Genomic DNA, 81,452 nt, shown 5'->3' on the forward strand with positions numbered 1-81,452 from the left:
GCCTGCCGACCTTTGGCGTCGGCAAGGAGTTCAAGCCAGGCGAATGGCGCAGCATTTTCCATCAGCTGCACGCGGCCGATCTGATCGCGCAGGATTCTTGCGATCGCGACCGCTGGATCGTCACGCCGGCCGGGCGCGAGGTTCTGATCGGCGAAGCGCCGCTTAATCTGCGCGCCGGGACGAATTTGCCGGACGCGGTCGCAGTCCGGCGGGCGTTGCGGCAGATCGAGAGCGCGGCTGACGCGGATGCGACGCTCGAGCGGAGCGCGTTTTCTGCGCGGGCGCGCGACGCCGGTCTGACGGCGACGCAGAATCATCTCTTGGCGGCGCTGAAAGCAAAACGCCTCGAAATCGCCAGGAGGCAGAAGCAGGCGCCTTTCGTCATCTTTCATGACAGCGTTCTGATCGGCATCGCCAGGGCGCGCCCGCGCACGAAAGACGAATTGAAGCTCGTTCACGGCGTCGGCCCAGCCAAACTCGAACGCTATGGCTCGATCTTTTTGGCCATTGTCGCAGACCATGGTGACGCACTGTGACAATGGTTTTTTGTCCTGGCGGCAGCGTCTTCGAACGCAAACGCCAGGTTCGTATCTGGCGCGCAAATAGAGATTTCCTGATTTGATGGAAACGAAAAGCTCTCTCAAGCGAACTTCAGGCTGCGCCGCGTGGCTTTCTCCAGGCCAGCGCCGCTTCATCGCGACCACATTTGCGGCGCTCGCCCTTATCGCCGCATCACCGACGCTCGCGGATTCGACCTCGCCGGCCTCAACGTCTCCGATCGTTTCGCAAGGCGCGCGATTTCTCCCCGTTCTGGCCGAGCATGGGATGGTGGCCGCGCAGGAAGGAAAGGCGGCGCGGATCGGCGTCGACATTCTCCGCCGTGGCGGCAATGCGGTCGACGCCGCGGTCGCGGTCGGATTCGCGCTCGCCGTCACTTTGCCGCGCGCCGGAAATCTCGGCGGCGGCGGCTTCATGCTGGTGCATCTGGCCGAATCGAAGAAGGATATCGCCATCGACTATCGCGAAGCAGCGCCCGAGGCCACGACGCGCGACGTCTTTCTTGACGCGACTGGCGCTGCGAGCCCGACCAAATCCCGCGATACGGGGCTCGCCGTCGGCGTGCCGGGAACGGTCGCAGGGCTGACGCTCGCTTTCCATCGCTATGGCTCCGGCAAATTGTCGCTTGCCGATATTGTCGCGCCGGCGGTTCGCCTCGCGCGCGAAGGAATCGTGGTGGAAGATGATCTTGCCGACTCGCTGCAGCAAACGCGCCGGCTCGCGCGCTGGCCGTCAAGCGCAAAGATCTTCCTGCATCCCGATGGATTGCCGCTGAGGCGCGGCGAGACCCTGGCCCAGCCCGATCTCGCCAATGTCATCGAGGCGATCGGCGCCGATGGCGAGAGCGCCTTTTACACAGGCGAAGTCGCCGCCAAAATCATCGCCAGCGTTCGGGCTGCAGGCGGCCGCATGACGCTCGACGACCTGAAATCCTATCGCGCCATCGAGCGCGAGCCGGTCCGTGGCCTCTACCGTGGCCATGAAATCATCTCCATGCCGCCGCCTTCGTCCGGCGGCGTCCACGTCATCGAACTTCTTAATATTCTTGAAGGCTTTCCCCTGGCTGACTTCGGCGAGGGATCCGCCGCGACCATCCATGTCCTCGCCGAGGCGATGAAGCTTGCCTACGCCGACCGCGCGAAATACCTCGGCGATCCCGACCAGATCGCCATTCCGGTTCGCGGGCTCATCTCAAAAGCCTATGCGGCTCGGCTGCGCGCCGAGATCTCTCTGGCCCGGGCGCGGCCAGAGAGCGAGATTACGCCGCTTGATCCCGCGCCTTATGAGAGCGATCAGACGACGCATTTTTCGGTCGTTGACGCCGAGGGCAACGCGGTGGCGAATACTTACACGTTGAATTTTTCTTACGGCCTCGGTCTCGTCGCGGAGGGGGCCGGCGTGCTCCTCAATAATGAACTCGACGATTTCGCAGCCAAACCCGGCGCGCCGAACGCTTTTGGCTTGCTCGGCGGCGAAGCGAATGCGCCGGCGCCGCGCAGACGGCCATTGTCTTCCATGGCTCCGACGATGCTCTTTCGCGACGGCGAACTCGAACTCGTCACCGGTTCGCCGGGCGGCTCTCGCATCATCACCATCGTTACGGAAATCATCAGCGACGTCGTTGATTTCAAAATGAACATTGCCGAAGCGACGGCCGCGCCCCGTATTCATCATCAGGGCGTTCCGGACGAACTCGAGGTCGAGCGCGGCGTTTCCATCGACACGATCCGGCTGCTTGAGGCGTTGGGCCAGAACGTCGCGACGCGCGGCGCCTGGGGGTCGGCGGAGAGCATCTTGCGCGCGAAGGGCCTTCTGATGGGAGCAGCAGACCCGCGTCAGCGCGGAACGCTGGCGGTCGGATATTGAAAATTCCGTGAGGAGCGTGAACGAAGGCGTTTTGGCGCGATCTCGACGCCGCTTCTCCGCCAGGGAGGAGAGCAACCTCTCCGATTCATCGAAGATCGTAAAATACTCAACCGCCGTCGCACATGCGGCCATAGGTCAGGCCGAGACTTTTCGCGATTGTCGACGTCAATTCGGCAATGCGCCTGTCATAGGCCAGCTCCAGACAGGCGACGTCGCCCTCGCACGCGTTGCGCGCCTGCGTCACCCAATTGGCCTGCAGATCGCGCTGATTGTCGCGAAACTCGCGATAGGCCATGCCGCTCGAGGCTGGCTCGACGCTAACCAGGATCTGATAATAGGCCGCCATTTTGATATCCTTCGCGCCAAGCGAGGGCTCGCGGCAAATAGCGACCTCCGTCGAGGTCGCCGCTTTCGCACAATCGAAACTCGCGACCTGAGCCGAAGCCGTCAGCGAACCGCCGATCAGCCAGGCCGAAACGAAGACTAACCTGACCGCCGGCATCAGCGCCTCCAGAAGCAAAAGGAATTCAAGCATCGCCGCGTTTTTTGTCTTTTTCTTGCCCCGGCGTTGAAGCGCGCATTTCGATCGAATTGGAGTTGCTGAATTCAGCCTGAAGCAAGGCCGGCCGTTTAATCATTTCCGTAAGGTTGTCGACGGCATGAGGTGGGCCTTGGCGTTTCTAATCGGCATGATTGTCGCACTCGGCTGCATGCTCGGCGGCTTCGCAGGCATGGGCGGCCATCTCGAGGTTATTTTCCAGCCGTGGGAATTCTGCATCATCCTCGGCATTTCCCTCGGCACATTCATCATCGCTAATTCCCTGGCCACGATCAAGGACACTGCGGGCGCGATCGTCGAGGCGATTCTCAATCGGGGTCCGACCCAGCGCGACTATCTCGACGTTCTCGGCGTTCTCTACACGCTTATGCGGGAACTGCGCGGCAAGGCGCGGAGCGAGGTCGAGCAGCATGTCGACAATCCGAACGAATCCGCGATCTTCAAGAATTTCCCGAAGGTCCTCGCCGATGCGAATCTGACGAGCTTCATCTGCGATTATTGCCGCCTGATCATCATCGGCAATGCCCGCACGCATGAAATCGAGGCGCTGATGGATGAGGAGATTCAGACGGTCACGCACGACAAGCTAAAGCCGTACCACGCCCTGACGGCTATCGCCGAAGGCCTGCCGGCGCTAGGCATTGTCGCCGCGGTCCTTGGCGTCGTTCACGCGATGGGCGCGCTGGATCAATCGCCTGAAATTCTCGGCGGCCTCATCGGCGCGTCGCTGGTCGGAACATTCACGGGCATTTTCGTTTCCTATGGGGTTGTCTCTCCCCTTGCGCACAAGGTCAAGGCGACGCGCTCGGTGCGCTGCCGTCTCTACATCATCGTCAAGCAGACTCTCCTCGCTTTCATGAATGGCGCCATGCCGCAGATCGCTCTGGAGCATGGGCGCAAGACGATCGCATCGCATGATCGGCCCTCCATCGACATGGTTGAGAATGAGACCGTTTCCGGCGGACCGAAACCCGTTCAGCAACAGGCGGCCTGATCAACCATGTCGGATATTCACTCCAATAATTCTGTGCTGAACGGGTCGGAGCGGCTGCTTGACGCTCCGGGCATATCGATTGACCGCATGCCCATGCTGCATGTGATCCTCGATCGAATGGCGGCGCAAAGTTCCGAAAATTTGCGTCAGCTTTCCCCGGCTCCGGCCTTCTTTTCGGTCGACGCCATCGCCGCCAAGCGCATGGGAGACGTGCTCGACACTTTCGAAAACAACGTCGTCATAGGCATCTTCCATGTGCAGGCTTGGGATTCGCGCATCCTGATGGGGCTCGATCACAATTTCATCTTCACGTTGGCCGAGGCCCTTTTCGGCGGCGATGGAGGCGAGGCGCCCTTTGGGGAAAGGCGCAAATTGTCAAGCCTTGAACTACGTCTTGCGCAAAAGACTTTCGAACTCCTGGGGCGCGCCCTGCAAAGCTCATTTGCGACGGTGAGCGACACGGTCTTCAAGCTGGAGCGAGTGGAGACGCGGCTGGATTTCGCCGTCATTGCGCCAAGGAACTCGTTCGGCGTCAACGCAAAAGTCAAGCTTCGCATTCTTGGGCGCCATGGCGAGATGTTCATTTTGATCCCGCAAGCGGCGCTGAACTCCGTTCGTCAGCAATTGGGGCGCGATCTCTCAAATGACGCCGCGGTGCGCGACCCGGCATGGACCAGGCAGATTGAGAGCGAAATCGGACGCACGGAGGTCGCCGTCAAGGGCGTGATCGAAGAGCGTCACTTTGTCCTCGCGGATATCGCCGACTTGAAAGTTGGAGGCATTCTCCAGCTTCAGGCGACTACCAGGACGCGCATCAGGCTGGAGTGCAATGCCGAGCCTCTTTTCTGGTGCAATCTCGGGCAGGGCGAAGGCTTCTACACGCTACGCATTGATGAATCCGTGAGCCAGGAGCAGGAATTCATCGATGACGTTCTATCGCGATAGATCGTGCGGAGCGGCTTCAAAATTGGGCGCGCCGTCTTTCCTGCGTCAACGCAAATAGCTGGTTCGCAGCATGAATACAGATGACAAAACTCTATCCGGTCATTGAAAGGGAAACTCGGAATCATGTCAGACGTTGATGTTAGAGCGACAAATTTGGGCGAGCGCCTCGACGCGGACTCGCTGACGCAATCAAATGGAGGACGTAATCTCGACACGATCCTTCGTATTCCGGTTGTGGTTCAGGTGGTGTTGGGCTCAGCCGTGATGCCGGTTTCAAATCTGCTCAAACTCGGACGTGGAGCTGTCATACCGCTTGATCATCGGGTTGGAGAGCCGGTTGATGTCGTCGTGAACGGCCGCATCATCGCGCGAGGGGAAATCGTGGTGGTGGAAGACGACAATTCGCGCTTTGGCGTATCGCTGACTGAGATCGTCGGCCCCGCTGGAGCTGTCGACTAGAGATGGCGGCCTCTATCGCCCAGGCGAGTGGCGTGAGCCAGAGGTTTCTGCGTGGGCCCGAAAGGGTCGCCGCCCTGCTGCTGGCTATGGGAAAGCCGCTTGCAAGCCGTCTCTTGAAACATTTCGACGTCGACGAATTGAAGCAGATCACGCGTTCAGTTGCCGAGCTTGGCGTCGTTCCCGCGCCGACGCTGGAATTGCTTGTCGAAGATTTCGCAAGTCAGTTCGCCAATGGAGTGGATCTTCTCGGTTCGCCAAACGAGGTTGAACAAATGCTCGACGGCGTCCTGTCGCCGGAGCAAATTGCCGATGTGATGTCGGATGTCACCGGCAATTCGAATGAAGCGATGTGGGAGCGGCTCTCAAACGTCCCCGAGGGAACCCTGGGCGCTTATCTCGCCAAGGAACATCCGCAGGCCGCGGCGCTCATTTTGTCGAAGGTGACTCCGGTCTGTGCAGCCAAGGTGATGGGCCAGTTCCCGCGCGATCTACGCAATGAGATGATGCGTCGAATGCTGAGCATAGGGCAGGTTACGGAAGCCGCGGTCCGCATCATTCAGGGCCAGTTGCAAGAAGACCTTCTCTCCAACCTGTCCCGTCAGAACGGCAGTGAGCAGAATGTCAGAATAGCGAATATTATCAATAAGATGGAACGTGACCAAATGGAAGACGTGATGCAGAGCCTCGCGGCGGCGCGGCCGAAGGCGGCGGAGGTCCTGCGCGGCCTTATGTTCACCTTCGACGACATCATCAAGCTGCAGCCAAAGGCGCGCAGCGTCCTCTTCGACAAAATTCCGACAGAGTTGGTGGTCCTTGCCCTGAAGGGCACAGACGCCGGCTTTCGCGATTCGATCCTGTCTTCGCTCGCTGCGCGCGCGCGCCGGATCGTCGATAGCGAATTGGCCAATGGCGGTCCCGCCCTTCAGCGCGACGTTCTCAAGGCGCGCCGCATGATCGCCGACACCGCCCTCGAATTATCGAGCAATGGTGAGATCGAGTTGAATTCGTCCGAGGATGAAGATGAACTCTATGAGTAGCCGGGAATAGGCATTTATGGCGGAGGAGAAGGAAAGCCGCACAGAAGAGCCGACGGAAAAGAAGCTCGCGGACGAGATGGAGCGCGGCAATGTTCCGTTCTCCAAAGAAGCCTCGATCTTCGCCTCGATCTCGTCCATGCTGATTATTGGCGCGTTCTTCGCGAAGGAATTCGTCGCTTCGATGACGGAATTGCTGCAGCGGTTGCTGGACGACGCGGGCGCGGTGTCGCTCCGCAATGGCTTCGACGCTGTCGCCCTGCTTGAAGTGGTCGGGTGGAGCGCTTGCAAGCTTATGATCACGCCTTTGGTTATATTCTGTGCGGCGGGCGTCTTAGCCTCACTGATTCAGAATGCGCCGCGCTTCGCCTTCGATCGGATACAACCCAATTTCCAACGCATCTCCTTAGGCGCCGGATGGCAGCGATTATGCAGCGCCCGTGGGCAAGTGGAATTTCTCAAGGGCGTCTTCAAATTGAGCTCCATCTCTGTTGTCGCGTTCACCGTTTTGCATTGGCAGGAGAATCATTTGGTCGATGCGATGGCGGTCGAGCCGGAAGCAATTCCGGAATTGATTCTTTCGATTGCGATGCGGCTTTTGTCCGTCGTGTGCGTCGTGACGGTTGTTCTACTTGCCGCAGATCTTGTCTGGGCGCGCACGCACTGGCGACGCGAACTGCGCATGAGCAAGCAGGAGATCAAGGATGAGATGAAGCAAAACGAGGGCGACCCCTTGAAGAAGGCGCGATTGCGCTCGCTGGCGCAGGATCGTTTGCGCAAGAGCATGATCGCGGCTGTGCCAAGGGCCACTCTCGTCATCGCAAATCCAACGCATTACGCGATCGCGCTTCGCTACGTTAAGGAAGAGGGCGGCGCGCCTATGGTGCTATCGAAAGGGCAGGATCTCATCGCCCTCAAGATTCGCGAGATTGCGGAACAGCACTCGATTCCGGTCATCGAAGATAAGCTGCTTGCGAGATCCATGTATGATAGCGTCGAGGTCGATCGGGCGATCCCGCCGGAGTTCTATAAGGCCGTGGCGGAGCTCATTCATTTTCTGTATTCTAAGAGCGCGAACACGGCCGCCATAAAGTGAAGGTCGCTCCCATGTTATCTCGGCGCCGCGATGAGGCTGACTTGAGGGCGAGGATTCTCCGCGACGCCATTGAACCGGTCGCCGAGGAGCTGCAGCTTATAGACGTCGCTGACTACATTGCCTGCATCCGCTTTGAGCAATTCGCAAATATCCAGGACATCGTGAATTCTTCGATTGAGCTCTTCTTCCGCGCGGAGACCCTCCACTATGCGTGGGCGGCGGAGTATGAACTGGATTGGGGCGGCGCTCCGGAGATCACCATCGCCATGGAATTTCGACATCGCGACGTATGGATCGTGTTCAGGCTCGTTCTCGCCGGCGATAAGACCCGAGTCTCGATTGAACATTTTGAAGCGACCCAGTCCTCAGGCGATCTGATGCAGGACACGTCCCAAATGATCGAGGCGCTGACCGACGCGCGTGTTCTCTCAGGCGCCGGATAGATAATCACGGCCGACGCGCGCCGCCGATTCTTCCATTTTGAAGACAGGCATTTGATCGTTGGCTTTCGGTGATGCTTTAGCGTCCGAAAAGCGGCGAGTCCCGGTTAGATGATGCGTGAGATCCAACGATTGGCTGTGCCCATGCTCTTTGTATGGCGCCAACCGTGTTGGCGGCATCTGGGTCAGCCTGGTGCAAGGCGTTTCCTCTAAAACCAGTGTTTGAGCGAACGCTTTATTAGGAGGCCGTCGTGGGTCAGATCCACCTTCTCGATCTCGCTTCGCAGCAGGCGCGCTGGTTAACTGTGCGTCAAGCCGCGGTTGCAACCAACGTCGCGAATGCGAATACGCCGGGCTTTACGGCTGGAGATGTTGTTCCCTTCGAAGACGTTTTCAACGACTCTTCGATCCGCATGGTGGCGACGAACCCGGGTCATATTGGCGTGGATCCCTTGGGGCCCGATCAGATCGCAACCAAGGACGCCGCGGCATGGGAGACCACGCATTCTGGAAATTCAGTCAGCGTTGAGAACGAGATGATGAAGGCGGGCGAGGTCAATCGTTCGTTCTCGCTCAACACGAGCATCGTCAAAGCTTTCAACCAAATGCTTATGGCGAGCGTCAAAGGATAGGAAATGATCGATCCACTTGATGCATCTCTCAGAATTGCCGGTTCCGGCCTTGAAGCGCAATCCGCGCGATTGCGGGTTGTCGCCGAAAATCTTGCCAATGCGCAATCGACGGGATCGACGCCTGGGGCTGATCCTTATGCGCGCAAGACCATTACATTTGCCAGCGAGATGGATCGCGTGTCTGGCGTAGAGCTGGTGCACGTCAGCGCCATCGGCGTCGACAAGGCGCCTTTCCGGGTCGAGCAGGATCCCGGAAACCCCGCCGCGGATTCAAAGGGGTTTGTCAAACTTCCGAATGTCAACATGGTCATGGAAATGGCCGACATGCGCGAAGCAAATCGCTCTTACGAAGCCAATTTGCAAATCGTCAAACAGACAAGGGATCTTTCTTCAATGTCCATCGATCTTTTGAGGAATTCATCATGATTGCCGCTCTTTCGCTTCTTGGCTCTGTTCTTGGCTCCAGTGCTACGACCGCATCGCCTTCTATCTCCGCAACGCTCACCCCGGCAGGGGGCAGCGCGGATTTCGGCCAGGTCATGGCGGACGTGTCCGCCCGGGCCGTCAATGATCTGAAGAGCGGCGAAGCGACTGCGATCTCCGCGCTTCAGGGCAAGGCATCGGTTCAGCAAGTTGTGGAGTCGGTGATGGGCGCAGAACAATCGCTCAACACGGCAATCGCAATTCGGGACAAAGTCGTCTCGGCCTATCAGTCACTGTCTCAAATGGCGATCTAAGGAGAGGAAATGAAAGCGCTTTCCATTGCCGCCACGGGCATGGCCGCCCAAGATCTCAATGTTGCGGTCATAGCCAACAATATAGCGAACATCAACACCACGGGATTCAAACGCGCGCGCGCCGAATTTACGGATCTGCTTTACCAGGCCGAGCGTCTGCAGGGCGTATCAAGCCGCGGCCAGAGCAGCACAATTCCAGAAGGCGCACAACTCGGTCTCGGAGTGCGCACAGCATCGATCCGCAATCTTCATATCCAAGGCGCATTAACCAATACCGGAAACCAGTTCGACATGGCGCTCAACGGGCGCGGCTGGTTTCAAGTGACTGACGCGAATGGCGGCATCGTTTACACTAGGGATGGCGCTTTCAATACAAACGGCACAGGGCAGATCGTCACGGCGGATGGATATGTCGTCAGTCCTGCGATGACAGTTCCGACCAATGCTCTCAGCGTGACCGTAAGCCAGTCTGGAATTGTTTCGGCGACAGTTGCGGGGCAGACTGCTCCGCAGCAACTCGGTCAGATTACCATCGCGAATTTTGCGAATGACGCCGGGCTGACGCCTCTTGGGAACAATCTGTATCTCCAAACGGAGGCGTCGGGCCCGCCGGTGGTTGGCATTCCCGGCGATCCGGGCTTTGCGACGGTGAGCCAAGGATATCTTGAGAGCTCGAACGTCGATCCCGTCAAGGAGATCACGGATCTGATCTCTGCGCAGCGCGCCTATGAAATGAATTCGAAGGTGATCCAGGCCGCCTCCGACATGGAGAGCACGGTTTCAAAGAACATGGGGTAAGGACATGATCGGGATGCTCAGGGGCACTCTCGGGGGCGCAACGGCATACGCCACCTGCCTCATCGTAATTCTCGGATCTTGCGCGCTGCCGCCGGCGTTCGCATCCGAGTCGAATGTGTTGCCTGTCCCCGCCATTACGATCTATCCGGGCGATGCGATCAAAGACAATTGGCTGGTTGATCGCGACTTTGGCCTGACCTCTGCGGTGAGAGCCAATGTGATAGTCAGCCGTGACTTGCTCGTTGGGAAAATTGCGCGAAGAACCTTGCTGCCCGGTGCGCCGGTGCCTTCGAATGCGGTGTCGGCGCCGAAGATTGTAGCGAACGGCGCGAAAGTCAGGATTGTGTTCGCAGAGGGCGGCCTGACAATTGCGACCTATGGCGCGGCGCTTCAGGACGGCAGCGTTGGCGACATCATATCCTTGCGCAATCTCGAGACGGGGTTGACGGTCTCGGGAATTGTACAGGCCGATGGCACTATTCTTTTGAGCGGCGGCTGATGCTTCGCACATTTCTGATTCTTCTTTTCAGCGCAATCGTGGCTGTCTCTGCCGAGGCGTCGGTACGCATCAAGGACATCGTCACCTTGCAAGGCGTCCGCGACAATCAGCTTGTCGGCTACGGGCTCGTTGTCGGGCTTCAGGGCAGCGGCGACACGCTAACGAATTCGACCTTCACGCAACAGGCGCTGCAGTCGATGCTTGACCGCATGGGAATCAATGTTCGCGCCCTTGCGTTGCGCACGCGGAACGTCGCAGCAGTCCTTGTGACGGCCGATCTGCCCCCCTTCATCCAGCCCGGATCGCGCATGGACGTCACGGTGTCTTCTCTCGGTGACGCGACGTCCCTTTACGGCGGAACTTTGATCCTGACGTCGCTATTGGGCGTCGACGGCCAAACATACGCGATTGCGCAGGGACAAGTCGCTGTCGCTGGTTTCGTCGTCCAAGGGCAGGCCGAGACGATCACTCAAAATGTCGCGACGGCTGGGCATATCCCCAATGGCGCTTTGGTTGAGCGAGAAGTGCCAGGCGGGCTGAGGGATGTCGGACCGCTCGCCCTCGTCTTGAAGAATCCAGATTTCAATACGTCGACATTGATAGCTGATGCGATCAACCGATTTGGAGTTCGTCGATATGGCGTCCGTCTTGCGCGCGAAAGCGATCTGAATTCTGTCGCCCTGATGAAGCCCGCGAATGTGGGGACGACCCGCTTCATGGCTGAAATTGGCGATCTTCTGGTGCAGCCCGACGCGCCTGCCCGCGTCGTCATCGACTCGCGCAGCGGCACGATCGTCATCGGGCAGGATGTCCAGGTCTCGACCGTCGCGGTGACGCATGGCAATCTCAACGTCCGCGTCGTCGAGACGCCTGAAGTCTCACAGCCCGCCCCGTTCTCGAACGGTCGGACGGTGGTCGTTCCACGCACCGACATCGACACAAATCAGCGGGGTGGACATATCGGCATAGTGCGAGGCGCAAGCTTGCGAGAGCTTGTATCCGGACTCAATCGCATTGGCCTGAAGCCAATGGGCATCATTGCCATTCTTCAGGCGATCAAGGCCGCGGGGGCTCTGCACGCCGATCTCGTCGTTCAATGATCGGAGGAGGCCGTCGTGGCCAGCCCTGCGCAAGTCAATTCAAAGATGATTAGGCAGCGCGCTGGAGACGACGCAGATGATATGTAGAGTTTCGCGTTCCGTGATCGGCTTGATAATTTACACGGCGATCGCTGTCGCCATGCCGGATCCTGGCCGCAGCCTTGAGCAGAAGAAATCTGATCCGGCGAGAGGCGCGGAAGCGAAGCCGCCACAATCCGACGTTCAGCAATTCTGTTTCAATAACGCTGGCGTCATTGGCGATGCGCGAATCGCCTGGCAGACCGCCAGGCTTTCTGAACTTGCGGCACAGATAGGTGCGCGTCTGGCTGAGCTGGAGGCTAAGAGGGCCGAATATGAAGCATGGCTTCATAAGCGGGACGACATGCTGAAACAGGCGACGGAAGGCGTCGTGATGATTTACGCAAGGATGCAGCCCGACGCGGCGGCTCTTCAACTTGCGGCTATGGACGATTCAATCGCCGCGGCGATCCTGGCGAAGCTTCCGGCGCGAGCCGCGAGCGCTATCCTCGATGAAATGGAGGCGGGCCGCGCCGCGCGGCTCACACGTTCGATGGCGGGTTCCGACTCCGCGCTGGATGGAAAAAAGTCCTAGATGAGATACGTGGCTCTTGTCCTTTTCGTACTATCGCTTTGCGGCTGCGCCGGCGATGTCAGGGAGATTGGAAGGGAGCCTTCCATGAGCCCCGTCGGCACAGGCCTCATCGCCGATGTTCAGCCGACCGCGAGCGCGCTTTTCTTGCCGGCGGGCAAGAGCAATTCGCAATCAATCTGGAGCGGGGGGCGCGCCGATATTTTCAGCGATCCAAGAGCAGCCAAGATAGGCGATGTAGTGACCGTCAATATCGCGATCAACGACCGCGCGACATTCGGCAACGCGACGGACCGTTCGCTTGATTCGAAAGTCAACGCAAATTTCGATTGGAAGCTCGGCGTCAACAGTAAAATAAGTGAATTCAACCCGCAACTGACATCCGAGTCCATGTCGTCGACACAAGGGCAGGGAACCACTGACCGCTCGGAGAAGATTCAACTGTCGGTCGCCGCCGTCGTCACGGACGTCTTGCCGAATGGCAATCTGATTGTCAGCGGTTCGCAAGAGGTGCGCGTCAACTTCGAGCTGCGTTTGTTGAACGTCGCAGGAATCGTACGGCCGCGCGACATATCGAGAGATAATACGATTTCCTACGACAAGGTCGCTGAGGCGAGAATTTCCTACGGCGGCAGGGGCCGGATCATGGAGGTGCAGCAGCCGGCCTGGGGTCAGCAGCTTTATGATTGGTTCAAGCCATTTTGAGGTCGCCAAACTGGAGAGGCCGCAGGCGAATGAGGCAATATCACACGCGAAGAGTCCATGAGCTCGCCGGCCAATTGTCCGCGGGGCCGAAGGCCGCGGTGTGGACGGTGGGATCGGCTCTGCGATGACGATGGGCGACGATTTTGAACAATTACCGGGTCCGCCAGCCCCGGCCGGCCCATCGATCGCGGTTTTCGCCGGCGCAATGGTGGGGCTTACGCTCATCGCTGTTGCGTCGGGCGGCGTGCTTGGGCTGCGCATCGCGGCAGTCAAAAGGGCTGAGATTCAGGCCAGCACTGATGCGTCGCCGCCGCCGAAGGTCATCGCTCCCTACGCGGCTGATACGAATTTGCGCGACCTGCCCCCTATCATCGCAAATCTCGCGGATCCGCCCGACGCCTGGGTCCGCCTCCAGGCGACGCTCGTCCTTGATGGCGCGTCAACGCCGAAGCCGGAAATCGTCGCGGCTGAGATCGCCGAGGACATTCTGGGCTTTATGCGCACCGTTACTCTGGCGCAGATCGCGGGCGCGAGTGGTCTGCAGCATTTGCGCGAAGACCTAAACGAGCGCGCCGCCATTCGTTCGAATGGCCGAGTGCGCGAACTCATCCTCCAAACCTTGGTGGTGCAGTGAAAAGATCCTCCACCGGCATTCTGATGCTCGCGTCGGCCGCGGCGCTTTGGGCCAGCTCCGCGTCGGCGCAGACGCCGGACCTCAATGCGCTGATCCCGCCGGGCGGAGGCTCTGCCGCCGGCCGCATCATTCAGATCGTCGCTCTATTGACAGTTCTTTCTGTCGCGCCTGGTCTGCTCATCATGACCACAAGCTTCACGCGCTTCGTCGTAGCTCTGTCGTTTCTCCGTTCCGGCATTGGCCTGCAAAGTACGCCCGCCAATCTCATTCTCATCAGCCTTTCTCTCTTCATGACCTTTTACGTTATGGCGCCGACGTTTGAACGCGCCTGGGACGGGGGCGTAAAGCCTCTCATGGATAACAGCATCACGGAGCAGGAGGCTTTCGGCAAAATTGTCGAGCCGTTTCGCGACTTCATGATGTCGCAGGTCCGCGACAAGGATCTGAAGCTTTTCGAAGATCTCGCCAGGGAAAATTTCAAGACCAAGGACGAATCGCCGGGCGAAATCCGCACCCTGATCCCGGCCTTTATGATTTCGGAGCTACGCCGCGGATTCGAGATCGGATTTCTGATTGCCTTGCCGTTTCTTGTCATCGATATGATTGTATCGACTTTGACGATGTCGATGGGCATGATGATGCTGCCGCCCTCCGTCATTGCCCTTCCTATCAAGATTTTGTTTTTCATCCTTATCGACGGCTGGAATCTTCTGATCGGAAGCCTCGTCCGATCCTATATGTGAGCGCCGGAGTCGAAAGCGCCAGATATCGACGATAGAATTAAGCTTTGCGCAAGTTTGATGCGCTAACACAAAAAGACGACAGGTTGGATCCTCGAAATATCTAAAGGCATCATGCCGCCCTGTCGTACCGGCGCAAATCCGGTATGTCCCCAGCTGAAACGAACTCAAGGGACATTCCATGTCGAGCCTTTTGACCAATACCTCCGCCATGACTGCGCTTGCCTCACTGACGCAGACGCAGAACAACCTTAGCAAGACTGAGAGCCAGATCTCGACAGGTCTTCGCATTTCGAGCGCGTCCGACAACCCCGCCTATTGGTCGATCGCGACCAAAATGAGCTCCAACGTCGGCGCCCTCGGCGCCGTCAACGACGCGCTGAGCGAGAGCTCCGCATTGGTGTCCACCATGAGTTCGGCGCTGAACAGCACGATCTCGGTGGTCACCGCGATCAAGAACGACCTCACGACCGCATCGAACGCCGGCGCTGATCTGAGCAAGATCCAAACAGACATCGCGGCGCAGCAGGCGTCTTTGCTGAGCATTGGAAGTTCGGCCAATTTCAACGGCTTGAACTTCCTCGAAACGACGGGCGGCACAGTCAATCTGGTCGCATCCTATGATTCGACCAACGGCGTCAGTTTCCTCAGCGTGGATACGAGCCAGACAGCCCTGTTCAACGCGACGACGGGGGCGACGACCGGAATACTTGGAGCGAGCGGCGCGAACTACACCACAGCGTCGATCTTGTCCTTGAACATTACCACGGCGACCGCCGGCGATCTCTCCAACATGCTGAAGGATGTGGAGAAGGCGATCAGCTCGATCACGACCGCGGCGAGCACGCTTGGCGCGACGACTACCAACCTCTCGACACAGCAGACCTACATCTCGAACCTGAGCGACTCTCTCACCACCGGCGTCGGCTCTCTTGTCGACGCCAATATGAACGAGGCGGCGACGAAATTGGCCGCTCTCCAGGTGCAGCAGCAACTCGGCATTCAGGCGCTCAGCATCTCGAATTCCAATTCGCAGCTGATCCTGAAACTCTTCCAGTAAAACCGGCCGGTTGATAACTTCGGCCTCGATTAAGCAGGGCCGCGCTCGCGGGGGCGCGGCCCTTTGTGTGCAACCTCCGGGCAAGCTTGCCCGCCTAGATTTGGTCTGTCGATAGAGCAGCTGATCGAGGCGGGGATGGTCGGACAGAAACAAATCGAACGCATCTGGGCCAATTTGCTCAAGCTTGGTTCACGCCGGCTCATTGCGTTGGCCATGATCGGCGTTTCGGTTTTTGCGATGACAGGGCTCGCAGGCTATTTTCTAAGCCGTCCCGCGCTCGAGGTCCTCTATGCCGGACTCGACAGGCAGGATGTGAGCCGGATTGGCGCGGCCCTTAAGGAGGCCGACATCGCCTTCGACGTCAATTCGGATGGAAACACGGTCCTCGTCCGTTATGGCGAGACCGCGCGCGCGCGAATGTTGCTCGCCGAGAAGGGTCTGCCGAACAGCCCCAACGCCGGCAATGAATTGTTTGATAAGCTTGGTTCGCTCGGCCTCACCTCCTTCATGCAGGAGGTGACGCGGGTTAGAGCGCTTGAGGGCGAGCTGGCGCGGACGATCCAGTTGATGCGTGGCGTGAAGGCGGCTCGCGTTCATGTCGTCATGCCGGATCAAGGTTCTTTCAGACGCACGCGCGAGCCGCCGTCAGCGTCGGTCGTGATCCGGACGGAAATGGCGGACGACGTCTCCGCCGCCAAATCCATCCGCCATCTCGTGGCCTCGGCGGTGCCCGGAATGACCATGGAGGAGGTCACGGTTCTGAATACAGAAGGCGTGCTTCTGGCGTCTGGTAATGATCTCGCAGATTCCGCGCCAGGCGGCATGCTGACGCTGGAGCGGACGGTGTCGCAGGAAATCCTCGACAATATCCGCAAGACGCTGACGCCCTACCTTGGCCTGCGGAATTTTCAGATCAGCGTTGCGGCGCGGCTGAACACGGATAAGAGGCAGACCAGCGAGACGATCTTCAATCCAGACTCGCGAGTGGAGCGATCGGTGAAGATTACCAAGCAAAATCAGACGTCGCAAAACAGCGTCAGTCAATCGCCGGCGACGGTTGAGCGCAATCTGCCGCAGGAGACGGTGAAGCCTGATGACGGCAAACAGTCGAGTGAAGAAAGCAAGAAAAGCGAAGAGCTGACCAACTACGAAGTCTCGTCTAAGACGATCAGCACGACGAGCGGGGGCTATGGCGTCGACAATATATCCGTGGCCGTCCTTATCAATCGGGCGAGCCTTCTGGCGTCTCTCGGCGGCAAGGCGACGCCTGAGGCGATCCAAAAGCAACTGAACGACCTTGAGCAATTGGTCGCCTCGGCGGCCGGCGCGCACAAGGAGCGAGGCGACAATATCAAGATCTCGGCGGTCGATTTCATCGACGCCGATCGCGACCTTGCACCGCAGCCGCCGCCGGCGGTCGCTGAAATGTTGCTTCGGCAATCGGGGAACGTCTTGAACGCGGTGACGATTCTCGTCGTCACTCTCCTTCTCATCTGGTTCGGGCTGCGGCCCGCGGCGCGGGCGATACTTGCCGCGCCGGCCGTTGTCGCGGGATCGGCCGAGACGGTCGCGCTGGAGAATTTCTCCGCTTTGGATGGTCACGATGAGACCGGCCTGCAACTTGGAGGGTGGGGGCCTCCAGGGGAGGTCAATCTGATCGAGGACCTTACCAACAATCCGCGCCGTTCGCCGCAAAAGCGTCTTGAGCAAATAGTCGAGTTCGATGAGGAGCAGGCGGCGGCCATTCTGAAGCAGTGGATGCATCAGGGAGACTACGCATGACGCCGCGACCGGTCGCGCTTTACCTTGGGCGTTTTGGCGACCATGAGCGCCCGGATTCAGCGCGGGAGAAGCTGTTCGAATTGGACGATGTCGAGGAGCCTGTCGAGGAGCCGGCCGCTGCCTCGCGCGATGATGAGCAGCGCGCTCGTGAAAAGGCTCGTGATGAAGGCTACGCTGAGGGATTTGCCGCGGCTAGCCATGAGCAGGAAGAGATGCGTCGCGCCGAACATCTCGCCTTCGAGCAGCGGATTGTCAAGGAACGCGACAGATGGACCAAAGATGAAGGCGCCAGACTTGGCGCCAAGATGGAGGCGGCTCTTGCGGAAATCGAGACGAGAATAGGTGCGAGCGCAGCGCGGATCCTGCGTCCATTTCTCGTAAGGCAAGCCGGTCGGAAAGCAATTGATGAATTGGCTGAAAGCCTCATGCAAATGCTCAGTGGAAGCCGGAACCCGCTTGTCGAGATCAATGGTCCGGAGGATCTCCTCGCCGCGCTTCAGACCAAATTGGCGGGATCGGCGGCGTGCGCCGTCTGGACGCCCGGTCCAACGATGGACGTTCGAATCATCGCGGATCAAACCCTGATCGAATCGCGGATCCAGGCTTGGATCCAGCGAATTGAGGCATCGCCAGAGTGAGCTAACCCGTGGCCAGTAAAGAAGACCAGGAAATCGTCATTATAAAAAGGCATGCCGCTCAAGAAGACGGTCATCACGGCGGCGCCTGGAAAATCGCCTTCGCGGATTTTATGACCGCGATGATGGCCTTGTTCCTCGTCCTGTGGCTGATCAGCTCGACCAGCGACAAGACGAAGCACGCGGTCGCGCAATATTTCAATCCGGTCAAGCTCGTTGACGTCACGACTCTCAAGAAGGGATTTCGTGATCCAAAGAACACCGAGATGGGCGCGGGACCAAAGAGCAGCGAATCGAAGATTGAAGCTGACACGGACCAGAACCTCGCTGAGACCAAGGAAGTCGCTGTTCAACCCGGAGCCAAATTGCCGACGCATTCTGAGTCGGCGCTGTTTCGCGATCCTTATGCCGTCCTTGCCGAGATCGCCGGGCAAGCCCGCGTCGACGAGACGCCGAAGCCGACGTCCGGGCCCGCGCCGACCGCCGCGGCTGAGTCGGCCCCAGACACGCTCGATAGCTTCAGTGACCCCTTCACCACCATTCCGCATGTTGCCGAGCCTGCCGCGCTATCACAGGCCGCGGTGGCGCCGATTGCAGCGCAAGCCGCCACAGCCGGTCAAGGCGAACATAGCCATCCCCCCGCGCATGATGCGACTGCGGCGCGGCCAAATGCGGAGGTCAGGACGCATGGTTCCGGGCCGGCCGCGGGCCCGGACAGCGTCGCGGAAACGCCCCAGCTCAATGATGCGGACGCGGCAAAACTGAAAGCCGACGTTATGGCGCTGGCAAAGCAGGAGGGTCGATCACCGGCCGGCCCGCATATCGAAGTCCAGAGCACAGGCGAAGGGCTTCTCATCAGTCTCACAGACGACAGAAATTTCGCGATGTTCGCCATCGGTTCAGCTGAGCCGCAATCGAAAACCATCGAAGTCATGGCGAAGATCGCCGAACTGTTGAAGACGCGCGCCGGAGCCATCGTGGTTCGCGGACATACTGACGCCCGCCCATTCAAATCGGCGACTTATGACAATTGGCGGCTCTCCACCGCGCGCGCGCACATGGCTCATTACATGCTGGTTCGCGGCGGTCTCGACGACAAGCGCATCGAGAAGATCGAAGGCTACGCGGACCGTCGATTGAAGATCGCCGCCGATCCGATGGCCGCCGCCAATCGACGCATCGAAATTCTGCTGCGAAAGGACAAACCGTGATGGAAGCGCCGAGATTGTTGCTTGGTCTCGCGTTGACGTGCATCTTTAACGCCACGGCCTTCGCGCAGCGGGCGGAAGATCCGCAGACTGATCAGCGCAAAGGGCAGCCGTTTGAGATCGCGCGATCAATGGAGGCGACGCAAGACGAGATCGTTTTGGGAAGCGTCGACGCGCGGAGCAGGCTGCCGAAATTGATTGGGCAGATCGCCGAGCGCCTTCTCGCAGCGGAGCCTTCCCTCTGGCGGGATGCGCGCAACGACCACGCAGCGGTGATCTACACGCTCAGCGGGGGGCAGCCCCGCGTGATCAGAAAAGTCCTTCAGCTCGGCAACGCCTCCGAGACGGAGAGGAATCTGATGACAGGAGCCCTGGCTTATGTCGAAGGACAGCAGGCCAAGGCAAAGCAGATCCTCATGGCCATCGATGCGATGGCGTTGGCGCCTTCTGTCGGCGGATATGTCGCGCTCGCCCAATCGGCGCTGATCGCCAAGGAGAATCCGGCTCGCGCCATGAGCTTGCTCGACCAGGCGCGCGTTCTTGCCCCCGGCACGCTGGTCGAAGAGGCGGCTCTGCGTCGCTCGGCGTTTCTTGCTGACGAGATGACCGACCTTGGCCGATTTGTGACATCGTCGAGCCAATATTTTCGCCGATATGCGAGATCTGTCTACGCCGATAATTTCCGTCGTCGTTTCGCGGAGTCGGTGGCGCATTTCGGCTTGACCAGCGACGCGGCTCAGCGCGCGAAACTGACTAATCTGCTGCGCGAACTCGATAGCGAGGAACAGCTTAAACTCTATCTGCTTACGGCCCAATCCGGCATATTGAAGGGCAAGATAGAGCCTGCTCGCTACGCCGCGGAACAAGCCATGCGTTTATCCGAGGAAACCGGTCTCGAGAAGGACCGCGCGAAACTTTACGAAGCGGCGACGAAGATATTGCTGAGGTCTCCCGAAGCGGGGCTTCGCGAGGTCGCAGAAATCGATGAAAGGCATTTGCAACAGCGCGATGTGGAGCTCAAGGAAGTTGTCACAAAAACGGGCGCGGAAATTCAAAAGACGGCGGACGATGCGCAACGCCCGAGTGATGCAGGATCTGCAGAACCACAATCGTCCTCAAATGGCAATGACGGCCCGTCGCCGTCCGCGCTCATCGAGTCCGCGCAAATGGCGCTTAGCCAGACTGACGCTCTTTTGACAAGGGCTGGACCATGAACCTCATCGATGGATTGATACGAGGCCGAACCGTCATTCCGGATTCGTCGAGCACGGCGAAATCAGGGGGCGGCGGCGACGCAGTTTCAAATGCGGCGCCGGGCGCGGTTTTCGGCGATGTATTGTCCGAGATGTCGAAACGCGATGGCGGCCTCGGTGGGTCTTCGGCGTCTTCGACAAGTCAAGCGATCGCGACATCAACATCGACTCGTCAATCGGCCAGCGCAAAGATCGGCGTCGTCACGGTCAGCGAAAGCAGGCTGCGCCCATCGGATGGAAACGGAACTAATGGCGCCGTCGCAGACGCGGCGGCGCTTAACGCTCAGGCTGCCGATTCGGGATCGCCATATGCCGCGCCCGGCATCGCGCCGACTGCCGGCGGACAGCCCGTCCCTCACGCCGACGACAGCGGTGATCAGGCGCCACGGCGACCGCCTTACATCCCTCAGACTGACGTTGCCGCAAGCTCAGGCTCCCTCAATCGCCACGCGGCCAGCGGGGTTGACGATAAGGCGGCTGTTGAAGCCGTCAAGTCAACAGAAGCGGTCGCGATAACGGACGGCCGCCCGGCCGCGCTGGACACGCGGCTAGAGCCGCGCTCCAGAACGTCTGAAGGGGCTACGAAACACGCTGGCGCGCCATTAAGGAAGCGGGATGGCGACGGGACGAGCTTGGTCTCTTCGAGCCTTGCGGGCGCCAGCAGCGATGTTTGGAGCGGTCAGATCGCGAACATTCCCATCAACAACGGGGCGTCGGCCGCCGCGCCATGGTCCGGGATCGCGCCCTATCAGCGGTCTATCGACGCGATGCCGGTCGCTCCTTCGATTCAACCATCGCTGGGCCGCGGTGACGCCGACGTACCCCGTGTTCCGAAGCCGGCGGCCGCGGGCGCCATTACCCTCAGATCGAGCATGGATCTGGCCGCGGCGCAGCGATCTGCGGCGGCTGTGGCGATGAAATCACCTTCGAGCCCTTTGCGCGCCCCGGCGTCATCGGGACGCGCTGTGGCGACGTTCGAAGAAACCGAGGCGGCGCCTTTCCAGGCCACTGCGCTTGGCGAGAGGGCGGCAGCGATGCCGACGTCAAATCTTCCGAGCGCGCCGCAGCCGCAGGGCCGTCAGGCGACGCCCGGGCTTAGCGCGCCGCCGGGCAACGCTCCCTCCGGTATGCCTGCGACTGACTTGACGCCAACTCCTGAGGAATCATCCGCGTCATTTTCTAAAATCGCAGCGGCGTCGCCCCGCGCCGGTCAATCCACGGGGTTTCCAGAGCGTGGCCAGATCAAGGTTGCGGTTCTTGATAGGCAATCGCACTTTCCGCCTACCGCCGGGTTCTCGCCGATCCATCAAATCGCCGATCGAATCGCGCCGGAGGCCGCCTCGCTTGTTTCGTCTCTCGGAGAAGCAGCCGAGCCCGGCGCCTCGTCGGGCGCTTCACCGGCGGCCGGCGTATCGGACGCCACGCAGTCAAAGGTTTTGCCTACTGTGATGAAGAGTTTGAATCTGCAACTCGAACCAGAAACCCTGGGCGCCGTCACGATCAGGATGCGGCTTTCGGGCTCTCGTCTTGAGGTGCAGGTTGAGCCGGCTCGCGCTGACACTATGCGTCTCATCAGTGATGACAAGGATCGTCTCGCCGAGAAACTGCGCTCGTCCGCTTATACATTGGATGGCGTCGTCGTGAAGCTCGCCGGACAGCAGAGCCCGCACTTGCAGCAAGGGGCCGACCCGACCACCTCGTCGGACACCCAACGCAATGTCCCCACATCATGGAGGCCATCGCAACAAGGAGGTTGGAGCGCCGATGATCAATCGGGAGCGCAAAGAGAGAGCGCATCGTCTCAACAGCGCGCGAGAGACGAGTCTGAGGATAGGTCTTCCGGCGTTAATAGCGGTGGCGCTGTCTATCTTTGAGGGCCTCAGCTTTGGCGCGAAACACGCTTGGGCGCACCCGGATTCAATCAATCTGTGTGAACGCGAAATGACGCGCGCAGCCACAGAATATGATGTTCCGCTCGGCGTTCTCTATGCCGTCGGGCTGACCGAAACCGGCCGGCGTGGCGCACTCAGCCCCTATGCGCTCAACATCAAAGGGCAATCGCTTTTTCCGGCCAATCTCGATGAATCGATTCGACGCTTTGAATCAGCGCGTAAAGATGGCGCGCGCCTTATTGATGTCGGGTGCATGCAGATCAACTACTATTTTCACGGCCAACGGTTTCGATCCCTCGAAGCGATGTTCGACCCGCGCGAAAATGTCGAATATGCCGCGCAATATTTGAAAGCGTTGCGCGCGAGAGAAGGCAATTGGACTCTCGCGGCGGCGCGCTATCACGCCGGACCAGGTAACAATCCCGCCCAGAAAAAATATGTTTGTCAGGTGATCTCCAATATGGTCGCCAGCGGCTTCGGCGCTTGGACAATGAATGCCCGCAAATTTTGTCAGTGAGAGAACGTTCTCCGCGTCTCCGTCGACACAATGTGCTCGATACGAGAAAAATACAACCTAAACACGAATTAATGTTTGACGCATTGGCGATAGTCGTTAATAATCAGTTAATGAGGAGATTTGATTCAGGGGAAGTCCAAATGCTTGTAATTATTGATGATCGGGAAATTGTAACATCAGGCTACACCTCTCGTTTCGACAGCGAAGGGGTTTCTTCCGCTGGCTTTTGTCCAGAAGACTTTCGCGAATGGGTTGCAACGGTTGCGGAGACGGATCTCGGAGCTGTCGAGGCGTTTCTGCTTGGGGATTGCAAGGATCGGCAGACCTATCCAAGAATGATCCGGGAGCGATCCCGCGCGCCGGTTATCGCAATGAATGAAACGCCGTCTCTCGAGCAAACTCTCGATCTTTTTGCAGCCGGCGTCGACGACGTCGTTCGTAAGCCAATCCACGTGCGCGAAATCTTAGCGCGCGTAAGCGCTATCAGGCGGCGACACGAGGATGAGGCTCAGTCGATCGAACTCGGCGAACTTCGCGTCTTTTTCGATGGACGCGATCCCGAACTCAAGGGAAATGTTCTCGTCCTGCCGCGGCGCGAGCGCCGGATTCTGGAATATCTCGTCAACAATCGCGGCAGGCGCGTCAGCAAGGCTCAGATCTTCAATGCGATATACGGAATTTTCGATGAAAACGTCGAAGAGAACGTCGTCGAAAGCCATATCAGCAAGTTACGCAAGAAATTGCGGAGGCAGCTCGGATATGATCCGATCAACTCTGTCCGTTATCTTGGCTATCGCCTGGATGGCACAATTTAAAGAGGTTACAGCCGCGGAGCGCTAAGTATAGCTCCCTCACAATTCCATTTTCCTTCTATCCATACGTCTAGAAGCATGGCAGAGACCAACAGCCTCGCCGCGATCCCGGATCAAGGCGCTGCAATGCAGCTGGCCGGAGCACAGTCAACTCGGCGCAGCATAACCTTTGTCGCAAGTCACGGGGCTCCAAGAGGAGCGCGGCTCCATGCTTGCTGATCTTGCCCCACTAAAGATATTCTGTCGGCGCATCTCGTCAGCCAAATGGCCGCGGCAATTCTTGGCGTTCTAACGAGGTTCGTCCCCAAGCGCGCCGGCGGGACCGCTCGAAAGCCGTCAACGCGCGGTAAGCAACATCCTTGACGCCGGAAAAGCCGTCTCACGTGCGTGGAGCCAGCGATCACGGGCGACGCCCGCCACGCGCGTCGCAGGACGATAGCAAATGCATGCATTGAGCCAGACAGAACCAACGCTCGGTCAGTTTTGCGCAAGCTCGATCCGATTAGACTGGCTCACCCAACGCGGAGATTCTTCGATGAGCCTTTTTAGCGCTTTGACTGCGAGCGTGTCCGGAATGACGGCGCAGGCAAACAAGCTTTCCACAGTATCCGATAACATCTCAAACTCAGACACCACTGGCTACAAGCAAGCCTCGACCGAATTCTCAGATTTGCTGAACGAGACCAGCACAACCAGCTATAATGCCGCTGGCGTAGGAACATTTGTACGCTATGACATTTCCTCGCAAGGCAGCCTCACGAGCGCATCATCGACAACCGATCTCGGCATCCAAGGCAACGGGTTTTTTCTCGTCACGGACTCCAGCGGGGCGACCTACCTCACGCGAGCGGGCAACTTCACACCGAGCGCATCCGGAGATCTTGTCAACGCCGCCGGGTTCACGCTGCTTGGCTACAGCGTCGCCTCGGGCAGCACGTCCGCTGACGGAATCAGCGCGCTTCAGCCTGTCAACGTCACCGGCGATGGCTTGAAGGCCGTCGCATCAACCACAGGAACCTATACGGCAAACCTCAACTCCGACGCAACCGCCGTCACAGGCGCTCTTCCCAGCGCGAACCTTGCCGCATCGACCTACACCTCAAAGTCAACGCTCGTCACCTACGATAATTTGGGCAATGCCGTAACGCTCGACATATATTCTACGAAGACGGGGGCGAACACATGGGAGCAGTCGATCTATAATGGTGCTGATGCTGCGCCAGGAGGCGGCTTTCCTTATTCCACTGCGGCTCTAAGCACGCAAACGTTGAATTTCAGCGCCGCTGACGGCAGTCTGACCACTCCGACTAGTGTTTCAGTCGCTATTCCAAATGGGCAGACCCTGAACCTCAGTCTTGCCGGTACGACGCAATTGGCGTCGTCTTTCGCTGTCACTGCCGCGACGACGAATGGAAGCGCGCCGAGCGCTGTTAAAAGCGTCAGCATCGACACGGATGGCGTCGTGTCCGAGGTGTTCGCCAACGGAACTACGAAAGCGATCTCGAAGATCCCGCTTGCGAGCGTCGCTAGCGTCAACAATCTGACCTCCTTGGCGGGCGATGTTTATCAGGCAAACACCCAATCGGGATCTATTCTCGTCGGTGATGCGGGGCTGGGTGGTCTCGGGTCGATCCAGTCGTCACAGCTTGAGTCCTCCACAGTCGATCTCGCAACGCAGTTGACGGATATGATCGTCGCGCAGCGCAGCTATGAAGCGAACTCCAAAGTGTTTCAAGCGGGGTCCGATCTGCTATCTCAGCTGAACAATATGTTGAAATAGCGGTCAGCCTTCGTGATCAAAGGGTGTGTATGTCATGAGTCTTTCCAGCGCCGCGAGCACAACGCAGTCTGGGCTTTCGACGATAACCGCGGAAATCGCGGCGCTCACCCGGAATATCTCCGGAGCGACCGACACGACTGTCTATTCGCGCAAGATCGCAAATGTTGCAACGACGTCATCGGGCGCGCAGGTCGTCTCTCTGACGCGCGCCTCCAACCAGGCCGTGTTCGATAACGTGCTGTCAGCGACCGCGGCGACTGCGGCCCAGCAAGCGATTTCGGCTGGTCTCGATGCGCTCAATCAGACGATCGGAGATGTCTCGGGCTCGACATCGGGTTCGGCCTCGACGGCGACTTCGCCGGCGGCGCTAATCAGCTCTTTCGACAACGCGCTTCAAACTTACTCAGCCTCACCGAGTGATTCCACAGCGGCGGCGGCGGCTGTAGCCGCGGCCAAAAGTCTGGTCAGCGGCATGAACAGCGCATCGGTGACGGTGCAGCAAGCGCGTGAAACGGCTGATTCAGGCATGGCGAGTTCGGTTGCGGCGATCAATTCTCTGCTCACCCAGTTTCAAACGGCAAATCAACAAGTTGTCTCAGGTCTGGCTAGCGGGGCCGATGTAACCGATGCGCAGGACCAGCGCGATACGATCCTGCAGCAGCTCTCCCAGCAAATCGGCATCTCGACGACCGCCGGGTCGAACGGAGAAATGTCCATCTATGGTGATAGCGGGGTCACTTTGTTCCAGGGCGGCGTGGCAAGGACGCTAACGTTTGAGGCGACACACACCTATACCGCATCGACCGCGGGCAACGCTGTTTACGTCGACGGAGCGGCGATCACGGGAGGGTCAGCGACGATGCCGATCGCCTCCGGCAATCTCGCGGGCCTGGCCACGCTGCGCGACACGATAGCTCCCACATATCAGACGCAACTGGACAATATGGCTGGGGCGCTCATCAATTCCTTCGCCGAAAGCGATCAAGCCGGCGCGGGTCCGAGCCTGCCGGGTCTTTTTACGACGCTCGGCGCGACCGCTCTTCCCGGCGCGAACGGAGGGTTAGCCAGTCAAATCAGTGTCAACGCTAGCGTCGATCCCAGCCAGGGCGGAAACGCAAATCTTTTGCGCGACGGCGGCATATCCGACACAGCGAATACAAACTATACGTATAATACGAGTGGCGCGTCTAGCTTCACGGGCCGCCTATCGCAACTGACCAGCAATTTGTCTGCGACGCAGACGTTCTCATCCGCTGGAGGCATCGCCACAAGCGCAAGCCTGAGCAATTACGCGGCAGCGTCGGTGAGTTGGCTCGAGGCTGAGCGTTCGAGCGTTTCATCCAGCAGTAGCTATCAAAGCACGCTGTTGAGCACCGCGTCGACAGCTCTCTCGAATGCGACCGGGGTCAACATAAATGATGAAATGTCCAAGATGCTGGATCTTGAGCAATCGTTTTCCGCGTCTGCGAAATTACTAACCTCGATCAACGACATGTTCAATGCCCTCGCAGCGGCAATAATTGGATAGGACATTCGGCCATGAGCGCTTTCATCTCGACGCAATCGATCTCATCTTCGCTGCGCCAATCCGTCTTAAAGATGCAGACCGAGCTCGCGGCCAGCGAGACCGAGATGTCGACCGGCAATTACGCGGACATTGGCCTAAGCCTTGGGAGCGAGACGGGTCAAAGCGTTTCACTTCAGGCCGAGACCTCTTTCTTGCAGACGATATCACACACGAATTCCTCGGTTTCAACGCGGCTCAGCACAATTCAGAATAATCTAAGCGAGATGCAGACTTCGGCACAGACACTCCTTAATTCGCTGCTCGCCACGAATGGCGCCACGACGAGCGCGGCGACGGCTCAGTCGACGGGAAGTAACAATCTAAAATCCCTAATTGCTACGCTCAATTCTACGCTCAATGGCGACTACATGTTTTCCGGGATAAATACCGGCAACGCGCCGATTACTGACTACAGCGCCGCAAATGCGCCAAACAAGCAGGCGGTCGATGCTGCCTTCGCGGCGGCGTTTGGCATGTCGCAGACCAGCGCTGGTGTGTCGGGGATTAGCGGAAGCGCTATGCAGAGTTTCCTGAATACACAATTTTCTTCGCTGTTCCAGGGAACGAACTGGACCACCAATTGGTCATCGGCATCGGACCAGACGCTCACAAACACTATTGCGCCAAATCAAACCGAAAATACCTCGGTTAGCGCCAATCAGGCGGCTTTTCAGGAACTGACGCAAGCCTATGTAATGGTTTCAGATCTGGGCGGCCAAAATCTCAGCCAAAGCGCATACCAGGCGGTGACTAATACGGCAAGCAAGCTTCTCACCTCCGCGATTAATGGCTTGACCAACATCCAGGCCGGGGTCGGCGTCGTTCAGTCGAGCGTTGTGAGCGCTAACAGCCAAATGTCATTACAAATGGATATTTTGTCTACGCAAGTCAGCAATCTCGAAAGCGTAAATACGTATGAAGCGTCAACACGCGTGAGTGAATTACAGACCCAAATTGAGACCTCCTATTCGCTTACGTCGCAGCTGAAACAGCTCAGCCTCGTGCAATTTCTGTAAGATATCCCGTCGTGCGTGGCTGTCACAGGATGGGCATGAAAACGTTGAAGCTCAAATGCGTCATTGCCTCAGGTTGTAGCTGTCCGGCTGTTGGACGCAAGTAACTGCACCATGCAACGCGATGGGTCATCATGTATCAATTGAGTTATGCTGAAAGCATCGAAGAATCGGCAAAAGAATGTCGCGACCGCGAGCGCAGGGCGCTCGACCATGCCATCGCGCTTTTGGAGAAAGCAGAAACAACGGGTGCCGGCACGGCGGTCACCGGGGAGGCTTTGCAATTCCTTTGCAAATTGTGGAAGGCGCTGATCGAAGATCTGATCAACCCCGAAAATGATCTACCCGATGTGCTAAGGGGCGATCTCGTTTCGGTCGGAATTTGGGTTCTGCGCGAGGCGGATGCGATCCAGGCCGGGCGAGCAGAGGGGCTCCGCAGCCTGATTGAGGTCTGCGCCATGATCCGGGACGGTTTGAGGTAAGGCATGGCCATGCATATTTCCCTTCGCGCTGGTGAGAAGATCTACATTAACGGGGCTGTTCTATGTGCAGATCGGAAGGTCTCCTTGGAGCTCCTTAATGATGCGACGTTTCTTCTTGAAGCGCATGTGATGAAGGTTGAAAGCGCAACGACGCCGCTGCGTCAGCTCTACTTTATTGTCCAAATCATGCTTATGAATCCGAGCGATACGGTGGCGGCGCGCGATATGTTTGAGGGGTCTATTCGTATGATCATGGACATTTCCGGAGATGCATCGTTGCTGGCAGGATTAAGTGGCGTCAAGACGCTGGTCAGCAATGGACGGGCATTTGAAGCGCTCAAGGCGATCCGGATGCTATTTGGAATTGAGGCGGAGATTCTGGCCGGGCGCCGGCATGTTTCGCCAACGCAGGCGGCTTAGATCTCTCTTTGAAAGGGCAATCATGTCATTGAAAGGGCAATCATGTCAGTCAATAGCATAAACACTGCGACTTCGACGACGGGAGGCGCTTCGACGGCGGGGTCGGGCTCCACATCAAGCTCGGCGACAGTTGACTACAATCAGTTCCTGCAGCTGCTAGTCGCTGAACTGAAGAACCAGGACCCGACGAGTCCAACGGATCCAACGCAATACATGAGCCAGCTTGCCTCATTTTCCTCCGTCGAGCAACAGGTGCAGACCAATTCAACCCTCGACGCACTGTTAGTTACTCAATCGGGTGGCCTCGTCGGCCAGACTGTGACCTCTGCCGACGGGACGACAAGCGGAGTTGTGGCCTCGGTACAAACAAGCTCGGGCGGCGGCGCCACCGCGACATTGCAGAACGGCGGGACGGTGGCTCTCGGGTTTGGCGTGAAGATCGGTTCGTCATGAATGAGGCCGACGCGCTCGAACTGATACGCTCGGCGATTTGGACCATAATCGTTGGATCTGGCCCTGCCGTCGGCGCGGCGATGGTCGTCGGCCTCGTCATCGCTCTTTTTCAAGCGCTAACTCAAATTCAGGAGACTACGCTAACGTTCGTGCCGAAGATTGTCGTGATTTTCCTCGTGCTGACGGTAGGGGCGCCTTTTATAGGGGGCCAGATTTATGCTTTCACCGAACGCGTCTATGCTCGGATCGAGAAAGGCTTCTGATGTCTTTGATTTCAGGCGGTAGGGTCAGCCCAGTATTATTGCTGGTCATGTCGGCTAGGGGCGCTTCGTAGGAAATGGGCCCAGGATCGGGCCGGCATGATATTGACCGAGTCGCGCTGCAATCATGGTGTCTGCGGCGCCTGTATCTACAGTGATGTCGGGTGCGCGCAGTTGGGCGTGCCCAGCGGACAAAGCGGGCTAAGATGCGCGAGCGCTGCGCGCTTGTCTGAGGCGTTAGTTGCGCCTGTGGTAATAATTGAATGCTGTAGGGCGTGCCTGTAAATCGATCGATTGGGTCGATAAAACGAGTGGACGCCGCGTCTGAGGGGTCATTCGCAATGTGAAAATTAGGCGCTTCACGTAATCTGCGGCTGAGGGGCGAGCGCTGTGTTCGGTTGCGCTCCGCACGGACAATGACGCTCAGTGGAAGCAGGTGGGGACCGAAGCTCACCTCCGGCGTATTCCGTCTCGATCAGTAAGACGTGAGCGGCGCGAAGCGCGTCTGCCTCAAAGCCGGCGGCCGCCGCGGGCGCGGACGAGACGGGCAATGCATCCCGATAATCATGCAGCGTCGGCGATCTAGAGTCACTCCGGCGTAAGCTTCCTCCGCGAGACTGAACAAAGTAATAGCAGGCGAGAGGCGTCGATGGTTGATATTGCATTGAGGACTTCGGTTGGCCCGAAGCGCCAGAGCGCGCGAGACGTCGGCTTCGCCGCAGGCATCATCGCCATTCTATCGATCTTTTTCCTTCCTATTCCGGCCTTCATGATCGATATCGGATTGGCCTTCTCGATCGCCTTATCGGTTCTCATACTGATGGTCGCCCTTTGGATTGAGCGGCCACTCGATTTCTCCGCCTTTCCGACCGTACTGCTGGTCGCAACCCTCCTGCGCCTTGCCCTCAACATAGCGACGACGCGTTCCATTTTGTCGAATGGCTCTGAGGGAGTTACGGCTGCGGGCTATATCATCGGCGGGTTCTCCAAACTTGTCATGAGCGGCGACTTCGTCATTGGACTGATTGTGTTCGCGATTCTGATGACAGTGAATTTTGTGGTGATCACAAAGGGCGCAACGCGCATCGCGGAGGTTGGGGCGAGATTTACGCTCGACGCAATCCCGGGCAAGCAAATGGCAATCGATGCCGATCTGTCGGCGGGATTGATCGATGACAAAGAGGCGCAGCGCCGGCGCCGTGAACTAGAGGAGGAGAGCTCATTCTTCGGTTCAATGGACGGCGCTTCGAAATTTGTGCGCGGCGACGCAATTGCCGGATTGATCATTCTGGCGGTCAATATCTTTGGCGGCATCGTGATTGGCGCGACACGGCATAACATGCCCCTGCAGCAAGCGGCCGACGTCTACGTCAAGCTGTCGGTTGGCGACGGGTTGGTGTCGCAGATCCCAGCGCTGATTATTTCGCTTTCGGCGGCGCTACTTGTCTCAAAGGGCGGCACAAGGGGCGCGACCGAGGCGGCGGTGCTTAACCAGCTTGTGAAATATCCTCGCGCGCTCTCGGTGGCTGCGCTGTTGATGTTTGGCATGGCGGTTGCGCCGGGGTTGCCCTTCTTTCCATTCGCCGTTTTGGGGAGTGTTCTTGGCTTCATCGCCTACGAGGCGCCAAAGCGCATAGCCAGGGAGCGTCAGGCGGAGGAGGCGCGACACGCGGCCGCCGAGCAGGCCGCGCAGCAGGAGGTCAGTGAATCTGTCAAGGAGTCGATGCGTTCGGCGGAAATCGAGCTCTGTCTTGGCAAACAATTGGCGACGCGCCTCCTCGTGTCCCACAATGAACTTGCCGCGCGCGTGGCGAAGATGCGACGCAAGTTTGCCAAGCAATATGGTTTCGTGGTCCCCGAAATCAAATTGTCGGATAGTCTGTCTGTTCCGACGAAAGGCTATCAGATCAAGATTCACGGCACTGTTGTAGCCGCGCATGAATTGCGGATCGGGGACCTCCTTGTCATCGTCGGCGATGGACGCCGGCCGGATCTGCCTGGCGACGACGTGCGCGAGCCGGCGTTTGGTATGAAGGCGGTGTGGATTTCGCAAACCTTCGCCAATGAGCTCAAACGGGAAGGATTCAACCCGGTCGACAATATTTCGGTTCTGTTGACGCACCTTAGCGAAGTCATCCGCAACAATCTGTCGCAGCTCTTATCATACAAGGATATGCGGAGCCTTCTCGAACGGCTTGGGCCGGAATATAAGCGTCTAATCGATGATATCTGTCCCTCGCAGATTTCATACTCGGGGTTGCAGGCGGTGCTGAAACTTCTGCTTGCGGAGCGAGTATCGATCCGCAATCTGCATCTCATTCTGGAGGCGATCGCCGAGATCGCGCCGCATGCTCGTCGCGCGGAACAGGTCGTGGAGCATGTTCGCATGAGGATCGCGCAGCAGATCTGTGGCGATTTGATGGATGGGGGGAGTTTGAAGGTCCTTCGCCTTGGCAATCGCTGGGACCTTGCTTTCCATCAGAGCCTCAAGCGCGATTCCAAAGGCGAGGTAATCGAATTCGATCTCGATCCGGCAATGGTCGAAGATTTTGGCAGGAACGCGTCGGCGGTTATTCGGGAGCGTATGGACCAGGGGCATCAATTCGTCCTCGTCGCGACGCCTGAGGCGCGCCCCTATGTGCGCATGGTCGTAGAGCGCCTCTTCGCCACATTGCCTGTGCTTTCACATCTCGAGATAGCGCGCGGCGTTGAAATCAAATCGCTCGGCTCGATATCGTGATCGCGATAGGATCAGAGGCCGTTCTGTCCGTCTTTGTTTTGTTTTGCCGGATCGGCGCCTGTTTGATGCTCATGCCCGGCATTTCGGGCCCGCGCATTCCGGTCAAGGTCCGATTATTCCTTAGCTTCGGGATAACGCTCGGGTTGGCGCCGCTCTTGTCGACGGAGATTGAACCAAAGTTGTCCGAGGCGCGACCGTTCGCGCTGTTGCAGATCATCCTCAGCGAAAGTCTGGTCGGTGCGTTGATAGGCTTCCTCGGCCGTATCTTCTTTGGCGCGCTGGAAACGCTGGCGAGCGCGATCGCCATGGCGATTGGCCTGTCGAGCCCGCTGACGCCCCCGCCAGATGACAGCGAGCCGCTGCCGGCGATCGTATCACTGATCTCGCTCGGCGCGACAGTCCTGTTGTTCCTGACGAATCTACACTGGGAGGTCCTGCGTGGCTTGATAGCCTCGTATGATGCATTACCCGTGTCGGGGCTTTTCAACACACAGTTCGGATTGATTCAAATAGGAGATCGTCTCGCGCGATCCTTTTTGCTTACCCTTCGCATCAGCAGCCCTTTCATCCTCTATTCGCTGATCATTAATCTGGCGGTTGGCCTTGCTGGCAAGTTCGCGCCTCAGATTCCTATTTACTTCGTCACCGTTCCAGCCGTAGCGATGGGTGGACTGTTCTTGCTTTACCTTACCTGTAGTCATCTTCTGGAGCTTTTTACAACCGGATTTGCGACATGGCTGATTTCGGGTTAGAGGCGCCTGTGCACTTTCAACCTCCCGTTCCGCAAGCTCCCGTCGGAGACACTACCGGCTGTCGGCCGGCCGATGACGGCGCCACGGATAGAAGATCAGTCCGATGAACAAAAGGCTCGTGAAGGCGCGGCGCATTCTCGAGGCGCAGACCGAAATCGATCGTCTCGCGGGCTGGACGCTGATTGAGCTTCAACGTCAGCTGGAAACGATCGAAGAGCACCGTCATCGGCTGATTGCCTTCAGCGAAACGGAGCCTGCGTTCTACGGTCTTTCCGCTGACGCTGTGATGCGGCGTCTCGAGGCGTTGCAAAAGTCCGACGCGGCGCTGCGAGCTGAGATACGCGCGCAAACTGAGAAGCGCTTGGCCGAGCGCGCGCGGATGCGGGGCGCAGAGGCCATTGCCGCTGCGCTCGAGGCCGATCAGCGCCGGCAAGAGGAACAGCTCCGGCTGATGGAGGTGATCGAGGCTTCGGTCAGCGAAGTGGCGTCAGCCTCAAGCAAGCCTATCGGCTCATCGTGAGGTGAAATCCCTCGAATGGAGAGGCGCATGTCGATCAATCCGGTATCGGATATCGTGCTTGACGTCGCGAGAGCCGCGGACCCGAGCAAGTCTCTGGCCGCTGCGGAAAGATTATTTCGCCTCGGCGCCGGGGAACCGGCCGGTGCGGATTTTTCGAGCGTCATGAGAACAAGCAATTCGAGCGATGCGGAATTGCGGAGCATAGTGGCCAAGATGAGCGCAAGCCCATCCCCCGCGGCTACGTCTCCAATGGACGCGCGGACGAAGGCATACAAGGGCGTTGAGGAACTCGTTCTGCAGAACCTTGTCGAAAACATGTTGCCGAAGGAAGGCAGCGGCGTCTTTGGAAGCGGAACCGCCGGTGATGTGTGGAGGTCTATGCTGGCCGAACAATTGGCCAAGCAAATTGGCAAGACGGTAGACCTCGGCCTAGATAAAAAAGCTGGCGCTACGCATGGCGCGGTTCACGCATGGCTACCGGATCCGCACGTGACCGGGAGGCAATCGTGAGCTTGACCGATGGCAGGCTTGCGACAGAGCTTATGCATGAGCCCGGCGCTGTCGGGCGCCTCTCGCCGCCAACGAGTCCTGGCGGCCCGGCGACGCAGCGAGAAGACCCTGATGCTGCGGAGAGAAGCACGCTCCCTGAAGGTGAAAAGTCGAGGCCGATGCTGGAGACCTTCTTCAACGCGGTCGAAAAGCTCGAATCTCTGCTTGATCTCGAGACACAGCTACTCAGGCAGAACAAGCCGGTGGCGTTGCATGATTTTAATCATAAGAAGAGCTATGGACTGCTCGAACTCAGCCGGGCGATGAGCGCGTGCCGGGCGCATGATCGTTCGGCGTTCGACTTTGAGGCCAGGGCGCCGTTGGGGCGATTGCGGACGAAGCTGGAGAGCAACCTCGCCAGCCTACAGACACATCTGACAGCGGTTGGAGAGATCGCGGCGATCATTGCGCGCGCCATCCAGGATCATGAGTCGGACGGGACCTATTCTATAAGGCGTTATACGCGGAGCGACAGAGAATGATCCGGCTTGTCGCTAGCTGTCTATGGATTTGCGTAGCGACGCTGATGTCGGCCTATATTGGCGCAACCTGGAAGGCCGGCGCCGGGCAGGTGAAGTCGGCGCCGCGACAATTCGAGCATTTGGAGCATAAAAGGACTGAAGCCATAAGCGTTCCGATGATTGCCGACGGTGACATCACAGGCTACGTCGTCGCGCAGTTCATCTATCTCATTGATCCGGAAGCTCTGAAGCAGATGTCGGTGCCGCCAGATGTGTTCATCACGGATGAGGCTTTCCGGAAGCTCTATGTGGATAAGGTTGATTTCAATCATCTGGAAAAATACGACGTCGCGGCTCTGACGAAGGATCTTGTGAAGAGAGTCAATCAACGGCTCGGCGGCGACATCATCAAAGACGTGCTGGTCGAACAATTTAATTATGTCCCGAAGCAAGACATCTCCAAATGATGGCCGCCTCTCCTGGCGCTCCTTAGCGAGCCCGGGAGCGTGCGTCGCAACGCGCGGAATCGGTGGGCGATCGCTTATGAGCAGGAAAGGGTGAAACGATGATCTTCGAAAGACTGACATGGGTTGGGTTCATGATCGTAGCTGCGGGATGGGCGCTGTTGTTTTCTGCGCCCCAGTTGACCAACTTCATGGCGCAGGCGTCAGGACGCTCCCTCGGGGCGGCGACAATCGATATACAAACGATTGCGCAAGGCGCAATTGTGACCGGGCTCGGTATTGGAGTTCTCGGGGCCCTGCAGACCGGTTTCGGAGCGTTGAACAGGTTTTTCGAAGCTGTGCTTGAACGGTCTCAACACGCCAGGCCGCAGTCAGGAGCGCCAACTCCCGCCAATCCCATGGTTCAAGCTGCGACGCCCGCTCCCGCTCAAGCTGTGACCAAGGCTATCGTTAAACCACAACCCTCCCACCCAAGGAAGATTCTGGAGCGCGGGTGGGTCAAAGATCGAGCCTATGTGCTGTTTACCGACGGCAGCGTCGAGGTTGAGACGATGCTGGGGCGGCGCATGTTCCCTTCGCTTCAGGATGCGCAGGAATTTATTGCGTGATGTGCGGGCCACAGGCGGTAGGCCGAGGGGCGGTCGCAATGCGTGAGCGGGCATGGACTTCTGGAATGGGCGGCTTTCAAAGGGGCGGCGGATGCACGGTTTGCGTAGGGAAAAGGGTAGGTCAAAGCAGAGCGAGATGGAACAGCCGGATTCGACCTTCCGGCAAACGCATGTGCGAGGGCGCGTTCTTTTCGGCATCGGGTTGATGCAAGGCGCGCCGAAGGCTGGGGCGCCGTCTCACGCGCAGATGTCGGCGCTGCACGGCTTTGCTTTGACGCTCGATCATGGGCTTGTCGCGGCAGGGGTCGCCGCTGCGATAGGTTCGGCAGGTTTTGCCGGCTTCATGATCGCGCGGGACAACAGTCACCCAATGTTTGGCGGCATTGAGCATCTGATGATTTTCGCGCAGCCGATCGGTGGTCAGGCGAGCCATCGATCGCCGCAGATGGATCAATCAGAGAGCCATAAGGTCGATTTTAACGTGACGGGTTCGATCGATCAGGCTGCGTTGAACGCGAGCGCCGAACGACCGCATCCGGACAAAGAGCCCGACGTGAAGCATGGCGCTGTCAAAGGCTATGTTCTCCGCTTTGCGCCGAAAGGCGGCTTGTTGGCGGAAGGACCGAAGGGATCTTACGTCGCAACGCCCGGAACCGTGCTGCCGGACGCCGGACGCATTCTTTCAATCGAGAACAGGAGCGGTCGATGGCTTATCACCACCGAGATGGGCGTGATCGCCGAGACCGGCCTATAACAAAATTGCATGCCTGTCTTTTCAATGTTGGCGAGGCGTTTCAGCCGTCAGTCGCGTAATGGCGGCCGCGCAAACATGCGAGCTGCAGCCGGCTTATCTTAAGCGACGCCGGCGATTGAATGAAACAAAGACCGAGTTCGCGGTCCTTTCGCCAAATGACGTAGGCGTCGATCAGCCGTTCCGGATAGTCTTCATAGAGCCGCATTGCGACGGGGGCCGGGACATCGCCAAGGAGCCGCACCCGCGCGCCCCTGTCGGACCGGTCGTAAATCTGGCATTCAATTAAAAATGCGTTTTGGCGATTGAGGATCTTTCCTGATCTGAGGCGCGTGCGGCGTCTGCGCGCCGCCCGTCTTTCGACGCGCTTTATAGTGTCGTGGACGCAATAGGCGAAGTCCTGCGCAACACGCCCTTGAACCAGAACCGCGACTTTGCGCGCCTGCGCAAATGGGCGAGCCGAGCCGGAATCTATGGTCAATCGACGGCCCATGATGTTGCTCCTGCAGGACGCGGCGGCGAACGGCGCGCCTGCATCCTAACGCATGAATGCAAAAGCGAATGCGTGATCGTAGGCTTTGGTAAACGCTGTAAGCAGCATCGCCTTCGCGCCGCTGCGCGCAGCCGTCATGCTTGCTGGTGCTGTATAAGGTGCGATATAAGACAATCTCTGCTCGCAGGCGCTTGAGCATATTCTTGTCGATCGAATGACTCCCTTCGATCGGAAAGCGCTCTAAAGCGTCTGGAACAAAACTTCGAAGAGGAGATCTGCATGCGGTTTTTCGCCCGCCGCGCGTTCAATGCGCTCGCCTTGTGCCTGGCTCTGGCCCGCCCCGGCCTGGCGCAGACAGCCTCGGCTCAGACGGCGGCCACCGCGGGCCCTACTGTTTTTGCGGCAGCCAGCATGAAAACCGCCCTTGACGCGATCGCAGCCTCCTGGACCGCGCAAACCGGCAAGGCGCCCGCGATCGTTTATGGATCTTCCGCTGTTCTCGCCAAGCAGATCGAGCAGGCCGCGCCGGCGGACATTTTCATCGCGGCGGACGTAAACTGGGCCGACTATCTGGAGAAAGCAAAATTGCTTCGACCAGGGACGCGCCGGAACGTTCTCGGCAATGCGCTGGTCCTCATCGAACCGGCGGATTCCAATATCACCCTGAAGATCGAGCCGGGCTTCGACCTTGCCGGCGCGACGGGCGACGGCCGAATCGCCGTTTGCACCATTGCGTCTTGCCCTGGGGGCATTTACGCCAAGCAGTCGCTGGAAAAGCTTGGCGTTTGGGATAAGGTCGAGCCGAAGCTCGCGCAGGCGGACAATATCCGCTCGGCATTAAACCTCGTCTCGCGCGGTGAAGCGCGTTTTGGCATCGTTTATGCCACGGACGCCAAGGCTGATCCCAAGGTGAAGGTCGTCGACACATTTCCGGACTCGACGCATAGCCCGATCGTTTATCCGGTCGCCGTTCTGGAAGGCTCGAAGAATAGCATGGCCGCATCATTTGTCGCTTATCTGTCGTCGCAGGCGGCGACCAAGATTTTGCTGGATCAAGGCTTTACGGTTTTGTCGAAATAGCCTCGCCGACGTCGCTCCGCGACAGGGATCAACCGGATCAAATGAGCGCTTAAGTGTTGGATTTATCGCCCGATGAATGGACAGCGATCTGGCTCTCTTTGAAGATCGCAGTCGTCGCCACAATGGCGAGCCTTCCCTTTGGCGTTTTCACGGCCTATGCGCTGGCCCGCTGGAAATTTCCTGGCAAGACGCTCGTCAATGGCGTGGTCCATCTGCCCCTCGTTCTGCCGCCCGTCGTCACCGGCTTTATCCTGTTGATCCTGCTCGGCCGCAAAGGCGTTTTCGGACCGTTTCTCGCCAGCATCGGCATTGTCTTGTCGTTTCGCTGGACAGGCGCCGCCGTCGCCTGCGCGGTGATGGGATTCCCGCTGATGGTGCGCGCCATGCGCCTGTCGTTCGAGACCATTGACCGAAGGCTCGAACTGGCCGCCGGAAGTCTCGGCGCCAGCGGCGTCTGGACCTTTTTGCTGGTCAGCCTTCCTCTCGCCGTTCCAGGAATCATTGTCGGGGCAATTCTCGCTTTCGCGAAGTCGCTCGGAGAGTTCGGCGCGACGATCACCTTCGTCTCCAATATTCCCGGCGAGACGCAGACGATCTCGGCGGCGATCTACACCTTTACGCAAGTCCCGGGTGGGGACGTCGGAGCCATGCGTCTGACCGCGGTCGCCATCGTCATTGCGCTTTTTGCGCTGATCGCTTCGGAAATCATTCAGCGCTGGGCTGAAAAACGCGTTGCGAGCTTTGAATGATCGAGGTCCGGGTCGGCCTTGATCTGGCCACGTTCAAACTCGACGTGGCCTTCGCCGACGGCCGGGGCATCACGGCGTTATTCGGGCAGTCGGGTTCAGGCAAATCCTTAACGCTCAGTCTGATTGCCGGCCTGAGGCGACCGGATCGCGGCTTCATCAAGCTTGATGGCGAACTGTTGGTCGATGTCGAGAAGCGCATCTTCGTGCGGCCGCATCGCCGCCGCATTGGTCTTGTGTTCCAGGACTCGAATCTCTTTCCCCATTTGAGCGTGCAGCAAAATCTCCTCTTCGGCCGCTGGTTCGCGCCGCGCGGCGCGCGGCAGATCGAATTCGACGCCGTCGTTGAGACCCTGGGGATCCGGCCCCTGCTGTCGCGTCGCCCGGCGCGGCTTTCCGGCGGCGAACGTCAGCGCGTCGCGATCGGCCGCGCGCTTTTGTCTTGCCCGAGGCTTCTCCTTTTCGACGAGCCTCTGGCTGCGCTCGACACAGCGCGCAAGCTCGAGATCCTGCCTCTCATCGAGCGTATTCGGGACGACTTCAAAATCCCGATCGTCTATGTCTCGCATGCGGTGGAGGAGGTGGTGAGGCTTGCCTCTTTGGTGGTCGTTCTCGAAAATGGGAAGGTGAAAGCGATCGGCGATGCGAATGAAGTCTTTGGCGCCGCTGCCGCTGGTTCGCTCGAAGACCGGTTCGATCGCTCATCGGTGCTGACGGTGACGGTCGGCGGCAGCAACGCAGCCTATGAGTTGACGCAGCTGAAACATCCCGCTGGAACAATATGGCTCGCGGGGCCCGCGGGCCCGCCAGGCCGGTCCGTGCGGATTGTCGTCAAGGCCACCGACGTCGTACTTGCCAAAGAATCGCCGCACGACGTGAGCATTCGCAATGTCCTGTCCGGCGCGGTCGAGTCGATCGAGACTCAGGGTCCCTTTGCTATGGTCGAGGTCGCGCTTGATGGCGGCGGGCGCCTCGCCGCTGTCGCAACGCGCCTCGCCGTGGACGAACTTCATCTCGACCGGGGCGCGAAGGTCTTCGCGCTGATCAAGTCGACCGCTCTCGATGAGCGCGCCGTTGGCGAGGCGCCGCGCCCTTGACGATTTCGCATGGAGGTGAACCATGCTCGTCATCATCACTTCACACCGCGAGAAAACTGCGCGGCTTTCGGGCGTGTTCCTCGGCTCGGAGCTAAACCTTCTCTGGAGAATCCGCTTTGGACCTCTTGACAGGCATGACGTGCAAGCCCACGTAACGCCAGCGATTATTCGATAATTGTGAAACTATCGAAATGTTGCGTGCATTTGCAAGGTGGAGTGTCATGAGCAAATTATCCGGCAAAGTAGCCATCGTCACGGGCGCGTCAAAAGGCATTGGCGCCGGCATCGCAAAGGGGCTGGCGGCGGAGGGGGCGGCGGTCGTCGTCAACTATGCTTCGAGCAAGGAGAGCGCTGAGCGGGTCGTCGCCGACATCAAGGCGAAAGGCGGAACAGCGATCGCCGTGCAAGGCGATGTCGCCAAAGCGGCCGATGTAAAGAAGATTTTTGCCGAAACGAAGCAAAAGTTGGGACGGCTCGACATTTTGGTCAATAACGCCGGCGTCTACAATCTTCTGCCGCTCGAGGCGTTAACTGAAGACGACTTTCATCGCCATTTCAACATCAACGTTCTCGGCCTCTTGCTCGCGACACAGGAGGCGGTCAAATTTTTCGGCGAGGAGGGCGGCAGCGTCATCAACATCGGCTCCGCCATAACAAGCATCAATCCGCCGCAGACGGTTGTTTATACCGCCACGAAAGGCGCGGTCGACTCCGTGACGCGCGTGCTCGCGAAGGAGCTCGGGCCGAAGAAAATCCGGGTCAATTCAATCAATCCAGGCGTGATCGAAACCGAAGGCACGACCGCCGCCGGCGTCATCGGGAGCGACTTCGAAAAGCAGTTTATCGCGCTGACGCCGCTTGGGCGCACCGGCCAGCCCGAAGACGTCGCGCTCGTGGCGGCGTTCCTCGCCTCCGACGAATCGCGCTGGGTCACAGGCGAAACGCTGGCGGTTTCAGGCGGCTTGCGATAGAGCAAAGCAGCTAGGGCGGCAGACCGATTCCGGTCATGCCGCATGATGGACGAGAGTGTTTGAGCGGACCGGCCTGATCTCGTCGGGGCGGTTCGGTTTCTGCTAGGAGTGCGTTCGATTCAACGCGTTACGCTCCGGGGAGAGGGATGTCGGAATCGCTTGGCGTAACGCTGACGGAGGATCAGCTTCTCTTGATCGCGAAAGCTCTGGGCGACCGGCGCCGGTACGAAATCCTGAAACATCTTGGCGAGCGGCATGATGCGCTCTCCTGCGTCGCTGTGCGCGATTGCACCGGCATCAACCCGGCGACGCTGTCCCATCATATGAAAGAACTCGAAACGGCGGGGCTGGTGGAGGTGATGCGGGAGGGCAAATTCGCCAGCTACGTTCTGCGGCGGGATGTGCTGGAGGCGTTCCACCGGCGGTTGAGGGAGGATCTCGCCTGAGACAACGCCGGCGGATCGCTGTGAAAGACGCGGCGGGACGTTAAAGCGTAGTGCGGCCCTTCCGGCTGGTCCATGAGAGCCCGGGGTGGGCCAGTCGGCGGCTGGAGGGGCTCCGTTACGGCGATCCCCGCCTGAGCCAGGTCACGGAGGCGAAAGCGCCGAGCCAGGATCCGAGAGCGGCGAAGAGAACATAGGCTGGATTTTGCGTGTAGCTGATCACTGCGAAGGCGGAGAGAAGATACCAGATGCCGCTCCAGTTCGCCGCCCAAAGCCGGCGTCTGGCGGCGACCGCCGCGGTGAAAAGCACATAGGCCGCGTCGGTCACCGCGGTGCATGCGAGGACCCCTGCGGCGACCAGCGGATCAATGGTGAACGTCAAAGTCATCTCCCCAATTCAGCCTTCCGCAGTCTAAACGAAGCTCCGCCGGGGGCGCAGAGTTTTTCGCAAGGGATCAGCGTTCGGCAGAGAAACGCGGATCCGGTCTCGCAGGGCATGATGGTTCGGCGAGACGCGCTTACGTGAGCGGGTTTCGCCTTCAATCAGAGTCCCGTTCCCGCGGTTCGCTGGGCTGTGCGCCAGCAAGGGATCAGTCGTAACAGATGATCGCCCGCTCGCCGCGAAAGATGGAAGGCGGCCCATTCAAAAGGCTTTGCGGCGTCGCCGGCGCCTTCGCCGTCTTTCCGCCGTCGTGGGGGGAGACGGCCGGAATGATCATCGACGGATCGGCTGGCGTTCGCATCGCGGGTCGCCCCGCAATGAGCCCCCCAACGAGCGCGCGGGAGGCGCGGTCAACGCCGGCACAGCGAAAAAAGCGGCCCAGTAGCGCTGCGCGTCCGCCAGGCTCGAGCGATCACGCGTTTCCTGCAAAATGACGCAGAGCTCGGGATCCTGATGCGCGAGGCTGACGCGATAGAGCGGCCCGTGCCGCCTTTCGCCGCGCGCGATCGCGACGCCGAAATAATTCACCACCGGAACGCTGAGATGCATTTTCATGCCTCGACGACGCCGCCGGATGGTGACGCAGCGCGGGCTGATGAGGACCGTCCGACATCCGCCATCGGCGCGTGGATCTGGTCCAACGCGCGCTATGATCTCGATCTTGGCGTCCCTATCGAACCGCGGATGTCGCATCATTCGCCTGTGTTGGGCATGTTGTGAGGAAGCGAAGAATCGGCGAGGGGAAAGTGGATCTTGCTGAATTTCCAGTCATGAACCGTGAAATTACTCTTGTTGAACGAATTTTCCGCCGACTGCCTGCTGACCTCGACCTTAGGCGCGCCACCTTGCCGGAGGCTGGCTTCAAACGGCGGCGCCGATCGCGGCCCGATCGCGCGGCTTTGAGCGCCGCATTGGCCGGCGTCCTGGAGAAAAGCTTGTGTCACGCAGTGCGGCAGGTTAAGCCAAATTCAGTTTTTTCTCGTGCTCAGAAAAAGTCTTGGCGTCACTCTCTCATGCGGACGGTCTCGTTGCTTCCTTTGAGGAAGCCACTCGACGCGCGGGCGAGCTCGCGCTCGCCTTTTTCCGCCATGGCGAGAAGACCAGCGCGATGGTCTCGCACAAGGCCGGCGGATCGCCGGTCACTGAAGCCGATCATCTCGTCGATCGATTTTTGAAGCGGCGGTTCGAGGAGTTGCTGCCGGAAGCTGGCTGGCTGTCCGAGGAGACGGAAGATTCGGCGGAGCGCCTGACGAAAAAGCTTGTGCTCGTCGTCGATCCGATCGACGGAACGCGCGCCTTCGCGCTTGGCGAACCCACCTGGGCGATCGCCGTGGCGTTGGTGCGCGATGGCCGGCCCCTGATCGGCATCGTTCACGCGCCGGCGCTCCAGCAGACCTATGTCGCCGTAAAGGACGGCGGGTCGCGGCTCAATGGCGTTCCGATCGAAGTCTCGGGCATCGCGACGCTCGACGCCAGCGCCCGCGTCGGCGCGCCTTTGTTCCTCGCTGAGGAATTGCGTCAGGCCGGACTGACGTTCACCTTGCAGCCGCGGGTCCCCTCGCTGGCGATGCGCATCGCTTATGTCGCTTCGGGCGCCCTCGACGCGGGCTTCGCGTCGGAAAACTCCAATGATTGGGATATCGCGGCGGCCGATCTCATTCTTGAGGAAGCAGGCGGACGTTTGGCCGGTCTTGATGGCGTTGAGCTCGTCTATAACCGCGAGGAGACGCGCCACGGGCTGCTCACCGCCGCGCCGCGCCAGCTTCAATCGCAAATCAATCTTGCGATGCGGCGGGCCCGAGGCGCTCCGGAATGAGCCGTCAAACCATCGTCGCTGGCGTAAATTATGCTTGCGGCGCAGGCTGAGGAAACCACCCTTTGACCCTAGAAACCGCTGGATAATGTCATGAAACGCGCTCCCGCTCCCCAGAAGAAACAGCTCCTTCACTTTGTGTTCGGCGGCGAACTCAAGGAACTGGATCAAACCGAATTCAAAAATCTCGACCAGATCGAAATTGTCGGCCTTTTTCCCGATCACGCCTCCGCAGTGGCGGCGTGGCGCGCCAAGGCGCAGGCGACCGTCGATAATGCGCAGATGCGCTATTTCGTGGCGCATCTTCACCGCCTGCTCGATCCCGAAGAGCATGAGGAAGAAGGCGAGGACCACGAACATTAGAACGTTTTCAGCAAAAGCGGGCACCGGTTTGCGTCCGAAAATGTTCTAACCCCTTGAATAAGAATGGTTTTGCAATGGTTGAGTGATTCCGCTCAACCTGAAACGGCTCTGGAATGATCCGCACGCTGCGAACATCCGCCAATAGCTGACGCGAAAGAAGAGCGATAGAGCGAAGCTGAGGCTTCGGGCGGAAGGCGGCGCAGATTTAGAAGAGCCGCGCAGAATAACGCTGTTTGATGCGGGCGTGGCTCGATTGAACGCTATAAGATGGATCGGCGCCGCATGACGCGTCGTTTCAACCGATCCCGAAGGGCACTATGCTGCTTTCCCTCTACCGGGCCTGCAGCGCCGCTCTCGCCCCGCTGGCGCCGCCGTTTTTACTGTGGCGCGCCAGAATGCGGCGCGCGCGGCTTCGTCCGGAAGACCGCTTGCGCAGTCAGGAGCGGCTCGCAAAGCCCTCCCTTCCGCGGCCGCATGGCCGCCTTGCCTGGCTTCACGGCGCGGCCGCTGCCGATATCGCGCCTCTGATCCCCCTGATCGAGAGATTGGGCGCCGCCGGCTTCGCTGTCCTCGTGACGACGCGGGACGATGGTTCGACGCCGATCCGGCTGCCGCCGACGGCGCTGCATCAATGCGCCCCGCTCGATGCGCCGCGATTCGTGAAGCCCTTCCTCGCCTACTGGCGCCCGGACGTCGCGCTCTTCGCCGCCTCCGAATTCTGGCCGAACTTCATCAGCGAAAGCCGGAAGCGCGGCCTCCCTATCAATCTCATCAACGCCCGGCTGTCGGCGCGCGCCTTCCTGTTCTGGCGCAAGCTGCCGGGGGTCGCGCGCGACCTTTTTGGCGGCGTCGATCTATGCCTTGCCCGCAGCGAGGCGGATGCGCAGCGCTTTCGATTCTTTGGCGCGTCATGCGCGCAGGCGGCCGGTGATCCGATTTATGATCTTGCGCCGTCCCCGGCCGATGCGGCGGCGCTGGCGCGTCTTTTGGCCCGCATTGGCGCGCGGCCGGTCTGGGCGGCGTTTCCGGCCGGCGCGCTCGAAGAGGATATCGTCATCGAGGCGCACCAGAAAATCGCCCGGAATTTTCCGGATCTTCTCACCATCATCGCGCCCCGCCATGCAAAGCGCGGCTTCGATGTTGCGCTGCGCGCCGGCAGGCTCGGATTGGACGCGCGCGTCGCTACCGCTGCGGACCACGATAGCGGCGCGCTCCCCGCGATCCACATCGCGGGCGCAGGCGACGCGGGATTGTTTTACCGCGCGACAGGCGTGATTTTTCTTGGCAAATCGCTGCGCGGCGGCGGCGGGATCAATCCCGTGGAAGCGGCAAAGCTTGGCTGCGCCATCCTGCACGGGCCGGATGTCGATGATTTCGAAGAGGTCTACGCGGCTGTCGATGGCGCGGGCGGCGGCGCTGTCGTCAATGACGCGCAAGCGCTCGCCAGCGAAGCGTCGTTGCTGCTGTTCGACGCCGCCGAGTTACGCGCGATGGGCCGCGCGGCCGCTGACGAAGTCGAGCGCCTGGGCGGCGCCTCGTGGAGGATCATGCAGGCGCTTGCGCCCTATCTGGCCCAGATCTTCGTGCGGCCTGAAATCGAAGATGAGGCCGAGAGCTGAGGCTTCGCCGAGCCACGCGCGTTTTTGCGCAGTATAGCGAAGTCAAATTCAATTGATCCGTATGAGCGCTTCACGATTGAGACAATCAAAAACGCTGCTGCTTGACGGATGTCTTTGCGCAGACGGGCGCGCCTCAGCTTGAAGGCTTTAATCCTGAGATTTTGGCTTCAGTTTTTGCAGTTTTGCTTCCGGGCCGGCGTAGGGCTCCTGCAAATCGACATTCCAGTACCGCAGATCCTCGATGCGGATCGCGACGCCCGTCGCGGCGCATCGGACGAAGGCGCCGGGGCGCAAAATGCGGAATTCGCCATCGAGATATTCGATCTCGGCTTCTCCGGCGGCGATCGGGCGACGTTCGTAGCGGTTCATCAATTTCGCGCTCTTTGAGGAGGGGTGGCGATAAGATAACGCAGTTGCGCGCGCTTCGCCACTCTATCGACGCGTGCGGCAACCTTTGGCTCGAGAATAGCGCTTCCAATCTGAGGCTGAATCCTTATTTTCAGGCCTCGTTTTTGCTCAAGGCCGCCGCGGCGTCCCGGCCTCGCCATCGCGGGGCGACGAGGGAGTTGCGGCCGCACGCCGCCACGACAGGAGAGCGCATGCTCGAATTTTACGGAGAAGGCGCACGCCTTGCCTTCGCCGACGAAAAGCCCACAGGCTTCGATCGCGGCGAACCCATTCTCCTCATTCACGGATTTGCCTCCAACCATGCGGTCAACTGGTTTTTTCCGCAGTGGGTCAAGACCTTGACGGAGGACGGGAGGCGCGTCATCGCGCTCGACAATCGTGGGCATGGCCGCAGCCAGAAATTCTACGCGCCAGCCGATTATGCCGTACCGAAAATGGCCGAGGACTGCCGTCGTCTGCTCGATCATCTCGACATCGAGCGCGCCGATGTGATGGGCTATTCGATGGGCGCCCGCATCGCCGCCTTTCTCGCCAAAGCCCACCCGGAGCGCACGCGATCCATGATCCTCGGCGGCCTTGGGCACCATCTGATCGACGGCGCCGGTCTGCCGCTCGGCATAGCCGACGCCATGGAGGCGCCTTCCATTGATGATTTGATGACGCCGAACCAGCGCCTGTTTCGCAGCTTCGCCGAAGCGACCAAGAGCGATCTCAGGGCCATGGCCGCCTGCATCCGTGGAGCGCGCCAGCTTCTCAACGAATCCGAAGCGAGACAGATCGGCGTGCCGGTCCTCGTCGCGACGGGCACGGAGGACGAGGTCGCCGGCGATCCCCATAAGCTCGCGGCGATGTTTCCGGCGGGACAAGCGCTGGACATCGTGGGCCGCGACCACAACCGCGCCGTCGGCGATCCGATTTACAAGAAAGGCGTGCTGAAATTCCTGGCGCAAAGGCCATAATATTCTTTAGCGCGCCAGGCAGGTGAGCGCCCCGCGCCGGAAGGTGTAAGATTGGCCGCGATAGGAGAGCTGAGGCGGTGATGAATGCCTCCGGCGCAGTTGCGGGGGCGGCGTTTTTCTGGCAAAGCCACGCCCTCCCAACCGGCTCAGGAGGATCCCTTGGACAAGACAGAATTGCGAAAATTGCAAGGGTTTCTGCAGGAGGCCTTCGGCAATGAAGGCATCAAGGTGACGCAGGGCAAACGCAATCCGGAAGACGCCGACGTGCATTTCGGACAGCGGCAGATCGGCACCATCTCCGTTGATGACGAGGACGGCGACCGATCCTTCGCCTTCGAGATGGCGATCCCGGTGGAGCGGCCGGTGCTGCAGGACTATCTCAGGCGTCTGTTCGAGACCGACAAGCTAAAGATCGTCGCCCGCGCCAAAAAGACCGATTCGGTCGAACTCAATCACGGCGATGATTTCCTTGGCATCATCTCGGCCGATGATCCCAAGGGCAAAAGCTTCACGCTCCAGATGGCGATTCTTGATTTTGACCTCGAGGCGTTTTGAGGTCAGCTTAAGGTTAAAGCGCTCCTGGAGTTTGATCATATGCCGCTTTACGCGCTCGATGGAATTGCGCCCGACCTGCCACCGGAGGGAAGTTTCTGGATCGCCCCCGATGCGCAGGTGATTGGCAAGGTTCGGCTTGGCGCCGACGCCTCGGTGTGGTTCGGGGTCGTTCTGCGCGGCGATAATGAAGAAATCTTCGTTGGACCCGGCTCCAACATCCAGGACAATAGCGTCCTGCACACCGACCCCGGCTATCCTGTGTCGATCGGCGAAAACTGCACGATCGGCCATCGCGCCATCCTGCACGGCTGCACGATCGGCGACAACAGCCTGATCGGCATGGGAGCGACGCTCCTCAATGGCGCCAGGATTGGCCGCAATTGCCTCGTTGGAGCAAACGCCCTCGTCACAGAGGGCAAGTCGTTTCCGGATAATTCGCTGATCGTTGGCAGCCCCGCCAAGCTGTTTCGGGAACTCGACGAGATCGACGCCGCCCGGCTGCGCGAAAGCGCGGCGCGCTACGTCGCCAATTGGCGGCGGTACGCCAAAGGACTGGCGCCTCTCTAGAGCCGCGATCCGCATCGTCTGCCTGGCGCAAAGCTCGCGCCGGAAATCCGGGAACGCCACTCCGCCTGAGGCGTTCTTCGCGACCGAATGATCCGCCACAATTTGGCGCGGACATCCGTTTATGGATTGATGCAGACGACTCCGGAGACGCTCGTGTCGATCGAAACAACCGGACAGGCGGAGCAATCAGCCGAGGCCAATCTCACTTCGTCAAGCGTCGGTAAGCGTCCCGCGCTGGCGCTCGGCATCGAGCGCGTGGGTCTCATTTCATTGCGGCTTCCCTGGCTGGTCGGGCTGGCGGCGCTGGCGCTGGCCCTCGCCGCCGGACTGGGTCTCACGCGGATCAAGGTCGATGATTCGCTCAGCCAATTGTTCCGGTCAGACACGCCCGAGTTCAGGCAATATGAGGAGGTGACGCGCAATTTTCCGTCGAGCGAATTCGACGTCCTCGCCGTCATCGAAGGCAAGAGCCTGCTGGAGCGCGACTCGCTGGACAAGCTCCGCAATTTCGTCACCGACGTTCAGCTGATCGATGGCGTGCAAGGCATCATCTCATTGTTCTCGGCGCGCCAGCCGCCTGAAAACGGGCAAACGCCGGCGCCTTTGTTTCCTGATCCGCTTCCCGAAGGCGCCGATTACGATGCGCTGATAAAAAAGGTGATGTCGAACGAGATCATCCGGGGCAAGCTCTTATCGGAGGACGGCCAGCTCGCTCTGGTCGTGCTTGCGCTTGATCCAAAGATCGTTGGCGGCAAAGGCCTTGACGCGACGGTCGGCGAAATTCGCAAGACAATGGCGGAGGACCTCGAGGGCGCGGGGCTCAAGGCCGAGCTTTCCGGCGTTCCGGTCATGCAGCTCGAGATCCGGCAGGCGGTGGAGCGCGACCGGCTGGTCTATAACGTGACCGGTTTCATCGCCGGCTGCCTCATCGCGATAGCATTCTTCCGCCGCGTCTCATTTATGATTATTGCGGCCGGCCCGCCCCTTGTCGCGATTCTTTTGGCGCTCGGCGCGCTGGGTTGGCTCGACTTCCGGCTCAACATGTTTCTCAACGTGATGACGCCGCTGATCATGGTGATCAGCTTTTCCGACAGCATGCAGCTGACTTTCGCCGCGCGCGATCGCATCCTCGCCGGCCAGACCAAATATGAGGCCTTGCGCAACGCGCTTTTGATCGTGGGGCCCGCCTGCGTCCTCACCCATGCGACGGCTGCTCTCTCGTTCACGGCGCTGCTTTTCTCCCATTCCGAACTGATCCGGACATTTGGCGAAGCGGGCCTGATCGCGACGCTCATTGCTCTTTTCACCGTGCTTTTTCTGTTTCCGCTGCTTGGAGTCCTCCTGCTGCGCAATGAGGCGGGGCTGGCGGTCAGGGGGCGGGGCGGCGATTTCGGCGTCGAAGCATTGCGCAAGTTCTGTTTCTGGATAGCCGCGCGAATGGTTCGGCGTCCGGGGCTTTACAGTCTCATCGGATTGATCGTCGTCGCGGCGCTTGGCGGCGTCTTCGCCAATCTTCAGCCGCGCTATCGGCTTGCAGATCAGGTGCCGGACAAGGAGCAGGCCGTCTCGGCAAGCAGCCGGCTCGACGCCAAATTGACGGGCGCAAATCCAATCGACGTTCTCGTCCAGCTGCCGCCGGGCGCGTCGCTTTATGCGCCGGAAACACTGGAGGTGATCGCGAGGGTGCACAGTCTCATGGAGCGCCAGGCCGGCGTTGGCAATGTTTGGTCGCTTGAAACCCTGCGACGCTGGCTGAAAGAAAAGGCGGGCTCGTCAGACGTCACCACGTTGAAGAAATATGTCGATCTGCTGCCCGAGCATTTGACCCGCCGCTTTATCGACGCGAAGCAGGACGCCGTCATCGTGTCGGGACGCGTGCCGGACGCCGACGCCAGCCAGCTGCTGCCGATCGTTGATGGGATCGACAAGTCGCTCAAGGGTCTTCGCGCGCAATATCCCGGCTACAAGCTTTCGGTGACCGGGCTTTCGGCGATCGCGGCGCGCAACAGCGCGAGCATGATCGACAAGCTGACCCGCGGCCTGACGATCGAGTTTTTCTTCGTCGCCGCTTTTATCGGGCTTGCCTTTCGGTCAGTCGTCGTGGCGCTGGCCTGCATTCTGCCGGGCATCTTTCCCGTCGTCGCCTCAGGCGCTTTGCTGGCCATAACGGGGCAGGGGCTTCAGTTCGCCAGCGTCGTCGCATTGACTGTTTCCTTTGGCCTTGGCCTGAGCGCGACGATTCATTTCCTCAACAGACTCCGCATCGAGGATGATTCCGGCGAGAATTTTGCGCTGGCGGTGGAGCGGGCGACGGTGCTTGTCGGGCCCGCCTTGATTCTGACCTCGATCGTGCTCGCCTGCGGTCTTGCCGTGACGGTGCTTTCCGATCTGCCGTCGTTGCGCTTGTTCGGCTGGCTGAGCGCCTTCGCGATGATGGCGGCGTTGACCGCCGATCTTTTGATCCTGAGGCCGACCGCGATGTTCCTTCGCCGCACCGCCGATCGGATTGCGATAAGGCGGTGATGCCAGCAAGCAGTCCCGCGCGCGATAGAAGGAGCATAAGCATCGCGTCGAGGCGGCGCGATCAATCGCCATACTTAAGCGGGGCCGGGCGCAGGGCGGCCCGCCGGAAGACAGACAAAGCCATTCCGCATCGTCAAGACGCGAAATGGCTGCTTGGCCGGGCTCTCTGCCGAAACGCTCGATTGGTCTTTGCGCCGTCTACCCTTTGCGCATGGTGATGGCGACGTCGGCGACGTCCGTGCCGGTGGTCGGCCGAATCGAAACAGACTGCTTGTCGCCGCGAAAGCGCACCTGAAGCCCGGCGGCGAAGCCGGCGCCGTCTACCCTTGCCATGATTTCTGAGTTGGAGCCGCGCCCCGTGATGTTGCCCATTGCGTGGCGGGTCTCTTCGTTCCACGTGCCGGAGAGCGTGCCGCCGTTGAGAACGACATTGGCTTTGATTTCTAATCTGTAGCTGTCGCTGGCGCAGCGCAGGCTCTGATTCAGCGCCTTGCCAGTGTCATTGACCGCATAGACGGCCTTGCAGCGGATTCGCTCGCTGGAACCGTTCGACATGGTAATGGTTCCGCTGCCCGTCCAATAGCCGGACAGACTGGAGAAAGGGCCATCCGACGCGCGCTGGGCCAGCGCTTGCGAGGCGGCTAAGGAGAGCCCCGCCGCGAGAAACGCCCCGCTGAGCAGTGCAGCTTTGGACCGATTGAAATGGGCCAGCATAATATTCGGTTCCCTATGCGGATTGAGGAAGCTGGAGCCTGCGCGAGGCGAGACGAATGGCGCCGCTTTGGCGGCCGCAGATCAACCGGCGTCGAAAAAGGGCTGTCTGGCTCCGACCATATCCGGTGGAGGACCGGGTTCTGCTACGGCCTTCCATTTTTGAAAGCGCGACCCACAAGAGACTGAAGGCCGTCATCTCCGATCGCTTGATCATTTGACAAAAGCCCGTGGCGACAAGAACCATGATTTATGTAGACGAGTCGACAAAATCAACGCAGCAACGGCGCTCATAAGCGCGAAGCTCTCGTTCGAGGGCGGATTGGTCATGCGGCGTTGCGTCCCTGCGATTGCGCAAGACCAAGGCCAATGATGACAGCCGACAAAACCGGCAGCGTCGGACCGAAAAGCCCAGTGTTGATGAAGGCCAGAGCGATCAGCGAGACGATGCACGAAGCCGCCGTCGCGGCGTAAAAGGAATCGCGGCCGCGTTTGGCGGATGCGCGCAGGAACAGGACGACCGCCAGCCCGGCGACGATGACGGCGGCCCAAAGCATGGTGCGGCCCATTTCGATCGAAAGTTTTGCCGCCGCGGTCACCGCCTTGCGCTCTTGCGCGCCATCATCGCCGAATTGATAGATCGGCAGGATGGAGGAAAACGCGCCTGCGCCGTCGCCAAAGAAGGGGGCGTCGGCGAGAATGCGCTGCGTCAGCTCGACTGTCGCGGGATCTTTGCGGACAAAAGCCAAGCGCGGATCGGAAGCGGTTCCGGCGGCTCCGCTGATCAGTGCAATGACTATGACGCTCGCGGTCAGGCCGATCGCGCCGGCGCCCCAACGGCCGAGACTGAGCCGGCGCACGAGAAAGACGGCGCCAAAGAGACCAACCCCGCAGCAGGCCGCGAAAATTACGGAGCCCGAACGCGATATGGCGACCGCCGTCGCGGAAATCAAAAATGCCGCGAGAGACGCCAGCAGCGGATAGACGAATCGGGCGTCGCCATAGCCGAGTTTCGCTCGGCGGGTCTCGTGGCGCTCATAGACAAAGCAGGCGCAGGCGGAAGCGAGAATGACGCCAAGGCAGGCGCAATCGAGGAGTTCTTCACGCGCCGCTGGGTGGGCCATGCCAAAAATGCTGGTCGCCAGCAACCCAATCGAAAGAAGGGTGGTCGCGCCCGTCAGCGTAATGAGCACGATTTCAGCGCGATCCCGATTGATCGTCACGGCCGTCGCCAGCAGGATCGCGCCGACAAGAGTGAGATAGCTCACGAGCGCCATGGCTGTCGCGCCGATGTCGACCGTGATGCTTCCTGAGACCGGGGAAGGAAAGCCCGCTTTCACGCTCGCCCATACGGGATGAGCCAGACCAGCCGGCACGGGAGCCATCTGGAATAAAATCCAGAGGGCCGGGATCGCGGCGCCAATGACGAGCGGCTTGACGAGAGCGCCAAATCGCGAGGCTTCCGCCGGCGGCAGCCTGACCGCGACCAAAACGAGGCCGATGGCGGCCAGCAGGGGAAGGAAAGAAGGAAGCATCGTCCCATCGACGATGGGCATCACGGAACTGAGGGCCACGAGTCCGAGAAGAAAGCCGAGCGCGACAAACATTGCAATCGCTTGTCAGATTGAGAAGGAAAGAAGCCAGCCATTTTGACGGCGGCGTGGCCCGGACGAAGATAAAAGAACTTCAAAACCGATACAGCATTGACGCGAGCGTTTCAAGGCGAGGGCGCCGCTGCGATCTCGACGATATATAATAAAAACGAGTGTTCGTATGGAACTCAAATAAAAGTTGCGAAGGTTTTGAATGATCTCGTCGACTGAATTGGTTTTGGAACGGCGCTCGCTCACGTTAGACTTCCTCGACAATGGATCGGCGCGCCGGGGCGAGCTCTTTGAACTATTAACGTCGCGCGAGCGCTAAAGCAGTTTTGTGGATCCAGCCTATGGCCTCAGCCTTGCGCGACGATGTCGTTCAGATGAGATCTGATGGCGAACGGCGTGCAATGGCTTCGCTGCAGACATCGGCCGTTTTGAAGTGAGGCGAAGTGCCCTTTCGCACAGCAAAAGCCTCCCGCCGATTGTTTTCCAAATTGCGCCACGCCTCGTTTGGAGGATCAGCAGGCGACGGATGCGATGGCGTGGCCGACGCCTGTGCTTCGGCCCGCCCACGTCCGGTCATTTGAGCAGGGCGCGGACGGCTTCAGACTGTTGCGAGCTCTCCCGCTTTTTCGCGAAGAAACCACTGGTACACTTCAGCGATCCCCTCATCGAGCCTGGTCTTGGGCGTCCAGCCGAGCGCGGCAAGGCGGCTTGAATCCATCAGTTTGCGCGGCGTGCCGTCGGGCTTTGTCGAATCGAACGCCAGTTCGCCCGAAAAGCCAACGACGCGCCCGATTGTCTCGGCGAGCTGGCGGATCGTCACGTCGGAGCCAGCGCCGCAGTTGATCGCTTCGTCTTCGTCGTAATTGTCCATCAGGAACACCACGGCGTCGGCGAGGTCGTCGACGTAAAGAAATTCGCGAAGTGGCGTCCCGCTGCCCCAAACGACGACTTCCCCGCGGCCCGCCAGTTTGGCCTCGTGGAATTTGCGAATAAGGGCGGGCAGCACATGGCTCGTCGAGAGGTCGAAATTATCGTTTCGGCCATAAAGATTGCTCGGCATGACCGAAATATAGCGGCGTCCATGCTGGCGCCGGTAGGCCTGGCACATTTTGATGCCGGCAATCTTGGCGATCGCGTACCACTCATTGGTCGGCTCGAGCGGACCCGTCAGCAGCGAATCTTCCCTGATCGGTTGCGGGGCGAATTTCGGATAGATGCAGGAGGAGCCGAGAAAGATGAGGCGATCGACGTTGGCGCGATGCGCCGCCTCGATGACATTGGTCTCGATGACCAGATTGTCGACAAGGAAATCGGCCGGGTAGGAATCATTTGCCAGAATGCCGCCGACCTTCGCGGCGGCGAGGATGATGACGTCCGGCGTTTCGCGCGCGACCCAGGCGCGTACGGCTGACTGGTCGCGAAGATCAAGTTCGTTGCGTCCGACCGTCAAAATCTCGACGTTCTCGCCGGCAAGCCGGCGCACAATGGCGGATCCGACCATACCGCGATGGCCAGCGACCCAAATTCGCCGTTTGCGGGTCGAACCCGCCGAAGCATCGGCCATGATTTCTCCTCAGATCCGGGCAGCACGCCGATCGCTTTGCAATCGACGGCGTTCTTCATCTCATAGCTTGCGATCCCGGGCTTGCGATCCCGGCTTTTAATCCGGGCGCGCGGACCTTGGCCCTAGAGCATATTCCGATCAGATTAGTTCAATCCAATCGCAAAGAATATGCTCAAGCTTTTGAATCAGAAGCGATTTCTTATCGACCGAATGATTCGATCCGGTCGGAAAACGCTCTAGACCCGGCCGCGCGCCTTCATCACGATGAGGTCGCTTGCGACCATGTCGGAGACGAGCTTCTCGAATGTCGTCTTATGTTTCCAGCCGAGCTTTTCGAACGCTTTGGTCGGATCTCCGAGCAGCAGATCAACTTCCGTCGGCCGAAAATAGCGTGGATCGATCTCGACCAGAACCCTGCCGGTCCTGGAGTCGAAACCGCGTTCGTCGACCCCTTCGCCCTTCCACCCAATGATGACGCCGACTTCCGCGAAAGCGCGTTCGACGAATTCGCGAACCGTGTGGGTTTCCCCCGTGGCGAGGACATAATCATCCGGCTCCGGCTGCTGCAGGATGCGCCACATGCCGTCGACATAGTCGCGCGCATCGCCCCAGTCGCGTTTGGAGTCGAGATTGCCGAGGAAAAGCTTGTCCTGGAAGCCAAGATGAATGGCCGCCACCGCGCGCGTGATCTTGCGGGTGACGAAGGTTTCGGCGCGGGTCGGCCCTTCATGATTGAAAAGGATGCCGTTCGAGGCGTGCATGCCATAGGCTTCGCGGTAGTTGACCGTGATCCAATAGGCGTAGAGCTTGGCGGCGGCATAGGGCGAGCGAGGATAAAAAGGCGTCGTCTCGCTCTGCGGGACGGCCTGGACCTTGCCGTAAAGTTCGGAAGTCGACGCCTGATAGAATCGCGACTTGCCGATGAGCCCCAGAATGCGGATCGCCTCAAGCAGCCGCAGCGTTCCGAGCGCATCTGAATTCGCGGTATATTCGGGCGTCTCGAAGCTCACCTGCACATGACTTTGCGCGGCGAGATTATAGATCTCGTCGGGCTGCACCTCCTGAACGATGCGGATCAAATTGGTTGCGTCGGTAAGATCCCCGTAATGCAGGAAGAAGTCGACATTCTCCTCGTGCGGATCATGATAGAGATGATCAATGCGGTCGGTATTGATCAAGGAAGAGCGCCGCTTGACGCCATGTACGATGTAATCTTTGGAGAGTAGAAGCTCAGCAAGAATAGCGCCGTCCTGACCCGTGACGCCGGTGATTAAAGCTACTTTTTTTGAAGTCATTAGGGACAACTACCTTTAATCGCTGCGGATCCGAGCGCGCCAATCGAAGGATTGAAGCAGAGCCTCAGTCATAGCAGAAAAGCCCTTCCTTGGCCAGACGCACTGCAGCATTGATTCCCCGCCGCCGGGGAAGGCCTATCGGGCGGCCTCGTTCAGATATGCGCCAACGGCATAAGACCTGCGTCCGCCAGCATTTTCGCGTCGCTCTGGCTTTGCGCTTCGCCGACCGCCACCGCCGTCATGTTGACGATGCCGCGCGCGGTGGTCGAAGGTATGAGAATATGCGCCGGCTTCGCGCCGCCGATGAGAATTGGCCCGACAGGCAGGGCGTCCGCCATGATCTTCGTCATCGTGTAGGCGATGTTCGCGGCGTCGAGGCTCGGCATGACGAGAACATTGGCTTCGCCCTTCAGACGCGAGGAGGGCAGCACGTGATCGCGCACAGTTTGCGATAAGGCCGTGTCCGCCTGCATCTCGCCGTCGACTTCGAGTTCGGGCGCGCGCTGACGCAAGATTTCCACCGCGCGCCGCATTTTCAGCGACGACGGCGCGTCGTCCGTGCCGAAGTCCGAATGCGAGACAAGGGCGATGCGCGGCTCGAGGCCGAATCGCCGGACGTGGCGCGCACACATCAAGGCCATTTCGGCGATCTCGAAATCGGCCGGATCGTGTCTGACATGGGTGTCCGTGATGAAAAAGGCGCCCTTGCTGGTGATCATCAGGCTCATCGCGGAAAAATCCGTGACGCCGGGCGCGAGCCCGATGATGTCGCGGATGTAGCCGAGACGGGAGTTGAACCGTCCGTCGAGACCGCACAGCATGGCGTCGGCGTCGCCGCGCTTGACGGCTAGCGCCGCGATGACGGTCGAATTGGTGCGCACCAGCGTGCGCGCGGCGTCGGGCGTCACGCCGCGCCGGCCAGCCTGTTCGAGATAGGTTGCGACATAGTCGCGATAGCGCGGATCGTCCTGCGGATTGACGAGTTCGAAATCGCGTCCTGGCCGGACCGAGAGGCCAAAACGCTCGAGGCGCGTCTCGATCACATCGGGGCGCCCGATCAGGATGGGCTTGGCGATGCCTTCCTCGACGATGGTCTGCACCGCCCGGAGCACGCGCTCATCCTCGCCTTCCGCATAGACGACGCGCCGCGGATCGGCTTTGGCCGCCTGCATCAGCGGCTTCATGACAAAGCCCGAACGGAACACGAAGCGCGACAGCGTTTCCTCATAGGCGACGAAATCGACGATCGGCTTTTTCGCGACTCCCGTCGCCATCGCGGCCTTTGCGACGGCAGGCGCGATGCGCAGGATGAGACGCGGATCGAAGGGCGAAGGGATGAGGCTGTCGGCGCCGAACAGACGCGACTTGCCGTCATAGGCTCGAGCGACGACGTCGGAGGGGGGCTCGTGGGCCAATTGCGCGATGGCGCGGACGGCTGCGAGCTTCATCGCTTCATTGATCGTCGAGGCGGCGACATCGAGCGCCCCTCGAAAAATGTAAGGGAAGCAGAGGACGTTATTGACCTGATTGGGATAATCGGAGCGTCCGGTGCAGATCATCGCGTCCGGGCGCGCGAGATGCGCCGCTTCGGGCTCGATCTCCGGCGTCGGATTGGCGAGCGCCATGATCAGCGGCCGCGCGCCCATCTTTTTCGCCATCTCGGGCGTCAGCACGCCGCCGGCCGACAATCCGAGAAAGACATCGGCGCCGCCGATGACGTCGTCGAGCCGGCGCGCGTTGGTGTCGCGCGCATAGATCAGCATGCGCTCGTTCATCGACGGGCGCCCCTTGTAGACGACCCCTTCGACATCGGTGACGAAGATATTCTCGCGTTTGGCGCCGAGCTCGACGAGGAAATCAAGGCAGGCGAGCGCCGCAGCGCCTGCGCCGGAGCTGACGATCCTGACGCTTTCGATGCTCTTGCCGGACAATTCCATAGCATTGAGAACAGCGGCGCCGACGATGATCGCGGTTCCGTGCTGGTCATCGTGAAAGACCGGTATCGACATGCGCTCGCGCAGCTTGCGCTCGACTTCGAAACACTGCGGCGCCTTAATGTCTTCGAGATTGATGCCGCCGAAGGTCGGCTCCAGCGCGGCGACGATGTCGACCAGACGATCAACGTCGTTTTCCGCGATCTCGATGTCGAAAACGTCGATCCCCGCGAATTTCTTGAAGAGGACCGCCTTGCCCTCCATCACGGGCTTGGCCGCCAGGGGGCCGATATTGCCAAGGCCGAGAACAGCGGTGCCATTGGTCACGACCGCGACGAGATTTTGCCGCACCGTCAGTTCGGTCGCCTCGGCCGGATCTCCGGCGATGGCGAGGCAGGCCGCGGCGACGCCAGGCGAATAGGCAAGTCCGAGATCGTGCTGCGTCCCAAGCGGCTTTGTGGCGCGGATCTCGAGCTTGCCGGGCTTCGGGAAGCGATGATAATCCAGCGCGCTCGAGGCGAAGTCGGACGTCACGGGTTGGGCCATATCACCAATTTTCTTCATACACGCCATCCACAAGCGCTCCATGAGATACGCGTAGCCAAGGGTGAAGTCTACCCTATCGCAGCGCTTCGCCGGATGGGGTAAAGGCTGCCGCGCGGCCGATGATCTTTCGCGAGGCGCGAGGGGAGGGCAGGGAGACCAAAATGGGCGCAGAAGATCAAGGCCGCGTCAAAATCCTGCGCGAGGTCGCGGCCCTGCGCCAGACGGTCGCGAACTGGCGGGCCGCGGGCGAATCGATTGCCCTGACCCCGACCATGGGCGCGCTGCACAAGGGTCATGTTTCGCTGGTCGCGCTGGCCAGGAAAAGGGCAAGCCGCGTCGTCATGTCGATTTTCGTCAATCCGACGCAATTTGCGCCGAACGAGGATTTTGGCGCTTATCCGCGGACGTTCGGGGCGGACGTCGCGATGTTCGCGGCGGCGGGCGGCGACGTCGTGTTTGCGCCGGACGTTGCGGAAATGTATGGCGCGGGCTTTTCAACCCTGCTGAATGTCGCCGGCCCGGCGGCGGCCGGCCTTGAAGACCAGTTCCGGCCCACTCATTTTGCCGGCGTCGCGACGGTCGTCACCAAGCTTGTCAATCAATGCCGTCCCGATATCGCGATTTTCGGCGAGAAGGATTATCAACAGCTGAAAGTCATCGAGCGCGTGGCGCGCGATCTCGATCTTGGCGCTGAAATCATCGGCGCGCCAACCATCCGGGAGGCTGACGGCCTCGCGCTATCGTCGCGCAACGTCTATCTGTCGCCCGAGGAGCGCAAGGCCGCCCCGGCGCTGCACGCCGCGCTCCAGCGCTGCGCCGCCGGGATTCGCGGGGGCGGGGCGATCGATGTCGCGCTGGCGCAAGCCAGAGCGAGCGTTGAGGCGGCGGGGTTCATCATTGATTATATCGAGGCGAGGGACGCCGAAACATTGGCGCCCCTCGCCGCGCCGATTGGCGCGCCGGTGCGTCTTCTTGCCGCGGCAAGGCTCGGCAAGACGCGGCTCATCGACAATATCGGCGTCTGACGCGGCCGCCGGAGCCGACGGAACTTTGATGCGGGAGGCAAGGCATGACAGATTCGCCGCCGCCAGCTTCCGACATCGCCGCCAACGGGTCGCGGCCGGAACGCTTCGTCCGGGCGATCGTCAGCGGATGCGTCCAGGGCGTTGGCTATCGCGCCTGGACGCAGGCGGAGGCGGAGGCGCTCGGCCTCAGCGGCTGGGTGCGCAATCGGATGAATGGCGACGTCGAAGCGCTGTTTGCCGGTCCAGCCGCGGCGATTGAAGAGCTTTGCGAAAAGCTTTGGCGCGGACCGCCTGCGGCGCGCGTCGCCCGGGTCGAACTGAGCCAGGGCGACGAGAGCGATCTTGCGGCCAACGGGCGCGCGCCCGGTTTTTGCCAGATCGCGACGATTTAGGATTTTGGCAATTCCGAGCCGGCGCCCGCCGGCTCCCAAAAAACGCACTGGCTCTGGACGGCTCTTTGCAAACGTCGCATGGGTAATGCGGGAACGGATTTCTGGAGCGGATGATGCGGCGCCTCACGACCCTTGCCTTTGCCTTCGCCGGGCTCGTTCTGGCGTCTCTCGCGCTCGCCGGCTGCGACAAATGCGGCGATCCGATCAAGTTCAATACGCCGAGCATCCCCAAATCCTGCTATGGCGTAAGCCAGCAGAAATAGCCGAGGCGGTCCCGCGGTCCTGTTTGAACGACGCCGGCGCCGTTTACGCCAGCGCTCCGGGCGTTCACACGCTTCGTCGGTCCGCCCGGCTTCCCGCGCAATCTTGCCCGCGCGTCCAACCCCAGGCTCCCCGTCTTGAGGCTGAGATGTGGCCGGAGCGTAATCGCAAACGCTTCTCGCGCCCAAAAACAGACGGTGAGCAGATTTGGGCGGGGACGATATGCGATCGGGCGGAAAAGCCTATTCGGGCGCCGCCTCGATCGGATCATATTGCTTGGCGTCGAAGCCGAAGAGCTCGAAAGAACGCAGCATATGCGGCGGCAGCGGCGCGGTGACGTCCAGAACGCCGCCGCGAGGGTGGGGCAGCTTGAGCCGCCGAGCGAGCAGATGCAGCTTGCGCTCGACCGTATCGGGGATGGCGCGCAAAGGATCGTTGCGGCGGGGATCATTCTTCGGCTTCAGGCCATATTTCGGATCGCCGATGATCGGATGGCCGATCGCTTCCGCATGGGCGCGCAATTGATGCGTGCGGCCGGTGATCGGCTTCATCGACAGCCACGCAACGCGCGGCTCGAAGGTGTCAACGGTCGCGTAATAGGTCACCGAATGTTGCGCGTCCTCATCGCCATGCTGGGCGACGCGCATCTTTTCCATCGCAGCCCGGTCTTCGGGGCCGCGCCGCGCCGGACGATCGGCGCCCATGCCTTCGCCCTTCGCCAGAAACAGCGAGATTTTTCCCTGCGCCGGCTTCGGCACGCCCTCGACCAGCGCCCAGTAGATTTTTTGCGCCTGGCGGGAGCGGAAAATCGCCCCGAGATCAGCTGCGATTTTCCGCGTTTTGGCGATCAGCAGAACGCCTGACGTATCGCGGTCGAGACGATGCACCAGAACCGGCCTCTCGCCGCGCTCATTGGGCATTGAGGCAAGCATGCCGTCGATGTGGCGCTTCGTGCCCGAACCGCCCTGCACGGCGAGGCCAAAGGGCTTGTTCAGCACCATCAGATCCTTGTCTTCAAAGAGGATCATGTCGCGCAGCTCGCGCCGGTCCTCTTCTGAAATCAGGGGTTCGCGCGCGGGAGCTTCGGCTTGCGCCTCGAGATTGAGCGGCGGCACGCGCACGCTCTGGCCCTGCGCCAGCCGCGTCGCGGTTTTTACGCGCGCGCCATCCACCCTGACTTGGCCGGTGCGGACGATCTTGTTCAGATGTGACAGCGAGAGAGACGGAATCCTGCGCTTGAACCAGCGGTCGAGCCGCAGGCCATCTTCATCTTCGCTGACTTCAAATGTCTGGACGCTCAAGGGTGTGCCTTTTTCGGAGCCGGGCCGCATCGCCGGATTTTGCGTCATCTTAAGGATCGCGATGCGAAAAGGCGAGGCAAAGCGCGGCCATCAGCCCGAGCGGATCACATTCGAGCGAAATCCCTCACGGAACCGGCCGCACAACATCTCCTTCGCGCAAAAAGGCGCCGGCGCGGACGACGACGACGTCGCCTGGAGACAGCCCTTCGCGAATTTCGGCGTCCATGCCGCCGAAAAGGCCGACCCGCACCTGCCGCGTCTCGATGCGATTGTCGCGCACAACCTGCACGATGGCGCCCTCGGAACCGTAGAGAATCGCCGAAAGAGGGGCCGCCGGGCCGCAGCTTTGCCCGGCGTCAATCGTCGCGACGGCGAAGGCACCGGGCCGCAGGCCGGCGCTGGCGCTCATCTGAATGCGCGCGCGGCCCTGCTGCGTCAAAGGATCAATCTCGGACGAAATGAGCCGCACCGTGCCGGCGTATTCGCTCGAATCGAGCGTTTCGATCTTGGCGATCTGGCCCTGTTTGATCTTCGCAAGCGCCGCCACCGGCAGATGAACGAGAAGCTCCAGTTCGCCATTGCGGATGATGCGGAACATGGGCTCGCCTCGCGCCGACGCCGGCGCCCCCACGGCGAGCCGGCTGTAGACCAGAACGCCGGCGGCGCTCGCGGTCACCGTCGCCTTGACGGGCGCGCCGGGCAGCCAGTCCGGCCGCGCGAGCTGCGCCAGCGGCTGCCCTGCCGTGACGCTCGCGCCGTCCTCGGCCAGGAGCTGCGCGATCTGCAGCCCCTCGATGTCGGGCCGCACCAGAACGTCCTCGCGTGCGACAATCGATCCATTGAGGCGCAGCCGATCCACGAAACATTGCGTTTTCGTCTTGACGACGCTGACCGTCATCGTCGGAGGCTCGTTCGTCTCGGCGCAAGCCCGCGCTCCGCCGAGGACGAGGAGGATCAGGCTCGCGCTGAGGATCCGCCGCGACGCGCGCAAAACTGCGCTTGGCGACACAATCATTGTGATTTCAGGCCCGAACCTCATGGCGGCCCCCCGAAATTTCCGGTCGGATGATCTTTTGGCGAATCGTCAGCCCTACCGAGTCATGGCTGCGATCCGGGCCTCATTTGACCATATTTCAGGGCGATCCGCGAATTGCGCTTTTCGGATCATCTTCGCCGTCGCGGGAGAGCGCCGCGAAGGCCGGCGTCAGCGGCGCCTGGAGGGCGGCGGGCGTCGGCCAGGATGACGGCGCGCGTTAACCTAAGTGTTGGCGAGTGCAGTGATATTCTAACGGAAGCCGGCCCGGAGATTAAGAAGCCTATGAAGGGTTCATCAATGGTCGCAAAACGTGACGGCCAGGGTATGGCCGTCACTCAGGCGCGGGGAGCGTCAAACCGGGGCGTCGTCCGGCTTAGTTGTAGACCAAATATTGCTGCCAGAAATCGCACTTGTGCGCAGCGGAGTATTGTGCATCCGCAAAGGTCGACAAAGGGATGTTTTCTGACAGGTAAATGGCTTTGGCCGGATTGTTCCTGTAGCGCGGCCAGGGGCTGTTTCCCAATCCGTTCGGATTGCCCGTCCAGGCGAAGTTCGTCCAGGCGGTCACCAGCTGATCGGAGAGATCCTCCTCCTTGTTGTTCAGGTAGTGCGTGATGCCGAGCGGTCCGCCATGGTAAAGCCGGAAGAGGAACTGGATGTCGATGGTGTGGGCCGCAAGCGGCACAAACCCCGGCATCGCCGGGAAGTAATATGGCGCCTTCTGATAATCGAACTCATAGGCGTAGACCGGCACCTTCTGAGCACTGAACAATTGAGTGCCGTAGCGAATCCGGCAGGCCGTAGGGTCGGTCATGACCGCATCCAAAGCCAATTGCGGCGTGGCGTAGGCATTGACCGGATATTGGGCCAGAACCGCAGCGACGGTCCCCGGTGGGTAAGCCGGCGGCGAGCCGCCAGGTCCGGCGTTGCCGCTGTAGGTATTCGTAACGAAGGTCGTGAAACTCGCTGCCGTCGGGGGCACGCGCGGCGGTCCGGAGAAATATTCCGTGATGCCTATGCTAAAATTGCCCTCGTCCTTCACCACTCCGTTCATGACTGGCATGTGGTTGAACCTGCCTGAAGTGATTGCTGCGACGCCTCCCTGCGGCAGGATCTGGCCGTCAATCATCGGGCCGGTGATGTAAGGGCCGTTGGCGCTCGGCGTTCCTGAAAGCGCCTCAATCTGGGCGGCGGGCAGACTGCGCAGACATTTGGCGGTCGCCGCATCCGTCCCGGAGCCGCAACCAGCCGCAACCGCAAAGGCTGTGCCCTTCGTTTCGGCGAACGCCAATGGAATCAGCGTCATATAAGTGGAGCCGCTTTGGATGATCGCCCGGTCGAACAAGCCCGTGGCCAGCGGCGATATGACGTTATCGGCGGTGCTTGAGGCGCCCGCAGACTGGCCGCCGAGGGTGACATTATGCTTGTCGCCGCCGAATGCGCCAATGTTCCGTTGCACCCATTTGAGCGCAGCCTGCTCGTCCAGAATGCCGTAGTTGCCGAACAGATGGCCTTCTGCGTCCAATGCGGGATGCGCCAAAAAACCCATGAGGTTGAGGCGATAGTTGAAGGTGACGACGACTGTGTGGCCTTGCGAGGCGAGCTTGGTCGCGTCGTAGTCGTTGCTCTCGCCGTCGACGTGCCCACCGCCATGGATCCAGAGAATCACCGGAAGGTTCGCCGATGGTTCGAGGTTAGGCGTGAAGACGTTGATATAGAGACAATCTTCATTGTTGTTCGCGGGACCGGCGAACACCCCGAGGGTTGTGATCTGCGCACAGGTCGGACCGAAAGCCGTCGCCTTGAGAACGTTGGTCCAGGGCGCATGGGGTTTTGGCGGCATCCAGCGCAATTTGCCGAGCGGCGGCGTGGCGTAGGGAATGCCGAGGAACTCGGCGACGCCATTGACCAGTAAGCCCTTGACCGGACCTTCCTTTGTCTCGACGCGCAGCTTGCCTGCGGCCTGCGCTTGCGTTGGCGCGGTCAGAGCCCCGGCTGTGAGGATCAGGCTCAGCGCGAGTCCTGCTTTTATTGAAGGCCTTGCTTTGTCTACGCGTAAGCGCGCAGATCGCCATAGCTTTGAAAGCATTAACATGTTTCCCCCAATCGCCTTTGCGGCGCTTCTCGGTCACTGAAGACTCGTGACGGCGGGAAACAAGCACATCGGCTTGGCGAAATCTTCCACGAAATTTCGATTGTTATAATAATTGTCACTTTTATTGTTTGATAAGTAGTGCGCTCTTTGGGTTAAGCTAGTTAAATAAGCTTACGTGACTTGTGCGGCGCGGCATACTGCAACGTTATGGCGATATTACTGTAAAGTTAAAGCCTGGTGCTCAGGCGATATTTCGCAGGCCAATCGGACATCGCGCCGTTTATGTGGCGAGGTCCGTCTTGCCGGTCCAAAGCTCGGCTTGCGCCGTCGCCTCAATGACGACGCGGTCTCGGCCGGAGGTTGCGCCTGCGAAGCGGTAGACAAGAAATTCTTTGGAACGCAGACGTCAGCCAGCGGATTGCGCCGCGATCTGCAGGACAAGACTCGCCGCTATGAGAGTAAGCGCCAGGCGCAAAGAACCTTTAAACAATATGAACGTCCCGGTCGTGCCGAGTGCGAAAGAAGCGATGTCGAACACTCCCGCTAGCGTCATGGCGCCGGCCGCCTCAGGTTCAAGGTTTGGTCTGAGCTTACGCCCCGGCCGTCCCCACTGTCGAGAACATTGCCTTTCTCCGCTCTCGCGCGACAAAACCGTCGATGGGCGAAGTTGGTTCAGTTGAAGGCGGCTGATGTTTCAGCGATTGAGTTGGACCGGCGGCTCTGCCATGACCGCATATATTCCGAGCGTTATCAGCGAGCAGACGAGGAGCGCAATGATCAGCGATGCCGGCTCAAATCGCTCATTCTATGAGCTTTGAATTCTCCGACGAATCGCTGACGAGCAGTTTGCGCCGTTTTCCTACCTGCTAAGTCTCTGACTTATTGGAGGCCTCGCCCGGAATCGAACCGGGGTGCAAGGATTTGCAGTCCTCTGCGTAACCACTCCGCCACGAGGCCTCCGTCGCGACGACAGCGCGGTCTTGCCTATAGCAAAAGAAACCGCTTCGAAGCAAGGCGTGGTTCGGCGTTCGTGCAAACTTCTGATGGCGGCGTGCGATTAGCGCTTTGCAAAGCGCCGGCAAGCTTGCTATATGCCGCCAATCGCTGCGGCGGCCACCGCCGCATGCATTCCCTGATAGCTCAGCTGGTAGAGCAATCGACTGTTAATCGATCGGTCGCAGGTTCGAGTCCTGCTCAGGGAGCCAAAACTTTCATTCCACGGTCCGGCGGTTGAGCTTGACCCATTGGCCAGTTCATAACGCCGGATCGGATTTCGCACAGAATTTAGTGGGCGGCTTTCCGCCTTTCGGCTTCCGGCCGATGATGCGTGCCGAATCGCTCCACCATCGTCGAGCTGGCTTTGTTGAGGCCGAGCACCCAACCGTCGCGCCCTGGCGGCGCAGTTTCAGCGCGATGTCGTCAAGAGCGCCGATCGCCGTAATGTCCCAAAATGCGCCTGACTGACATCAATGCGAACCCGCTCGGTCCCCCTGAAACGGGGTCTTAGCGAAGCAGCGCCCCATGACAGCTTGGAGGCTTGGACCAGAAGCGGGAAAAAATGCCTCGACAGTAGGTCGGCGCGGGCGCCTTTGGCGGCATTTGCGGCATGACGGCTCGGGAGCAAACTTCGTCCCGGGGCGCTCTCGGGGCTGCTTTCACGGCGATTGACCCATTTAGTTCAAGACGCCAATTCGGATTTCGCGTAGATCTATGAGCACGGGGCCGTAGCTCAGTGGGAGAGCGCTGCGAAAGCAGAGATGGCTGGTTCGAATCCGCCAGGCTCCACCAAATTCTTCCGCAGTTGATGTCTGCCGCTCTCGCGGGCGCCTTGACCGATAAGGCTGCAAGCGCGAGCCTGCCCGTGAGCGCCGCCAAATCATTTGGCATTCTCGCGGGCAGGCTTAAATTTCTTGGTGCTGAAACGAGGGCAGGTGTGAGCTCAAGGGCGCCGCAGCGGCGTGTTGAAGCGCACATCCCAGACGGCATGGTTCAGCCGGGTTCGAGCGAACGGACTCGGCCAGGGCATGACGCCGGAAAGTTGCAGACTTTTCGGACCCCATCATGCGGTAAAACAAAGGCTTAAAGAGCTAAATGCGATTCCGCTTGAACGCATTCCGCGCTAGACGACCGCCCCTTTGGCCGGGCCTTTGTCCTCGCAATCGGCAAGCGTGGCTCTTCGGCCTGCGTCCAGCAGCCTGATCACGGCTCCCTCATCCTTGAGCCAATTCCGGCGCTCGGCATATTGCATCGCCGCGCGAAAGTCGGCGCCGCCGCTGCTTTGTTGGCAATCGATGAAAACATCGCTCGCCATCAGACTTTCCCCTTCCGCGACATTCCGTGATTTGAAGATCGACAACATCGCGACGGCGCGTTCCTGTGCAGATGCGTTCTGGCCCACGATCATATCCCCTTTGGATTTCGGGCCTTTGAACCTGCAACTTGCGAATTAGTTGCCTCGCCTTTAGGCGAAAAACGCGAATTCGCGCTAGCCAGCCTCGGCAAGGCGCGCTGAGCGGCAAGCACCCGCATCAGCGACTGAGGAGCGAGCCCCGCTGCTCAGCCACGGGTTTCCTTTCGATCGCCGCCGGAATTTTCAGGACTTGCGTTGCTCCTGCGATGCGTTCTGGCCATGAGGCGTCCGCTCCGCTGGGGAAGCCGCTTCAGCGTAGGCGATCTGGCGCTGAACGTCCAAGAGCCTGTTTTCGCAGCGCTCCCATTCGCCGCGCCGGCATTCTCTTACCCGGCAGCCGAACTCGCACCTTGCAAGATCGATTGGCACGTCCTGCGCGATGTGTCGCGTCCAGAAGCCCCTCAGCCATTCGAACATGCCCGTCAGCTCCTTTGCTCATTGACGACCCTTGCCCATTCGTCGGCAGAGGCGGGCGGGCGTCAAGCGCTTTGTCATTGCGCGCAAAGCGCCTCCGTCGATCGACCAGAGCTCTCACCCGCGGGGACGTTCAAAAAAGGGATCCCTGCGCCGGCTTTGCGGCTTCTTTTGCCTCCTGCCGCCTCGCCGGCTGAAGCTGCGGCGCGGCGGCGGGGTCTTGCACCTGGGGCGAATCATTCTCTGTCTTGTTTACGGCGGGGCCGATCTCAAAAAAGTTCAACACGTCATTTTCCGGCGGCCGCAGCAAATCAAAGGCTTTGTCCGCGCTGGCTTCATCGGGATCGAGCCATTTTTCAAACGACGAAGCCTCGATAATCGCGGGCAGTCTGTCGTGGATCGCCGTGGTCGCGCCATTGGCGGCGGTCGTAATAATGCAGGCCGCATCCATCTCTTCACCGTTTGGCCCGATCCAGCTTTCCCAGACCCCCGCGAGACCCAAAGGCGCGCCATCCCCGCGGCGAAAGAGATAGGGGCGCGAAGCCTGCCTTCCCCTTGCGCCTGTCTCTGGCCCCCGGCGCCATTCATAAAAGCCGTCGGCGATAAAGAGACAACGGCGGCGTTTGAACGCCATCTTGAAGCTCGCTTTGTGCAGGAGCGTTTCGCTCCGCGCATTGATGATCAGCGGAAATGACTTCGGATCTTTGACGAAAGAGGGAACAAACCCCCAGCGGACGAGAGAGAAATGGCGCGTGATTGCGCCGCTCGGATCAAGGCCGGCGCGCACGATGGGAACAGGCTGTGTCGGCGCTATATTATAGCGAGGCGGAAAATTCGGCTGCTCGACGTAGCCGAAAAAGCGCCGCACGGCCTCCGGCGGCAAAGTGATGGCGTAGCGCCCACACATGAAAAGGTCCCGTTGGCCAGGATCGACCGCTGCTCATATCGGGAGTGGGGGCGCTCATGCAACCCGTTTCCAAAGCTCCGGGCCGCAACCTATTTGCAATGATCTGCTCAAGCCCTGGGCGGATCGAGATAAGCGCGAAACTGATTGAGACAGGAATCGCGCGCGAAAAGCTTGGCGAGATGGCGCCCGTCCCCCAGCGCTGGATGAGCGTTGTCGCTGACGAGATGATCGATCTCCGTCGCCATCGCCGCGCTGTCGCCGGCGGGCACGAGAATGCAGGTGCCCTCCAGCACTTCGTAAAGCTCGGTGCCCCGATCCGCCGTGACGAGGACAGGCTTGCCGCTCGCCAGCATTCCTCCGAGCTTTGAAGGCAATACGAGATCGGCCGCGCCCTGGCTCTGCGGCAGCACATGCAGATCGGCAAGATTAAGCAGCTCACAAAGCCGCGCCTCAGGCTGCAGGGGCAAAAAATGGATGCTTCTGAGGTCGCCATAATCGCGTTGCAGGCGCTGCTTTTCGGGTCCGTCGCCTGCGATGACGAAATGTACATGAGGCTTGCCGGAGAGTTTGCGCGCTGCGTCGAGGACAACTTCGAGAGCCTGCTTTGCGCCGACATTGCCCGCATAGAGGACGACGAAATCGGCTGCGCTCAATCCAAGCTCGCTGCGAAAGCTGTTCGTTCCGTCGAGCGGCTTGATCTTGGCGAGATCGACCCAGTTGCGGACAATGCCGATTCTGTCCGCCGCGACGCCTTTGGCGATCAGCCGCTTGCGCATCTGTCCCGAGATGGTGATCAGCCCGTCGAATCGGCGCAACAGCCATGATTCAACGCCAAAGATGAGTCTTTTGAGTAGCCCGCCCTTCAAATGACCGACGGCGAAGGCGGCGTCGATTTCAAGGTCCTGCACGTGAAGGAGGGCGCGGGCGCCGAAGAATCGGCCGAGCAACCCGACCGGGGCGACGAATAAAGTCGGTTCGACGCAGAGGACGATGTCGGGGCGGAAGCGGATGATCTGCCACAGCGCGACCGGCGCGGAGGTAACGGCGAAGCTCAATGGCGCGATCAGGCGCCACACGCCGCGCATCTCGGTGCGCAGCGCGATCGGGCAGCGCAGAACTTTGACGCCGTCGCGAACTTCGCTTGCGTAGCGCCATGCATGAAAGGGCGGAATGACCCGCCAGCCGGGGTAGTGCGGCGGCGCGGTGACGGCGACGACCCTGTATCCCAGTTCAGAGAGGTAGGAGCCGATTTCGCCGGTGAAGCGGCCAACGCCGATCATCTCCGGCGCGTAATTCTCACCATAAATGAGGATTTTTGGGCGCGGTTCGGCTCTGGCGGCGGTCGGCGTCATCGGTGCTCGAAACTCGAGGGAGGGCGAATTATAGGCGTCGTCCGGGCCCCGGTTCAACGGCCTGCGGTGTCGCAGGCCGTTTCTATGCTAGGTCCATGCCTGATGCTGGACCAGATCGCATCCATTAAGGCGTGGCCGTCGTAACCGGAATGACCGTAGTGCCTGCGGTCCCCGTGACTGGCGTCGCCAAGGTATTGCCATGAACGGCGGCCGAGGCCGTCGGGACGCCGATGATGGTCGACGTCACGCCAGTGGTCGCCTGCGTCACCGTAGTCACGAAGTTAAAGAATTTCGACAGCTGGTAAGACTGGGAGTTGGAGATGAAAATGACGTCTCCATTGCGCATCTGTGTTCTGGTGGCGAGGAAATAGCCCCCCGGGTCGCTCAGGTTGATCTGGAAAATGACAGGAACAAGATCTCCGACGAAGCCCGACACATCCGCGCCAAGGAGTTTTGCGACCTCCCTCGGTTCTCTCCGATAAAGGAATACGTTGGCCGCGTCGGCGCGGGCGTCCTGCAATCCGCTTGCTTTCGCGACGCCCTCGGCGAGATTGATCCGCCATGCGTCGAAATTGAATTCGCCCTGTGAGCCGAGCGTGCCTTCGGCGCCGGAGGCCCCGAAAACGATGAATTTCTGCTGTTCCTGATAGACGTAGATGCGGTCGCCCGGCTGGATATAAATATTATTGGCCGCATTCATGACCAGGTTTTCGAAGGGCACCGTGGCGCGCCTGCCGCCGCGTTCGAGCATGACCCAGGTTGAATAGCCCTGTCCCTTGATGCCGCCGGCGCGTGTAATCGCGTCGAGGACGCGATCGCCGGCGCCGGTCGCGGGGACCGCGAAGCGAAGCGGCGTATTCACCTCGCCGATGACGCTGATGAGCGAGGTTCTCTGCTGCGCCAGGGTGACGACGACCTGCGGTTCAATCGCGCGGTTTTTGATCTTGTCGACGATCTCGTTTTGAATTTCCACATTGGTGCGGCCGGCGGCGCGAATCACGCCCGCGAATGGGAAGGTGATGTTGCCGTTATTGTCGACCGGCTGGTCGGGGAGAGTGACGTAGTTGCCGGGCCGCGCGCCGGCGTCGAGCGGGATGAACAAGCCGCCGGCGGTGGCCTCGAAAACCGTCGTCGATACGATGTCGCCGATGCCGAATTTGATGTTGGAGGACGGACGCCGGTCCGTGAATGCGCCGGCGAGACCTTTTGGCTCATAAGCGGCCAGAACGTCGATCGTCTCCGGCGTCAGCTTGATCAGGGCGTATGGAAGAGACTCTGATTTCTGCTTCAAGACGTCGACGGAAGCTGGGCCATCGTTCGGAAAGAAGCTACAGCCGCCCGCGCTGAGCAGCGCCGACGCCAACAAGGTGATCCCGCCCAATCGAAAACCCAACATGAACTTCGCCCCTCTTCACCTTTTTGACTGATACCCTGTCGGAGCGGTTGGGGCCAGAGGCACCCGGCCCATGTCGCCGGGGAAAGTCTCAGTATAACAAAACCTGTTACAAAATTGGCACAGCTCCGATCAAGCCCAAATCCCCATGCTTGCGGACGCTTGGAAGTTTCAACCGGGCGTTATTGAGATTAAACCATAATGGAGGCGCAAAACGCATCCGTCGACGGCGCAGTTGCTGCAGCGGTTGATTACGCGCCGGGTTGATCAGGGAAGCGGAACGCGGCGATCCGCTCGACGCCGCCGGACCTGCTTGTCATGGACCTGCTTGTCCCGCCGCCGCGCGCGTTCAACGCCGCCGGGGGGGGCAATTGCGCGGCGACCGAGCTTTTCTTGAGGCGGGATTACTTCAGCGCCACGAGGCAGAAATCGATCATTTGATCGAGGGTGGGCTCCGGATCCTGAGCGCATTCCACCATCAGTCGCGGATGGCAGAATCGAATGCATGCGCTGTGCACGAGGAGTGCGGCGAGTTGGTAGTCATCAGCGTGGAACTCGCCTTCGTGAACGCCTTGGGAAATGATTGCAGAAAGCGACGCGTGTATTGTTTTGACATGCTCATGAACGATCGGCCAGTTTTCATTGAACGCCGTTTCGACGAGTTCATGCAGCTTACGATTGGAGACGAAGCGGTCGGCGTTCGCTTTTTCGATCGCGGCTATCGCCGCGCGCAATTTTTCGGCGGGTCGCCCCGGCTGTTTCACGACATCGTCGACGGCGGCCTCGACACTGCGAAGGAGGCGGCCTCCTACAGCCTCGTTGATCTCTGCCTTGGCCGAGAAGAAGCGGTACACGTTGGCCGGCGACATGCGCAGTTCGCGGGCAATGTCCGCGACCGTTGTCTTCTGGAAGCCGATCTGGCCAAATAGTCGCTCCGCCACCTCAATAATGCTGAGGTGCGGATCGCTTTGCCTTTGTTCGTTGACAATTTTCATTCCACCGCTGTCCCCAAATGACAGGAAAGACCGTACAACGAATTATGCTGCAGTGCTTCACCTATATGGGTAAAGTCTTCGGCATAGCTTCTGGTCAAATTCAATGCAAGCGCGTTGTGATTATCGCCTTCAGCTAAAACCTACGCCTGATGTTTGGGCTTTCAATCAAAGGTTGTGTCGGAGGATTGAACTCTGCAAGTCAATGCGGGGAGGTCGATATCTAGATTAGGATACCTTAATTGAGTTTGTTATATTGATAAAGAGAATAGAAAATATTATCCGCGATTTTGTCATAATGTTGAAATTTGCACCCGGTCGTAAGCATATTCAGAAAGGAATAGCGGCGCGGCGGTCAACTGGAATGGATGGCGCGGTTTTCGCTGGCCATTGGTCATGGGTGTGTGCTTAATGGCGACTTTTGGGACACGGAGGCGTGCGGGTGCAGGGGCTCGATGATGTAGATATTCGAACGCTGCTTCAGTTGGAGACGGATCTAACCGATCAGTCTCTTGACGCGTTTCTTGAGTTTATTCGACAACACTACAACCTCTCCGGGATAGAATACTATTGTTGCTCGTTTCGAGGGAGGTCGAAAGCCAGTCCATTTATCGCCCGAAGCCACGGTCGCGATTTTATTGAAAAGGCCTTCGATCATTACAAGGAGCTCGTCGACCCACTTTTTAGCGGCGGCGCGCGATCGGTCCTTCCCATTGACTGGGCGCGGCTGCCGCGAATCGAAACAAACGTCCACCATCTGTTCGACGACAGTGGTCAGCGCGCGGCGGAGTGCCAGGGCTTGACCATTCCCGTCCGTGGTCCGGCCAATGGCCTCTGGGCGCTTTTCAGCGTTGCGTCAGACGAAAATGAACAAGCCTGGTCCGCACGTCGTCATGATCTCATGAAAGATCTTGTCCATGTGGCTTATTATGTTCATCGGCGCGCCTATGACCTGCACGCCAAGGATGCTCCGATCGATCTCGACGCCATCACGAAGCGTGAAATCGAAGCTCTCGAGTGGTCGGCCGACGGAAAAAGCCCGGCGGAAATCGCTATTTTGATGCGCATTTCTCTTGAGACGGTCAAAGCGCATCTCGATGCGGCGCGTTTCAAGCTGCAGGCGCTCAATCGAGTTCACGCCGTGACAAAAGCCATCCGAGCCGGTTTGATTCGATAGCGCGTCGCATTGGTATTTATTTTTAATTGGTAGTAATATATTGTTTATTGATCGCTATCGGGCTGAGTGAGCAATGTCGAAAAACGTCAAAGCAAAGACGTCACGCCTCGCGAAGTGAGCATATGACGATTGATATATTGCACCAAAATTCTTTCTTCCCATGTGACTAGAGGCTGATTTCGAAGCGGTTCAGCGGCGAAATCATATTTGGCTCTTCGGCCCAGCCTTTACTATTTGCCAGAGATTCTCTTTATTTGCGAGCGGGGATGATGGAGGGTTTATGATGGCGAATCTCGACGGCGTCGATATTCGAACGATGCTGCAACTGGAAGCCGACCTCACGGATCAAACGCTCGATGGATTTATCGGGTTCATTCGCGAGCATTATGGCCTTGCCAATATCGCCTATCTTTGCCCTTCGTTTCCAGGCCGTTCGGTGCTCGACCCCTACGCGCATATGACCTATAGCGAGGCTTGGACCGAACATTATAAGGCCCATAAATACACCTTTATAGACCCTGCCGTTACCGTCGGCGCGCGATCTGTTCTGCCGGTCGATTGGGCGCGGCTTTCACGAGAGGGCAAAAAGGTTCAGCGTCTCTTCGGCGAGGCGAAGGATGCGGGCGTCGGCCATCAAGGGCTGACAATTCCTGTGCGCGGTCCAACCAACTCGCACTGGGCGCTATTTGTTGCGACCTCGAGTGAAAGCGATCCCGAATGGTCGGGTCGGCGTTACGAGCTCATGCGAGATCTCGTGCATGTGGCGCATTATGTCCATCAGCGCGCCTTTCAGTTGCATGCCAAAGAGTTGCCGGTCGACCTAAACGTCGTCACGAAACGCGAAATTGAAGCGCTCGAATGGTCCGCTGAGGGGAAAACGCTGGAGGACATCGCGATTTTGATGCGGATTTCGGCCGAGACGGTCAAGTCGCATCTCGATTCGGCTCGCTTCAAGTTGCAAGCAATCAATCGCGTTCACGCTGTCACCAAAGCGATCCGCGCCGGCTTGATTCGCTAATTTCCCGTCAGTCAAATTATTTTACTTGATAAATGTCGTCATTTGTCATTGATTATCGCGGTCGGACCGTATATAGATCGGTCCCTGCTGATTTCGCTTGCGCAGGTGAGTGCTTAGCGAGGCGACAGCTCGGCGAAAAGCGCAACACTCCTCGACGCGGTCTCGCAAGCGTTGCTCAAATTGAGTGTAAACTGTGCTGCTTATGCCGGCCATCCCCGATTCGGGGAATATCTTTAACGTATGGCAGGCATCAATTTGGGGCATCCACGATTTAAGGAGCCCCCGAAATGATCAAATACATTTTTGGCTATGAACGTCAGGAACATCCCGAACTCTTCGATGAGATGTTTCGCCAGCGCAAAAAAATCTTCATTGACGAGAAGAAATGGGACATCAAGGCCGTCGATGGAGAATTCGAAATCGACGAATATGACCGGGATGACACAGTCTATGTCGTCAGCCTGCGCCCCGACGGAAGCCTTGCCGGGTCGGTTCGCCTGCTGAGCACGGTTACGGATCATATGGCCAGCGGCGCCTTTCAGCATATGTTTCCAGGCCTGATGATCCGCTCGCCGACGATCTGGGAGGCGACACGCTTCGCAGTCGCGAAAGATCAGCGCATGCAGCGCAATGGAATCTCTCGCGCGGCCTGTGAAGTGATGCTCGGGACATTTCTTTTCGGTCTCGAACACGGCGTTTCGCAATTGACCGGTATCTATGAGGCGCCGAATGCACGCATCTACCGGAAATGCGGCGTCAAGCATTTTATTCTGGGTCGTCACAGGAGTGCGGAGCACGGCGCGGTGCATTTTGCCCTCGCCGACGTTTCCCGTGACATGGAGATCGCGATCCGCGAGGCGACTGGCCTCAAGCCCGTCGAGGTTTTAGCCGAAGCGGCGGAATAAGCAGCCGGCGCGAACGCCGGCGCCGCTCACGGGGCGGGCGGTTATCACAGATTTAGGCATCGAAACCCTTCTGTCCGGAAAGACGCGGTCTTTCCGGACAGATTCGTGTTTTGGCGGGCGCGCAACCCGCCATTCGCATTGGCCGCGGGCGCAGGCGCCGCATCGCGAACCGCTGGCGCCGCTCACACATGGCGGACGCTGCGACATTTTGCAGCGTGGAACTCGCTTTCGCGTTGGCTTGTAAGTTAAGCTATGGATGGGTGGCTCCGCCGGTCAGACGAAGAAGCGGAAAACGCGTCTCTTTCCTCCAGCCTCGTCAATATCAATTGCATTCCGCTGGCGGCACGCGGCAACGGGGCAGGGAAGGGCTCAAGATGTTCATTGCGATCGCGCTGGTGGCTCTCGCCTCTTTCGCCGCGGGCTTCATCAACGCGATGGCTGGCGGAGGCTCGTTTTTGACGCTTCCGGCGCTGATCGCGGCCGGCGTGCCGCCGGTCGCCGCTAACGCCTCGAGCACCGTCGCTCTCTTTCCGGGCCAGATCACGACAGGCATCTCGGCCCGCGATGGAATCGCCGCCGCGTCGAAAGATCACCGGATCAACGTGCCGGTGCTGGCCGCGATCAGTCTCACGGGCGGCCTTATAGGCGGTCTTTTGCTCCTTGTGACGCCGGAATCACTGTTCAATCGCATCATTCCCTGGCTCATCCTGTTCGCCACGCTGGTGTTCGCGGGCGGCAATTTTCTGCGTACCGACAGCGAACGCTTCAGGCTGAGCCGCACCGGCGTTTTTGTCGCGCAGGGCTTCATTTCCATTTATGGCGGCTATTTTGGCGGCGGCATCGGCATTCTCATGCTGGCCGGCTTGACGCTCTACGGCCTGCGCGACATCTGGCTGATGAACAGCCTCAAAATTCTGCTCGCTGTTCTGATGAACGCGGCCGCCGTCGTCACCTTCATCGTCGCCGGTCTCGTGCACTGGGAGTTGACGTTCGTCGCCGCGATCGCTGCGATCATCGGCGGCTATGTCGGCATTCATGCCTCGCGGCGCCTTCCGCCGATCGCCGTCAAAAGCTTCGTTATCGTGATCGGCCTTGTCCTTACGGTCTATTTCTTCATGAAGGCGTAAAAGCCGGAGCGGAACGCGTTCACGAAGAATCGCGCTCCGCACTTTAAGCCCTTATTATAGCGCATGACGCCGGCCCGAAAAACCTTCAGCTTTTCGGCATCATGCTTTGGAGCCGTTTCGACAAAACGGGCGTCCGGCGGCGCCGGGACAAGGCGATCGACAGGCGAGAGTTTGAAGGAAACGGGCGGCATGAGTCTGATGCGTTATGTGTATTTCGACGGCGAAGGCGGCCCTGAGGTCATCCGAATCGGCGAAGCCGAAGCGCCGGCGCCCGCCGCGGGCCAGGTTCTGATCGAGGTCGTCGCGGCAGGCGTCAATCGGCCCGATTGCATGCAGCGGGCAGGCGTCTATCCGCCGCCGCCGGGCGAATCCAATGTTCCGGGGCTCGAGGTCGCCGGCCGCGTCGCGGCTCTTGGAGAGGACGTCAAAACGCTCCAGCCGGGCGACGAGGTCTGCGCGCTTCTCGGCTCCGGCGGCTATGCCGATTACGTCCTCGCCGCCGAGCCTCTTTGCCTTCCAGTTCCCAAAACGCTGAGTCTCATCGAGGCGGCCGGCGTTCCCGAAACCTTCTTCACCGTGTACGACAATGTATTTACGCGAGGGCGCCTGAAGGCGGGCGAGACTTTGCTCGTTCATGGCGGCTCCAGCGGCATTGGCACGACGGCGATCCAGCTCGCGAAGGCGTTCGGCGCGCGCGTTATCGTGACCGCGGGATCGGAGGATAAATGCGCGTTCTGCAGGACGCTCGGCGCCGATTTCGCGATCAACTACAAGACGCAGGATTTCGTCGCCGAAACCAAGGCGTTCGCGGGAGAGCACGGCATCGACCTCGTTCTTGACATGGTCGCGGGCTCCTATTTCACCAAGAACCTGTCACTCCTTGCGGTGGAAGGGCGGCTCGTCCAGATCGCCTGCTCCGCGAGCGGAAAAATCGAGGGCTTCAACCTGTGGCCGGTGCTGCTGCGCCGCCTCACCATCACGGGCTCGACGCTGCGCGCGCGATCCATAGCGCAAAAAGCCGAAGTCGCCGCCGCTTTGCGCGAAAGCGTCTGGCCGCTGCTCGAAGACGGCAAGGTCAAGCCGATCATCCACGCAACCTTTCCGCTCGAACAGGCGCGCGAGGCGCATGAGTTGATGGAGTCGTCGTCCCATGTCGGCAAGATCCTGCTTGTGACGGGCCGGTAGGCGCGGTCGCTCTTGCATATTTCCATATGTCGGCTATTATCGACACATGGAAAATCAAATGGCGATAGAAAGTCTGGCCGCGCTGGCTCAAGCGACGCGCCTTGACGTGTTTCGCCTTCTTGTGAAGCATGAGCCGGTTGGCCTTTCCGCCGGCGACATCGCTCACCGTCTCGGCGCGCCGCATAATACGCTGTCGGCTCATTTCGCGGTTCTCTCGCGCGCCGGACTGATTCGCGGCGAACGCCAGAGCCGCTCGATCATCTATCGCGCCGATCTTGGCGCGATTCAGCGGCTTGTGGCCTTTCTCGTCGAGGATTGCTGCGGCGCAAGGGCGGAAAGCTGCGCTCCGTTGCTGGCCGACCTTGTTTGCTGTCCCAAGGAGTGATCAGTCATGAATGATCGCGTCTTCAACGTTCTATTTCTCTGCACCGGCAACAGCGCCCGCTCGATCATGGCGGAAGCGATCCTGAACAAGATCGGAGCAGGACGCTTTCGCGCTTTTTCAGCGGGCAGCCATCCGAAAGCTTCGGTCAATCCATTCGCCATCAGGACGCTCGAAAGCTTCGAAGTTCCGACGGCGGGCCTCCGCGCGAAAAGCTGGGAGGAATTCGCGCGGCCGGAGGCGCCTGCCCTGGATTTCGTCTTCACGGTTTGCGACAACGCCGCGGGCGAAACCTGTCCGGCTTGGCCGGGCCAGCCGATGACGGCGCATTGGGGCATCGAAGATCCGGCCTCTGTCGAAGGAACCGACGTTCAAAAGGAGGCGGCGTTCGACATGGCCTATTACTATCTGGAGCGCCGGATCTCCCTGTTTATCGCTTTGCCTTTCAAGAGCCTCGACAAATTGACGCTCAGCGGCCGTTTGCAGGACATTGGCCGGACCGAAGGCGCAACCAGCAGACGGCAGGGAGCGGCGTGACGGCGATGGATGTGATCATCTACCACAACCCGAAATGCGGCACTTCGCGCAATGTGCTGGGCCTCATCCGCAACGCGGGCGTTGAGCCGCATGTCATCGAATATCTCAAAACGCCCCCGACGCGCGCGATGGTGAGGCAGCTCGCGGCGCGCGCGGGCCAGCCGCTGCGCGCTCTGTTGCGAGAGAAGGAGGCGGCTTTTCGTGAACTGAAGCTCGATGATCCTGCGCTTCCCGACGAGGCCATGCTCGACGCGATAGAAAAGCATCCGGTTTTGCTCAACCGGCCGATCGTCATATCGCCGAAGGGCGTCAAGCTCTGCCGCCCCTCCGAGCTCGTACTCGATCTTCTGCCGGCGCAGCAGGGCGAGTTCTTCAAGGAAGACGGCGAGCGCGTCGTCGACGAGCATGGCCGCCATGTCGCGAGCGCCTGACCTTATGTCAGCTCGAAGCGTCGCGACAGCGCTTGGTGGAACCGAAAGAATTTGAAATGTCTTTCTTTGAACGCACCCTTTCTTTGTGGGTCTGCGCCTGCATCGGCGCGGGCGTCGTCCTCGGCAAACTGAGCCCGGGGTTTTTTCACGCCGTGGGGGCGATGGAGTTCGCGAGAGTCAATCTGCCTGTCGCGGCGCTGATCTGGCTGATGATCGTTCCGATGCTGCTTAAAATCGATTTTGCGGCGCTCGGCACAGTGCGTCGGCATTGGCGCGGCATGGGCGTAACGCTGTTCATCAATTGGGCGGTAAAGCCGTTTTCGATGGCGGCGCTCGGCTGGCTGTTCATCGGCCATATTTTTCGCCCCTTTCTGCCAGCCGATCAGATCGCGTCCTATATCGCGGGGCTGATCCTTCTTGCCGCCGCGCCCTGTACGGCGATGGTTTTTGTCTGGTCGAATCTGATCAGGGGCGAGCCGCATTTCACCTTGAGTCAGGTGGCGCTGAATGACGTCATCATGGTCGTCGCTTTCGCGCCTCTGGTCGGCCTGCTGCTCGGTCTGTCGGCGATCGCCGTTCCCTGGGATACGCTCGCCCTTTCAGTCGGCCTTTATATTGTGATTCCGGTCCTAGCGGCGCAGATGGCGCGGCGCGCACTGTTGCGGCGCGGCGGCCTCGTGGCGCTCGCACGTGTTCTGGCGCTGCTGCAGCCGCTCTCGCTCGCCGCGCTGCTCGCGACCCTTGTTCTGCTTTTCGGGTTTCAGGGTGAGCAAATCGTCGCAGAGCCGCTGATTATTCTCATGCTCGCGGCGCCGATCCTGGTGCAGGTCTATTTCAACGCGGGCTTCGCCTATCTCCTGAACCGGCTCGCCGGGGAGCCGCATTGCGTCGCCGGCCCTTCCGCCATGATCGGCGCCAGCAATTTCTTCGAGCTTGCCGTTGCGGCCGCCATCAGCCTGTTCGGCTTTCATTCGGGCGCCGCGCTGGCGACCGTCGTCGGCGTGCTGATCGAAGTTCCGGCGATGTTGTCGCTCGTCTTTATCGTCAACGCCAGCCGCGGCTGGTACGAGCTTGGCGCGACGCCAAAAAGAGAGATTGAACGCATTGGATAACTTACCCAACATTACGCCATCGGCGTTCGAGGCTCCCGACACGGCTTGCCTCCTGCCGCGGCTCGAGACGCGGCCGCCGCGCATTCTTTTGCTTTATGGGTCGCTGCGGGAGCGATCCTATAGCCGCTTTCTGACGCAGGAGGCGGAACGTCTTTTGCAAGCTTTCGGCGCCGAAACCCGCATCTATGATCCAGGCGGATTGCCTTTGCCGGACGATGCGCCGCAGACGCATCCGAAAGTAGTTGAGTTGCGCGAGCTTTCCGCCTGGTCGGAAGGGCAGGTCTGGTGCTCGCCGGAGCGGCACGGCGCCATGACGGCCGTCATGAAGGCGCAGATCGACTGGATTCCGCTCTCGATCGGCGCCGTGCGGCCGACCCAGGGCAAGACTCTGGCTCTGATGCAGGTGAGCGGGGGATCGCAATCATTCAACGCGGTCAATCAGCTCCGCGTGCTCGGCCGCTGGATGCGGATGATCACGATTCCGAATCAGTCCTCCGTCGCCAAGGCCTACGAGCAATTCGATGAAGCGGGCCGGATGCTCTCCTCGCCCTATTATGACCGCGTCGTCGACGTCATGGAGGAGCTGATCAAATTCACCCTTCTGACGCGCGACGTTTCATCCTACCTCACAAACCGCTACAGCGAGCGCAAGGAGGAGGCGGAAAAACTTTCCGCGCGCGTCAGACTCGGCGCGATCTGACCGGCTCGGCCTTGACGCTTCGGCCAAACTGCTCTAACTAACGCCGCTTGTCGCGCCTCCGGGCGCGCAAACTTTGTGGCGGGCTCCGGCCCGCCCAAACGCACCCGCGGCGCTTTCTTCAGAACCATTTCGAACCTCGCGGCGAACAGCCGGGCGTCCGAGTGGTGAAGACAAGAGCCTGTCGGCCCGGTTGTGAAAGACCGGGCAGAGGAGGGCGCGTTCCTCCCCCTGTTGGCGGGAGGACGCGAGTTTTTGAGCGCCGCGCTTTTTCAAAAAGCGCTGGCGTTCGTGCGCGTGTCCTCATTGCCAGCGCAATGATTTTTTAAGAGGACACGCGATGACAAAGCGCGCAGAAGCAAAATATAAAATCGACCGCCGTATGGGCCAGAACATCTGGGGCCGTCCGAAAAGCCCGGTCAACAGGCGCGAATATGGTCCCGGCCAGCATGGGCAGCGGCGCAAAGGCAAGCTCTCGGATTTCGGCACGCAGCTCAAAGCCAAGCAGAAGCTCAAGGGCTATTACGGCAATATTTCCGAGAAGCAGTTCCGCAAATATTACGCCGAGGCGATCCGGCTGCGCGGCGACTCGGGCGACAATCTGATCGGCCTGCTCGAGCGCCGTCTCGATGCGGTGATCTATCGCGCGAAATTCGTGCCGACGGTTTTCGCCGCGCGCCAATTCGTCAATCACGGCCACGTCAAGGTCAATGGCAAGCGCGTCAATATCGCTTCCTATCTCGTCAAGGTCGGCGATGTTGTCGAGATCAAGGAATCTTCACGTGAGATTCTGATCGTCCTCGAGGCGAAGCAGCTCGCCGAACGCGATGTGCCGGACTATTACGAAGTCGACCACAATAAGATGACCGCCAAGATGACGCGCATTCCGCTGCCGGCGGACGTGCCCTATCCGGTGCTGATGGAGCCAAATCTCGTCATCGAGTTCTATTCGCGCTAAAGCATGACGCTGAAAAGCTATAGGCTTTTCGGACCCGTATCATGCGTCAAAACAAAAGCTTAAAGAGCAGGATGTGAGTCCGTCTGAACGCATCCTTCTCTAGGTCATCGACTCATTATGGCGCAACCAGATGCGTATTGAGGCGAGCTTGACTCCGGCGAGGAAATTGTCGGCTCGTTTGTCGTAGCGCGTGGCGACGCCGCGGTAGTGCTTGATCTTGTTGAAGA

Annotated in this window: 86 protein-coding genes, 2 tRNA genes and 2 pseudogenes (1 of these 90 running past the window's edge); 68 read left to right on the plus strand and 22 right to left on the minus strand. The window is 59.7% G+C overall.

The features are described from left to right. Together recQ and ggt are read left to right on the plus strand one after the other, a co-directional pair. Nucleotides 1-536, plus strand: partial view of a DNA helicase RecQ gene (gene recQ / locus MPC4_RS08860; protein ID WP_174512261.1) — the final stretch only. 1,333 nt of this gene lie to the left of the window's left edge; 536 of the gene's 1,869 nt are visible here — the last part of the coding sequence; its start codon lies off the left edge, out of view; it ends in the stop codon at nucleotides 534-536. An 85-nt stretch (nucleotides 537-621) separates the two neighbouring features. After that, the gene (gene ggt, locus MPC4_RS08865; protein ID WP_174512185.1) at nucleotides 622-2,424 is read left to right on the plus strand and encodes a gamma-glutamyltransferase; all 1,803 of its coding nucleotides are present in this window, start codon (nucleotides 622-624) and stop codon (nucleotides 2,422-2,424) included. A 106-nt stretch (nucleotides 2,425-2,530) separates the two neighbouring features. On the opposite strand, the gene MPC4_RS08870 is transcribed toward ggt, so the two are convergent. Beyond that, on the minus strand, nucleotides 2,531-2,959 hold the full coding sequence (locus MPC4_RS08870; protein ID WP_174512186.1) for a lysozyme inhibitor LprI family protein: 429 nt from the start codon (nucleotides 2,957-2,959) through the stop codon (nucleotides 2,531-2,533). 136 nt (nucleotides 2,960-3,095) lie between these two features. Here MPC4_RS08870 and motA point away from each other — a divergent pair, with 136 nt between their 5' ends. The 18 genes from motA to fliF all read left to right on the plus strand — a co-directional run bounded on the left by motA (nucleotide 3,096) and on the right by fliF (nucleotide 17,248). Beyond that, the gene (motA, locus tag MPC4_RS08875; RefSeq protein WP_134485963.1) at nucleotides 3,096-3,977 is read left to right on the plus strand and encodes a flagellar motor stator protein MotA; all 882 of its coding nucleotides are present in this window, start codon (nucleotides 3,096-3,098) and stop codon (nucleotides 3,975-3,977) included. A gap of 6 nt (nucleotides 3,978-3,983) precedes the next feature. Then, nucleotides 3,984-4,922, plus strand: coding sequence for a flagellar motor switch protein FliM (locus tag MPC4_RS08880; RefSeq protein ID WP_174512188.1), 939 nt, complete (start codon nucleotides 3,984-3,986; stop codon nucleotides 4,920-4,922). A gap of 123 nt (nucleotides 4,923-5,045) precedes the next feature. After that, entirely contained in the window at nucleotides 5,046-5,381 is a 336-nt protein-coding gene (fliN, locus tag MPC4_RS08885; protein WP_244628913.1) for a flagellar motor switch protein FliN, read from the plus strand. A 2-nt stretch (nucleotides 5,382-5,383) separates the two neighbouring features. Continuing rightward, a complete protein-coding gene (locus tag MPC4_RS08890) occupies nucleotides 5,384-6,418 on the plus strand; it encodes a flagellar motor switch protein FliG (RefSeq protein ID WP_134485965.1) in 1,035 nt (344 codons plus the stop codon). Between the two features lie 16 nt (nucleotides 6,419-6,434). After that, a complete protein-coding gene (locus MPC4_RS08895) occupies nucleotides 6,435-7,511 on the plus strand; it encodes an EscU/YscU/HrcU family type III secretion system export apparatus switch protein (protein ID WP_174512189.1) in 1,077 nt (358 codons plus the stop codon). A gap of 41 nt (nucleotides 7,512-7,552) precedes the next feature. Further along, nucleotides 7,553-7,954: a hypothetical protein gene (locus MPC4_RS08900; RefSeq protein ID WP_174512190.1), complete on the plus strand. Its 402-nt coding sequence runs from the start codon at nucleotides 7,553-7,555 to the stop codon at nucleotides 7,952-7,954. Nucleotides 7,955-8,202: 248 nt separating this feature from the next. After that, entirely contained in the window at nucleotides 8,203-8,583 is a 381-nt protein-coding gene (flgB, locus tag MPC4_RS08905; protein ID WP_174512191.1) for a flagellar basal body rod protein FlgB, read from the plus strand. A gap of 6 nt (nucleotides 8,584-8,589) precedes the next feature. Continuing rightward, nucleotides 8,590-9,009 (plus strand): flagellar basal body rod protein FlgC, encoded by a 420-nt coding sequence (gene flgC / locus MPC4_RS08910; RefSeq protein ID WP_174512263.1) that lies wholly within the window; start codon nucleotides 8,590-8,592, stop codon nucleotides 9,007-9,009. Then, entirely contained in the window at nucleotides 9,006-9,320 is a 315-nt protein-coding gene (fliE, locus tag MPC4_RS08915) for a flagellar hook-basal body complex protein FliE (RefSeq protein ID WP_134485969.1), read from the plus strand. Before flgC ends, fliE begins: the two co-directional genes overlap by 4 nt. 9 nt (nucleotides 9,321-9,329) lie before the next feature. Further along, nucleotides 9,330-10,118 (plus strand): flagellar basal-body rod protein FlgG, encoded by a 789-nt coding sequence (gene flgG, locus MPC4_RS08920; RefSeq protein ID WP_174512192.1) that lies wholly within the window; start codon nucleotides 9,330-9,332, stop codon nucleotides 10,116-10,118. 4 nt (nucleotides 10,119-10,122) lie between these two features. Beyond that, nucleotides 10,123-10,617: a flagellar basal body P-ring formation chaperone FlgA gene (gene flgA, locus MPC4_RS08925; RefSeq protein WP_244628914.1), complete on the plus strand. Its 495-nt coding sequence runs from the start codon at nucleotides 10,123-10,125 to the stop codon at nucleotides 10,615-10,617. Continuing rightward, nucleotides 10,617-11,717, plus strand: a complete 1,101-nt coding sequence (gene flgI / locus MPC4_RS08930) for a flagellar basal body P-ring protein FlgI (protein ID WP_174512193.1) — start codon at nucleotides 10,617-10,619, stop codon at nucleotides 11,715-11,717. The genes flgA and flgI overlap by 1 nt, the downstream gene beginning before the upstream one ends. Before the next feature lie 100 nt (nucleotides 11,718-11,817). Then, nucleotides 11,818-12,330: a MotE family protein gene (locus MPC4_RS08935; RefSeq protein WP_244628915.1), complete on the plus strand. Its 513-nt coding sequence runs from the start codon at nucleotides 11,818-11,820 to the stop codon at nucleotides 12,328-12,330. After that, a complete protein-coding gene (gene flgH, locus MPC4_RS08940) occupies nucleotides 12,331-13,032 on the plus strand; it encodes a flagellar basal body L-ring protein FlgH (protein WP_174512195.1) in 702 nt (233 codons plus the stop codon). Between the two features lie 100 nt (nucleotides 13,033-13,132). Beyond that, a complete protein-coding gene (locus tag MPC4_RS08945; RefSeq protein ID WP_244628916.1) occupies nucleotides 13,133-13,666 on the plus strand; it encodes a flagellar basal body-associated FliL family protein in 534 nt (177 codons plus the stop codon). 23 nt (nucleotides 13,667-13,689) lie between these two features. Continuing rightward, nucleotides 13,690-14,409: a flagellar type III secretion system pore protein FliP gene (gene fliP / locus MPC4_RS08950; protein ID WP_174512265.1), complete on the plus strand. Its 720-nt coding sequence runs from the start codon at nucleotides 13,690-13,692 to the stop codon at nucleotides 14,407-14,409. A 178-nt stretch (nucleotides 14,410-14,587) separates the two neighbouring features. Continuing rightward, a complete protein-coding gene (locus tag MPC4_RS08955) occupies nucleotides 14,588-15,466 on the plus strand; it encodes a flagellin N-terminal helical domain-containing protein (protein ID WP_134485974.1) in 879 nt (292 codons plus the stop codon). A 135-nt stretch (nucleotides 15,467-15,601) separates the two neighbouring features. Continuing rightward, nucleotides 15,602-17,248, plus strand: coding sequence for a flagellar basal-body MS-ring/collar protein FliF (fliF, locus tag MPC4_RS08960; protein ID WP_134485975.1), 1,647 nt, complete (start codon nucleotides 15,602-15,604; stop codon nucleotides 17,246-17,248). A 56-nt stretch (nucleotides 17,249-17,304) separates the two neighbouring features. Here the strand turns inward: fliF and MPC4_RS08965 are convergent, their stop codons facing one another. Beyond that, nucleotides 17,305-17,826 carry a hypothetical protein gene (locus MPC4_RS08965; protein WP_174512196.1) on the minus strand — a complete coding sequence of 174 codons (522 nt, stop codon included), beginning with the start codon at nucleotides 17,824-17,826 and terminating at the stop codon, nucleotides 17,305-17,307. Nucleotides 17,827-17,894: 68 nt separating this feature from the next. Here MPC4_RS08965 and MPC4_RS08970 point away from each other — a divergent pair, with 68 nt between their 5' ends. The 20 genes from MPC4_RS08970 to MPC4_RS09065 all read left to right on the plus strand — a co-directional run bounded on the left by MPC4_RS08970 (nucleotide 17,895) and on the right by MPC4_RS09065 (nucleotide 36,388). Next, on the plus strand, nucleotides 17,895-19,094 hold the full coding sequence (locus tag MPC4_RS08970; protein ID WP_174512197.1) for a MotB family protein: 1,200 nt from the start codon (nucleotides 17,895-17,897) through the stop codon (nucleotides 19,092-19,094). Then, on the plus strand, nucleotides 19,094-20,305 hold the full coding sequence (locus MPC4_RS08975) for a hypothetical protein (protein ID WP_174512198.1): 1,212 nt from the start codon (nucleotides 19,094-19,096) through the stop codon (nucleotides 20,303-20,305). The genes MPC4_RS08970 and MPC4_RS08975 overlap by 1 nt, the downstream gene beginning before the upstream one ends. A 671-nt stretch (nucleotides 20,306-20,976) precedes the next feature. Then, nucleotides 20,977-22,218, plus strand: coding sequence for a flagellar hook-length control protein FliK (gene fliK, locus MPC4_RS08980; RefSeq protein WP_174512199.1), 1,242 nt, complete (start codon nucleotides 20,977-20,979; stop codon nucleotides 22,216-22,218). A gap of 67 nt (nucleotides 22,219-22,285) precedes the next feature. Then, a complete protein-coding gene (locus MPC4_RS08985; protein WP_174512200.1) occupies nucleotides 22,286-22,753 on the plus strand; it encodes a transglycosylase SLT domain-containing protein in 468 nt (155 codons plus the stop codon). A gap of 140 nt (nucleotides 22,754-22,893) precedes the next feature. Then, the gene (locus MPC4_RS08990) at nucleotides 22,894-23,568 is read left to right on the plus strand and encodes a response regulator transcription factor (protein WP_174512267.1); all 675 of its coding nucleotides are present in this window, start codon (nucleotides 22,894-22,896) and stop codon (nucleotides 23,566-23,568) included. Nucleotides 23,569-24,100: 532 nt separating this feature from the next. Then, nucleotides 24,101-25,345: a flagellar hook protein FlgE gene (locus tag MPC4_RS08995; RefSeq protein WP_174512201.1), complete on the plus strand. Its 1,245-nt coding sequence runs from the start codon at nucleotides 24,101-24,103 to the stop codon at nucleotides 25,343-25,345. 34 nt (nucleotides 25,346-25,379) lie between these two features. Further along, nucleotides 25,380-26,873 carry a flagellar hook-associated protein FlgK gene (flgK, locus tag MPC4_RS09000; RefSeq protein ID WP_174512202.1) on the plus strand — a complete coding sequence of 498 codons (1,494 nt, stop codon included), beginning with the start codon at nucleotides 25,380-25,382 and terminating at the stop codon, nucleotides 26,871-26,873. 11 nt (nucleotides 26,874-26,884) lie between these two features. Next, nucleotides 26,885-27,928: a flagellar hook-associated family protein gene (locus tag MPC4_RS09005; protein WP_174512203.1), complete on the plus strand. Its 1,044-nt coding sequence runs from the start codon at nucleotides 26,885-26,887 to the stop codon at nucleotides 27,926-27,928. 131 nt (nucleotides 27,929-28,059) lie between these two features. After that, a complete protein-coding gene (gene flaF / locus MPC4_RS09010; protein ID WP_174512204.1) occupies nucleotides 28,060-28,407 on the plus strand; it encodes a flagellar biosynthesis regulator FlaF in 348 nt (115 codons plus the stop codon). A 9-nt stretch (nucleotides 28,408-28,416) separates the two neighbouring features. Next, on the plus strand, nucleotides 28,417-28,827 hold the full coding sequence (gene flbT, locus MPC4_RS09015) for a flagellar biosynthesis repressor FlbT (RefSeq protein ID WP_134492201.1): 411 nt from the start codon (nucleotides 28,417-28,419) through the stop codon (nucleotides 28,825-28,827). Between the two features lie 42 nt (nucleotides 28,828-28,869). Then, on the plus strand, nucleotides 28,870-29,280 hold the full coding sequence (flgD, locus tag MPC4_RS09020; RefSeq protein ID WP_174512205.1) for a flagellar hook assembly protein FlgD: 411 nt from the start codon (nucleotides 28,870-28,872) through the stop codon (nucleotides 29,278-29,280). Beyond that, nucleotides 29,277-29,543 (plus strand): flagellar biosynthesis protein FliQ, encoded by a 267-nt coding sequence (gene fliQ / locus MPC4_RS09025; protein ID WP_174512206.1) that lies wholly within the window; start codon nucleotides 29,277-29,279, stop codon nucleotides 29,541-29,543. Before flgD ends, fliQ begins: the two co-directional genes overlap by 4 nt. A 646-nt stretch (nucleotides 29,544-30,189) precedes the next feature. Then, entirely contained in the window at nucleotides 30,190-32,280 is a 2,091-nt protein-coding gene (flhA, locus tag MPC4_RS09030; protein ID WP_174512207.1) for a flagellar biosynthesis protein FlhA, read from the plus strand. Beyond that, nucleotides 32,277-33,032, plus strand: a complete 756-nt coding sequence (locus tag MPC4_RS09035) for a flagellar biosynthetic protein FliR (RefSeq protein WP_174512208.1) — start codon at nucleotides 32,277-32,279, stop codon at nucleotides 33,030-33,032. The genes flhA and MPC4_RS09035 overlap by 4 nt, the downstream gene beginning before the upstream one ends. 103 nt (nucleotides 33,033-33,135) lie before the next feature. Continuing rightward, nucleotides 33,136-33,552, plus strand: a complete 417-nt coding sequence (locus MPC4_RS09040) for a hypothetical protein (RefSeq protein WP_174512209.1) — start codon at nucleotides 33,136-33,138, stop codon at nucleotides 33,550-33,552. Between the two features lie 27 nt (nucleotides 33,553-33,579). Continuing rightward, nucleotides 33,580-34,062 carry a rod-binding protein gene (locus MPC4_RS09045; protein ID WP_174512210.1) on the plus strand — a complete coding sequence of 161 codons (483 nt, stop codon included), beginning with the start codon at nucleotides 33,580-33,582 and terminating at the stop codon, nucleotides 34,060-34,062. Beyond that, a complete protein-coding gene (locus MPC4_RS09050) occupies nucleotides 34,059-34,583 on the plus strand; it encodes a hypothetical protein (protein ID WP_174512211.1) in 525 nt (174 codons plus the stop codon). The genes MPC4_RS09045 and MPC4_RS09050 overlap by 4 nt, the downstream gene beginning before the upstream one ends. 44 nt (nucleotides 34,584-34,627) lie before the next feature. Further along, a complete protein-coding gene (locus MPC4_RS09055; protein ID WP_174512212.1) occupies nucleotides 34,628-35,029 on the plus strand; it encodes a hypothetical protein in 402 nt (133 codons plus the stop codon). 98 nt (nucleotides 35,030-35,127) lie between these two features. Next, entirely contained in the window at nucleotides 35,128-35,634 is a 507-nt protein-coding gene (locus tag MPC4_RS09060) for a hypothetical protein (RefSeq protein ID WP_174512213.1), read from the plus strand. A 136-nt stretch (nucleotides 35,635-35,770) separates the two neighbouring features. Beyond that, on the plus strand, nucleotides 35,771-36,388 hold the full coding sequence (locus MPC4_RS09065) for a hypothetical protein (protein WP_174512214.1): 618 nt from the start codon (nucleotides 35,771-35,773) through the stop codon (nucleotides 36,386-36,388). 40 nt (nucleotides 36,389-36,428) lie between these two features. Here the strand turns inward: MPC4_RS09065 and MPC4_RS09070 are convergent, their stop codons facing one another. Beyond that, the gene (locus tag MPC4_RS09070) at nucleotides 36,429-36,878 is read right to left on the minus strand and encodes a hypothetical protein (RefSeq protein ID WP_174512215.1); all 450 of its coding nucleotides are present in this window, start codon (nucleotides 36,876-36,878) and stop codon (nucleotides 36,429-36,431) included. A 279-nt stretch (nucleotides 36,879-37,157) separates the two neighbouring features. On the opposite strand from MPC4_RS09070, the gene modA reads away from it, so the two are divergent. From modA to MPC4_RS09095, 5 genes are all read left to right on the plus strand, one after another. After that, a complete protein-coding gene (gene modA / locus MPC4_RS09075) occupies nucleotides 37,158-37,958 on the plus strand; it encodes a molybdate ABC transporter substrate-binding protein (RefSeq protein ID WP_174512216.1) in 801 nt (266 codons plus the stop codon). 53 nt (nucleotides 37,959-38,011) lie between these two features. Then, a complete protein-coding gene (gene modB / locus MPC4_RS09080; RefSeq protein ID WP_174512217.1) occupies nucleotides 38,012-38,707 on the plus strand; it encodes a molybdate ABC transporter permease subunit in 696 nt (231 codons plus the stop codon). Further along, nucleotides 38,704-39,801, plus strand: coding sequence for a molybdenum ABC transporter ATP-binding protein (modC, locus tag MPC4_RS09085; RefSeq protein ID WP_174512218.1), 1,098 nt, complete (start codon nucleotides 38,704-38,706; stop codon nucleotides 39,799-39,801). Before modB ends, modC begins: the two co-directional genes overlap by 4 nt. Before the next feature lie 221 nt (nucleotides 39,802-40,022). Next, a complete protein-coding gene (locus MPC4_RS09090; RefSeq protein WP_174512219.1) occupies nucleotides 40,023-40,772 on the plus strand; it encodes an SDR family NAD(P)-dependent oxidoreductase in 750 nt (249 codons plus the stop codon). A gap of 146 nt (nucleotides 40,773-40,918) precedes the next feature. Then, complete coding sequence (locus tag MPC4_RS09095) at nucleotides 40,919-41,218, plus strand: ArsR/SmtB family transcription factor (protein WP_134485997.1); 300 nt, start codon at nucleotides 40,919-40,921, stop codon at nucleotides 41,216-41,218. A gap of 115 nt (nucleotides 41,219-41,333) precedes the next feature. Here the strand turns inward: MPC4_RS09095 and MPC4_RS09100 are convergent, their stop codons facing one another. Together MPC4_RS09100 and MPC4_RS09105 are read right to left on the minus strand one after the other, a co-directional pair. Further along, entirely contained in the window at nucleotides 41,334-41,603 is a 270-nt protein-coding gene (locus MPC4_RS09100; protein ID WP_174512220.1) for a hypothetical protein, read from the minus strand. A gap of 327 nt (nucleotides 41,604-41,930) precedes the next feature. Beyond that, nucleotides 41,931-42,212, minus strand: coding sequence for a hypothetical protein (locus MPC4_RS09105; RefSeq protein WP_174512221.1), 282 nt, complete (start codon nucleotides 42,210-42,212; stop codon nucleotides 41,931-41,933). Between MPC4_RS09105 and MPC4_RS09110 the strand changes: the two genes are divergently transcribed. The 4 genes from MPC4_RS09110 (at nucleotide 42,201) to MPC4_RS09125 (ending at nucleotide 45,452) form a co-directional block, all read left to right on the plus strand. Beyond that, nucleotides 42,201-42,377 carry a hypothetical protein gene (locus tag MPC4_RS09110; protein ID WP_174512222.1) on the plus strand — a complete coding sequence of 59 codons (177 nt, stop codon included), beginning with the start codon at nucleotides 42,201-42,203 and terminating at the stop codon, nucleotides 42,375-42,377. The genes MPC4_RS09105 and MPC4_RS09110 overlap by 12 nt on opposite strands. A 277-nt stretch (nucleotides 42,378-42,654) precedes the next feature. Further along, nucleotides 42,655-43,473, plus strand: a complete 819-nt coding sequence (locus tag MPC4_RS09115; protein ID WP_174512223.1) for an inositol monophosphatase family protein — start codon at nucleotides 42,655-42,657, stop codon at nucleotides 43,471-43,473. Between the two features lie 90 nt (nucleotides 43,474-43,563). Further along, nucleotides 43,564-43,833 carry a DUF4170 domain-containing protein gene (locus MPC4_RS09120; protein WP_134486001.1) on the plus strand — a complete coding sequence of 90 codons (270 nt, stop codon included), beginning with the start codon at nucleotides 43,564-43,566 and terminating at the stop codon, nucleotides 43,831-43,833. A gap of 317 nt (nucleotides 43,834-44,150) precedes the next feature. Then, nucleotides 44,151-45,452 carry a 3-deoxy-D-manno-octulosonic acid transferase gene (locus tag MPC4_RS09125; protein WP_174512224.1) on the plus strand — a complete coding sequence of 434 codons (1,302 nt, stop codon included), beginning with the start codon at nucleotides 44,151-44,153 and terminating at the stop codon, nucleotides 45,450-45,452. A 147-nt stretch (nucleotides 45,453-45,599) separates the two neighbouring features. Here MPC4_RS09125 and MPC4_RS09130 read toward each other — a convergent pair whose 3' ends face one another. Continuing rightward, nucleotides 45,600-45,821, minus strand: coding sequence for a DUF2093 domain-containing protein (locus tag MPC4_RS09130; protein ID WP_174512225.1), 222 nt, complete (start codon nucleotides 45,819-45,821; stop codon nucleotides 45,600-45,602). A 230-nt stretch (nucleotides 45,822-46,051) separates the two neighbouring features. Between MPC4_RS09130 and MPC4_RS09135 the strand changes: the two genes are divergently transcribed. The 4 genes from MPC4_RS09135 to MPC4_RS09150 all read left to right on the plus strand — a co-directional run bounded on the left by MPC4_RS09135 (nucleotide 46,052) and on the right by MPC4_RS09150 (nucleotide 50,464). After that, a complete protein-coding gene (locus tag MPC4_RS09135; protein WP_134486004.1) occupies nucleotides 46,052-46,819 on the plus strand; it encodes an alpha/beta fold hydrolase in 768 nt (255 codons plus the stop codon). Between the two features lie 159 nt (nucleotides 46,820-46,978). After that, nucleotides 46,979-47,374, plus strand: coding sequence for a DUF3126 family protein (locus MPC4_RS09140; RefSeq protein WP_134486005.1), 396 nt, complete (start codon nucleotides 46,979-46,981; stop codon nucleotides 47,372-47,374). Nucleotides 47,375-47,413: 39 nt separating this feature from the next. Next, the gene (locus MPC4_RS09145) at nucleotides 47,414-47,941 is read left to right on the plus strand and encodes a gamma carbonic anhydrase family protein (protein ID WP_174512226.1); all 528 of its coding nucleotides are present in this window, start codon (nucleotides 47,414-47,416) and stop codon (nucleotides 47,939-47,941) included. A gap of 129 nt (nucleotides 47,942-48,070) precedes the next feature. Continuing rightward, nucleotides 48,071-50,464: an efflux RND transporter permease subunit gene (locus MPC4_RS09150; protein WP_174512227.1), complete on the plus strand. Its 2,394-nt coding sequence runs from the start codon at nucleotides 48,071-48,073 to the stop codon at nucleotides 50,462-50,464. A 198-nt stretch (nucleotides 50,465-50,662) separates the two neighbouring features. Here the strand turns inward: MPC4_RS09150 and MPC4_RS09155 are convergent, their stop codons facing one another. From MPC4_RS09155 to MPC4_RS09175, 5 genes are all read right to left on the minus strand, one after another. Beyond that, nucleotides 50,663-51,178 (minus strand): hypothetical protein, encoded by a 516-nt coding sequence (locus MPC4_RS09155; RefSeq protein ID WP_244628918.1) that lies wholly within the window; start codon nucleotides 51,176-51,178, stop codon nucleotides 50,663-50,665. Nucleotides 51,179-51,501: 323 nt separating this feature from the next. Then, nucleotides 51,502-52,782, minus strand: a complete 1,281-nt coding sequence (locus MPC4_RS09160) for a hypothetical protein (protein ID WP_174512228.1) — start codon at nucleotides 52,780-52,782, stop codon at nucleotides 51,502-51,504. A 595-nt stretch (nucleotides 52,783-53,377) separates the two neighbouring features. Then, nucleotides 53,378-54,343 (minus strand): GDP-L-fucose synthase, encoded by a 966-nt coding sequence (gene fcl, locus MPC4_RS09165; RefSeq protein ID WP_134486008.1) that lies wholly within the window; start codon nucleotides 54,341-54,343, stop codon nucleotides 53,378-53,380. Nucleotides 54,344-54,579: 236 nt separating this feature from the next. Further along, a complete protein-coding gene (gene gmd, locus MPC4_RS09170) occupies nucleotides 54,580-55,638 on the minus strand; it encodes a GDP-mannose 4,6-dehydratase (RefSeq protein ID WP_134486009.1) in 1,059 nt (352 codons plus the stop codon). A 152-nt stretch (nucleotides 55,639-55,790) separates the two neighbouring features. Continuing rightward, entirely contained in the window at nucleotides 55,791-58,118 is a 2,328-nt protein-coding gene (locus MPC4_RS09175; protein WP_174512269.1) for an NADP-dependent malic enzyme, read from the minus strand. A 161-nt stretch (nucleotides 58,119-58,279) separates the two neighbouring features. Between MPC4_RS09175 and panC the strand changes: the two genes are divergently transcribed. The 3 genes from panC to MPC4_RS09190 all read left to right on the plus strand — a co-directional run bounded on the left by panC (nucleotide 58,280) and on the right by MPC4_RS09190 (nucleotide 59,798). Beyond that, nucleotides 58,280-59,143 (plus strand): pantoate--beta-alanine ligase, encoded by an 864-nt coding sequence (gene panC / locus MPC4_RS09180; RefSeq protein ID WP_174512229.1) that lies wholly within the window; start codon nucleotides 58,280-58,282, stop codon nucleotides 59,141-59,143. A 44-nt stretch (nucleotides 59,144-59,187) separates the two neighbouring features. Then, nucleotides 59,188-59,535 (plus strand): acylphosphatase, encoded by a 348-nt coding sequence (locus tag MPC4_RS09185; RefSeq protein WP_174512230.1) that lies wholly within the window; start codon nucleotides 59,188-59,190, stop codon nucleotides 59,533-59,535. Nucleotides 59,536-59,648: 113 nt separating this feature from the next. Continuing rightward, on the plus strand, nucleotides 59,649-59,798 hold the full coding sequence (locus MPC4_RS09190; protein ID WP_166795828.1) for a hypothetical protein: 150 nt from the start codon (nucleotides 59,649-59,651) through the stop codon (nucleotides 59,796-59,798). A 240-nt stretch (nucleotides 59,799-60,038) separates the two neighbouring features. On the opposite strand, the gene MPC4_RS09195 is transcribed toward MPC4_RS09190, so the two are convergent. The 4 genes from MPC4_RS09195 to MPC4_RS09210 all read right to left on the minus strand — a co-directional run bounded on the left by MPC4_RS09195 (nucleotide 60,039) and on the right by MPC4_RS09210 (nucleotide 65,185). After that, entirely contained in the window at nucleotides 60,039-61,145 is a 1,107-nt protein-coding gene (locus MPC4_RS09195; RefSeq protein ID WP_244628919.1) for an RluA family pseudouridine synthase, read from the minus strand. A 76-nt stretch (nucleotides 61,146-61,221) separates the two neighbouring features. Then, nucleotides 61,222-62,112 carry an efflux RND transporter periplasmic adaptor subunit gene (locus MPC4_RS09200; RefSeq protein WP_244628920.1) on the minus strand — a complete coding sequence of 297 codons (891 nt, stop codon included), beginning with the start codon at nucleotides 62,110-62,112 and terminating at the stop codon, nucleotides 61,222-61,224. A 394-nt stretch (nucleotides 62,113-62,506) separates the two neighbouring features. After that, nucleotides 62,507-64,228: a carboxylesterase/lipase family protein gene (locus MPC4_RS09205; protein WP_174512232.1), complete on the minus strand. Its 1,722-nt coding sequence runs from the start codon at nucleotides 64,226-64,228 to the stop codon at nucleotides 62,507-62,509. A gap of 883 nt (nucleotides 64,229-65,111) precedes the next feature. Continuing rightward, a tRNA-Cys gene (locus MPC4_RS09210) sits at nucleotides 65,112-65,185 on the minus strand. Between the two features lie 172 nt (nucleotides 65,186-65,357). On the opposite strand from MPC4_RS09210, the gene MPC4_RS09215 reads away from it, so the two are divergent. After that, nucleotides 65,358-65,433, plus strand: a tRNA-Asn gene (locus MPC4_RS09215). A gap of 79 nt (nucleotides 65,434-65,512) precedes the next feature. Here MPC4_RS09215 and MPC4_RS20915 read toward each other — a convergent pair. The 6 genes and pseudogenes from MPC4_RS20915 to MPC4_RS09240 form a co-directional block, all read right to left on the minus strand. Beyond that, nucleotides 65,513-65,708 (minus strand): annotated as a pseudogene (locus MPC4_RS20915) (STAS domain-containing protein); the annotation flags it as partial. A gap of 639 nt (nucleotides 65,709-66,347) precedes the next feature. After that, the gene (locus tag MPC4_RS09220) at nucleotides 66,348-66,539 is read right to left on the minus strand and encodes a hypothetical protein (protein WP_174512233.1); all 192 of its coding nucleotides are present in this window, start codon (nucleotides 66,537-66,539) and stop codon (nucleotides 66,348-66,350) included. Between the two features lie 646 nt (nucleotides 66,540-67,185). After that, nucleotides 67,186-67,959: an SOS response-associated peptidase gene (locus MPC4_RS09225; RefSeq protein WP_174512234.1), complete on the minus strand. Its 774-nt coding sequence runs from the start codon at nucleotides 67,957-67,959 to the stop codon at nucleotides 67,186-67,188. Nucleotides 67,960-68,066: 107 nt separating this feature from the next. Beyond that, complete coding sequence (locus tag MPC4_RS09230; RefSeq protein WP_174512235.1) at nucleotides 68,067-69,311, minus strand: WcaI family glycosyltransferase; 1,245 nt, start codon at nucleotides 69,309-69,311, stop codon at nucleotides 68,067-68,069. Between the two features lie 124 nt (nucleotides 69,312-69,435). Continuing rightward, nucleotides 69,436-70,707 carry a polysaccharide biosynthesis/export family protein gene (locus MPC4_RS09235; protein ID WP_174512236.1) on the minus strand — a complete coding sequence of 424 codons (1,272 nt, stop codon included), beginning with the start codon at nucleotides 70,705-70,707 and terminating at the stop codon, nucleotides 69,436-69,438. A gap of 401 nt (nucleotides 70,708-71,108) precedes the next feature. Further along, entirely contained in the window at nucleotides 71,109-71,699 is a 591-nt protein-coding gene (locus tag MPC4_RS09240; protein ID WP_174512237.1) for a TetR/AcrR family transcriptional regulator, read from the minus strand. 439 nt (nucleotides 71,700-72,138) lie between these two features. Between MPC4_RS09240 and MPC4_RS09245 the strand changes: the two genes are divergently transcribed. The 11 genes from MPC4_RS09245 to rpsD all read left to right on the plus strand — a co-directional run bounded on the left by MPC4_RS09245 (nucleotide 72,139) and on the right by rpsD (nucleotide 81,225). Continuing rightward, on the plus strand, nucleotides 72,139-72,873 hold the full coding sequence (locus tag MPC4_RS09245; RefSeq protein WP_174512238.1) for a helix-turn-helix transcriptional regulator: 735 nt from the start codon (nucleotides 72,139-72,141) through the stop codon (nucleotides 72,871-72,873). A gap of 283 nt (nucleotides 72,874-73,156) precedes the next feature. After that, nucleotides 73,157-73,891: a helix-turn-helix transcriptional regulator gene (locus MPC4_RS09250; RefSeq protein ID WP_174512239.1), complete on the plus strand. Its 735-nt coding sequence runs from the start codon at nucleotides 73,157-73,159 to the stop codon at nucleotides 73,889-73,891. A 287-nt stretch (nucleotides 73,892-74,178) separates the two neighbouring features. Further along, nucleotides 74,179-74,796: an acyl-homoserine-lactone synthase gene (locus MPC4_RS09255; protein ID WP_134486041.1), complete on the plus strand. Its 618-nt coding sequence runs from the start codon at nucleotides 74,179-74,181 to the stop codon at nucleotides 74,794-74,796. A 374-nt stretch (nucleotides 74,797-75,170) separates the two neighbouring features. After that, complete coding sequence (locus MPC4_RS09260; protein WP_134486042.1) at nucleotides 75,171-75,923, plus strand: sulfite exporter TauE/SafE family protein; 753 nt, start codon at nucleotides 75,171-75,173, stop codon at nucleotides 75,921-75,923. A gap of 198 nt (nucleotides 75,924-76,121) precedes the next feature. Beyond that, a complete protein-coding gene (locus tag MPC4_RS09265) occupies nucleotides 76,122-77,108 on the plus strand; it encodes an NAD(P)H-quinone oxidoreductase (protein ID WP_174512271.1) in 987 nt (328 codons plus the stop codon). 46 nt (nucleotides 77,109-77,154) lie between these two features. Then, complete coding sequence (locus tag MPC4_RS09270) at nucleotides 77,155-77,493, plus strand: ArsR/SmtB family transcription factor (RefSeq protein ID WP_174512240.1); 339 nt, start codon at nucleotides 77,155-77,157, stop codon at nucleotides 77,491-77,493. A 6-nt stretch (nucleotides 77,494-77,499) separates the two neighbouring features. Further along, on the plus strand, nucleotides 77,500-78,027 hold the full coding sequence (locus MPC4_RS09275) for an arsenate reductase ArsC (RefSeq protein ID WP_174512241.1): 528 nt from the start codon (nucleotides 77,500-77,502) through the stop codon (nucleotides 78,025-78,027). Nucleotides 78,028-78,032: 5 nt separating this feature from the next. Continuing rightward, nucleotides 78,033-78,458 carry an arsenate reductase (glutaredoxin) gene (gene arsC, locus MPC4_RS09280; protein WP_174512272.1) on the plus strand — a complete coding sequence of 142 codons (426 nt, stop codon included), beginning with the start codon at nucleotides 78,033-78,035 and terminating at the stop codon, nucleotides 78,456-78,458. Nucleotides 78,459-78,514: 56 nt separating this feature from the next. Further along, nucleotides 78,515-79,570 carry an ACR3 family arsenite efflux transporter gene (arsB, locus tag MPC4_RS09285; protein WP_174512242.1) on the plus strand — a complete coding sequence of 352 codons (1,056 nt, stop codon included), beginning with the start codon at nucleotides 78,515-78,517 and terminating at the stop codon, nucleotides 79,568-79,570. Next, complete coding sequence (arsH, locus tag MPC4_RS09290; protein ID WP_280514769.1) at nucleotides 79,563-80,270, plus strand: arsenical resistance protein ArsH; 708 nt, start codon at nucleotides 79,563-79,565, stop codon at nucleotides 80,268-80,270. The genes arsB and arsH overlap by 8 nt, the downstream gene beginning before the upstream one ends. A gap of 337 nt (nucleotides 80,271-80,607) precedes the next feature. Then, complete coding sequence (gene rpsD / locus MPC4_RS09295) at nucleotides 80,608-81,225, plus strand: 30S ribosomal protein S4 (RefSeq protein WP_174512243.1); 618 nt, start codon at nucleotides 80,608-80,610, stop codon at nucleotides 81,223-81,225. Nucleotides 81,226-81,324: 99 nt separating this feature from the next. Here the strand turns inward: rpsD and MPC4_RS09300 are convergent. Beyond that, nucleotides 81,325-81,452: pseudogene (locus MPC4_RS09300) on the minus strand (IS5/IS1182 family transposase); the annotation flags it as partial.

It is taken from the genome of Methylocella tundrae, from assembly GCF_901905185.1.
GTDB classification, from domain to species: domain Bacteria; phylum Pseudomonadota; class Alphaproteobacteria; order Rhizobiales; family Beijerinckiaceae; genus Methylocapsa; species Methylocapsa tundrae.

What these genes read in the sequence shown, in the direction of transcription:
- flgK (WP_174512202.1), top strand. Translation starts at nt 25,380, where the DNA reads ATGAGTCTTTCCAGCGCCGCGAGCACAACGCAGTCTGGGCTTTCGACG.
- MPC4_RS09090 (WP_174512219.1), top strand. Translation starts at nt 40,023, where the DNA reads ATGAGCAAATTATCCGGCAAAGTAGCCATCGTCACGGGCGCGTCAAAA.
- modC (WP_174512218.1), top strand. Translation starts at nt 38,704, where the DNA reads ATGATCGAGGTCCGGGTCGGCCTTGATCTGGCCACGTTCAAACTCGAC.
- MPC4_RS09120 (WP_134486001.1), top strand. Translation starts at nt 43,564, where the DNA reads ATGAAACGCGCTCCCGCTCCCCAGAAGAAACAGCTCCTTCACTTTGTG.
- MPC4_RS09060 (WP_174512213.1), top strand. Translation starts at nt 35,128, where the DNA reads ATGATCTTCGAAAGACTGACATGGGTTGGGTTCATGATCGTAGCTGCG.
- MPC4_RS09135 (WP_134486004.1), top strand. Translation starts at nt 46,052, where the DNA reads ATGCTCGAATTTTACGGAGAAGGCGCACGCCTTGCCTTCGCCGACGAA.
- MPC4_RS09160 (WP_174512228.1), bottom strand. Translation starts at nt 52,782, where the DNA reads ATGTTTGTCGCGCTCGGCTTTCTTCTCGGACTCGTGGCCCTCAGTTCC.
- MPC4_RS09065 (WP_174512214.1), top strand. Translation starts at nt 35,771, where the DNA reads ATGGAACAGCCGGATTCGACCTTCCGGCAAACGCATGTGCGAGGGCGC.
- MPC4_RS09225 (WP_174512234.1), bottom strand. Translation starts at nt 67,959, where the DNA reads ATGTGTGGGCGCTACGCCATCACTTTGCCGCCGGAGGCCGTGCGGCGC.
- MPC4_RS08870 (WP_174512186.1), bottom strand. Translation starts at nt 2,959, where the DNA reads ATGCTTGAATTCCTTTTGCTTCTGGAGGCGCTGATGCCGGCGGTCAGG.
- fliQ (WP_174512206.1), top strand. Translation starts at nt 29,277, where the DNA reads ATGAATGAGGCCGACGCGCTCGAACTGATACGCTCGGCGATTTGGACC.
- MPC4_RS09230 (WP_174512235.1), bottom strand. Translation starts at nt 69,311, where the DNA reads ATGACGCCGACCGCCGCCAGAGCCGAACCGCGCCCAAAAATCCTCATT.
- MPC4_RS09045 (WP_174512210.1), top strand. Translation starts at nt 33,580, where the DNA reads ATGTCGATCAATCCGGTATCGGATATCGTGCTTGACGTCGCGAGAGCC.
- MPC4_RS09185 (WP_174512230.1), top strand. Translation starts at nt 59,188, where the DNA reads ATGACAGATTCGCCGCCGCCAGCTTCCGACATCGCCGCCAACGGGTCG.
- MPC4_RS09265 (WP_174512271.1), top strand. Translation starts at nt 76,122, where the DNA reads ATGCGTTATGTGTATTTCGACGGCGAAGGCGGCCCTGAGGTCATCCGA.
- MPC4_RS08895 (WP_174512189.1), top strand. Translation starts at nt 6,435, where the DNA reads ATGGCGGAGGAGAAGGAAAGCCGCACAGAAGAGCCGACGGAAAAGAAG.
- fliN (WP_244628913.1), top strand. Translation starts at nt 5,046, where the DNA reads ATGTCAGACGTTGATGTTAGAGCGACAAATTTGGGCGAGCGCCTCGAC.
- flhA (WP_174512207.1), top strand. Translation starts at nt 30,190, where the DNA reads ATGGTTGATATTGCATTGAGGACTTCGGTTGGCCCGAAGCGCCAGAGC.
- MPC4_RS08975 (WP_174512198.1), top strand. Translation starts at nt 19,094, where the DNA reads ATGGAAGCGCCGAGATTGTTGCTTGGTCTCGCGTTGACGTGCATCTTT.
- MPC4_RS09040 (WP_174512209.1), top strand. Translation starts at nt 33,136, where the DNA reads ATGAACAAAAGGCTCGTGAAGGCGCGGCGCATTCTCGAGGCGCAGACC.
- MPC4_RS09270 (WP_174512240.1), top strand. Translation starts at nt 77,155, where the DNA reads ATGGAAAATCAAATGGCGATAGAAAGTCTGGCCGCGCTGGCTCAAGCG.
- MPC4_RS09275 (WP_174512241.1), top strand. Translation starts at nt 77,500, where the DNA reads ATGAATGATCGCGTCTTCAACGTTCTATTTCTCTGCACCGGCAACAGC.
- MPC4_RS09200 (WP_244628920.1), bottom strand. Translation starts at nt 62,112, where the DNA reads ATGATTGTGTCGCCAAGCGCAGTTTTGCGCGCGTCGCGGCGGATCCTC.
- MPC4_RS09260 (WP_134486042.1), top strand. Translation starts at nt 75,171, where the DNA reads ATGTTCATTGCGATCGCGCTGGTGGCTCTCGCCTCTTTCGCCGCGGGC.
- fcl (WP_134486008.1), bottom strand. Translation starts at nt 54,343, where the DNA reads ATGGCCGATGCTTCGGCGGGTTCGACCCGCAAACGGCGAATTTGGGTC.
- MPC4_RS09070 (WP_174512215.1), bottom strand. Translation starts at nt 36,878, where the DNA reads ATGGGCCGTCGATTGACCATAGATTCCGGCTCGGCTCGCCCATTTGCG.
- MPC4_RS09100 (WP_174512220.1), bottom strand. Translation starts at nt 41,603, where the DNA reads ATGACTTTGACGTTCACCATTGATCCGCTGGTCGCCGCAGGGGTCCTC.
- MPC4_RS09150 (WP_174512227.1), top strand. Translation starts at nt 48,071, where the DNA reads ATGCAGACGACTCCGGAGACGCTCGTGTCGATCGAAACAACCGGACAG.
- flaF (WP_174512204.1), top strand. Translation starts at nt 28,060, where the DNA reads ATGTATCAATTGAGTTATGCTGAAAGCATCGAAGAATCGGCAAAAGAA.
- MPC4_RS09175 (WP_174512269.1), bottom strand. Translation starts at nt 58,118, where the DNA reads ATGGCCCAACCCGTGACGTCCGACTTCGCCTCGAGCGCGCTGGATTAT.
- modA (WP_174512216.1), top strand. Translation starts at nt 37,158, where the DNA reads ATGCGGTTTTTCGCCCGCCGCGCGTTCAATGCGCTCGCCTTGTGCCTG.
- MPC4_RS08890 (WP_134485965.1), top strand. Translation starts at nt 5,384, where the DNA reads ATGGCGGCCTCTATCGCCCAGGCGAGTGGCGTGAGCCAGAGGTTTCTG.
- MPC4_RS09095 (WP_134485997.1), top strand. Translation starts at nt 40,919, where the DNA reads ATGTCGGAATCGCTTGGCGTAACGCTGACGGAGGATCAGCTTCTCTTG.
- MPC4_RS08985 (WP_174512200.1), top strand. Translation starts at nt 22,286, where the DNA reads ATGACGCGCGCAGCCACAGAATATGATGTTCCGCTCGGCGTTCTCTAT.
- MPC4_RS09220 (WP_174512233.1), bottom strand. Translation starts at nt 66,539, where the DNA reads ATGGCGAGCGATGTTTTCATCGATTGCCAACAAAGCAGCGGCGGCGCC.
- MPC4_RS09055 (WP_174512212.1), top strand. Translation starts at nt 34,628, where the DNA reads ATGTCGGCCTATATTGGCGCAACCTGGAAGGCCGGCGCCGGGCAGGTG.
- MPC4_RS09240 (WP_174512237.1), bottom strand. Translation starts at nt 71,699, where the DNA reads ATGAAAATTGTCAACGAACAAAGGCAAAGCGATCCGCACCTCAGCATT.
- MPC4_RS09205 (WP_174512232.1), bottom strand. Translation starts at nt 64,228, where the DNA reads ATGTTAATGCTTTCAAAGCTATGGCGATCTGCGCGCTTACGCGTAGAC.
- MPC4_RS09235 (WP_174512236.1), bottom strand. Translation starts at nt 70,707, where the DNA reads ATGTTGGGTTTTCGATTGGGCGGGATCACCTTGTTGGCGTCGGCGCTG.
- MPC4_RS09250 (WP_174512239.1), top strand. Translation starts at nt 73,157, where the DNA reads ATGGCGAATCTCGACGGCGTCGATATTCGAACGATGCTGCAACTGGAA.
- fliP (WP_174512265.1), top strand. Translation starts at nt 13,690, where the DNA reads ATGCTCGCGTCGGCCGCGGCGCTTTGGGCCAGCTCCGCGTCGGCGCAG.
- MPC4_RS09125 (WP_174512224.1), top strand. Translation starts at nt 44,151, where the DNA reads ATGCTGCTTTCCCTCTACCGGGCCTGCAGCGCCGCTCTCGCCCCGCTG.
- flgH (WP_174512195.1), top strand. Translation starts at nt 12,331, where the DNA reads ATGAGATACGTGGCTCTTGTCCTTTTCGTACTATCGCTTTGCGGCTGC.
- MPC4_RS09105 (WP_174512221.1), bottom strand. Translation starts at nt 42,212, where the DNA reads ATGAAAATGCATCTCAGCGTTCCGGTGGTGAATTATTTCGGCGTCGCG.
- flgI (WP_174512193.1), top strand. Translation starts at nt 10,617, where the DNA reads ATGCTTCGCACATTTCTGATTCTTCTTTTCAGCGCAATCGTGGCTGTC.
- fliE (WP_134485969.1), top strand. Translation starts at nt 9,006, where the DNA reads ATGATTGCCGCTCTTTCGCTTCTTGGCTCTGTTCTTGGCTCCAGTGCT.
- rpsD (WP_174512243.1), top strand. Translation starts at nt 80,608, where the DNA reads ATGACAAAGCGCGCAGAAGCAAAATATAAAATCGACCGCCGTATGGGC.
- flgG (WP_174512192.1), top strand. Translation starts at nt 9,330, where the DNA reads ATGAAAGCGCTTTCCATTGCCGCCACGGGCATGGCCGCCCAAGATCTC.
- MPC4_RS08955 (WP_134485974.1), top strand. Translation starts at nt 14,588, where the DNA reads ATGTCGAGCCTTTTGACCAATACCTCCGCCATGACTGCGCTTGCCTCA.
- MPC4_RS09145 (WP_174512226.1), top strand. Translation starts at nt 47,414, where the DNA reads ATGCCGCTTTACGCGCTCGATGGAATTGCGCCCGACCTGCCACCGGAG.
- arsB (WP_174512242.1), top strand. Translation starts at nt 78,515, where the DNA reads ATGTCTTTCTTTGAACGCACCCTTTCTTTGTGGGTCTGCGCCTGCATC.
- flbT (WP_134492201.1), top strand. Translation starts at nt 28,417, where the DNA reads ATGCATATTTCCCTTCGCGCTGGTGAGAAGATCTACATTAACGGGGCT.
- flgD (WP_174512205.1), top strand. Translation starts at nt 28,870, where the DNA reads ATGTCAGTCAATAGCATAAACACTGCGACTTCGACGACGGGAGGCGCT.
- MPC4_RS09155 (WP_244628918.1), bottom strand. Translation starts at nt 51,178, where the DNA reads ATGCTGGCCCATTTCAATCGGTCCAAAGCTGCACTGCTCAGCGGGGCG.
- ggt (WP_174512185.1), top strand. Translation starts at nt 622, where the DNA reads ATGGAAACGAAAAGCTCTCTCAAGCGAACTTCAGGCTGCGCCGCGTGG.
- panC (WP_174512229.1), top strand. Translation starts at nt 58,280, where the DNA reads ATGGGCGCAGAAGATCAAGGCCGCGTCAAAATCCTGCGCGAGGTCGCG.
- MPC4_RS08990 (WP_174512267.1), top strand. Translation starts at nt 22,894, where the DNA reads ATGCTTGTAATTATTGATGATCGGGAAATTGTAACATCAGGCTACACC.
- MPC4_RS09130 (WP_174512225.1), bottom strand. Translation starts at nt 45,821, where the DNA reads ATGAACCGCTACGAACGTCGCCCGATCGCCGCCGGAGAAGCCGAGATC.
- MPC4_RS09255 (WP_134486041.1), top strand. Translation starts at nt 74,179, where the DNA reads ATGATCAAATACATTTTTGGCTATGAACGTCAGGAACATCCCGAACTC.
- MPC4_RS09110 (WP_174512222.1), top strand. Translation starts at nt 42,201, where the DNA reads ATGCATTTTCATGCCTCGACGACGCCGCCGGATGGTGACGCAGCGCGG.
- arsC (WP_174512272.1), top strand. Translation starts at nt 78,033, where the DNA reads ATGGATGTGATCATCTACCACAACCCGAAATGCGGCACTTCGCGCAAT.
- MPC4_RS09005 (WP_174512203.1), top strand. Translation starts at nt 26,885, where the DNA reads ATGAGCGCTTTCATCTCGACGCAATCGATCTCATCTTCGCTGCGCCAA.
- gmd (WP_134486009.1), bottom strand. Translation starts at nt 55,638, where the DNA reads ATGACTTCAAAAAAAGTAGCTTTAATCACCGGCGTCACGGGTCAGGAC.
- MPC4_RS09190 (WP_166795828.1), top strand. Translation starts at nt 59,649, where the DNA reads ATGCGGCGCCTCACGACCCTTGCCTTTGCCTTCGCCGGGCTCGTTCTG.
- flgA (WP_244628914.1), top strand. Translation starts at nt 10,123, where the DNA reads ATGATCGGGATGCTCAGGGGCACTCTCGGGGGCGCAACGGCATACGCC.
- fliF (WP_134485975.1), top strand. Translation starts at nt 15,602, where the DNA reads ATGGTCGGACAGAAACAAATCGAACGCATCTGGGCCAATTTGCTCAAG.
- MPC4_RS08880 (WP_174512188.1), top strand. Translation starts at nt 3,984, where the DNA reads ATGTCGGATATTCACTCCAATAATTCTGTGCTGAACGGGTCGGAGCGG.
- MPC4_RS08995 (WP_174512201.1), top strand. Translation starts at nt 24,101, where the DNA reads ATGAGCCTTTTTAGCGCTTTGACTGCGAGCGTGTCCGGAATGACGGCG.
- MPC4_RS09195 (WP_244628919.1), bottom strand. Translation starts at nt 61,145, where the DNA reads ATGACGCAAAATCCGGCGATGCGGCCCGGCTCCGAAAAAGGCACACCC.